Raw genomic sequence first — 104,996 nt, 5'->3', positions numbered from 1 at the left:
TTATCTCGCGATAACGCCCTTGCTGTTTGGCTAACGGTTCCCATCACCAGGGCCCGTAGAGGACTTGCACCTCCAAGTCGTCGACCGGATACCATCCCGGTCAAACAGTGCTTACGCACAACGCGCCATGCCTGGCGCACCATGAAAAAAGGGCGCGGTTTGCGCGCCCTCGATCCTGGTCGAAGCCCTCAGGCTTGGCGATGCCTCAGTGGTTGATCGCCTTGTTGATCTCTTCGGTCACCTTCTTGGCGTCGCCAAGCAGCATCATCGTGCCGTCCTTGTAGAACAGCGTGTTGTCGATGCCGGCGTAGCCGGAGCCGAGCGAGCGTTTGACGAAGATGCAGGTCTTGGCCTTGTCGACGTCGAGGATCGGCATGCCGTAGATCGGCGAGGTCTTGTCGTCGCGCGCCGCCGGATTGGTGACGTCGTTGGCACCGATGACGTAGGCGACGTCGGCCTGGGCGAATTCCGAATTGATGTCTTCGAGCTCGAAGACTTCGTCATAAGGAACGTTCGCTTCGGCCAGCAGCACGTTCATGTGGCCTGGCATGCGGCCCGCGACCGGATGGATCGCGTATTTCACCTCGACGCCGTTCTTCTTCAGATTGTCGGCGAGTTCGCGAAGCGCATGCTGGGCCTGTGCCACCGCCATGCCGTAGCCCGGCACGATGATGACCTTGGACGCGTTCGCCATCAGGTATCCCGCGTCCTCCGCCGAGCCGAGCTTCACCGTCTTGTCGGAGTTGTCGGTGGTGCCGGACGACGCCTCGCCGCCAAAGCCACCGAGGATGACCGACACGAACGAGCGGTTCATGCCCTTGCACATGATGTAGGACAGGATCGCCCCCGACGAGCCGACCAGCGCGCCGGTGATGATCAGCGCCAGATTGCCGAGCGTGAAGCCGATGCCGGCCGCTGCCCATCCCGAATAGGAGTTCAGCATCGACACGACGACAGGCATGTCGGCGCCGCCGATCGGAACGATCAGCAGAACGCCGAGCGCAAGCGACAGGGCGACAATCGCCCAGAAGTCGAAATGGCTTTCCGAAGCCCCCAATCCGACGATGAAGAACACGATCAGCGCCAGCAGCGCTGCGTTGATCAGGTGGCGGTACGGCAGCATGATCGGCTTGCCCGACATGCGCCCGTCGAGTTTCAGAAAGGCGATGATCGAACCGGTGAAGGTCAGCGCACCGATCGCCGCACCGAGCGCCATTTCGATGCGCGCTTCGGTGTGGATTTCGCCGATATTGCCGATACCGAAGGAAGCCGGCGTATAGAGTGCCGAGGCCGCGACGAGAACCGCGGCAAGGCCGACCAGCGAGTGGAAACCGGCCACCAGCTGCGGCATCGAGGTCATCGGAATGACGCGGGCGATATAGGCGCCGGCACCGCCACCGATCGCAAGACCGAGGACGATGAGCACGAAGCCGCCGAAGGAAGGCGTGGCAAGCGTCAGCGTCGTGAGGATGGCGATTCCCATGCCGGCCATGCCGTAGAGATTGCCCTTGCGGCTGCTCGCCGGGTGGGAAAGTCCGCGTAGCGCCAGGATGAAGAGGACACCGGAGACGAGGTAAAGAAAGGCTGCGATACTGGTCATGCGGTTCTCACTTGTCCTTCTTCTTGTACATCGCCAGCATGCGCTGGGTGACAAGGAAGCCGCCGAAGATGTTCACCGATACGAGCACGAGCGCGACGAAACCGAAGCCGGTCGCCAGCCCGCTGGTCGAGATACCGACCGCAAGCAGCGCGCCGACGACGATGACGGATGAAATCGCATTGGTGACGGCCATCAGCGGCGTATGCAACGCCGGCGTCACCGACCAGACGACGTAGTAGCCGACGAAGATCGCCAACACGAAGATCGCGAACTGGAAGACGAAGGGGTCGATCACGCCGCCGGTCGCAGCACTCGCCACCTCCGGTGCATTGGCTGCAGCCGAAGCAATTGCACTCACAGCCTGGTTCAGCTGATCCAGCGCCCGGTCCATCTGTTCTGTAGCCATTACTTGTCCCCCTTCTTCGCGCCGCCGAATGCCGGGTGCACGACATCGCCGGCATGCGTCAGCATGGTCGCCCTGATCAGTTCGTCCTCGCGATTGAAGGCGATCGCCTTCGTGTCCTTGTTGACCATGGTCTCAAGGAAGGTGACGAGGTTCTTGGCGTAGAGCGCCGAGGCACTGGCCGCGATGCGGCCTGCCATGTTCGCAAAGCCAATAACTCTGACGCCATCGACATCGGCAACCTTGCCTGGCTTGACGCCATCGATATTGCCGCCGCGCTCGACGGCGAGATCGACTGCGACCGCGCCCGGCTTCATCGATTTCAGCATGTCGCGCGAGACGAGCTTTGGCGCCGGGCGTCCCGGGATCAGCGCCGTGGTGATGACGATATCCTGTTTGGCGATGTGTTCGGCGACGAGCGCTGCCTGCTTGGCCTGGTATTCCGCAGACATCTCCTTGGCATAGCCGCCTGCGGTTTCAGCCGCCTTGAACTCTTCGTCCTCGACGGCGATGAACTTCGCACCCAGCGAGGCAACCTGTTCCTTTGCGGCGGGGCGGACGTCGGTGGCCGAGACAGCGGCACCCAGGCGTCTAGCGGTTGCGATCGCTTGAAGTCCTGCGACGCCCGCACCCATCACGAACACCTTGGCGGCCGGAACGGTACCGGCGGCCGTCATCATCATTGGCATGGCGCGGTCATAAACCGCTGCGGCCTCGATGACCGCCTGATAGCCCGCAAGATTGGCCTGAGAAGAGAGAACATCCATCGACTGCGCGCGCGTGATGCGCGGCATCAGTTCCATGGCGAAAGTGGAGAGACCGGCTTTCGCCATACCGGCAATCGCCTCGTCATTCCCGTAGGGATCCATGATGGCGATGACGACGGCGCCGCTCTTGTAGCCGCCGATTTCCACCTCGGTTGGCCGTCGCACTTTGAGTACGACATCCGCCGATGCCGCGTCTCCCGCCGACCCGATCCGTGCCCCGACGGCCTCGTATTCGCTGTTGGGGATCCTGGAAAGCTTGCCCGCGCCCGCCTCGACGACAACGTCGAGCCCGAGGCCCTTGATCTTCTTTACGGTTTCAGGAGACGCCGAAACACGCGTCTCATCCCCCGTGGTTTCCTTGGCCACGAAAATAATATTGCCCAACCGCCCCCTCCTCCGGGTCAGCAAGACCGCAGCAGGTCTCCCTGCTCAGCTCAAGCATCATTGAAACGTTCTTGAAAAGTCGCCTCGCTTCCGCCTGCGCTTAGCGCAGCAGAACGATACCGGCGACCAATACGATCAGGAGAACGACAAGGCCGCCGAGGAAGCCCGCACCGGCGAAGAAACCCGCCGTCATGCCGAGCAACAAGGCTACGAGAAAAAGCGTGCCGTATTTCGCGGCCGCAAGGAACATGTTGTAGGTGTTCTCATGTTCCTTGTAGTCCATCGCCGCGCCGACTTCGGCAGGTCCGGTGTGATGTTCGGCCATGATATCGTCTCCCTCAAAAATCCCGGCCGACATGATGGTGCGGCCGCGCGACTGCCATGCTTCCCTCGGTCCCACGAGGAAAATTCCCTTGAGAGGCCATACACAAAGCGCGCAGAAAGCGCAATGCATGAGAATGCCGCGGGCGGGCGGCATTCTCATGCAATTCAGCACGTTGGATCAGAGCGGCAGATCGGTTCCGAATTCGCCCTGCGGCACGAAGCGCGCGGTCGGGATAATGGTGAGCGGCGGCAAGGTATCGTCCGGTTTGCGCGAGAACATCAGGCGCTGTTCGCTGGCGCTGGAGATGAAGAACGGATAGCGCGTCAGGAGCTTGCGCCCGACCTCGATCACATTCGTCGCCATCAGCGTCATGTCGATGCCGTAGTTCTTCGCCAGCCGGCCAGGAACGATCGTATCGGCATAGAAGACCCGCTTGTAGAAGGCGGCATGCGGCGGCCGGCAGAACTGAAGAACGCGGTCGGCGCGGAAATACGCCGCCGCAACGATGCTCGGCCTCAGCGTCAGGTAGGGAAGCCACGGCAGATCGACGGTCAGCTCCGGGTCGGCGGCGAAACGCGCGGGGTCGATCAGGGTAAGTCCGGCATCCAGGAGCGCATCCATCGCCTCGGGGAACGCGCCGGCGGACTGACTGACCCGATGCTCAGGTGTTACATAATGGAGCCGTATCGTGCTGACGAGTTCACCATAATAGTACAGGCCGAAGACATGAGCATGGCTGTCGAAATCGCTGGCGTCCAGCAGTCCTTTGGGTGCKAGCGCCAGCGTGTCGCGCGCCTTGTAGGCCTTGTAGCGCAACCGTTCTATCTCGACCATGTCCTCGTTGCTTTCGATGCGCCGATACTCGACATGGTCCAGAATCTCGAGAAGCTTGTTGCTGAAATCGCTCGTCGTTACAGGAGTGCTCACCATGATGCCCCGTTCGTCAGTTAACGAAGTATTAATCATATGAAAATGCGGCGCGGGGCAAGGAACTAAGACAATTTGCGTTATATTTGAATTATTAAGGTTAACGGCGTCTGGCCCACAAACCCTGTTCGGGCGCGGTCAGATCAATGTGATCGTGGAGGTCAGGCGACCCTGGGGCGGCGTTTCGACGAAGCGCGGCGGCTGAGGTTCTGGGACAGGATGGTGATGTTCTGCGATGGAACCGGCTGCGAGAACACGTAGCCCTGGACGAGATCGGCACTGCGGTGCTTGTTGAGAACCGCGAGCTGTTCTTCCGTTTCCACCCCCTCGACAACGATCTTCAGACCGAGCTCGCGAGCGAGGTTGACCGTCCCGCGCAACAGCTTCAGGCGGCGGGAATCCTCGACGATGTTGCGCACGAAGGATCGGTCGATCTTGACGATATCGAGCGGCAGCGTGTCGAGATAACTGAGGCTGGAGAAGCCGGTGCCGAAATCGTCGATGGCAATGGTGATGCCGCGCGAGCGCAATTCGGCAAGAATCGTCCGGACGGCGGCCGGCTCGTCGATGAGGCAGCTTTCGGTCACTTCCAGATGGAGTCGGCGGGCGTCCAGTCCTGAGTGCACCAGCGCCTCCAGGACCACGGAGAGAATATCGGCGTCGCGCAGGTCGCGCGCGGAAAGATTGACTGAAACGCCGATATGCTCCGGCCAGGTCATGCAGTCGCTGCAGGCCTTGAACAGAATAAATCGGGTGATATCGGAGATGATCCCCATGTCTTCTGCAAGCCGGATAAACACATCCGGCGGGATCGATCCCTTCTCCGGATGAACCCAGCGGGCCAGTGCTTCGGCGCATTCGATGGAAGAGCCGTCCGCCTTGAACATCGGCTGGTAGGCGACGCTGAGACGTTGGGTATCGACGGCCTCGCGTAGGTCCGCCTTCAGCTTCTGCTGCTCGATGTAGCGCCCGTCCATCTCACGTTCGAAGCCGGTAATCCCGCCGCGCAGCCGCGACTTGCTTTCGAAGAGCGCGAGATCGGCCTTGATGCTCCATTCGTCCATCGCGAAAGCGTCGCTTTCGAGGATGGCGTAGCCGGCGCTCAAAGATACGAGGAACTTGACCTCGTCGGCCTCGTAGCTGCCCTGGAGTTCGGTATGCACGCGGCGGATCTCCGCTTCGACCACATCGACGTCCTTGGCATGCTGGAAGAACAGGATGAACTGGTCGCCCATCAACCTGCCGACGATCGCCTTGCCCGAAACGTCCTTGACCTTGGCAGCAATCGCGCACAGCAGATGATCGCCGGTGATGTGGCCACGCATGTCGTTGACATGCTTGAACTCGTCGATATCAAGCACCATAAAGCCGAGCGGGCCGCGTTTTTTCGGGTTCCTGTCGAGATACTCCTGCACGAGATGGCCGAAATACTGGCGGTTCGGCAAGCCTGTCAGCGCATCGAAACGCACCATGTGCAGGATCTTCTGCTCAGCCTTCACGCGGCTCGACACGTCTTCGAAGATCAGCACTGCACCGCCGTCGGCGCGACGGCTGGCCGAGAACTCGAGCGACAGATCCTCGGGGAAATGGATGAGCGTGCGCGACAGCTTGCCTTCGGCAACATGCGTCATCTGACGAAGGATTAGCTCGGGCTGCGTCGAATCCATGAAGCTGTAGCGCGCGCCATAACGCAGGACGGCGCCAAGGTCGCGCTCCTTCAGCCGCTCCGGATCGCCGATCTTCAGGAGTTCGCAGGCTTTGCGGTTGATCACCTGAATCCGGTTTTCCGGATCGACCATGACCAGGCCGTGCGGCATGTTGTTGAGCGCCGTATCGAAACGGTCGGCGATCGATGTGATTTCCCGGCGCGCAATGACATTCTCGTACAGGAACTCGCGCACGCCGTTGGCCATGGCCCGCGTCGTCAGCCAGAAGGGAATAAGGAAAATCGATAGAATGCCGCGATAGAAATCCAGCGCCATCAGGCTGCAGATGATCATCGGCAGGCAGCAGGAAAACGTCTGCAGGTCAACCGCAATGCGCGAACCGTAGTTGCGGCCGACGACGGAGACCATGGTCGCCATGGTGACGGAAATGCAGGCCAACTCCGCAAAGGAATCGCGCAGGATGAAGATGGCGTAACCGCTGGCAAAGCCGAGGAGAGTGGTGGTGCAGGCGGCACCGGCAACGAGGATCCGCTCCCAGCGCTCTATTCCGGCGCGCGACAATGTCTCCTTGTCGACGCGATCGAACTGCCGGAAGATGGCCATGCGGGCGCAGAACACCAAAGAGATGGCGATGGACAGCAGGACATAGAGGAAAGACTGCGTTTTGGCCGCTACCGCAAGGAAAGTGGCGACATGCACAATGACACCCGCCAGAAGCGTCATGCGGTTCCCGGAAAGAGAACTTACAAACGACAGATACACATCGGTGGGGACCCTGTCCGGGCTATGTGGCTTCATCCATACTTTCCCTGTGCGGCGAAACCATACCGCTAACCCTTTAAAATTTGATTTCGGGTAAACCATGGATTTTGTGGAATTTTTTGAAACCATAACGCGAATATCGTGGTTTCATAAGTGTTTACGCACCTTAGAGGGGATGTTTTGTCCCGAACCTGGCATAGCCCTGTGCCACGCGCGATATCCGGCAACAAATCGCCGCGTGCTGCTTTGCGCGGTTGATAAAACCATAGTCCAACATCGGGGCGTTGTCCTTCCAATTTGAAAATCCCTGGTCTAAATCACTACCAAAGGGAGAACGTGCCGCCAAAGGCGCGACAAAAAAGGGGGAAGGCATGCCGGCATTCTTGACCGTCAGCCGGCTGATCGACTCGATCAGCCAATTCGTGGGCAGGCTGTCCGAATACATGGTGCTGTTCTGTTGCCTGATCAGCGCCGCCAACGCACTGATCCGTTACACGTTCAACTACAGTTCCAACGGCTGGCTCGAAATCCAGTGGTATCTCTTCGCCTTCGTCGTCGTGCTGGGCGCAGCGCACACGTTGCGCATGAACGAGCACGTGCGCGTCGACCTGATCTACGGCGCGGTCTCGGAGAGGGCAAGGATCTGGATCGATACGATCGGCCTTGTCGCATTCCTGATTCCGGCCTGCATCTTCCTCACCTGGCTCTGCTGGCCGTTCTTCTGGCTGTCTTTTCAACAGCAGGAGGTATCCGCCAACGCCGGCGGCCTGATCCGCTGGCCGGTCAAGCTCATTCTTCTGCTGGGCTTCGGTCTCCTGACCCTGCAAGGCATTTCGGAGCTGATCAAACGGATCGCGGCCCTGAGCGGCCACGTCCAGATCGACACAACATACGAAAAGCCGCTGCAGTAAGCCTTCCCAGGAGGAACACGTTTGTTTGATTTCGGCATTATTCCGCCGGCAATGTTCGTGGGCATGGTTGTCTTCATGCTCTACGGCTTTCCCGTCGCTTTCTCGCTCGCGGCCGTAGGCCTGTTCTTCGCCATGATCGGCATCGCCACCGGCCATTTCAGCGAAGCCTTCCTTCAGGCCCTGCCGTTGCGCTTCTTCGGCATCGTTTCCAACGACCTGCTGCTCGCCATCCCATTCTTCACCTTCATGGGCGCCATCCTTGAGCGCTGCGGCCTGGCGGAGGACCTGCTCGAAGGAATGGGCAAGCTCTTCGGCCGCATTCCCGGCGGCCTGGCCTATGCGGTGATCCTCGTCGGCGCAGTGCTCGGCGCGATTACCGGCACGGTTGCCGCCTCCGTCATCACCATGGGCGTGATTTCGCTGCCGATCATGCTGCGTTACGGCTACAGTCCAAGGCTGGCCACCGGCGTGATCGCCGCCTCCGGCACGATCACGCAGGTCATTCCGCCCTCCCTGGTGCTCGTCGTCCTCGCCGACCAGCTCGGCAAGTCCGTCGGCGACATGTATCTCGGTGCAATCGGACCCTCGATCCTGCAGGTTGCGATTTTCATGGGATACATCCTGATCCTGTCGATCATGAAGCCGCGCTCGATGCCGCCATTGCCGAAAGAGGTGCGCGGCGATTTCACCTGGGCGCTGATCCTCAAGGTGCTGGCCGGCATGGTACCGTCGATCGTGCTGATCTTCCTCGTGCTGGGCACCATCTTCATGGGGCTCGCCACACCGACGGAAGCTGGAGCGCTCGGCGCCGTCGGCGCCATGATACTTGCCGCCATGCACCGCCGCCTCACCTGGCCGCTGATACAGGAGGCGATGCGCTCCACCGCGCACATCACGTCCATGGTGGTGATGATCCTCATCGGCTCGACCTGCTTCAGCCTCGTCTTCCAGGGCATGGACGGTTCGCGCTGGATCGAGCACATGCTGTCGGGAATTCCAGGCGGCCCGGTAGGCTTCCTGATCTTCGTCAACATCTTCATTTTCGTGCTGGCCTTCTTCCTCGATTTCTTCGAGATCGCCTTCATCGTCATTCCGATGCTGGCACCGGTCGCCTCGGCCCTTGGCATCGACCTCATCTGGTTCGGCGTGCTGATCTGCGTGAACATGCAGACGAGCTTCATGCATCCACCCTTCGGCTTCGCCTTGTTCTACCTGCGCTCGATCGCCAGTCGCGATGTAAAGACCTCCGACATCTACATGGGCGCCCTGCCCTGGGTCGGCATGCAGCTTATCCTCGTCGCCATCGTGATCTTCTGGCCGCAGTCGGTGACCTATTGGCTCAACAAAGGTCCGCAGGTCGACCCGAACTCGATCAAGATCGAGGTGCCCGGCTTTGGCGGCAACGGTCTGTCGCTGCCGCCATTGACCGCACCGGGCGGCGCCTCCGGTTTGCCGGGCCTCACCTTGCCGCCGATGAACGGCCTGCCGAACCCGGCGAAACCCGCAACCCCGCCCGCCGATCTCAGCCAGCCGCCCGTGATCAAGTGACAAGGAAAAGCCCCGGAGGGACGTCCGGGGCTTGTCGACAAGTTGGAGCAATTCCAGCAAAAGCGCATAACGGTTTTGCGTTTTTAATTGTGTAAAAACAAAAGGTCAGAGGTGTCTTCGCGATTCGGAGAAAAGCGGAAATGCTCAAGTAAAGTGACGTCCTCACCCGCCTTCCGAGATCTCCCCGGCGCGGAGAGGGGAGAGTGAGGGGCCACGCGGCATGACCGAGCGGCCTCGGGCTGCAGCCTAAAAGGCCCCACCCTCACCGCTACAGCTTACCTGCCCGCTGCTGGATCATCATGAAGGTGTCGAAGGTGTATTCCGAGAGCTGCATCCAGAGGTAGGCTTCACGCTTGAACGCAGTCTGATCCTCATAGATCTTCTTGAAATAGGGGTTCGACGCCGAAATCTCGCCATAGATTCCAAGTGAGGCCTGGAAGCAGGCTTCCATGATCTCCTGACTGAATGGGCGCAGCGAGGCGCCTTCGGCAACCAGCTGCTTCAACGCCGGCGGGTTCTTCATGTCGTACTTTGCCAGCATGTTGGTATTGGCAAAGGCACACGCATCGTTGAGCGCCGCCTGATAGTGCTTCGGCAGGCTGTTCCACTTCTCCAGATTGAAGAAGGCGTGGACGGTCGGGCCACCCTCCCACCAGCCGGGATAGTAGTAATACTTTGCAACCTTGTGCAGGCCGAGCTTCAGATCGTCATAGGGACCGACGAACTCGGAGGCATCGATGGTGCCCTTTTCCAGAGCAGGGTAGATGTCGCCGCCGGCGATCTGCTGCGGAATGACGCCAATCTTGCTGATCACCTGGCCGGCGAGGCCGGCGATGCGCATCTTGACCCCCTTCAGGTCGTCAAGCGTATTGATCTCCTTGCGAAACCAGCCGCCCATCTGGGCGCCGGTGTTGCCGGCCGGCAGACCATAGATCCCCTGTGTCGCGTAAAACTCGTTCATCAGGGAATTGCCGTTGCCCTGGTAGAACCACGCGTTGGTCAGACGCCCGTTCAGGCCGAACGGGATGGCAGTGCCGATCGCGTAGGTCGGATCCTTGCCGACGAAATAATACGAGCAGGTGTGGGCCGCCTCGACCGTGCCCGTGCTGACTGCATCGGCGGCCTGCAGGCCGGGAACGATTTCGCCGGCAGCAAAAGGCTGGATGGTGAAATTTCCGTCCGTCGACGCAGCAATATGCTTGGAAATATCCTCCGCCCCGCCGTAGATCGTATCGAGGCTCTTGGGAAACGACGAGGTCATGCGCCACGAAATCTTCGGATTTTCCTGCGCGATGGCGGGAGCCGCCAGCGCAGTTGCAGCGACCGCACCGGCGCCGGCGGTCCCTGCCTTCTTCATAAATGAACGACGATCCATCAAAAAACCTCCAATCAGATGGCACTGCGTGGCACACCCTTGTCCCTACCAGCAGCGTAACAATGAGCTAAGCATGCTGACGCAAAGGCGTCTACCTCTCAATGTTGCGAGATCAAGGCGCCGATTTGAAGACAAGGGCATATCCATCCAAATCAGACGCTTAGCGACGCTTTCAGGCAAGGCGACGCTGCCTGTCGCAATTGTGCCAACCATTGCATCGAAACGTTGACTTCGGAGCCTTTCTGGTCTTTCACATTAGCCGACACCATCTTTTCCCGGGGTGAAAATGACGAAACCTATCGTCGCCGTTCCTGCCGACATCCGCACCTTCGACGGTGCCAGCTGGCATGCCGTTCAGCATCAGTATGTCCGCGCCGCGTTGAACGCCGCCGGCGTCATGGCTTTCATCATCCCCGCCTTCGAGGAAGGCTATGAGACCGACGCGATCCTCGACCGGGTCGATGGCGTTCTCGTGTCCGGTTCGGCGAGCAACGTACACCCGTCTTTTTACGGCCGGCAGGCAACCGAAACCGACGGACCTTTCGACATTGCCCGCGACGCGACGACACTGCCGCTGATCCGCCGGGCGATCGACCGCGCCATACCGCTCCTCGCCATCTGCCGTGGCATTCAGGAGCTGAATGTCGCGCTCGGCGGCACGCTCGCAAGCGAAATCCAGGAGCAGCCCGGCATCTGGGACCACCGCAAACCAGCCGACGTCGACCGCGACGGCATGTATGCCATCCGCCAGAGCGTTTTTGTCAAGGAAGGTTCCTGCATCGCCCGTATCATCGGGCCCGGCGAGGTTCAGGTAAACTCGCTGCATCGCCAGGCGATCGCCAAATCGGCGCCGCGCCTGCAGATCGAAGCCGTGGCGGAGGATGGCACGATCGAAGCCGTTTCCGTCATCGGCGCCGAAGCCTTTGCCGTCGGTGTGCAATGGCACCCCGAGTACTGGGCCGAGACCGACAAGCCGTCGAACCAGATCTTCGCAGCATTCGGCGACGCTGTTCGGGAATATGCGGGCAAAAGGCCGGTATCGCTGCCCTCGAAGGTCGTGGCCTGAAGCGACCATGCCGCCTGAGTAACCCCGGCCGCCTGAGTGACCCGGCCGCCGGTCCATGGAACCGCCATCCCGGACGAACGTTTTACTGGCTTAGATCGGGCGCTACCGGCATCCCGCTGGCACTCCCGAACGGGAGGTAATCATGAAAACGCTTCTACTCTCCTTGGGCTTGCTGGCAGCAACCGCCTTTTCGGCCGTTGCGGCAGAGCCGGCCAAGATGGTCGATACCAAAATGGGCAAGGTCATGGCCAATGCAAAAGGCATGACGCTCTATACCTTCGACAAGGACACCATGGGCAAATCGAACTGCGACAAGGACTGCCTGAAGAAATGGCCGGCCTTCCACGCCGCCGCCAAAGCCAAGGCAGAAGGCGAATGGTCTATGGTCAAGGCCGCCGACGGTAAGGAAATGTGGGCCTATGGCGGCAAGCCGCTCTATACATTCGCCGGAGACAAGAAAGCCGGCGAGATGAACGGCGAGGGCATGGGCGGCGTTTGGCATGTCGCCAAGTAGCCGAACCGCATGACCGGACGAGGCGCGACGGATTGCTCTTGCTCGCGCGCCTCGTCTGTCGAAAGTCATCCCTTCGCCGGCGTCTCGGGAACCGGCGTGAGTGCCTTGCCGTTGCCGAACCACTCGATCAGATTGTCCACGACCAGGTCAGCCATCGCATTGCGCGTCGGCACCGAGCCGGAGGCGAGATGCGGCAAGAGAACGGCATTCTGAGGAGCCAGGAGTGCCGCCGGCACGTTTGGTTCGTCATAGAAGACATCGAGGCCAGCAGCACCCAGCGCGCCTGACGTCAACGCTGCTGCAAGCGCGTCCTCGTCCACCGTCCAGCCGCGGCCGACGTTGACGAAAATGCCATCGGGGCCGAGCGCCGACAGGATCTCGGCATTCACCGTCTTGTGGGTCTGCGGCGTCTTCGGAACGATGGCGATCATCGTATCGACGGCTTCGGCAAGACCTTTCAAAGTCGGATAGTAGTCGTAGGGCGCATCGGCGTGGCGTGAACGGGTATGATAGCTGATCTTCACCTTGAACGGTTCGAGGCGGTTGGCGATCTCCTGGCCGATCCGGCCAAGGCCGTAAAGCCCGACATGTCTGCCCTTCAGCGAAAACCGTGACAGCGGATAGTTCTGCCCCGGCTTCCAGTGTCCGCCGCGCAGCCAGTTTTCGGCGCGCGGAAACTCGCGGATCGTGTTCAGAAGCAGGCCGATCGCAGTATCCGCCACCTCGTCGTTCAAGACATCAGGCGTGTTCGTCACCACGACGCCCTTCGAGGCCGCATGCCTGGCATCGACCCCGTCATAGCCGACGCCGAAACTGGAAATCAGCTCGACATTCGGCAGCTTGTCGATCGCCGCAGCCCCGAACGTGCCGGAGACCGCGACGCCGCGAATGCGCCCGGCGGTCTCGGCGTCGAGTGCCAGCGCGTCCGCCTGGATGACATCGTAGTTTTCCTTCAGGCGCGCAAGAACGCGCTCGTGTATATTCCCCGGGACGAGAACAGCGATGCGGGACATGGATTTCCTCTTTGAATTATGTCCGTGCCCGATAGGGGCTTGTCGATTGACGGATACGCATCTCGGGCTTGATGAGATGGATGCCGTCKGGCTCGTGACTGCCGGCCAGGCGGTCGAGAAGGGCGCGGGCGGCGAGCCGACCGACTTCGGCCTGGCCGTTCCACACGGTGGTCAACGCCGGCATGGAGATCGAGGCCTCCTCGAGGTCGTCATAGCCGGTGACGGATATGTCCTTGCCCGGCACGAGACCGGCGCGCGCGATCCCGTTCATCAGCCCGATGGCCACGAGATCGTTCCAGCAGACCGCCGCTGTCGGCTTCTGCGGCAAGGACAGGAAATGCACCGCCGCCTCGAAGCCCCCCTGCATCGAGCGCGGGCCCGGAATGCGAAGACCCGGATCGACCTCTATCTCCGCCTTGCGAAGCGCATTGACGTAGCCCTGATACCGGTCGCGGCCGGTCGACGTCTGGTCCGTGCCGCCGATCATGGCGATCGAGCGATGGCCGAGGCCGATCAGGTGGTTGGTGGCAAGCGAGATGCCGTAGCTGTCGTCGCCGCGATAGGTCGGCAGGGCCGAGCCTTCCATCGAACGGGCAACCAGGATCGCCGGCATGCCGTTATCCTCGGCAAGCTGCATGTCCTCCGGCGGCGTACCGATGGCCGGCGACATGATTACGCCGTCGCCGCCGAGCTGCAGCAGCGTCTCGATGAAAGTGCGCTGCTTTTCGACCGAGTCGTAGTGGTTGGACAGAATGAAGGTATGGCGGCTGCGGTCGAGCTCGCTCTCGATGGCCTTCAGGATCTCGCCGTAGAAAGGGTTCATGATGTCGTGCACGACGACGCCGATGATGCCGGAGCGCGAAGTGCGCAGGCTGGCGGCGCGCCTGTTGTAGATATAGCCGAGCGCCCGCGCCTGTTCTTTGATCTTGTCTCGCGTCGTGCCTGCGACCAGCGGACTGTCGCGTAAGGCAAGAGATACGGTTGCGGTGGAAATACCGAGCGTTTCGGCGATCGTCGACAGCTTGATCTTCTGAGCCACGTGTCCTCCCCAGGCAACGCGCGGGTTTTTCTTGGGCGCCCCGGCCGTACGAAAAGCCAAGCGCTCTTAAAATGTTTAATTAAAAGATTAAATCGGGGGAGGCAATTCGTAATTTCACAAATCTGTCAGATTTCATCCGGCTCATCGAGGGGAATGACTTCCGCCTGCAGGTTGGCATCGATCGCCTTGAGCAGGCGAACGAGATTGCGGATTTCCTTCTCGGAGAACGCCTGCGTGGCCAGCGCGTCGCATGCGGATGACCCCATTTCGATTGCCTTGACGCTGCCGCGGCCAAGCTCGGTCAGGTAGACCTTGGTAAGGCGCGCATCGTCCGCGTCCGCCTTGCGTTCCAGAAAACCCTGGGCTTCCATACGCCCGATGGTGCGCGTCATCGTCGGCGCCTTGACACCGAGCTTCTGCGCCAATCCCCCGGCCGTCATGCCGTCGCTCTCGGCAAGTGACAGGATAACGCCGTCCTGGCCGGCATAAAGCCCACTGTCGAGCAGATTGCGGGATAAAACGGTACGCATGGAGCGCGCAGCCTGGGTCAGAGCCGGCGAAAGATCGGCCACCGTATATTCGGTCTGGTCCTTCTTCTTGGACTTCTGCTTCTTGCCGTCCTTATGCTTCTTGCCCATCGCCATGCCTTTGATCTTTAAGCCTTGAAAGCGCTGCGCTATGACATTGCGCATGATCTCGTCATAAACAAGGGGCCTTGACCGGATGATCGCGCCTTCACTCGACTTCGAGGACAACGATCCGAACCTCTCGCCCGGTGACCGACGGCGCTGGATCGCGGTCCTGCCGCTTGGCGCACACGAACAGCACGGCCCTCACCTGCCCTTCGACACGGACACGCTGATCGCCGAAGGCATCGTTGGCCGGCTCAAGGCTGCCTTGCCGATCGGACTGCCGGCGACGTTTCTGCCAGCCGAAGCCGTCGGTTACTCTGTCGAGCATATGGATGTGGCAGGCACGCAAACCCTGAGTTACGGCGAAGCGATCGATCGCTGGCTAGGGATCGCCGAGCGGCTATCCGGGCAGGGTATCCGCAAATTCGTCATGCTCAATGCCCACGGCGGCAACTCGCCGCTGATGACGATTGTTGCGACCGAGGCGCGCGTCCGCTTCGACATGCTGGCCGTCTCCACCAGCTGGACCCGCTTCGGCATTCCCCCCGGCATCGTCCCGCCGGAAGAAAAGGCAATCGACATCCACGGCGGCGACATCGAAACATCGGTGATGCTGGCTCTCGATCCGGCCAAGGTCGACATGAGCAAGGCTGCAAATTTCGCTTCGCGGCAGACCGACTTCGCAGCCCGCTTCAAGCATCTGCGCGCCTACGGCCCGCATGCCTTCGGCTGGAAGATGTCGGACCTCAACACCCAGGGCGTCGCCGGGAATGCCGTCGCAGCCACCGCGGAGAAGGGCGAAGCGCTGATCGCGCATGCGGTGAAAGGCCTGGTGGAGCTGCTGCTGGATGTGGATGCGTTTGATGCAGGAGCGCTCGTTCCGGGCAACGTGACATAGCCACGCTTGTCCGTCGGTCTCGTTGTCCACTGAGCTTGACAGTCGAGGTCGACTTTCAGCTCGTGATCGGCGGGCACAAGGCGGGAATGCCCCTTGCGCAGACGCAAAAGCAACGGACCCATAGGCCTCACCGGCTGTAATCTTGCTTCCGGCACTCCGGATTTCAATTTACAGGTCTGCCAGCGCCGCCAGTTGGTGTCTTCTACTGTCGCTATTTCCAGGCTCCAGCCAACCTTCAGATTTCCCAGGCTGAGCCGGCCATCCGGAATCCAGGATTGAATACCAAGCCGTGTCGCGGTTTCTACCCTTCACGACACCTGCTTGTCTAAAGCCCCTTCAAACGTGAACCCCAGCCGTTTGGCGGTGGCATGGGATGTCGAATTCAATGAATTACACTGCCAAGCGCACCTGCGGTAACCGAGTTGATCGAATACACGGGCGACCGCAAAGGAATGCGACTGCCCCTTCTCTATGTTGGGCAACGGCTTCTCCCGGACCGACATCGCAGCGGTCATTTGCCGCCCCTCCCACGTAATGTGATCTTATAACATGCAAAACCCTTTGAACTGCCGCGCTCAACTCCTTATATGAGACCGACGAAATTTCTGAGCCCTTGGCCTCCTGGCTTCGGGCGAGCCCCCATCTTTCGAGGTTCTCATGACCGACGCAATCTCCACGCAGCCAAAGCCAATTCCCGTTACCGTGCTCACCGGCTATCTCGGCGCCGGCAAGACGACGTTGCTCAACCGCATCCTGTCGGAAAATCACGGCAAGAAATATGCGGTCATCGTCAACGAGTTCGGCGAGATCGGCATCGACAACGACCTCATCGTCGAGTCGGACGAAGAGATCTACGAGATGAACAACGGCTGTGTCTGCTGCACCGTGCGCGGCGACCTGATCCGCGTCGTCGAGGGCCTGATGCGCCGCCCGGGCCGTTTCGACGGCATCATCGTCGAAACGACGGGCCTTGCCGATCCGGTGCCGGTCGCCCAGACCTTCTTCATGGACGACGACGTGCGCGCCAAGACCGAGCTCGACGCCGTGGTTGCGCTTGTCGACGCCAAGCATCTGCCGTTGCGCCTCAAGGACAGCCGCGAGGCAGAAGACCAGATCGCCTTTGCCGACGTCGTGCTGATCAACAAGATCGATCTGGTATCGCCGGAAGAACTGGCGCAGATCGAGGATGTCGTCCGCGCCATCAACCCGTCGGCCCGCGTCTACAAGACCAGCCGCTCCGGCGTCGATCTCGCCCGCGTGCTCGATCAGGGCGCCTTCAATCTCGAGCGTGCGCTGGAAAACGATCCGCATTTCCTCGATCACGACCATGACGACCATGCCTGCGGGCCGGATTGCGATCACGACCATGGCCACGACCACCATCATCATGCGGACGGTCACGGACATGATCATGATCATGACCACGATCATCATGACCATCATCACCACGGCGCCGTGTCGCCGATCCATGACGTGACGGTACAGTCGGTRTCGCTTCGCGGCGGCGAGATGAACCCGGAGCGTTTCTTCCCCTGGATCCAGAAGATCACCCAGACGCAGGGGCCGAACATCCTGCGCCTCAAGGGCATCATCGCCTTCAAGGAGGACGCCGAGCGCTATGTCATCCAGGGCGTGCACATGATCGTCGAAGGCGATCACCAGCGTCCGTGGAAGGATGGCGAGAAGCACGAGACGCGTCTCGTCTTCATCGGCCGCGAACTTGACCGCGAAAAGCTGGAAGCCTCCTTCAAGGCGTGCGAGGCCGCCGCCTGATGCCTACAGTTGCCCCGTTTGATCTCGACGGCCATATCCTGGCCGTCGAATTTTTAGGTGATGTCCCCTTCTTCGCAAATGCCAGCGGCGGCTTTCACCGGCTGGATGGCGGCGAAAAGGTCTCCGAAGCGCACCAGGGCATGATCACCTGCATCCGCGACCCCTATAGCGACAGCCTGATTTCGGGCGGCGAGGACGGCAAGGTGCTCCGCATATCGGCGGACGGCGACGTCACCGAGCTTGCCAGCGCACCGCGCAAATGGATTTCGCAGGTCGCAGCCGGCCCGCAGGGCGCCATCGCCTTTTCCTACGGCAAGAGCAGCTTCGTGCGCCTGTCCGACGGCACCACCAAGGAATTTCCCGAGGAGCGCACCGTCGAGGGTCTCGCCTTCGCACCCAAGGGGCTGCGGATTGCCGCCGCGCGCTACAACGGCGTCTCCATGCATTGGGTCGGCACGGCTGCAAAGCCCGTCGATCTCGAATGGAAAGGCGCCCACACCGGCGTCACCTTCTCCCCGGACGGCAATTTTCTGGTCACCACCATGCAGGAAAATGCCCTGCACGGCTGGAAGCTGGACGCCAAGCCGGGTGCCGAAGCCCGCCACATGCGAATGACCGGCTATCCCGCCAAGGTGAAGTCGCTTTCCTGGTCCGCCAAGGGCAAGTGGCTCGCCTCCTCGGGCGCGCCGGCTGCCATCGTCTGGCCGTTCCAGGGCAAGGACGGCCCAATGGGCAAGGCACCGCTCGAACTTGGCACCCGCGCCAACATCATGGCGACCTCCGTTAAATTCCATCCGGCCGAGGATATCCTTGCCATCGGCTTCATCGATGGCATGATCCTGGCAGTTCGGCTCGCGGACAACAAGGAAGCCCTGCTTCGCCGCCCCGGCAAGGGCGCGATCACGTCGATGAGTTGGAACAAGGACGGAAAGCTGCTTGCCTTCGCCTCGGAAGCCGGCGATTGCGGCGTCGTCGACATCGCAGCATAGGAAAAAGACATGCCGCAGACCGCAAACGCCATCGCCGAGACCATCCCTGCCGTTGCCAACGATCCCTCGGCGTGGGTGGCGATCCGCGCGGAGGCGACAGCACTGGCGGAGCGCGAGCCCCTGTTGCGCCATCTGCTGCAATCGCAAGTCATCGACGCTGACAACAATGCCGTCATCGTCGCTCGCGTGCTCACCTCACGGCTTTCCGTGGCGAAGGTCGAAACGTCGGCGCTGATTGATCTGCTGGCCGGCACCCTGACGCCGGATATTCTGGCGAGCGTCGAAGTCGATCTGATGGCGGTGCGCCAGCGCGATCCGGCCTGCACCACCTACCTGCATGCGCTGCTGAACCTGAAGGGCTTTCACGCGCTGCAGATCCACCGCATCGCGCATGCGCTCTGGAATGCCGGCCGCGTGGAAATGGCAAGCTGGCTTGCCAATCTCGCCTCCCTTGCATTCGGCCCGGATATCCACCCGGCGGCCCGTATCGGCTCCGGCATCATGCTTGACCACGGTTCCGGCATCGTCATCGGCGAAACGGCGGTCATCGAGGACGACGTCTCCATCCTCCAGAACGTCACGCTTGGCGGCACTGGCAAGGAAACCGGCGACCGGCACCCGAAAATCCGTCGCGGCGTCATGATCGGCGCCGGCGCCAAGATCCTCGGCAATATCGAGATCGGCGCCTACAGCAAGGTCGCTGCCGGCAGCGTCGTCGTGAAGCCCGTTCCGGCCCACTGCACCGTCGCGGGTGTGCCGGCGGAAGTCGTGCGTATCCACCGCGCCGACGAAATTCCGGCGGAGACGATGGACCAGAATATCTGAGCTGCTGGAAGCAACACGGCCAGACGAGCCCGCATCACAACGTTTTTCAAGCTCCTAGGCAGCGTGCTCCTGTTCCAGGAACGCTTCGACCCGGTCCCTGCCCTGGCGTTTTGAGGAGTAGAGCGCCTCATCCGCCTGCCTCAAGAGCCGCTCGAAATCGACATCTGCCTGCCTGCTTGTGGCAACGCCGATGCTGAGCGTGGGAGACATTGCCAGCCCGGGCACTTGCGAGGCCGCAGCCGAAAAGGCCAGCCTCAAGCGTTCGGCTACCGCCACGGCTCCGCCCTCTGAGACATCCTTCAGCACCGCCAGGAACTCGTCGCCGCCCTGACGCGCAAGGAGATCGCCAGGGCGCAACGCAGCCTGCGCGACCCGGGCGAAGAGCCGAAGCATGTCGTCGCCGACGACGTGGCCGTGCCGGTCGTTCAGCTGTTTGAAATGATCGATGTCGATCGCCAGCAGCGCGAGCGACTGCAACTTTGGAAGAGGAAGACGCTGCATCAGGCCGCCACGGTTGAGCACGCCGGTCAGCGGATCGTGATGCGCCATCTCGACAAGTCTGTTTTTGCTGCGCTCGGCCGCCATCAGAACAATGACCATGCTGCGCAGCGCGATGAACACCACCGCCGTCGCCGCCATCCAGCCGTGCGCCGGGCTGTCTCCGAACGGATTCGGCCCAGCAATATCTCCTGTAGCCGCAAGAAGACTGCGAACGAGAAAGATCGCCGCTGTCGGCGCGTAAAGCCAGGCAAGGAGACCGGCCGAGAAGAGCTTTTCGCGCCGGAAGATTCCGACCCCTTCCCGCAGGATTGCAAGATCGCAGAGGCAGCAAATGACGGAGACATAGAAAATCCGTGCCGACACCGCCGTGGGATCAACCGTGAAGATCAGAACGGGCAGGCTGATGCAGCAAACTGCAAGCCCGCAAAAGCGTTTGTCGACCGGCCGGTCTGCAAAGATGCGAACGGCAAAGACGGTCAGGAGGTAGCCGGCGACCGTCGTGACGTTGCCAGCATCGAGTGAAACGAAAGCAGGAACCACCCCGCGCAGCGAGACGAAGAATGATCCAATACCGACAAGCAGGTTGCTCGCGCCCCACCAGGCGGGCCAACGTCCAAAACGCCCGGTGTGATAGGCCGCGAGGTGAACGCTGCCCAGCACCAAGCATGTCATTGCAGAAACGACGTAGATCGTCCGCAGATCCAGAACCATCGAAATCCCCGAGGTGAAGTGATCCTGTTATACACGGGGACATTTGCAATTCTATTGGAGGCACCTTTAAGATTTTAATGGTCGGTCGGCGGCGGGCGATCTTGCCGCCGATCCGTCCAAGTCAGACGCCTGTTGATGTTACTGGTGCACACAGGCCCGCTTCATCTGACTCTTCTTGGGTGCCTTCGTGAATTTGGCAATCATGCCTGCCGGACAACGCTTGTCGTCGTAGTATACCGTTTCGCCCGGTGCCAGCGTTGCCAACGTCGGCTGAGCCGTGACAACCTGCGTGGCGCCGGCGGCGGCTGCCGGAGTGCCGGTGAACGCGGAAAGCAACAAGCCGCTCGAAAAGAAAATGATGATCGCACGCGTCATTGGAACACCTCTCAATTATGGATTGCTAATTTAGCATCTTGCAGAATATGGAAGCGCGCAAGATGGGTCCCAATGAAATCCCGGGTTGGGCGGCTGCAAATAGCACCCAACGTCCTTTCCCAGCACGAAACGCCGCGCGCCGGAGAAGTCGCCGCGACTGTGAATTATCCGCCCTGACAGCATCTGGTTCACATTCTGCGACCGTCGTCCTGCACAGAAATATGAACGGTAGGCGTACCGGTTCATGAACCCGGCTCCCTGCACGATGACCAGCCGATCATAGCCGAACTCACGCAAGGGGAGGAAAATCATTGCCCAAAAATTCAGCTATATGATTGAATATATTGCAATATGAGCAGAACAAACCATGAAATTCATCCCCTCGGGGACGTGGTCGAGGTGTTGCTAAAATATCGTTAATATTTACTCTCACAGTTTTTTGTTCATCTGGCGTTCAGAAAACTCTTGGGAAAGCCGTTTTTTGAGCCCACATTGAACTCCTGAGAATAGGAGTGCATTGATGATTCTAAAAGCCACAGGGGCAGCGACGATCTTCGCAGTCTATGCTTTCACGATGTTTTTCATTGCCGCCATACCTGAAAGTGTCGTGCAGACTGCCGGAACCCAGTTGGTTGACGCGAGCGTCGTCAAGTAACCGGATACCCCCAAGAGGTACGCAGCCTGTATAACATTTAAGGGACCTGCCGGCTCCTCCGGCGCCCCGGAGATTTGGTCTCCCACAATGGGAAACCATAGCGCCCCTCCCCGCCGGGGAGAGGCTTGGTCGCTCAGGCGACCCTGCGGATCGGCGCACTGGTCAGCATCCGTCCCGACGGGACGATCATGCCGGCGGCGCCGTCAAGCCAGCCCTCGACAAGCTCGAGCGCGAGAAAGCGCGACCGTTCGAATGGACCCGGCATGACAAGGTGCTGGGCCTTCTCCCCAAAGAAGCCGAAACGCTCGTAGTACGGCGCATCCCCGACAAGCAGGATGGCGCCATGGCCGCGGTTCTTTGCTTCCAGGATCGCCGCGCGCATCAACGCCGAACCGACACCCTTGCCCCCATAGATCGCATCGACCGCCAGCGGCCCGAGCAACAGCGCATTGATCGGCGTGCCCTCGGCATTCACACCGGCTTCGATATTCCAGAGGCGCACGGTACCGATCACGTGGCCGTCGTGATCGCGGGCGACGATCGCAAGGCCCTCGGCGGGAATACGGCCGCGGCGGATTTTTTCCGACGACTTCCTGCGGCGGTTTGGACCCATGGCGCGATCGAGCAGAGTCTCGCGCGCCACGACGTCGCCGGGATTTTCGGCGTCGATGGTGAAGACAGTGGGCGCAAAGAATGCGCGGACAGAATCAAGAACAGCGGCCATCTTGGCCTCCCGTACCCAAAACCGTTATCAGCGGCGGTGAATGGAAATTGTGAGGGTGCCGCCCCGGCTGGTTACGGGGTCGGCGCGACTAGATAACGTAGGCCTTCAGCGGCTCGAAACCGTTGAACGCGACCGCCGAATAGGTGGTCGTGTAGGCGCCAGTGCCTTCGATCAGGATCTCGTCACCGATCGAAAGAGAGATCGGCAGCGGGTAGAGATTCTTCTCGTACAGCACGTCGGCCGAATCGCAGGTCGGGCCGGCGATGACGCAGGGCTCCATGTCGTCTCCGTCGCGCTCGGTGCGGATCGGGTAGCGAATGGCTTCGTCCATCGTTTCGGCGAGCCCGCCGAACTTGCCGATGTCGAGGAACACCCAGCGTGCAGCGTCGTTGTCGGACTTCTTCGAGATCAGCACGACTTCCGTCTTGATGACGCCGGCATTGCCGACCATGCCGCGGCCCGGCTCGATGATCGTCTTCGGAATCTGGTTGCCGAAGTGATCACGAAGGCTTTGGTAGATCGCACGACCGTAAGCTTCTGCCGACGGAACGTCGCGCAGATACTTGGTCGGGAAGCCGCCGCCCATGTTGACCATCTGCAGGTGGATGCCCTGTTTGGCCAGCTGAACGAAGACGCGCTTGGCATCGGCAAGAGCCGAATCCCAGGCATCCACCTTGGTCATCTGCGAACCGACATGGAAGGAGACACCGTAGGACTCCAGTCCGAGCTGATGCGCATAGACGAGAACGTCGACAGCCATCTGCGGTACGCAGCCGAACTTGCGCGACAGCGGCCATTCGGCGCCTTCGCCATCGGTGAGAACGCGGCAGAACACGCGGCCGCCGGGAGCGGCGCGCGAGATCTTCTCGACTTCCTCGTGGCTGTCGACCGCAAAAAGGCTGACGCCAAGCGCATGCGCGCGGGCGACGTCGCGTTCCTTCTTGATCGTGTTGCCGTAGGAAATACGGGCAGCGGTCGCACCGGCATTGAGCGCCATTTCGATTTCAGCGACGGACGCGCAATCGAAGTTGGAACCCATGTTGGCGAGCAGCTTCAGAACTTCCGGAGCCGGGTTTGCCTTGACGGCATAGTAGATCGCGCTGTCCGGCATCGCATGACGGAAGGCGGAGAAGTTATCGCGCACGACATCGAGGTCGACCACGAGGCAGGGACCATCGGGACGTCGGGTTGCGAGAAAGTCGCGGATGCGCTGAGTGGTCATATCAATCCCTCTTCCAATTCCAGAGCTCCGGAAAACACCGGAGGACAAAGGGCAACCAATCACCTGCGCAGGAACCAGCCGGTGGAGACCCCGGAACCTTTGCAAGCGCTTGATAGCGCGAATGATGGATCAACGCCGCGAAAGCGACATGGATCCGGCTTTGTCTGCCATGGATTGGAGGGGGTTCCCTACCGCACTTCCGGCAATGAAGGTGTGCCTCTTCAGTAACCCCCGCTGATGGAAAGCAGGGAGAGAACAAAAAGGCCCGCACCGTCGTTGCTTCAGGCGTCCTCGCATTTTCCGGTTGGCCGGAATAGCGACTGGAGGGGTTAATTCCAGGTACCTTACCGATTTCCTCACCAATTCGAGGGTTCGGCGGACACCCATGGGCACGTGCGACTTTGGGCTGATGTCGAGATAAGAATATTCGACGTCATAATCAAGATTTTTTTTGCCCCACGCTTAAAAAAATAAATTGAACAACAGCACGTAATTTGTTCAATATTCCTCAACAACGGAGGATAGCCATGGATACCCTGACCCGCATTCGCGCCTTCATTGATGTCGTTGAAGCGGAAGGTTTTTCGGCCGCGGCGCGGCGCACTGGACGCTCCAAGGCATTGCTGTCCAAGTATGTGCGCGAGCTGGAGGACGAACTGGGTGCTCTGCTGCTCAACCGCACCACCCGCCAGTTCTCCATGACCGAGGCAGGCCATACATATTACCGCACCGCTTCCGACATCCTGAAGGAGATCGACAACCTCGCCGACCTCGTGCGCGAGAACAACGCCCAGCTGAAGGGCAAATTGAAGATCTCCGTGCCGCGCACCTTTGTCGATGCCGAAGTCGGGCAGTCGCTGATCGATTTCTCCAAGGAAAACCCGGATCTGTCGCTGGAGATCGCCGCCGACGACCGGTTTGTTGACCTGATAGAGGAAGGCTTCGACGTGGCTGTGCGGGTCACCAAGCTTGAGGATTCAGGCATGATCGCCCGCAAGATCTCGGATTTTCGGATCCATCTCTGCGCGACGCCGGAGTTCCTGGAGCGTTATCCCGACCTCCAGCATCCCTCAGATATTTCCAACGTGCCCTTCGTCATCGACACGAATTCGCGCACCCAGGGGAGCATCCGCTTCCACAATCCGGACAATACCTCCTTCGCGGTCGCGGTCTCGGGTCCGCTTGAGGTCAACAGCCCGCACGCGACCTTGCGCGCGGCTCTGGCCGGCATCGGCATCGCCTTCATCCCCGACTTCATCGCCCGCAAGCCGATCGAAAGCGGCGAGCTGGTGACGCTGTTCAACGACTACATGCCGACCGATCGCGGCATCTATGCCGTCTACCCGCACCGCCGCTACCTGCCTGCCAAGGTGCGCATTTTCGTCGACTATCTTCACAATTGGTTCAAGAAGCATCCCTGACCGGCCTGTTGCAGGGGCCGGTCCCAATTCCGTCCCAATTTCTGGCAAGGACTCAAACTGAACAACGGGATCGCGCGGTAACCGGACGCATGAGAAAATCGACATTCCTGATGGCGTCCCTGCTGTCGCTTCTGCCCGCCGTGGCCTTCGCGCATCCGCATGTCTTCGTCGAGGCCAGGCTGGAAGTCGTTGCCGGCGACGACGGCACCATTTCGGAGCTGCGAAACGTCTGGCGCTTCGATGAGGTCTTTTCCTCCTCCGTCGTCATGGACTTCGACAAGAACACCGACTTGAAGCTGGACCCCAACGAGCTTGCCGAGGTCGGCAAGACAGTCCGGGATTCGCTGGTCGACTACGACTACTACATGAACCTCACGATCGACGGGAAGAACATCAAGGTTCAGCAGCCCGATATCATCCATGTCGACTACAAGCAGGGACAGCTCCTGATGTTCTTTGCCGTCAAGCCGGCAGAAACGATGCCGCTCAAAGGACGCCTGACGTTTGGCGTGTACGATCCCACACTCTACACATCCATCGACTTCCCGACCGACAATGAACTCGTCCTGGTCGGAGACGCCCTGAAGAGCTGCAAGCACCAGGTCGTCCGGCCGGACGCCGACCAGGTGATTGCCGAAAACAAGCAGTCGTTGACAGATGCCTTCTTCAACGATCCGACCGGCACCAACATGTCGAAGCTGTTTGCCACGAGACTGGACGTGACATGCTGAAGCGCCGTCTTCAGCCGATCCTGTGGGGCATTGCCCTGACGCTTGCGGCAGGCCTTGCCGCCGCACATGCACAATCGCCGCTCGGCATCGGCAGCTCGGAGCCGAGTTTCCAGCCAACGGGCGGCCCGCTCGCGCCGCTTCTGCTCTACGTCAATGCCGAACAACAGTCCTTCTACCGTGCCTTGACCGGCGCGCTGAAAGCCATGCGCGAGGACCCCCGGCAGCTTGCGGCGCTCATCGGGCTTTCCTTCGCCTATGGAATCTTCCACGCCGCCGGCCCGGGTCACGGCAAGGCGGTGATTTCCTCCTACATGATCGCCAACGAAATCGAATTGAAGCGCGGCGTCGCGATCTCCTTCGTGTCCGCCTTTGTTCAGGGTATCGTCGCGATCTTGCTCGTCGGCATCGCCTGGGTGGCGTTGCGCGGCACCGGCATAACGCTGACCGCCGCAACGCAGGCGATGGAGATCGCGAGCTTCGTGATGGTCATCCTCTTCGGCATCTGGCTGCTCGTTCGCAAGCTGCGCCCGATGATGGCAGGCATGCCGCGCCGCGATCGCGATATGGTAGCGACATCGGCCGGTCCGGTCAGCATGATGCTCGACTGGCAGGACGCCGGCGCCCGCAAAGAGGGCGACACATACGCCTTCGGCGAAACGCGGGCGCTGCAAGCGGGACACCGGTTCGTTTCCGGCATGGCCTGCGAGACCTGTGGCCAGTCGCACATGCCCGACCCGGCCATGCTCGGGGCAGAGAGGTTCAGCATCCGCGAGGCCTGGTCGGCCATCGTCGCGGTCGGCCTTCGCCCCTGCTCGGGTGCGCTGCTGGTGCTGACCTTCTCCATGCTGAACGGACTCTATCTCGGCGGCATCCTCTCGGTCTTCGCCATGTCGCTTGGCACGGCCATCACGGTCGCCATCCTCGCGACCCTTGCCGTCACGGCCAAGGGCACCGCCATGCGCCTAGCCGGACGCGGCTCAAGGGCCTCGGTCTGGATCGGCAACGCGATCGAGATCCTCGGCGCCGTGCTGGTGATTGCAATGGGTGCTCTCTTGCTCGGCGCCTCGCTGCAGGGCTGATTGCTTGGATGGTGCCGCCCAAGCGATGCGGTGCCCCGCCCACCCCCTCGTCCGACCCTTCAGGCCACCTTCTCCCGCTGGGGAGAAGAGGAGATTGCTCGCTATCAGCCGGCCCTAGCGTCAACGAGAAGGCAAGGCAGCGCCACCAATCCCTTCTCCCCCGCGGCAGAAGGTGCCGTGAGGCGGATGAGGCGGATGAGGCGGATGAGGCGGAGCCACACACGCCGCGCCTCAAAACGCTACCGCCCCTTACTGCGCTGATACCTTGCCCGCAGCCAGAAGACGGCGAAGAACGCCATCACCAGACAGATGCCGACGGCCGTCGCTAGGCAGGGGGAATAGTTGCCGATCCAGAGAACGATCGCCGGCATGAAATAGATGACGAGGCCGGCGCAGACGAGAATGACGGCCGCCGCGATTGCCTGCGAACGACTTTCGGATTTCGGGTCAGCCATGCAATGCACTCCTCTGGATGAGGAGATGGCCTTAGGCCAGCTGCCCGCGAAAGGCAACCGGCCGGCTGGTCACGCTCAAAGGCTGATCTTTGCCGAAGACACGGTGGCGTCGATATGGTCGACAAGCGCATCGGGAAGACCGAGACGCCCGGCAAGCAGGTCGAGATAACCGCGCTCTGCCCGCGAATCCGGATCGATCGTCAGTCGGGAAGCGGTGTAGAGCTCGACACGCTGCTCTTCGGTGACCGCCGCGGCAATCAGTGCATCGAGATCGGTCGGCTGCGAAAGTTCCCGCTCGATGAAAGCCGCCGCTTCGCCGCTGATGTCGGCAGCCTTGATCTTGTCGAAGATCAGCGCCCGCTCCGCATCGTCGATATGGCCATCGGCCTTGGCGGCGGCGAGCATGGCCCGGATCAGTACCAGGACGAACTCGTTGCTTTGGGCGGGTGACACCACGCTGAACCCGGAATCGGACGGCGGCGGCAGAACCGCGGTCGTCGTCGCTCCCGAAGCATCCGCAGGCGTGGCTGCTGCCTGGGCCGGTGCTTGGCCGGCCTGATAGTTCTTGTAGGCCTGGTAGCCGAGGCCGGCGATCGCCGCCAGCCCGCCGATGGCCAGCGCATTTCCGGCGATATTGCGGCCCGTCTTCGTACCGAGGATCGCGGTCGCGAGCGCACCGGCCTTCCACGGATTGTCCTTTGCCATCTGGACTGCGCTTCCGGCCCTGTCGCGGACGCTGCCTCCCACGCCCGGCACCTGCGAACCCAGAAACTGCTCAAGAAGCTTCCTCGCGTCGAACATTCCTCATCGTCTCCCTGTCTTTAAAAGCAAAGGGAAGATAGGAAGCGACGGCGCAAATGCAACTACGGGCGGCAAGCCGCCCGTATTCGGGGAACGGTGAACGGCAAGCCTCAGGCCTTCAGCGCAGCCGCCTCGGCGGCAAGCTTGGTGATGCCTGCCCAATCCCCAGCGGCGACCAATTCCTTCGGCGCGACCCACGAGCCGCCGACGCAGATCACGTTCGGCAGCGACAGGTAGTCGCGGGCGTTCTTCAGCGAGATGCTCCCGGTCGGGCAGAAGAGCGTACCGGCGAGTGGCGAGGAAAGCGCCTTCAGGTAGGCGGCGCCGCCTGCCTGCTCGGCCGGAAAGAACTTGAGGACCTGATAGCCCTCTTCGCGCAGCGCCATCACCTCGCTCGCCGTGGCGGCACCTGGCAGAAGCGGCACAGACGAACCGCGCGCAGCGTCGAGCAATTCCTGCGTCGTGCCGGGGCTGACGATGAACTTGGAGCCTGCAGCAACAGCCGCTTCCCAATGGGCAACGTTGAGAATGGTGCCGGCACCGACCTCGGCGCCTTCGACTTCATCCGCCACGGCGCGAACGGCATCGAGGGCGGCTGGCGTGCGCATGGTGATCTCGATTGCCCGCAGGCCGCCGGCCACCAGCGCGCGCGACAACAGCACGGCCGACTTGACGTCGTCTACGACGAGAACCGGAACGACAGGCTGAAGTTTCAGGATTGAAAGGAGCTTTTCTGTCTTCTCGCCCATGACCATTGTTTCCTTTTAAACGATTGAAATCCGGGTTCGGCATAGCGCCAAGGCTAGACTTTGTCGAGACCGAAGCCATGTTTGGAATGGAATGGGTATCAACGCCGAGAGAATTGCGCTAGCGTGGCGCGATCGTCACAGAAGGTACACCAGACATGGCGAAAGAGATCGAGCGAAAATTTCTGGTACGCAACGATAGCTGGCGCGCCGGAGCCGAAGGAAAGTCCATCCTGCGGCAAGGTTACATCGCGTCGATGGACGATCGCTCCGTGCGCGTGCGTGTGCTCGACGACAAGAAGGCTCGGCTGACGATCAAGATCGGCCGCAGCAGCATCACCCGCGAAGAATTCGAATACGACATCCCGGTTGCTGACGCCGAGCAGCTTCTCGATGATGCGATCGGTGTGGTGATCGAAAAAACGCGCTATCGGGTCCCGCACAAAGGCTTCGTTTGGGAAGTCGATGTGTTCTCGGGCCGGCATGGCGGTCTGGTGATCGCCGAGGTCGAAATGCGGTCCGAAAGCGACAAGCCGGACCTGCCGGCTTGGCTGGGCCGCGAGGTAACCGGCGATTTTCGTTATTCGAACCAGGCGCTAGCAACGGAATTCGAGCGCGACCGGCATGCCCTTCAGCATACGGCCTGACCGCGCCTTCACGGTTCAGTTTCGCAAGGCCGCGCGGCGCCAGCTGCGCCACGCAACAAAGATTCTCGATCAACGGCCAGATGGCCTGGATGACGCCATCCACGAGACCCGCAAGCGGCTGAAGCGCGTCCGCTCGCTCTACCGCCTCGCCTCAAGGGAAATGCCGAAATTCTGTGCGCGGGAAAATGCGCGCCTGCGCGATATTGCAGCATCGCTCTCGACGCTGCGCGACGCCGCGGCACTGGTAGAGACGGCAACCTACCTGCAAGACCGCGCACGCGATGCCGAGGAGGCTGAGGCAATTGGCCGCATCGTCGCCGTGCTCTCCGCGCGGCGCGATCAGATTGCTGCCGCCGACACCGATATCGAAGCAACGGTGCCTGACACGATCCTGGCCTTGAAGGCCGCAATCAACGCTGTGGGCGATATCCATTTCGCCGGCGGCCACCGAAAGCACGCACGGCTGCTTGCGAGGGGCTGGAGCGATACGACCCGCAAGGCGCGCAAGGCGCTTGGTGCGTGCCAGGCAAGAGTATCGGCGGAAGCCTTTCACACGCTTCGCAAGCGAACCCAGGACTACCGAGCCTATCACAAACTGCTCAGCCCGCTCTGGCCGGCCGCCATGGCTGCAAAATACGACGTAGCCAGCCGCCTGATCGACCTGCTCGGCCGCGTCTACGATCTCGAGCTGCTCTGCGACCTGGTGGAAACCGAGCACCACCATTTCGACAATGCCGATGATCTCGCGCATCTCCTCTACGCCATCATCTTCCATCAACAGCAAGACCGGCAAGCCGCACTCGAGGCCGCCGAGGATATTTTCGGCGACGATAGGCAGGACGAAGCAAGCCGCATCGAACTGCTCTGGATCGCCTTCGGCGACTGAGTGCCAGTCGAAACGCGGACGATTGCGCTTGCCCGCTGAAACCTGTATTTCCAGCCGCATGACAGACACTCTGACCCAACCGACGTCTGTGGCGAGCCCATTCCTCGTCGCGGCCCTTTATCATTTCGTCTCCGTTCCGCGGTTCGAGAGCTTGCGTGAGCCGCTGCAGGCTCTATGTGAGAAGAACGGCGTCAAGGGCACGCTTCTGCTCGCCCACGAAGGCATCAACGGCACCATCGGCGGCCCTGACGACGGCATCAGGACGGTGCTCGCCTATCTGCGCGCTCAGCCCGAATTTGCGGGGCTCGAGCACAAGGAAAGCCGCGCATCGAAGATGCCGTTCCTGCGCATGAAGGTGAAGCTCAAGAAAGAGATCGTCACCATGGGCGTCGAGAACATCGATCCCAACAAGGTGGTCGGCACCTATGTCGCGCCGCAGGACTGGAATACGCTGATCTCCGATCCCGATACGATCGTCATCGATACCCGCAACGACTACGAAACGGCGATCGGCACATTCCGTGGCGCGCTCGACCCGAAGACGAAGACGTTCCGCGAGTTTCCAGAATGGGTGCGCCAGAACACCGGCCTGCACAACAAGCCGAAGATCGCGATGTATTGCACCGGCGGCATCCGCTGCGAAAAGGCGACCGCCTTCATGAAGGATCAGGGCTTCGACGAGGTCTACCACCTCAAGGGCGGCATCCTGAAGTACCTCGAGGAGGTGCCACGGCAAGAGAGCCTCTGGGACGGCGCTTGCTTCGTCTTCGACGAGCGGGTGTCGGTGGAGCACGGGCTGAAGGAAGGTGAGCACAAGCTCTGCCATGCCTGCCGCAACCCGATCACCGCTGAAGAAATGACCTCCCCCCACTACGAAGAAGGCGTTTCCTGCAGCCACTGCCACGGCACGCGCAGTGAAGAGGACCGGTTGCGCTATCGACAGCGCCAGCATCAGATTGCGCTCGCCAAGCGGCGCGGGCAAAAGCATATCGGGACTTAGAGCGGCATGGCGGCGCGGTTTTGCCTCTGTTCCCGCGCTGACTTTTCGGATTTCAGGTCGGCCAGACCTCAAATCATCCTGATCTAGGCAGCGTTCGTGCGGCGCCTGTTGGTTTTGCGGGTGCGCGCTTCAAGCAGCCTTTCGGTGATCTGTTCTGCCGGCATCGGCTTGCCGAAGAAATAGCCTTGCAGCGTGTCGCAGCCGAAGAGGCGGACGGTGATCGCTTGCTCTTCGGTTTCGATACCTTCGGCTGTCACCGGGATATCCAGGGAACGCGCCAGCGCGACCGTCGCCTGCAGCATCTCGCGCTGGCTGTCGCTTTCCTGAATCTGCATCACCAGCGAACGGTCGATCTTGATGCGGTCGAAGCCGAACTGGCGCAGATAGCCGATGGACGAGAAGCCCGACCCGAAGTCGTCGAGCGCAATCGTGACACCAAGCGTCTTCAACCGCTCGATCGACTGGCGCGTACGCTGGGGATTCTGGATCATGTATCCTTCGGTTACCTCAAGCGTAACACGCTTTGCCTCGATATCGGTCTGCCGCAGCACGTAGCGGACATAATCGGTGAAGGCGGGGTTGCGGAACTGCCCGGGCGACACGTTGACCGAAATGCGCAGCTCCGGCCATTGCTTGGCCGTTTCGCACGCCTTGCGCAGCACGAAGAGGCCGAGTGCCTCGATCAGCCCGCTCGTTTCGGCAACGGGAATGAAGACCTCCGGCGATACCGGCCCGTGTCCAGGACGGTTCCACCGCACCAGCGCCTCGACGCCCGTCATTTCATGGCTCGCAGCATCGATCAGCGGCTGGTAGGCCAGCGTCAGGTCGCCACCTTCGATCGCCATGCGCAAGTCGAGCTCGAGGGCGTTGCGCTCTTCGCGATCCGCGTCCATGGCTGGATCGTAAAGCGTCATTCGCGCCCGACCTGCCTCCTTAGCCTTGTACATCGCCAGATCGGCGCGGCGCACCAGTTCTTCGCGTCCGACAACGCCACTGGCCGAGACCGCGATCCCGATGCTTGCGCCGATCACCACCACACGGCGGCCGATTTCCAGCGGCTCGGCGAGGAAGTCGAGGATATGTTCGGAGAGCTGCAGCGCCGCCGCCTCGGCGTCTTTCGAGGCAAAGGCGATCGCGAACTCGTCGCCGCCGATGCGCGCCAGCGCCGCGCCATCGGGAATGAGAACCTTGAGGCCCGCTGCCACGGCCCGGATCAGCTGGTCGCCCGTGCCGTGTCCGTAGGCGTCGTTGACCTCCTTGAAACCATCGAGATCGAGATAGAGAACCAGCGCGTTCTGCTGTGACTGTGTCGCGGTTGCGACCAAGGCGTCCACAGCCAGCCGCAGCCCATCCCGGTTCAAAAGCCCGCTCAACCGGTCGCGAAGCGCGTCCTCGCGCGCGTTGACTTCCTCGGCCTTGAGCCTGCGGCCCGTCATCCAGCCGATGATGAGAAGGACGAAGAAGAACAACCCGACCAGGCAGAGGGCTTGCACGACCTTCGGCCGCACCTCGCTGTATCCGATGTCGCCAGGCGCCCGCGGCGTCCAGATAAGCTTGCCAAGGGACTTGCCCTGCGCATCCTCAATGTCAACGGCATAGCCCGCTGGAAAATCGGGCGCGACCTTCCTGAGGCCGGCGATTACATAGGTCGTCCCAAGCTCATCGATCCGATGAGCGTCGAGATGGCGGGCAAATATCAGATACCGATGACGGTCGGCCGGGACGGCAAGAGCCCCTGACTTTTCGCGGACGAGCGCAACGCCGACAACGGCAATACCGGATTTCGTTCCCACGAAGCCGGTTGCCTCCGGGGCGTCTTGCCGACCTGGCGCCTTGGCTCTGTCGAAGAGCGTCCAAAGCGACGGGGCAAAGAAATCATCAAGCGAACCGCCCATCGGCTTGCCGTCACGATAGGCCATGATCGGCTTCCTGTCGTCGCCGATGACGATCGCCATGTCGAAGAGCGAACTGTTGACGGACATTTCCCCGTAGTTCGAGATCGTCCACGGCATGCCGTCCGAGGCGTAGACGTTGGTGGCGGCATCGTCCCAGGCAGCATAATCGTTGAGCGTGGCAGAGAGCTGTGCCGCGAAGGTCTGCAGGGCACCCGACATCGTCTCCCGCGAGCGTTCGTCATCCAGGACATTGGATTTCTGCGCCACGTGATCCAAAGCGTTGAGCACCATCATGGTGACTACGGCCACGACGATGGCGAACGAAAACAGCACGCCCGTCACGGTTGTGTGACGACCCGCACCCAAGACCCTTCCTTTTACGCTGGAAACCGACGCCATGCATTCTCCCCAATCGGGAAATACTGGCCGGCAACACTTCAAAAAACTGTTAAGGCAGCGGTACAACGAGTCATCATTCAGCGTTTTTTTCAATACATATGCATGTTGAAGGAAACGCTTGTGCTTCAATGTGTTGCATAGCAGTCGCCGAGGTCGTCAGCCCTCGGACGGTTCGATCGCATCGCAGAATTTTGCAAGCGCTGCCGTCAAGATACCCCTTTCGGAGCATTCGCGCAGGCAGGCGGCCCGCGCACCGTCGGTCTTGCCGAGCAGAGCCACACGCAAAAATGCAGCCCGGACGAGAGAAAAGGACATGGTCTCAAGCACCTCGGTCAACTGCGCCAGCACAACGTCGCCGCGATGCGAGGCATGGGCGATCATGACGGGCTTGAAAGGAACCTCGTCCCCCGAGACCAACCAGTCCAGCGCGTTCTTGAGCCCGCCCGGCATGCCGTGCGCATATTCCGGGCAGGCGATGATGATACCGTCGGCCGTGCCGACGCTCGCGGCGAACTGGCCGACGACCGCAGGCCTGTGCTCTCCTTCCAGATCAGGATTGAAGATCGGCAGATCGCCGATCAGCTCGCAGATTTCGACGGTTACGCCCTCGGGCGCATGATCCCTGAGGGCCTCGAGCAGCTGGCGATTGGTCGAGACCTTTCGCTGGCTGCCGCAGAGCGCATAGAGAAAGAGAGGTTTCCGATCCATGCGCCCGGTTTAAAGCACGGCGCCGATTCGCGCCATCAGTCGCGCCTCAGGCGGCCTTGTGGTTGCCCTTCGGGAACTGCGCTGCAAGGTCGCCATACCACTTGCCGCTCTTCTTCACCGTGCGCAACTGCGTGTCGTAATCGACGTGAACCAGGCCGAAGCGCATCCTGTAGCCCTCCGCCCATTCGAAATTGTCCATCAGGCTCCAGGCAAAGTAGCCGCGCATCGGATAGCCGTCCTTGATCAGGTCTGCGACAACAGCAAGATGGTCGCCGTAGTAATCGAGACGCGGCTGGTCATCCACCTCGCCGTCGGCAACGTCCATGTTGTAGCAGGCGCCGTTTTCGGTGATGTAGCACTCCGGCAGCTCGTAGCGGCGGTAGAGGTCTTCAACGAGAAGCTTCAGCCCCGGCGCGTAGACTTCCCAGCCGATATCGGTCTTCACGTCGCTGACCGGCGGCGCCTCGACCGTCCAGGGGAAATCGCCGCTCTTGGCCGGATCGTCGGCAACGCGCAACGGCGTATAATAGTTGAGACCCCACCAATCGAGCTTCTGGCTGATGATCTCAAGGTCGCCATCCGCGATAGCAGGCATCCGGTCGCCAAGCGCCTCCACGAACTCCGCGGCATACTCGCCCTTAAACACCGGATCGAAGAAGGCGCCGTTGTGGAACTGGTGCGCCCGCTCGCCGGCGGCCTTGTCGGCAGCACTGTCGGAGCCCGGAATGACCGACATGGCATTGAGCACGAGGCCGACAGGTACGGCAGGCGCTTCCGAACGGATCGCCTCGACACCCAGGCCATGGGCAAGGTTCATGTGGTGCATGGCATGGACGGCTGCCTGCATGTTGCGCTCGCCCGGCGCATGGATGCCGTAGAGGTGGCTGAGCCAGACGATGCACCACGGCTCGTTGAAGGTCGCGACGCTGTCGAGACGGTCGCCGAGGCGCGCCATCACCGTCTTGGCGTAGCGCTGGTAGGCATAGGCCGTCGAGCGGGCCGTCCAGCCGCCCTCACCCATCAGCGTCAGCGGCAGATCCCAGTGGTAAAGTGTCGCGTAGGTCTTGATGCCGCGCGCCTTGCAGCCGTCGACCAGGCGATCGTAGAAATCCAGCCCCCGTTCGTTCACCGGACCGGTGCCGTCGGGGACGATGCGCGGCCAGGCGATCGAGAAGCGGTAGGCTTCGACGCCCATCGACTTGATGAGGTCGAGATCCTGATCGAGGCGATTGTAGTGGTCGCAGGCGACGTCGCCGTTGTGACGGCCATAGACGCGGCCGGGCATGTTGCAGAACGCATCCCAGATGGACGGCTTGCGGCCGTCGGCCTTGCTGGCGCCCTCGATCTGAAAGGCGGCCGTTGCGACGCCAAAGGTAAAGTCGCCCGGAAAGCGGGTGGCAAGGGTCTTCGGATCGATCATCTGGAATCCCGTCTATTCTGGTTTCGCGGCGGTTTAGCCAAGCTGGGGTGGCTTGTACAGATAAAACTGCAACGTTGCAGGAACGTGAAAGCCGCCCGGTTTTCCGATCAGCATCGGTCGCAGGACACCACCGTCAAACGCGAATGGGCGCACTCCCCAGGATTGCGGGAATGCGCCCGTCGTTGCGTTATTCCGGGCGGATTAGCGCACAATCAGACCTTGACCCAGGCGCCGTTCTTCTTCGACGAGGCGACGCAGGCGTCAACGAACGCCACGCCCTTAACGCCGTCGTCGACCGTCGGATAGACCACGGCCTTGTCGACAGCCTTGCCCTTCCTGTGGGCGTTGATGGCATGAGCGGCTTCCGTATAAATCGTCGCGAACGCTTCGAGATACCCTTCCGGGTGACCCGACGGAATGCGCGAGACACGCGCGGCAGCCGGCCCGGATCCGGCGCCGTTGCGGGTGATCAGCCGCTTGGATTCGCCAAATGGTGTGAACCAGAGGTAGTTCGGATCCGCCTGTACCCATTCGAGACCACCCTTGGTGCCATAGACACGGACCTTCAGGCCGTTCTCGTGGCCGGGCGCCACCTGGCTGCACCAGAGCATGCCCTTGGCCGGCTTCTCGCTGCCCTTTGCCTTGAAGCGCAGCATCACGTGAGCGTTGTCGTCGAGACGGCGGCCTTCGACGAAGCTGTCGAGATCGGCGGCAAGGCTGTCGAGTTCGAGGCCGGAAACGAAGGAGGCGAGGTTATAGGCATGTGTGCCGATATCGCCCGTCGAACCGCCCGCGCCCGACTGCGCCGGATCGGTGCGCCAGACGGCCTGCTTGGCACCGCTCTGCTCGACGGCTTCCGTCAGCCAGTCCTGCGGATACTCGGCCTGTACGATGCGGATATCGCCGAGTTCGCCGTTGGCGATCATCTCGCGCGCCTGGCGCACCATCGGGTAGCCCGTGTAGTTGTGCGTCAGAATGAAGAGAGCGCCGCTCTCGTCGGCCACCTTCTTCAGCTTCTTGGCGTCCGCCAGGTTCGACGTCAGCGGCTTGTCGCAGATGACATGGATGCCGCGGCGCAGGAATTCCTTGGCGGCATCGTAGTGCACATGGTTCGGCGTGACGATCGAGACGGCTTCGATGCCGTTCTTAAGCTTGGCTTCGCGGATCGCCATCTCGCGATAGCTGGAATAGGTGCGCGACGGATCAAGCCCGAGATCGCGGCCCGAAGCGATTGCCTTTTCTGGCGTGGACGACAGCGCGCCGGCGATGAGTTCATACTGATCGTCGATGCGGGCTGCGATGCGGTGGACCGCGCCGATGAAGGCGCCGGCGCCGCCGCCGACCATGCCGAGGCGGATGCGCGGCTCGCGCGTCTGTTGCGTTGATGCTTCGATTGCCATTGGTTCCTCCTGAAAAAAGATTCTTGCGCTCGGACGGCGCCACGGATCGCTTCTCCCCTTGGCGGGAAGGTGGCGGCAGCCGATGAGGGGGCGACGCGGCAGATACGATGCCCTTCGCTTGGTCTCAGAGCGTCGCTTCGCTCCTCCCCCTCATCTGTCCTTCGGACATCTTCTCCCCCCGGGGGAGAAGAGAAAAAACGACAGCTTAAAGCCCGAGCATCCGTCGGTTCGCCGCCTGGTCGGTGCCGCTGCCGGCGAAGTCGTCGAACGCCTTCTCGGTGACGCGGATGATGTGCGCCTTGACGAACTCGGCGCCCTCGCGCGCACCGTCCTCCGGATGCTTCAGCGCGCATTCCCATTCGACCACGGCCCAGCCATCGAAATTGTTGGCCGTCATCTTCGAGAACACCGCACCGAAATCGACCTGGCCGTCGCCGAGCGACCGGAAGCGGCCGGCACGCTCTACCCAGCCCTGATAGCCGCCATAGACGCCCTGGCGCCCGGTCGGATTGAACTCGGCATCCTTGACGTGGAACATCTTGATCCGGTCCTTGTAGATGTCGATGTTGTCGAGATAGTCGAGGCACTGCAGCACGTAATGCGACGGATCGTAGAGCATGTTGGCGCGCGGATGGTTGCCGACGCGCTCCAGGAACATCTCGAAGGTGATGCCGTCATGCAGGTCTTCGCCCGGATGGATCTCGTAGCAGACGTCGACGCCGTTTGCGTCGGCGTGATCGAGGATCGGCTTCCAGCGGCGGGCAAGCTCGTCGAAGGCCGTCTCGACGAGACCGGCCGGGCGTTGCGGCCACGGATAGATGAACGGCCAGGCAAGCGCGCCCGAGAAGGTCGCATGCGCCTTGATGCCGAGGTGCTTGGAGGCTGTCAGCGCCATCTTCACCTGCTCGACCGCCCATTCCTGGCGCGCCTTCGGATTGCCGCGCACTTCGGATGCGGCAAAGCCGTCGAAGGCTTCGTCATAGGCCGGATGCACGGCAACCAGCTGGCCCTGCAGATGGGTCGAAAGCTCGGTGATCTCGACGCCGTTGTCGCGCGCCTTGCCGGCGAACTCGTCGCAATAGTCCTTGGAAGACGCGGCCTTCTTGAGATCGATCAGCTGGCTCGCCCAGGTGGGAACCTGCACGCCCTTGTAGCCGATGTCGGCGGCCCACTTGGTGATCGAATCCCAGGAGTTGAAAGGTGCGGCATCGCCCGCAAACTGCCCGAGGAACAAGCCTGGGCCTTTGATCGTCTTCATGTCAGATTCCTCCCTGAACAATGACCGTAAACGTTTCTGGTAGAGTTCTACCACTTAGTTTCCCGTCCGCAAGCCGATTCCAGCCGCAGGACAAATTTGCCCGATGGGCGAAAATAGAAGGGCCGGACTTAATCACGGCATGCCCTCGCCCGCAAGACGTACGTACCGCATATCTTGTCTCCGCCGCCGGTCCGCGGCAAGCCGCCGTATCCATGCTCGAAACAGTATTCAGTCCGTTTGATGGAACTTGCCGTCGTCCCGTGATAGTCTCTGCAGACCAGGAGGTTGGCGGATGACGCGACGACTGGCAGCAATCTTGGATGCCGATGTTGTCGGCTTCTCCAGGCTGATGGGCCTCGATGAAGCGGGGACTTTCGCGACTTTGAAGGCCCACAACTCCGAGCTCATCGTGCCCGCGATCACGCGGCACAACGGACATGTCGTGAAATTCATCGGCGACGGGACGCTTGCGGAGTTCGCCAGCGTTGTCGATGCGCTGAGTTGCGCTATCGAGATCCAGAATGCAATCGTCCTGCGCAACGAGGACGTCGCCGCGGAACGCCGGATGATTTGGCGCATAGGCGTTCACCTCGACGACATCCTGGCCGAAGACGACGACATCTACGGTGACGGCGTCAACGTCGCCGCACGGTTGCAGGGCCTGGCGCCGCCGGGCGGGATTTGTGTCTCGCAACAGGTTTGCGATCAGATCGGTTCGAAACTGGACTTCAAGGCCACCGACTTCGGCAACCGCAGGCTCAAAAACATCGATCATCTGGTGCGTGTCTGGCGGTGGTCGCCGGCGGGACAGGACGAGACCCTCCCCGAGGCGCCATCCTCCGCCCCATTGCCGATTCAAAAGCGCCCCTCGATTGCGGTCCTGCCGTTTGCCAACATGTCGAGCGTGGAAGGGCAGGAGCACTTTTCGGACGGCTTTACCGACGAGCTGATCGCAACGCTTGCGCGCTGCCGCTGGCTGCTCGTGGCGGCGCGCAATTCGTCCTTCAGCTATAAGGGACGTGCGGTCGATGCACGCCGGGTCGCCGAAGAGCTCGGCGTGAAATACGTGCTGGAAGGCAGCGTCAGGCGGTCGAACACCAAGATCCGCATCACGGCGCAGCTGCTCAGCGGCAGCGACGGCACGCTGCTCTGGGCGGAGCGCTACGACCGCACGCTGGCTGACATTTTCGACGTCCAGGACGAGATCGCTTCCGAGATTACCGGGACGATCGAGCCGGAACTCGGCACCATCGAATTCGCTGCCCTTCGCGGACGTTCGGCTGTCGATATGACCGCGTGGGAGATCTACCTCAAGGGCCTCTGGCATCTCTATAAATTCACCCTCGACGATCTCAACACATCCAGGGAGCTGTTCGAGCAGGCAATCCGCATCGATCCGACGTTTGCGCAGGCTCAGGCGCGGCTTGCCTATGTGCATATCCAGCTCGGCTGGTATGGCTCCATCGACGAGCGCGCCGGTCGCATATGCGAGGCGATCGATCTGGCCGAGCGTGCAATCGCGCTCGACCAGAAGGAGCCTGCAGCACATCTGGCGCTTGGCCGGGCGCTCGCGCTTGACGGTGCGACCGCGGCCGGGATCGCTCATCTTCGCAATGCGATAGAATTGGACCACAGTTTCGCCCAGGCGCATTTCGCGCTCGGCCAGGCTCTGTGCTATATCCAGCGCCCCGAGGAGGGAATGCCGGAAATCAAGGAGGCCTTTCGCCTCAGTCCCCGTGATCCGCATTTATGGACTTTCTACAACATGCTTGCGATTGCCCACTACCAGATGGGCAACATGGAGGAGGCTGCCGAGGCCGCGCGCGCATCGCTGCGTTCCCCGAACGTAACCTTCTGGCCGGCGATGATTCTGGTGGCAATTCTTGGACGGCAGGGCAAGGTCGACGAGGCAAGGGAGGCGATCAGGACGCTTCATCGTTTCCGCCCGGGAATGAATTTAGTCGCCGCCCGACGTGAGTTCTATTTCGGCGCCAATGCCACCATGACGGAGGCTTTCGTCGATCAGTTCACCGCCGACCTTCAAAGCGCCGGTCTACCGCAATAGTCATCGGCAAAGGCGCCCACCCCTTCGGATGAGCGCCTCCACATTTTGCAACGATCAGAACGGAGAATCCGGGAAGTAGAAGTCCTTCGCGTTATCCTTCGTCACCAGCGTCGCGTCGAGGATGTAGGTACCGCGGACCGGAACCTGATCGTAGAGCGAAGCGGCAGTCAGTTCCATTGCCGTGCCAACCATCGCCGGCGGATAGAGAACGTCGACCGGGATCAGCTTGTCGCCATCCATGACCTTCTTGACCATGTCCTTGGAGCCGGCGCCGGCAACGACATACTGGATGTCGGTACGCTTTGCCTGCTCGATCGCCTGCAGTACGCCGACAGCCATGTCGTCGTCCTGGCACCAGACCACATCGATCTTCGGATATTTGGTCAGGTAGTCCTGCATCACCTTGAAGGCATCGTCGCGGTTCCAGTTGCCGAACTGGCGGTCGAGAACCTTGACGTTGGAGCCGGCGATACCCTTGTCGAAACCGTCCTGGCGCTGCTGATCGATCGGGATCGGCAGACCGCGGATGACGACGACCTGTGCGTCAGGGGTGGTATCCCTGATGTACTTGCCGGCGACTTCGCCGAGCGCAGGGTTGTTGCCGGCGACGTAGATATCCCGGACGCTATCATCGTTTGCACTCGGCGCACGGTCGACCAGGGCGACGAAGGTACCCTTGCTCTTCACTTCCTTGATGGCGTTGACCAGCGGATCGGGATCCGACGGCAGGATGACGAGTGCATCCATGCCCTGCGTTGCAAGATCCTGCACCGCATTTGCCTGGCTGGCCGCATCAGGCGACGTCTTGACGATGACGTTCAGGCCCGGATGCTCGGCCATCAAAAGCTTGGCAACACGCTCGGCATGGAACACCACGCCCGAGGTCCAGCCGTGGTCGGCCGCCGGAATGGAAACGCCGATCGTCACTTTCTTGTCCTGGGCATGGGCGACGCCGGCAAGCAAAGCCGCCGCAACCGCCAAACCAAACATTGTCTTACGCATGTCTATTCTCCTCCCAACGAACTTCGGGGCTTGCAGACTTCCGACCGGGCGCCCCGTTGACCCAATCAATTCCTTATCTGCGTGCCAGCGACCGCTGCACGAGCATGGCGATGATGATGATGGACCCCTGGATGGCGCCGATCAGGTACTCGCTGATGAAATTCGACAGCAGCATGATGTTGCCCACGAGCTCCAGGATGAAGGCGCCGCAGATCGTGCCCCATACCCGGCCGGCACCACCCTTGAGCGCCGTTCCGCCGACGACGACGGCCGTGATGGCTTGCAGTTCCCACAGGATGCCTGTTGTCGCCGAAGTCGACCCGAGACGCGGCACGTAGAGCAGGACGGCAATGGCGACGCAGAGCCCCTGGATGACGAAGGCGATGGTGCGCACGCGGTTGACGGCAATGCCGGAATAACGCGCGACATCGCTGTTCGAGCCAACCGCCACGACATGCCGGCCATAGCGGGTGCGGTAGAGGATGAAGGCCGCAACGGCGGTGACGGCGAGGATCACAACGATCGGCACGGGAATGCCGGCGATGGAGCCGAAATAGACCGGCCGGTAGAGCGCCTGCTGTTCGGCAGAGCGCAGCGTGATCGCGCCGCCCTGCGACAGCCAGGTCGTCAGGCCGCGGTAGATACCCATGGTGCCAAGCGTCGCGATAAACGGCTCAATCTTGCCGAGTGTCGTGATCAGGCCGTTGGCGAGACCGCAAAGAGCGCCGGCAACGACCGTGAAGACTACAGCGACGACGAGCATCAGCACAGGATTGGCAATGATCCCGGAATTCATCAGCAGGATCATCAGGCTGGCGACGAAGGCCACCATCGACCCGACCGAAAGGTCAAGGTCGCCGGACGAGATCACGAAGGTTGCGCCGACCGCGATGATGGCGATGAATGCGCTGCGGGTAGCGACGTTGGCAAGGTTGGTGATGCCGATGAAATTCGGGTTCACCAACGCGCCGACGACGAGCAGCAGCGCGAGTGCTGCAAAGGGCGCGACCGCCCTGAGGTCGATATCCCGCCAGGAGCGCCGTCTGATCTCCCGGGTCTCCTCGTTTACACTCATCTCCAAAACCAACCTCCCGTCTCATCCCTGCTGGGCATTTTGTCTGTTGGCTGCTTGAACGGCAGCTGTTGTTATTGAGCGTCCTGCGTCAGGCGGCCTTCTTCTTCAAGCCCGCCGCGTAGCGCATGATCTCCTGCTCGGAGATCTCGTCGCCCTCGAGCACGCCAACGATACGCCCCTCGCGCATGACGGCCACCCTCGTACAAAGGCCTATGACCTCCGGCATTTCGGATGAGACGACGATGATCGACCGGCCGTCGCGCGCCAGCGCCGAAATGAAATGATAGATCTGCTGCTTGGTGCCGACATCGATGCCGCGTGTCGGCTCGTCGATGATGATGATGTCGGGCTCGGTCTCCATGACCTTGGCAAGAAGCAGCTTCTGCTGGTTGCCGCCCGACATGCGGCCGGCCACGATATTGCTGTCGCGGACGCGGATATCGAAGCGACGCGTTGCCTTCGCCAAGGCAGCCGCTTCGCTCCTGGGGTTCAGGTATCCGTGATACGCATGCTGCCCCAGCGACTGTAGCGTCAGATTTGCCATTATGCCCGAGCCGAGCAGAAGACCTTTCGACTTGCGGTCCTTGGTCATGTAGGCGAGCCCGCTGCGGTTGGCCGCATGCACATCACCGGCGGGGATCGATTCATTCCTGATGGTCACCTCCCCGGATGTACGCGCCCGCAATCCCGCAATCGCCTCCATCAGCTCGGTACGGCCGGATCCGATCATGCCGGAGAAACCGATGATCTCGCCCTTGCGAAGCTCGAAACTGGCGTCCTGCACGTAGCCCGTCGAAATGCCATCGACACGGAGCACGACCTCCTCGTCGACGTCGGGCTCGACCTTGGTCGGATAAAGGCTGGAGAGCTCGCGACCCACCATCAGCTGCGCGATCGATTCGCCGTCGAGGATCGCCGTCGGCGACGTCTTGACCCACTGCCCGTCCCTCAGCACCGTGATCCGGTCGGTCAGCTCCATGACCTCGTCCAGCTTGTGCGACACAAAGACGAAGCTTGTGCCCTTGTCGCGAAGCTTGCGGACCTGCTTGAAGAGGAAATTGGTTTCCTCGCGTGACAGCACCGCCGTCGGCTCGTCCATGAAGACGACGCGCGCGTCGCGGCTGATCGCCTTGGCGATTTCGACCATCTGCTTGTCGGCAATGGAAAGCGTGCTGATGAACGCGTTCTCGTCGACATGCGACCCGAGCAGATCGAGCGCCTTGCGGGTTTCCGCGCGCATATACTTGCGGTCCAGCACGCCGAAACGGGTGACCTCGCGGCCGAGAAACAGGCTCTCGGTAACGGTCAGATGTTCGGCGAGATTGAATTCCTGGTGGATGATGACGATGCCCTGCGCCTCGGCTGCACCGTTCGGCGGCAAAGTCACCGGCTTGCCGTCAAGCAGGATCTCGCCGGAGGTCGGCTGCTCGAAGCCGGACATGACCTTGACGAGCGTCGATTTGCCGGCACCATTCTCCCCCATCAGCGCATGGATTTCACCGGCGCGAAGATCGAAGTTGACGCTGAAGAGGACCTGCACCCCATTGAAGGATTTGCATATACGCCTGGCGGACAACACCACGGGCGCCGCCTCGGCAGTCTCCACACTCATGATTTCCTCCCTGCGGGCTCCCGGCCGCTTTAACCCGTATGTAAACCTTTACATTCGCGATGTAAAGGTTTACATCGTGGCTTTACACAGATCTGTCGCCGTCAGCCTTTGACGTATCGCTCAGTCTGTGTAGTGTCGCCGCGAATGCAGCCCCAAGGCAGAACGCAGTGTCGAATTCCGCACCCGCCACAATCGAAGACGTCGCCAGAATCGCCGAGGTCTCCATCGCGACGGTCTCGCGGGCGATCCACACGCCGGAGAAGGTCGCCAATTCTACGCGGCTCAAGGTGAACCAGGCAATCGCCATCACGGGATACACGACCAACGCCATGGCGCGCAGCCTGAGGCTCGGTCGATCCAACATGATTCTGGTCGTGGCGCCCGACATCGGCGACCCCAATTTCTCCAACATTCTGGTCGGCCTGGAAAATGAGGCGCGTGCCCATGGCTACGGCGTCCTGATCGGCCACACGCAGAACGACGCCCAGCGCGGTCTGGAATATCTGAAGTTCCTCAATTCCAATCAGGCCGCCGGGTTGATCCTGTTCACCGGCATCCTGCCGTTCGGCCATCAGACGATGACAGCCAGGCTGCCGCCGAGCGTCGGCGTCTTCGAGCCCGTCTTCAACGGTGGCATTCCCTATGTCGGCGTCGACGACACCGAGGGCGCTCGAAAGGCCGTGGACCTGCTGCTCGCCGAAGGCCACCGCAAGATCGCCTTTATCGGCGATTCGCGCACGAGGCTTGCCTACAGCAGGCGGCGCCAGGGCTATGACGAAGGTCTGGATGCTGCCGGTGTCCCCCCGGAGCTGCGCATCGTGCTCGAAGGCGACGGCACGCTCGAGAGCGGACGCCACGCCGTGGAACAGCTTTTCATGCGCGACACCCTGCCGACGGCCTTCATGTGCGTCAACGACCAGACGGCAATCGGTGTGATGATCGGGCTCAACGCCCGCGGCTACGACATTCCGCGCGATTTCTCGGTGACCGGCTTCGACGACGTGCCGCAGGCCGTCTTCATATCTCCCCCGCTGACAACAATCCGCCAGCCGCGAACGGCAATCGGCAAGCAGGCCATGGCGCTTCTGCTGGAGCTTTTGTCGGACGGCCAGCCCGCCGAAACGGAAATCCTGCTGCGGCCCGACCTGGTCGTCCGAAACTCGGTGTCCGCGCCCTCGCGCCGGTGGACGAAGCGCTGAGGCTTGGGCCCGGCGCGGACGCGATTTTCGACCAATCAGAACTTGGTTCAGACCGGAAGGAGCCGGGAAGCTCTCGCTCCCCGGCTCTCCCTGTGACAAGTCAAACCCGCATTAAACGTAGCGGTTGACGACGTTTTCCAGCAGTTCCTGCTTGCCGGACCTGGGCTGCGGGTTGATGTCCTTGCTTTCGACCCATTCGGCGATCTGCTCGAGCGAGTATTCGCCGCGCAGCAGCTTCTGGCCGTCGGCCGAATTCCAGCCTGCGTAGCGATCGTCGAGCGGCTGCGACAGCGCCTTGTCCTCGATCATCTTGGCAGCAGCCTTGAGGCCGCGGGCGCAGCAATCCATGCCGCCGATGTGGCCGATCAGGAGATCTGCGGGATCGAGCGACTGACGGCGCAGCTTCGAATCGAAGTTGGTACCGCCGGTCTTGAAGCCGCCGCCTGCCAGAACGTGATAGTAGGCGAGCGCCATCTCCGGAACGTTGTTCGGGAACTGGTCGGTATCCCAGCCGGACTGGTAGTCGTTGCGGTTCATGTCGATCGAGCCGAAGATGCCGAGCGCGTTGGCAAGCGCCAGTTCGTGCTCGAAGGAGTGGCCGGCGAGGATCGCGTGGCCCTGCTCGATATTGACCTTCACTTCGTTCTCGAGCCCGTTCTTCTTCAGGAAGCCGTAGACCGTTGCGACGTCGTAATCGTACTGGTGCTTGGTCGGCTCCTGCGGCTTCGGCTCGATCAGGATCGTGCCCTTGTAGCCGATCTTGTGCTTGTACTCGACGACGAGGTTGAGGAAGCGCCCGAGCTGGTCGAGTTCGCGCTTCAGGTCGGTGTTGAGCAGGGTTTCATAGCCTTCGCGGCCGCCCCACAAAACGTAGTTCTCGCCGCCGAGCTTCTGCGTGGCGTCCATGCAGGTTTTCACGGTCGCAGCAGAGAATGCAAAGACGTCCGGATCCGGATTGGTCGCGGCACCCGACATGAAGCGGCGGTTGGAGAAGAGGTTCGCCGTGCCCCAGAGCAGCTTGACGCCGGTTGCGGCCTGCTTCTCGGCGAAGTAGTCGACGATCTCGTTGAGGTTCTTGGTATTCTCGGCAAAGTTCCTGCCTTCCGGACGCACGTCGGCGTCGTGGAAGCAGTAGTAGGGCGCGCCGAGGAGTTGGAAGAATTCGAAGGCGACATCGGCCTTCAGCTTCGCAGCCTTCATCGTGTCTTCGAACCACGGGCGCAGGAAAGTCTGGCCGCCGAAGGGATCGCCGCCCGGCCACGTGAAGGTGTGCCAGTAGGCGACGGCAAAACGCAGATGGTCTTCCATGCGCTTGCCCATGACGATCTCGTCGGGTTGGTAGTAGCGGAAGGCCAGCGGGTTCGTGCTGTCGGGGCCTTCGTATTTAACCTTTTGGATATCGCCGAAAAATCCGGTGCTCATGATCTGTCTCCTTGGTGGTATTCGAAACGGTTCTAATTTCTTGTTTTCGCCTGGGCAGCCCCCTCATCCGCCTGCCGGCACCGTCTCCCCGAGGGGGAGAAGAGACGTGTGGCAGCGTTTGCGACTCCTTCATCTGCAAACGCTGCGGGTTACCCTCTCCCCTGGGGGAGAGGGCAGGATGAGGCGGCAGCCTCAATTTCCTGTGCCCTTCTCTCAGCGCGCCCCCAGCGACTTGATCGCCGGATAGAGCGCCCGGTAACGCTTGTAGGCATCCTCGTAGGCGCCGCTCAAAGCCTTGTCCGGCTCGATCGTGCCGTCCGTTTCCGGCGGCGTGCAGACGCCAACCGGGTCCGCACCCGTGGCCGCGATCAGGCCGAGGCGGGCAGCGCCAAAGGCCGCGCCGAAATCGCCGTCAGCAGGCAGATCGACGGGAACGCCCAGCGCCGTCGCGATCGAGGCCAGCCAATAGCGCGAGCGCGAGCCGCCGCCGATGGCGGTGACGCGGCTGATATCGGTGCCGGCGGACCGAAGCGCTTCGAGATTGTCGCGGATCGCAAACGACACGCCTTCGAGCACCGCCTGGGTCAACACGACGCGGCTACTCTCGTGCTCAAGGCCGATGAAAGCGCCGCGKATGACGGCATCGTTGTGGGGCGTGCGCTCGCCGGAGAGATAGGGCAGGAAGGTGACGCCCGAAGGCGCCTTCAGCGTCTCGCCCAGTTCGACAGTCAGATCCGCCGGCGATTTGCCCGTCACATCGGAATGCCAGTTCAGCGCATCGGTGGCCGACAGAATGACGCCCATCTGGTGCCAGGTATCAGGCAGCGCGTGGCAGAAGGCATGCACCGCACTTTCGGGCTTCGGCAGATAGGCGCCGTTGGCGGCAAAGAGAACGCCGGAGGTCCCAAGCGAAACGAAGGCCGCACCATGGCTGACCGTACCCATGCCGCAGGCGGACGCCGCATTGTCGCCTGCCCCGCCGGCAACGACTGCGACACCGGAAATGCCCCACTGGGCGGCGAGTTCCGAGCGCAGCTTGCCGCCCTGCTCTGTGCCTTCGATGAGCGTCGGCATCTGCTTTTCATCAAGGCCGGTCGCGGCCAGCAGCTCGGACGACCATCTGCGCTTGCCGGTGTCGAGCCATGACGTGCCGGCCGAATCCGACATTTCGGAGATGTGTTCGCCAGTCAGCCAGAGGCGCAGATAGTCTTTCGGCAGCAGCACCTTGGCAACCTTGCCAAAAACATCCGGCTCATGCTTGGCGACCCAGGCGAGCTTCGGCGCGGTGAACCCGGGGAAAACGATGTTGCCGGTCAGCTTGCGGAATTTCGGATCGGCATCGAGCGCGGCCGCTTCGACATAGCTGCGCGTGTCGTTCCACAGGATGCAGGGGCGCAGCACCTTGTCGTCGGCATCGAGCAGCGTCGCACCGTGCATCTGGCCGGAAAGGCCGATGCCCTTGACGGCGGCGAGTTCCTTGGGGTGTTTCGCCTTCAGGCCGGCAACAGCCTCTTCGGTCGCGCGAACCCAGTGCGACGGTTCCTGCTCCGACCAGCCGGAATGCGGACGCGATACATCGAGAGACCCATTGGCCGAACCGATGATCCTCTGATCGCCGTCGATCAGCATGGCTTTCACGCCGGAGGTTCCGAGATCGAGACCCAGATACATGTGTTTCTCCCTTGCCGTTACGGCAGATTGTCTTTCAAGAAGATGTCGAGGCGGATGCGCTCCTGGCCGTCGATGACGGCAAGCCCGTCTGCCTTCGCTTTGAGGACGCGAATGGCGCTGCGCACCTCGTGCCCGGCGTCCTGATTGAGGATCGCGTCGATCGTGCCGTCCACAAGAGCGGCCCGGGTATGGGCGGTCAGCTCATGGGCGATGACGGTCAGCGCACGATTGCCCGTCTTTTCCTTCAGCGCCCTGATCAAGCCGCGGTTGCCGGCGCCCAGGCTGTAAACGCCGACAATCCCAATCTTTTTCGAGAGTGCATCGGCAACCAGCATATGCGCCATCTCGGGGTCGTCGCGGCCCTCGATCACCGGTAGGAGCGACAGCGACGGAAATTCCTGCGCAATGACGGCCGCGAACCCTTCGAGGCGCTCCCGATGGTCGCGCACCAGCATCGAGCCCGCAAGAATGGCGACATCGCCCTTGGCACCGCCGAGAAACCGGCCAAGCAGGCGCGCGGCGGTGCGACCGGCTGCGATATTGTCGACGCCCGCATAGTGATGACGCTGCGAACCCGTGAGATCGGACACCACGGTGACAACAGGAATACCCTCCTTCACCAGGCGGTCGACGGCATCGCGCACATCAGGTGCGTCCGTCGCGACGAGAGCGACCCCCGCAGGCCGCTCCTCGACGAGCTTTTCAAGCACTGCGGCGAGTGCTGCTGGATCGAAGGCCGGAACCTCGATCGTGCGGATCTCCGTCCGGTCCACCGGCGAGCGCGCGACAGCGGCGCGGACTTCGGCATTCAGCGCATGCATGAAGGAATTGTCGCTGGCGGGAAGGATGAAGACCAAGGGGTATGTGCGGCCCTTCGCCAGGTTGGCGGCTGCGACATCACGCACGTAACCCAGCTCGCGAATGGCGTTCTCCACCTTCTCGCGTGTGACCTGGCGTACGCCCGGACGCTGGTTCAGCACCCGGTCGACGGTCGCAAGGCTGACGCCCGCGACCGCGGCGATATCGTGAACTGTTGGCCTCATCGTTCCTCCTGCGAGACCTTTAACTCCAAATTTGATGTACGTAAATCAAAAATTTTCAAGCGGCTGTTTTTTGTCCAAAAAGTCGTCCTGATTTTCGTGATCTGCAGCGATCTCGGCCTCCGCCCGCCGCGCAAGGCGGATGGGTGAGGCATGAAGCAGCGTCGACCCCGACGATGCCGAGGGCTATGCGCAAAGACGCCGGCTTTGGTTTCCCAAGCCGGCGATATTATGGTTTCGTCATGGAAATTAGTGGCCGCCCCCGCCGCCCCCGCCTTGCGGCGCCGGCTTGTCGATCAGCACAATGCCGACGATCATCGCGAGGAAAAGTACGGTCAGCATCAGGAAGATGTCGCTGAACGACAGCACCATCGCCTGCTTGGTCACCAGCCCGACCATCTGCTTGACTGCAACCGCCGCCCCGTCCATGCCATAGGCATCGAATTTCGCCGCCATATTCTTCATCTGGTCGATCGCCGCCGGGTGGCCCCAATCGAAACCTTCGCGAAGCCGCTGGTAATGCACGTCCTGACGGTTCGTGAGCACGGTGTTGATGACGGCGAGCCCGACTGCACCGCCGAGGTTGCGCGTCAGGTTGAAGAGGCCGGACGCGCCGCGCATGCGGGCCGGCGGCATCGTGCCGAGCGCGATGTTGTTGATCGGCACCATGCACATCATCAGGCCGAAGCCGCGCAGGATCTGCGGAATGAAGAGCTCGTAGAAGTCCCAGTCCGTCGTCACGCCCGTCATGATATAGGTTCCGGCCGCGAAGCTCATGAAGCCGAGCACCATCATCATGCGCAGGTCCATCTTGGTCGACAGCTTGCCGGCGATCGGCGCGGTGACGAACATCGCAAGGCCGGAAACGAACATCGTCTGGCCAATCATCAGCGAATCGTAGCCGCGGATGCGCCCGAGGTAGAGCGGATAGATATAGGTCAGCCCGTATAGGCCAATGCCCATGACGAACGAAAACAGCGAGCCGACGGAGAAATTCCGGTTGCTGAACGCCCTGAGATCGACGACGGGAAAGTCGACCTTAAACGCGCGGTAGAAGAACACCACACAGCCGATCGCGGAGGCAACGGCGGCCATGGTGATATTGTCATCGTTGAACCAGTCGTTGGAATTGCCCTCTTCCAGCACGTATTCAAGCGCGCCGAGGAAGACGCCCATGGAGAGCAGGCCCCACCAGTCGAACTTCTTGAAAAGCGAGAATTCCGGCTTGTCGAAATCGATGAAATTCCAGGTCACCAGCGTCACGACGATGCCCGGGATGATGTTGACCAGAAACAGCCAATGCCACGAGAAGGCGTGGCTGAGATAGCCGCCCACCGTCGGGCCGATCGTCGGCGCCAGCGTCGCGATCAGGCCGATGATCGGCGAAACGATGCTGCGTTTGGACGGCGGGAAAATCGTGAAGGCCGCAGCAAAGACCGACGGGATCATGCCGCCGCCGATGAAACCCTGGATGGCGCGGTAGACGATCATCTGGTCGATGTTCGTCGCCGTCGCGCAAAGGGCGCTCGCCATCGTGAAACCGGCAGCCGAGAGCGCAAAAAGATATCGGGTCGAGATGATGCGCGCGAGCGTCCCCGACAGCGGAATCATAATGACTTCGGCAATCAGGTAGGATGTCTGCACCCAGCCGATTTCGTCCGAGCCGGCGCTGAGGCCCGCCTGGATCTCGGCGAGCGACGCCGAGACGATCTGGATGTCGAGGATCGACATGAACATGCCGAGCACCATCGCGAAGAACGCGATGAGCTTGCGGGGATCCATGTGGTCCACGGCAGCCGGTGCGGCCGGAAAGGTTCCGATTGTTGCGCTCGCGGCCATTGCCTACCTCGTCAGACGATATTACTTGCCGGCTTCCGGTGCAGTGCGCGTATCGACGTCGACGACGACGCTGAGACCGGCGCGCAGCCGACCGCTGTCGAGCGCATCCTGCGGAAGCGCGATGCGAACCGGAACGCGCTGGATGATCTTGGTGAAGTTGCCGGTCGCATTCTCCGGCGGCAGCAATGAGAAGACCGAGCCTGATGCGGGCGAGATCGACTCGACCGTGCCGACGATCGGATGATTGCCGTAGGCATCGACATGGACGTTGACCTTCGAACCCGGAACGAGATGCTGGATCTGCGTTTCCTTGAAGTTCGCGTCGATAAAGAGCTGGCGCACAGGAACGAGCGCCATCAGGCGCTGGCCCGGCGACACGAGGTCGCCTTCCTGAACGGAGCGATTGCCGACGACACCGTCATAAGGCGCCTTCAGAATGGTGAAGGAAAGGTCGCGCGCCGCCTTGTCGCGAGCGAGCTCGAGCTGGCGGATCGTGCCTTCGGCTTCGCGGCGCTGTGCGTGCAGAAGCGTGACGTTCGCTTCGGCCGAAGCGATGGCCGCATCGCCGCCGACGAGGTTGGCCCGGGCCTGATCGAGCGAGATGTTGGCGCTGTCGAGAGATGCCGTCGTGCCGACCGACTTCGCCTGCAGGTCGCTGGCGCGGGTCTGTGTGATCTGGGCGCCGCGAACGGTCGCCTCCAAGGCAACCTTCTGCGCCTTCGCCTGGTCGAGGCTAGCCTCGCCGCCGGCGATCTGGGCGTCGATCCGCTGCAGCGAGAGCTTTTCGGTATCGAGCGAGGCTACCGCCTGCGCGAGCGCGATCTTGTAGTCGCCGTCGTCAAGCGTGGCGAGGACGTCGCCGGCCTTGACCTGCTGGTTGGCGACGGCATTCACCTTTGCCACGTAGCCGGTCACCTTCGGCGAGATCGTCGCGATATCACCCCCGACGTAGGCATCATCCGTGGAAACCATGAAACGGCCGGTGGTCCACCAGTCGTAGCCATACCAGGCGGCGCCTGCCAGAAGAGCAAGGCCGATGATCGGCAGCGCGAGGCCGCGCTTCTTCTTTTCGCCAGCTATTGCCTGCGTTTCGGCAGCCTGCGGCGTGCGCGGGGCTTCCGCTGTTGTGACTGCTGCTTTCTCAGCCCGGCCCTCGGCGTCAGCGGGTTCGCTGACAATGCGGGCGACATTGGCATTTTGGCTGGACGACATGTGCAACTACCGGTAAACGAGTGAAACTGATCGAACTGAACGGTTCGGTTCAGTTGACATAGAACCTTTTTACGTTCATATCAAGATGTATCGAACCACCCGGTTCGATTTTGTTAACGAAACGTTCGCAGATGCGAATATGGTTAAGGAGCGATGACAGACCTTTCCGACAGGCACGCAGAAGAGTTCCCCACGACCGGCGGCAGATGGGCAGCCGGCGAAGACCCTGCGAAGCGCAAGCAAATTCTCGACGGCGCGCGGCTCGTCTTCATGAAACTCGGCTTCGACGCCGCGAGCATGAACGATGTAACGCGCGAGGCTGGAGTTTCAAAGGGAACGCTCTACGTTTACTTCGCCAACAAGGAAGAATTGTTCACGGCCATGATCGAAAGCGAGCGGGCCGCTTTCGTCGCGTCGATGCGCACGGCCCTTGCCGAACATGACGATATCGAGGCCGGCCTTCACGATTTCGGAATTAGCTTTATCTCTCACATGACCGAGGAAAAGGTCATCAGTGCCATGCGTACCGTGCTCGGCGTTCGTGACCGCATGCCGGTTCTCTGTCAGCGCTTCTTCAAGGGTCCGGAGAATCTCCGCACCATCCTGCGCGACTACCTCGAGCAGTACGTCGGGGCAGGCAAGCTCAAGATCGACGACATCGATCTGGCCGCGGGGCAATTCCTCGATCTGGCAAGCGGCAGCTTCTTCAAGTTCCGCCTCTTTGGCAGCATGGAGCAGCCACCGTCGATGGCCGAGATGGAACGCGTAATCTCCGGTGCCATTCGCGTCTTCATGGCGGCCTATGGCGTCAAGCAGACCGAACGCGTCTGACCCTTTGATTTTTCTCGCCCTCCGCGCCAAAATCCCGCAATAGCGATCAAACCCGGCTGCCGCTGTTTCTCTATGAAGGAAGCGCAACCAAGGGAGCGGACATGAGTGCCATCGGACGGGCGATCTGGTTCATCGAGAGCCATTTCGAAAGCGATATCTCGCTGGAACAGATATCGGACGCCGCCGGGCTTTCGCGCTACCACCTGTCGCGGATTTTCGGGCTGGTGACAGGTCACTCGATCAGCGGCTACATTCGCGGCCGTCGCCTGAGCGGCGCCGCACTGGCGCTGATCGGCAGCTCTTCCTCCATTCTCGAGGTTGCCCTCGATGCCGGCTACGGCTCGCACGAGGCTTTCACCCGTGCCTTCCGCGACCAATTCGGCGTCACGCCGGATGCGGTGCGCAAACAGGGGCACGCTCGCAACCTCGCACTCCTGGAGCCGATCAGAATGGACCCTGCGCGCGTCACCGAACTTGAACCTCCCCGTTTCGAACTCCTGTCGGCAATGACCTTCGCCGGCTTACAGGAGATTTATGCCTATGGCGGCAACGCTGCGATCCCCTCGTTGTGGCAGAGATTCAATGCCTACTCAGGCAACATTCCCGGCCAGCGCGGCAGCGCAGCCTATGGAATCTGCACGCATATCGGCGGTGAAACGGAAACGTTCCACTACATGGCCGCGGTCTCAGTCGCTGGCACGGACGATCTGCCGGACGGCTTTGTAACGCTGAAGATCCCGGCGCAACGCTATGCCGTCTTTGCCCATCATGGGCACGTCTCCGGCATTCCCGCGACGATGCATCAGATCTTCGGCGCCTGGATGCCGAACTCCGGCGTCGAATTCGCCGACATGCCCGACATGTTCGAACGCTACGACGAGCGCTTCGACCCCTATACCGGCATGGGCCTGACGGAAATCTGGATTCCGGTTAAGGAATAAAAGCCGTCCGGCTTTCGTATACCCCCTTGCGCGCTTGCCAAGGCAGGCCGCGTCCTTAAATTGCGGGCGTCAGCTTATGTGGCGCAAGGGGATATATGCCGATGCAAGATATCATGATGCTCGTTCAGGACCCGGCCGCCTGGGTGGCGCTCGTCACGCTGGTGGTGATGGAAGTGGTCCTCGGGATCGACAACCTCATCTTCATTTCCATTCTGACCAACAAGTTGCCGCCCGAGCATCGTGAAAAGGCCCGCAAGCTGGGCATCGGCCTCGCCCTGGTCATGCGCCTGGCGCTACTCGGCACCGTTGCCTGGATCGTCAAGCTCACCACACCGGTCTTCGAGCTTTTCGGCCATGGTTTTTCGTGGAAGGACATGATCCTGATCGCCGGCGGTCTCTTCCTCTTGTGGAAGGCGACCAAGGAAATTCATCACAGCGTCGATCCTGAAGACCACGACGAGGATTTTATCGCCAGCTCCGCGACGACGGGCTTCGCCGCCGCGATCGGCCAGATCCTGGTGCTCGACCTCGTCTTCTCGGTCGACAGCATCATCACCGCAGTTGGCATGACGCCGCATCTGCCGATCATGGTCGTCGCCGTCGTCGCTGCCGTCACGGTGATGCTGGTCGCCGCCACGCCGCTCGCCAATTTCATCGCGCGGAACCCGACCATCGTCATGCTGGCGCTCGGCTTCCTGATGATGATCGGCACGACGCTGATCGCCGAAGGCATGGGCTTCCATGTGCCGAAGGGCTACGTCTACGCGGCAATGGCCTTCTCGGCGCTTGTCGAAGTGCTCAACATGATGGCCCGCAACGCGCGGAAGCGAAAAAAAGCTGGCGTCCACTGAGGTAATCCCTGCGGCTTCCCTGTGAGGCCGACCGATCACCCGGTGCCCGTAGCGACCTCGCCGCTACGGGCCCTTCGATAACAAGCAAGCATGCAACACGTGAGCGGCGCTCAAAGATCGAGCCTCATGCGGACGCACAAACCACTGGAATCCTCTGCTGCCGCGCGCGTCCCGATTTCCCGGAACCCTGCGTTCTTATAGAGGTGAATGGCAGCCTTGTTCGACCCATAGACCCAGAGCGACAGCCACAGGGCACCTTTCGTCCGCGCAAGGCCAGCTATTTCTGTGATCATCGCCTTTCCTGCGCCCCTGCCGCGCAGGAAAGGCGCAATCGCAAAGCGCCGGAGATGGATGGCGTCCTCATCGATCCGTTTGAGGCTGTATATGGCGACAACCTCGCTCTTGCGGTCGACGCTGACAAAATAGGAGCCGTCTGCGACTTCGCTCTCCAGCCAGGCTGCTGTCAGTGGGTTTGGAATGTCGGGACCGCCCCAGCGGGTTGCATCCTCATGGCTGGGAAACCACAAAGCGACGACGCGGGCATCGTTCGCACGTGCGGTTCGTTGGCTAAAGTCGCCAATGTCGAATGCGGAAGGTTCCATCCATCAATGTCCGGCGTTGAAGAGCGGGCGGCACGTCCCTAAAGCATGTCTCCGAGACTCCAGTGATTGCCCCACCGCGCGTCGATCTCGTCGTCGACGTTCTGGTAGCGAATGTCTGTCGATAACCTGATTCGGTTGTCGGCGCTCTGGTTGGTCGTCGAGGCATGGATCATGTAGGGACTATGCAAAACCACGTCGCCCGCCTCGTAGTCGGCGATCAGCCACCGCGTGTTGAAGCGCTCGGCCATATCGGGCAGGTCTTTGGAAACCCAGCCGCCCTCCGTCATGTTGCGATTGAACGCGCTGATGCGCTCGTCGGGGGTGAGTGCTTCGTTCTTCTCCTGAAACTCAGTTTCCATGCGCGTGCCGATCGCATGCGAACCCTCAAGGTACACCAGCCCGCCCATATCGACAGGCGTATCGCCGAGCGCAATCCAGGCAGTCACGATCCGGCTGGTGCCACCGCGCAGATAGACCAGGTCGTAGTGCGCCGGCGTGGCGGTTGTCGTGCCCGGCTGGGTGAAGCGCATGATCTTGCGCTTGTGCAGATAGGAGATGCCAGACAGGAACTCGTCCATGAAGCGGGCGAGCCGCGGCTGCGCGCAAAAGCCCTCGAATGCCACCGAGCGGACAAGCGACATCAGGATACGATCGACCAGTCCCTTGTCCAGAGCCCCGCTGGAATTCAGCCCCAGCGCAGGGTCGGAGCCGGCCTCGATAAGACCGGCAGCCGCCAGATGCGAGAACACCCAGCCGCGAAACTCGATCACGTCGCTGCGTTTCAGAAATCCCTTGAGCCAGACATAGCCGTGCTCCTCGTAGACGGCGCGGATTGCCTTCAGGCCAACGCCCGGATCCGTCGGCACGAGCTGTCCAAGCCGATCCGGCGCCGTCGAAAGTATCTTGCCGTTGGCGACAAGTCGCAGCGCCGGCGCTTCGTTTGACTGTTCATTCAGGGCAAGACTTGACATTTCGATCACTCCCACAGCGAAATAGCATGTGACAATCTTGCTTGCAGAACGGCATTTTACCATGGACAGAAAGCGTATCTGGACTTTTCGCTCATGACAGACGCTCCCATTGCGCTCTATCGGTCGCAACCTTCCGGCGGCGCGGCGCTCGCGGTCGTCGGCTTTGGCCGCCAACGCGTTGCGATGCGCATCGTCAACCGGCGTCTACCCACGCATGCCGTCGTGCTGATCGTATCGGGGAGCGGTACGCTGTCCACCGAGAAGGCTGGCATTAAGGAGATCACCGGCCCCTCCCTGTTCTGGCTGCCGGCCGGCACGCTGCACAGCTACGGACCGCTGCACGGCGAGAGCTGGGAGGAGCGCTGGGCGCTCTTCACTGGGTCCTTCGCCAGCGAGTTCATGCGCCTGCGCCTGATCGTCGAGGCAGCGCCGCTGGTGCCTCTGCGCAATCTGCGCGAGATGCAGCAGCTCTTCGCCACCCTTCATTCCGAATTTGCCGAGGACAATCCGCTTTGTCTCGCCTCTTCGGCGGCAACATTGCATCGCATTGCCGTGCAATCCGCCAGGCAGGCCGCCGCGCCGAGCAATGAACCGTCGGATGCCACGATCGAACTGGCAATCGATGCCCTGCAGCAGCGCGCATTCCAGCAGGTCGACATGAGTGCCTTCGCCGAAGAGTTCACCATGTCGCCGGCAACACTGCGCCGGCGCTTTGCAGCAGCGACGGGCCTGTCGCCCAAGACCTTTCAACTGCGCTTGCGGATCGACCACGCCAAGCAATTGCTCACGACATCCGACCTTTCAATCGAAACGATTGCAACTGCCGTCGGCATCGATGACGCTTTCTATTTTTCCAGGCTGTTTCAGGATCGCGAGCGGTGCTCGCCCAGCGAATTTCGCCGCCGGCACCGCCGCCTCTAGTGCGCCTCAGCCCGCAGCCAGTTCCCTGTCGATCGCCGACACAAGCCGCTGATCCTCAGCGGTGACATCGGGCGCAAAGCGCGCGACGACCTTGCCGTTGCGCCCGATCAGGAATTTCTCGAAGTTCCAGAGGATATCGGTATCATTATCGGTTTCGACGCCGTGGCCGCGCAGCCTCTCCCGCATCGGTCCGTCGCCGGTTGTCGACACGCCCACGCCCGTCAGCAGCTTGTAGAGCGGATGCTGGTCAGCGCCCTTGACGGAGATCTTCGAGAAGATCGGGAATTTCACGTCGTAGGTCAGCGTGCAGAATTCGACGATCTCTGCCTCGGTTCCCGGCTCCTGGCCCTTGAAGTTGTTGGCCGGGAAAGCCGCAATCACGAAACCGCGCTCGCGCTTGTCCTCGTAGAGCTTTTCCAGACCGTCATACTGCACGGTCAAACCGCATTTCGACGCCACGTTGACGACAAGCATCACCTTGCCGCGATATTCGGCCAACGTCGTTTCGCGGCCGTCGGCCAGCTTGACGGGAACATTCAAAAGATCGGTCATTGCCATTCTCCAGCATGAAATTGCGTCGCGGAAGCTATACCCGCGCTCTCGTTTGTCCAGCGGCTAGATGKCAGCATGCTGGCAAAATGTTTCAAAGCAGCTAGTTTCCGCTTGAAACAGCGGCGGCGTTCGTCCGGGGAGGAAATCGGTGCGGGAAGTGCTTGTGACTGCCTTGGTCTTCGTTTGCCTCGTGGCGGCATCGATCGGAACGATGCTGACCTATTCGAAGCTTCCGATCCATCACCGCCAGGATGAAACCAACACCGTCGTCAGGCTGGTCGCCAACATCTTCGTCGTCATGACGTCCCTGGTTTTCGGCCTGATGATCAACTCGTCCAAGAACACCTTCGAAGAGATCGACAACAACGTCCATGCCTTCGCCACCGAGATCATTCTTCTCGATCGGACATTGCGCACCTATGGCCTGGAGGGCAACGAGGCTCGCCAGAGGCTGACCGAGTATGTTGAAAAGGCCCTGACCAACCCGGCTCGCATCCGCGATCAGCTGATCAGGGCCGACCGCACGAGCGAACTGGCCTTGAACGCCGTTGGCGACAGCCTCTCGTTGATCACGCCACCCGATCCCGGACACGTCGCCCTTTGGAACGACGCGCGGCTGCAATACCAGAAAATCGTCGAGGAACGCTGGATCATCGTCGAACAGTCGGAAGGAGTGATTCCCAGACCGCTCATCGTCATGCTTGCGGCATGGCTCACTCTGATCTTTGCAAGCTTCGGCTATCGCGCACCCAGGAACATCGTCGTCGTCGCCATGTTCGTCGTCTCCGCCCTGCTGATTTCTGCCTCGCTCTACCTTGTCCTTGATATGGACATTCCGTTCGCGGGCCTGATCCAGATTTCCGACGAGCCGCTTCGGCGCGCACTGGCGGAAATCCAGCAGTGACGGGTTACGTCCACACCTTGATCATGCTCTGGCATTGATGCGTCGGGCGCCATTTTCCTTGACGCGCACGGATGAATATGGCCTAAGGCCAGCCAAATGGATAATTGGCCGCAGAAGCGCGCAAAAATGCCCTTTTCCGGCCGGTTTCCTGATCCAGTTATCTGCATTCCTTCCGGCCGAGCGTCGCTTTCTCAGGAAAGCCGTCCGGCATTCATTTGACGGGCACATAAAATGACAGCTTCCGGCGTCCGCGTCCGCATCGCTCCCTCGCCGACCGGCGAGCCGCATGTCGGTACTGCTTACATCGCTCTCTTCAACTACCTTTTCGCCAAGAAGCACGGCGGCGAGTTCATCCTGCGCATCGAAGATACCGATGCGACACGCTCGACCCCGGAGTTCGAGACGAAGGTGCTGGACGCGCTGAAATGGTGCGGCCTGCAGTGGTCGGAAGGCCCCGACATCGGCGGCCCCCACGGCCCCTACCGCCAGAGCGACCGCAAGGACATGTACCAGCCCTACGCTCAGCAGTTGCTGGACAAGGGCCATGCCTTCCGCTGTTTCTGCACACCCGAGCGCCTGACCGAGATGCGCGAAGCCCAGCGCGCCGCCGGAAAGCCACCGAAGTATGACGGTCTCTGCCTCAACCTGTCGGCCGAGGAGGTCACGTCCAAGATGGCAGCGGGCGAAAGCTCCGTCATCCGCATGAAGATCCCGACCGAAGGCTCCTGCGACTTCACCGACGGTGTCTATGGCGATGTCTCCATCCCGTGGGACAGCGTCGACATGCAGGTGCTGATCAAGGGCGACGGCATGCCAACCTACCATATGGCAAACGTCATCGACGACCATCTGATGAGGATCACCCATGTGGCGCGGGGCGAGGAATGGCTGGCATCGGTGCCCAAGCACATCCTGCTCTATCGCTATTTCGAGTGGGATCAGCCTGTCTTCATGCACCTGTCGCTGATGCGCAATGCCGACAAGTCGAAGTTGTCGAAGCGCAAGAACCCGACCTCGATCTCCTATTACACGGCGCTGGGCTACATCCCCGAAGCGCTGATGAACTTCCTTGGCCTGTTCTTCGTCCAGATCGCCGAAGGCGAAGAGCTGATGACAATGGACGAGCTGGCCGAGAAATTCGACCCCGAAAACCTCTCCAAAGCCGGCGCGATCTTCGATATCCAGAAGCTCGACTGGCTGAACGGCCGCTGGATCCGCGAGAAGATGTCGGAAGAGGAGTTCCAGCATCGGGTTCTCACCTGGGCGATGGAGAACGACCGCCTGAAGGCCGGTCTCGCACTGTCGCAGTCGCGTATCTCCAGGCTCGGCGAACTGCCCGACCTGATGGGATTCCTGTTGAAATCGGACCTCAACCTCGATCCCTCCGCCTTCGCCAAGATCAAGTCGCCACCGGAAGAGATCCTCGAGATTCTCAACACCGTACAGCCCGACCTCGAAAAGATCCTCGAGTGGAACGTCGAGTCGATCGAAGCCGAGCTGCGCGCCATTTCCGAACGCATGGGCAAGAAGCTCAAGGTGATCGTGGCACCGCTCTTCGTTGCCGTGTCCGGCTCGTCCCGCTCGCTGCCACTGTTCGATTCGATGGCGATCCTCGGCCGCTCGGTCGTGCGCCAGCGGCTGAAGCTGGCCGCGCAGGCAGTCGCCTCGCTGGTTGGCCCGAGGAACTGAACCGCGGATAGCCCCTCCCCCTTGTGGGGACGGGTTGGGGAGGGGACTTCCACCAAGAAAACCCCTCCCCCCGCTTCGCTCCGACCCTCCCCGAAAGGGGAGGGTTAAGCCGAGCCCGGCGCACCGCACACCGAAATAACCTGCCCGGAAAAAGGCGAAAACGATGACACAAGACAAAATCACTGGCAGCGTGAACGTTGCAGAAGAAGACGACAAGCTCGTGGCAACTCTGCTTTCCTCCGACCCCACTGAGGTGCGTCGCCAGAAGCTGGAGCTGCTGCGCGAGCAGATCGGCGACGTCTATCCGGCGCATTTCCACCGGACGATGACCAATGCCGAGCTGGCTGCGAAATACGAAGACCTGGAACCGGACGTCGAGACGCAGGACGTCGTGACCGTTGCCGGTCGCGTCTATTCCTCGCGCAACTCGGGCATGTTCATGGATATCCGTGACGCCGGCGGCAAGATCCAGATCTTCAGCCACAAGGACACGACGCCCGAAGAGGCGCGCGCCCTGCTGCCGATGATCGACATCGGCGACATCATCGGCGTCACCGGCGTCGTGCGGCGCACGAAGCGCGGCGAGCTGACGATCAATGCGCAGCAGATCACCATGCTGACGAAGTCGCTGCTGCCGATGCCCGAAAAGTGGCACGGCCTTTCCGACATCGAGACGCGCTACCGCAAGCGCCACCTCGACATCATGACAAATGAAGAGTCCAAGCTCCGCTTCCAGCAGCGCTCGAAGATCGTTTCCGGCATCCGCCGCTTCATGGAAAATGACGGCTTCATGGAAGTCGAAACGCCGATGCTGCACTCGGTCTACGGCGGGGCCACCGCCGAGCCCTTCAAGACCCATCACAACACGCTGAAGCTCGACATGTACCTGCGCATCGCGCCGGAACTGTTTTTGAAGCGCACGCTGGTCTCCGGTCTCACCGACAAGGTGTTCGAGATCAACCGCAACTTCCGCAACGAAGGCGTCTCGACCCGGCACAATCCCGAATTCACGATGATGGAGTGCTACTGGGCCTACGCCGACTACGAGGACATCATGGACCTCGTCGAGCGCCTGTTCTCGACGCTCGCCATGTCGATCCACGGCACCACCGAATTCATGTTCGGCGACAAGGAAATCTCCTTCAAGGGCCCCTTCAAGCGCGTGCCGATGCCCGACGCCGTCAAGGACGCGACCGGCATCGACTTCCTCGCGATGAAGACCGACGAAGAGGCCCGCACGGCCGCCAAGGCTGCCGGTTTCGCCGTCGAGAAGGACTGGACCTGGGGCGAATGCCTCGCCTTCATCTTCGAGGAGAAGGTCGAGGGGACGCTGATCCAGCCGTCGCACGTCACGCATTTCCCGAAGGACATCTCGCCCTTCGCCAAGGAAGTGCCGGGCGAGCCGCGCCTCGTCGAGCGCTTCGAGACCTACTGCAACGCCTGGGAACTTGGCAACGCCTTCTCGGAACTCAACGATCCGGAAGAGCAGCGCAAGCGCATGGTCGAGCAGCTTCAGCAGGCTCACGCCCGCGGCGAGAAGGAAAAGCAGTTGGATGACGAATTCCTCGACGCGATCGACCAGGGCATGCCGCCCGCCGGCGGCCTCGGCATCGGCGTCGACCGCTTGATCATGCTGTTGACCAACGCCCCGTCGATCCGCGACATCATCCTCTTCCCGGCCCGCCGCGCCAAGGCGGACTGAGGTCGCTTGCAGACTTGAGAAAGGCGGCGGCCCGAAAGGACACGCCGCGTTTTTTGTGCTGACGATGCAGGCTGGTCTTGCTCGCGCATTCATGTCCAACCCCCTCACTCCTGTGCTTGTCACAGGAGTCCAGCCACGGCACGTCTGCGCCGTGAAAAGGGTCTCTATGTGGGAGGATTGGTAGCGTAAGCCACGACCGCTGGTGCGCGCCAAAGACAAAAAATATCACGTTTGGCATCCTCGGCCAGCAGAACCCCAGGTTCTGCATTTTCATGCCGAACGAACTTTACGATCAGTGCCCGGCGGCGGGAGCCGCTTCCGCGGAGACCGCTTCGGCCCCGTCGCCGCCCTCCGCAGGCTTCTCTTCCTTGGCCTTGCTTTTTTCAGCCTTGGCCCCGCCCTCGGTCGCGGCGACGGCGATCGGATCGATACAATCCGAGTAATCCTTGAACGACGCGTTGAGCGCGGTGATCTCGTCTTCCGGCAGATCGATCCGCTCGCCGAAGAACAGTCCGTTCGACGCAGCCGTTCCGTCGTAGTAGCGCGCGCTATAGGTCTTTCCCTCCAGGCTTTCCACCACCGCATCGGGATGCGGGATATAGACGACGTCGGCGCCGATCGCCCGCCCCCTGATGTCGGAACGCAGCGTTGGCCCGTTGGCATCCAGAACCACGACTTGGACGAGGTCCGGCTTCTGCGCATCGTAGATGGCCTTCGCCACCCTGAGCGCGGTCTTCACGCGGGTCACGCCATCCGTCGGCTCGGTCTTGATATACTTGCGGATCCAGGTCCGGTTCTGCTTTTTGATGGTGACGAGATTGACGTCGGTGCATGCGGCTCCGTTCACGGTCTCTGCTGAGGGACCGAGGATATTGTCCTTGCCGATATACAGTGCTGCACCGCCGGAAACGCCCGTAAGAAGGGCTACTCCGCCGATGATCAACACCAATTTCCGGGAAGGCCGGAAGATGCGCAGTAAGGCCTTCACGCCAACTGCTCCGCCATCAAGAAACTCCAACGCGATATAATTGCGTTCGACGCTAGAGAAATGACGTTTCTGAATACTTAAATCGCGACCGCAACTTTGCGTCAGTGTGGGCTTAGTACCAAAAAAGGTCCAGTCTTTCCGGATGCTTGCCATTGCGCTTGCGGCCATGCTCTAACAGCGCATGGCCTTCACTCTTCGTCAGATTCAGTATTTCATAGCCGTTGCCGAACAGGGCTCGGTAACGCGTGCCGCGCAGAACCTATCGATCTCGCAATCTTCGGTTACAGAGGCCCTGAAGGAGCTTGAAACCGATCTCGGCGTGGAGCTTTTCGACCGGCACCCGCGCGGACTGACGATCACTCACAACGGCCACCAGTTTCTGCGCCATGCCACGAAGATCCTGGCGAGCGTTTCCGACGCACGCGGCAGCTTCTCCGGCAAGCAGAATGAACTTTCGGGCAAGCTCAATATTGGCGTCACCTCGCTGGTCGCCGGCTACGTGCTCTCCGACCTTCTGGCCCGCTACCGCCGCGCCTGCCCCGGCGTCGAGATCAGCGCCATCGAGGACAATGGCGGCTATCTCGAACATCTGCTGGTCGGCGGCGAACTGGACGTAGCTGTCATGGTCATATCGAACCTTCGCGACCGCATGGCCCTGCAGGCCGAAATCCTCGAGACATCGCCCTATCGCCTCTGGTTGCCGATGGGCCATCCCCTGGTTTCGGCCGACATCATCTCGGTTGCCGACATCGGCCGCGAGCCTCTGATCATGCTGACGGTCGATGAAATCGAGGAGAATACGGGCAAGCTGCTTTCGGCACTTGGCGCCCGCCCGCATGTCGCCTTCCGCACCCGATCCGTGGAAGCGGTGCGCAGCCTTGTTGCAACCGGCGCCGGCGTGGCACTGCTGCCCGATCTTGTTTATCGACCCTGGTCGCTGGAAGGCGACCGCATCGAAAGCCGCGACGTCTCCGGCTCCCTGCCTGTCGTCCAGGTCGGCATGGTCTGGCGCAAAGGCTCCAGCCTGCCACAGGCGGCGCGCGATTTCGTCGGAATTGCCGAAGCGATGCGCTCCGGCCGCCCTCGCTGATGTAAGGCGGTATCGGAACTTCCGATACCGCCTTTCTGATAAATGAATTTGCGAAAGCGACCGTTTCGCGTCACCTTTTCCGCTGGGAACAAAACGCCACACAAGTGGCATCCAACCGGGAGACAGACGATGAAGCATCTTCTGAAATCGTGCACGGTTGCGCTCGCGAGCCTGAGCTTCGTGACGCAGGTTGCAGCGGCCGAACCACTGAAGGCATTGGGCAAGGGCGAAGGTGCGGTGAGCATTGTGGCCTGGGCCGGCTATGTCGAGCGCGGCGAAAGCGACAAGAACTACGACTGGGTTACCTCCTTCGAAAAGGAGACCGGCTGCAAGGTCTCCGTAAAGACCGCCGCAACCTCCGACGAAATGGTCTCGCTGATGAACGAAGGCGGTTTTGACCTCGTCACCGCCTCGGGCGACGCCTCGCTCCGCCTCGTTGCCGGCAAGCGCGTCCAGCCGATCAACACCGATCTGATCCCGAGCTTCAAGAACGTCGATCCGCGCCTGCAGAATGCGCCGTGGAACACGGTATCAGGCGTTCACTACGGCGTTCCCTATCTCTGGGGACCGAACGTCCTGATGTACAACACCGACGCCTTCAAGGACAAGGCGCCGAGCAGCTGGAACGTCGTCTTCGAAGAGCAGTCGCTGCCGGACGGCAAGTCCAACAAGGGCCGCGTCCAGGCTTATGACGGCCCGATCTATATCGCCGACGCCGCGCTTTACCTGATGGCCCATAAGCCTGAACTCGGCATCAAGGATCCCTACGAGCTCAACGAAGACCAGTACAAGGCGGCGCTCGACCTGCTGCGCGGCCAGCGCAAGCTCGTCTCGCGCTATTGGCACGATGCGATGATCCAGATCGACGACTTCAAGAACGAGGGCGTGGTCGCCTCGGGCTCCTGGCCGTTCCAGGTCAACCTGATGCAGGCAGACAAGCAGAAGATCGCCTCGACCTTCCCTCAGGAAGGGGTGACCGGCTGGGCTGATACCACCATGCTGCATGCCGAGAGCGAGCATCCGAACTGCGCCTACATGTGGATGGAGCATTCGCTGCAGGCCAAGGTACAGGGCGACGCCGCCGCCTGGTTCGGCGCCGTCCCGTCGGTGCCGGCCGCCTGCAAGGGCAACGAGCTGATGACCGACACCGGCTGCGCAACAAACGGCTACGACCACTTCGACAAGATCAAGTTCTGGAGAACGCCAACGGCGAAGTGCACGACGGAGAGCGAATGCGTGCCCTACCACCGCTGGGTATCGGACTACATCGGCGTGATCGGCGGCAGATGACCCAAGCGTTTCCCCTTCTCCCCTCGGGGAGAAGGTGGCCCCGAGGGGCCGGATGAGGGGGTGGTACGATAGATGCTGTCCTTCGCTTGCCGCCTCAAGACACGCGTCGCTGACGCTCCTCGTCCCCCACATCTGCCCCAACGGGCATCTTCTCCCCGCCGGGGAGAAGAGAGAACTCGACTGCAAACCATACCGGAGCCCCGAAAATGACCCCCGCCGTCCGTTTCCAGCAGCTCTCGCGCCACTTCGGTGAGGTTCGCGCCGTCGACAGCGTCGATCTCGAGATCGCACCCGGCGAATTCTTTGCGATGCTCGGTCCCTCCGGCTCCGGCAAGACCACATGCCTGCGCCTGATCGCCGGCTTTGAGCAGCCGACCTCGGGCCACATCCAGATCTTCGGCGAGACGGCCGAGGGCGTTCCGCCCTACCGCCGCAACGTCAACACGGTCTTTCAGGACTATGCCCTCTTCCCGCACCTGAATATCGTCGACAACGTCGCCTACGGGCTGATGGTCAAGGGTATCGGTAAGGCGGAGCGCACCAAGGCAGCAGAGCAGGCGCTTGAGCTGGTGAAGCTTCCCGGCTACGGCGCCCGCAAGCCGGGCCAGCTCTCCGGCGGCCAGCGGCAGCGCGTGGCGCTCGCCCGGGCGCTGGTCAACAAGCCGAAGGTGCTGCTGCTCGACGAACCGCTCGGCGCGCTGGATCTGAAGCTGCGCGAGCAGATGCAGGAAGAGCTGAAGAGCCTTCAGCGCGCGCTCGGCATCACCTTCGTCTTCGTTACCCACGATCAGGGCGAGGCGCTTTCCATGGCTGACCGTGTCGCCGTCTTCAACAATGGCGGGATCGTCCAGGAAGGAACTCCGCAGGATATCTACCGCCGCCCGAAGACCCGCTTCGTGGCCGATTTCGTCGGCTCCTCGAATGTGATTGCGCCCGACATGATGGGCTCCCTCGGCGGCGAAAAACGCTGGGCAAGCCTGCGCCCCGAAGCCATCCGGCTTGCCGGCGACGGCATCGAATCCACGGTCGAGCACTCGAGTTTCCTTGGTGCTGCAACACGCCTGACCGTCGCCATCCAAGGCAATCGACTGCACGTCATGCTGCCCGCGGGCGCCACGGTGCCCGACGTCGGCGCCAGCGTGCGCCTCGCCTGGCAGCCTCTCGACGTACACTACATGGACGACGCAGCATGACCGCCCTGGCGCTCACCAAACCGGACATCGCCACCTCGATCCTGCCCGGACGCGGCGGCTTCTTCGGCAGGCTGTCTGACGCCTTCTGGCGCCATCCGAAGCTGTTGCTGTTCCTGATGCTGACCCCGCCGCTGCTCTGGCTCGGCATCATCTATATCGGCTCGCTGATCGCTCTGCTGCTGCAGAGCTTCTTCTCGATCGACGATTTCTCCGGCCTCGTGAACTACGAGTTCACGCTCGCCACCTATGCGCAGCTGCTGAGCCCGACGAACTTCGACATCATCGTCCGCACCGTGCTGATGGCGGCACTCGTAACGCTCGCCTCCGCCGTCGTCGCCTTCCCCATCGCCTATTATGCGGCACGCTACGCCCAGGGAAAATGGAAGGCGCTGTTTTATCTCGGCATCATGCTGCCGCTCTGGTCGAGCTACCTCGTCAAGATCTATGCCTGGAAGCTGATCCTCGCCAAGGAAGGCATCCTCACCTGGATCTTCTCAAAGCTCCACCTCTCCTGGCTCCTCGACGGCATCCTCAACCTGCCCGTCGTCGGCGGCAGCTCGCTGTCGGTGAGCTATATCGGCACCTTCCTCGTCTTCGTCTATGTCTGGCTGCCCTACATGATCTTGCCGACGCAGGCAGCGCTGGAACGCGTGCAGGGAAACCTGATCGAAGCCTCCGCCGACCTCGGCGCGACGCCAAGCCAGACCTTCCGAACCGTGCTGTTTCCGCTGGCGCTTCCCGGCATCGTCGCCGGCTCGATCTTCACCTTCTCGCTGACACTCGGCGATTACATCATCCCGCAGATCATCGGCTCGTCGCGTCTGTTCATCGGCCAGGCCGTCTATGCGCAACAAGGCACGGCCGGGAATGTACCGCTCGCAGCCGCCTTCTCCGTCGTGCCGATCGTCATCATGGCCATCTATCTCTGGCTGGCCAAAAAACAGGGAGCCTTCGATGCGCTCTGACCGTGGACAACGCTCTCCTCTCCTCTTGAAGACCGCTGCCGCCGGCGGGCTGCTCTTCCTGCACCTGCCGATCCTGCTGATCTTCGTCTATGCCTTCACGACGGAGGAGAAGAGCTATCAGTGGCCACCCCCGGGTCTCACCCTGCGGTGGTTCCCCATCGCCTGGAACCGACCGGACGTCTGGGCGGCACTCGGCCTCTCGGTGCAGGTCGCCGTCATCGCCACGGCGATTGCGCTGGTGCTCGGCACGCTCTGCGCGGCTGCCGTTAGCCAGACCAAATTCTTCGGCCGCGAGGCGATCTCGCTGCTGGTCATTCTGCCGATCGCCCTCCCCGGCATCATCACGGGTATTGCGCTGCGCTCGGCCTTCAGCCTGTTCGACATTCCGTTCTCGGTCTGGACGATCGTGCTCGGCCACGCCACCTTCTGCGTCGTGGTGGTCTACAACAACGCAGTTGCCCGCTTCCGCCGCACGCAGGGCTCGCTGATCGAAGCCTCGATGGACCTCGGCGCAGACGGCTTCCAGACCTTCCGGCATGTCATCCTGCCGAATATCGGGACGGCGCTTCTGGCCGGCGGCATGCTGGCCTTTGCGCTTTCGTTCGACGAAGTCATCGTCACCACCTTTACCGGCGGCCAGCAATCCACCTTGCCGATCTGGATGCTGGAAGAGCTCATCCGCCCCCGCCAGCGCCCTGTCACCAATGTGGTCGCCATGGTCGTCGTGCTCGTCACTTTCCTGCCGATCCTGGCAGCCTACTACCTCACGCGCGACGGCGACCAGATCGCCGGAGCCGGCAAATAACCCAGTGCGGGATGCGGATAAGTGTAAAGAGCGGTTTTCCGCCCGCATCCCACCTGATCAACGACAAGGGAGAACATCATGGACACCACTATGCTGATTGGATCCCGCTTCGAAGCGGGCACGGAGATGGAGGAGCTCGTCCTGAACCCGAAGACGGGCGAGACGGTGCTGAAGCTCCCGGAAGCCTCGCTCGGTCAGATCGACAACGCGGTCGATGCGGCCGAAAAGGCCTTCAGGAGCTGGTCTCAGACGACACCCGGCGAACGCTCCGGTTATCTCCTGAAGATCGCCGATGCGATCGAGAAGGACGCGGCAGGCTTCGCTGCGCTCGAGGCGCTCAACTGCGGCAAGCCGATCAATGCCGTGCTCAATGACGAAATCCCGGCGATCGTCGATTGCTACCGCTTCTTTGCCGGCGCCGTCCGCAACCTGCACGGCCCTGTCGCCGGCGAATATCTGCCCGGCCACACCTCGATGATCAGGCGCGACGCCATCGGCATCGTCGGTTCGATCGCACCCTGGAACTACCCGCTGATGATGATGGCCTGGAAGCTTGCGCCTGCGATAGCCGGCGGCAACACCGTCGTCTTCAAGCCCTCCGAACAGACGCCGCTGACGGCGTTGAAGATGGCGAAGCTGCTTTCCGAAATCCTGCCCGAGGGCGTCGTCAACGTCATCCTCGGCCGCGGCGACAGCGTCGGCAATGCCCTCATCAACCACCCGAAGATCGCGATGCTCTCCATCACCGGCGATGTCGCCACCGGCAAGAAGGTGCTGCAGGCAGCAGCCAAGACCGTCAAGCGCACCCATCTTGAACTCGGCGGCAAGGCCCCGGTCATCGTCTTCGACGATGCCGACATCGATGCGGTCGTCTCGGGCATCCGCACCTTCGGCTACTACAATGCCGGCCAGGACTGCACCGCCGCTTGCCGCATCTATGCCGACGCCAAGGTCTACGACAAATTCGTCGCAGACCTCTCCTCGGCGGTCTCCTCGATCAGGTTCAACCAGGCAGACGACACCGAAAACGAGATCGGCCCGCTGATCTCCAAGCGCCAGCGCGACCGCGTCGAGAGCTTCGTCGCCCGTGCCTCCGAACACAAGCACATGGAAATCACCACCGGCGGCAAAGTCTCGGGCGACAAGGGCTTCTTTTATGCACCGACGGTTGTTGCCGGTGCCACGCAGGACGACGAGATCGTCCGCCGCGAGGTCTTCGGTCCCGTTGTGTCGGTCACCCGTTTCACCGATGTCGAGGATGCCGTCACCTGGGCCAACGACAGCGACTACGGCCTCGCCTCCTCGGTCTGGACGAAGGATATCAGCCGCGGCATGAAGACGGCCGCCCGCCTGCAATATGGCTGCACCTGGATCAACACCCACTTCATGCTCACCAACGAAATGCCGCATGGCGGCCTGAAGCAATCAGGCTACGGCAAGGACATGTCCGTTTACGCACTGGAAGACTACACGGCCGTTCGGCACGTGATGATCAATCACGGCTGAAGCCGACCTGCCGTCTTGAAACCTGGCGCCGCCACGCACAAACCGTGGCGGCGCCATCGAATGCTTCCAGCCTCGCTGCGCCCCTGGGTCATTTGACATGGAACAATGTCGCCCGCCCCGCGTCTTCTTAGGCGTTCAACACAGGGGAAGATGTCATGCTGAAGTGGGCACTCATATTTTTCGTGATTTCTTTGATCGCCGGCTTCCTGGGTTTCTCAGGCGTGTCAGCCGCCACGGCGACAATTGCGCGCGTTCTCTTCTTCATCGCGCTGGTGATCTTCGTGATCTTCCTCGTCCTCGCCCTGATGGCCGGCCAGGCGGTTCTATGAACTGATCCGGCGCTGCAAGCCCATCGATACATCACCTTGCGGCCAAATAGCTCACAGCAGGCTCGCCCCGACGTTGATTGCCAGCGCCAGGATCGTGGTATTGAAGAGGAATGACAGCACCGAATGCAGCAGCGTCAGTTTTCGCATCGTCGTTGTCGTGGTCGATACGTCAGCGGTCTGGGAAGCGACGCCGATCGTGAACGAGTAGTAGAGAAAATCCCAGTAAATGGGCTCGTCCACCGCATCGGGAAACCTCAGCCCTCCGGCAGCATCCTCGCCGCCATAATATCGGTGCGCGTAGTGCACCGTGAAGAGTGTGTGCAGGAAAACCCATGAAATCAGGATCGTGACGATCGCCGCGCCGGCTCTTGCGAGCGCCGCGCCCGGCGCGGCCTCCTTCACGGAATGCAGTTCGAGCCCGATGCCGGCAATGCTGGCGAGTGCCGCGGCTATCGACAGCGACAACAGCAGGGAATCGGAGAAATCGAGATCTTCGGCACGCTTCCTGATGCTCTCCACGGTTGCCCGCAGCATTCGCCGCCAGGTGATGGCAACAAAGGCGAGCGCTGCCACGTTCCACCCGCCAAGCAGGTTGCTGGCATTGAACTCCCGCGTCGTCAGGAGCAGAAAGACAAGCAGCCCGGCCACCAGCGCCACGATGAACACCGCGTGCTTGCGCGCCAACTGGATGAAGCGGCTTTTCCCGCCGTTCGTATCGTCCGCCATCGATTGCTCCGCTGATCCGAGATCGCCTTTGATATCAGCTCGATACCAGCAAGAGCAACATGACCTCAGCCCGTCCAGCCGCCGTCGACGACGTGGATCTGGCCGGTTGTGAAGCCCGCTTCGTCTCCCGCAAGGTAGGTGACCAGCGCGGCGATCTCCTCCGGCGTTGCGATCCGGCCCATCGGTTGGCGACCGATGAAATCGCTMAGCGCCTTCTCGTAGTCGCCGGTGGCGCGAAGCCGGTCATGCAGCGAGGGGCTATCCACGGTACCGGGGCAGATAGCGTTGGCACGAATGCCCCGCGCCACGAAATCGGAAGCGATCGATTTGGTCAGCCCGATCACGGCGGCTTTGGAGGCGCTGTAGGCAAAACGGTTCGGCACGCCCTTCACGCTGGAGGCCACAGACGCCATGTTGACGATCGAGCCCTTTCCTTTGTCCAGCATGCCGGGCAGGAAGGTGCGGCAGGTCGTGTACATTGCCTTGGCGTTGAGATTGAACGAAAAGTCCCAGTCTTTCTCCTCGCACTCGAGAATCGTCCCGGCATGGACGAAGCCGGCGCAATTGAACAGCACGTCGATCGGTCCGACCTCCGCTGCGAAGGCCCGCACCGCGTCGCCGTCCAGCGCATTCAGGACATGCTTGTCAGCGCCGTCGAGCGTCGAAAGCGTCGCCTCGTTAATGTCGGTCGCATAGACATGCGCGCCGAGCGAGATGAAGCGCTCCGCACTGGCGCGGCCGATACCCTGGCCGGCCGCCGTTATGACGACCTTCTTGCCTTGCAAACCGTGGCTCATGATTCCTCCTCGCGATTGAAGCGCTTGCGGCGCACCCATTCATATGCAAACATTATATTCAGAATGCCGTCAATCATATTGTCCGGAGCAACCCGCAGTGCGAGGTGAAAGGGTCTATCGACCTTCCGCCCTATGCCGCACGTCGATCGCGCTCACATGAAAGCCGGCATCAATGGGAGGAACCGCATGCTCTTCGATACACACCTGCATATCGTCGACAGGAATAACCTAGACTATCCCTGGCTATCCGATGCCGGCGCGCTCGACCGCGACAATCTCTACGAAGACTATGCGCGCGATGCGCTCCGCTGCGGAATTTCCAACGTCTTTCACATGGAGGTGGACGTCGCGCCCGGGCGCATCGACGACGAAACTGCCTACATCAAGGAGATCAGCCGCAGGCCGGGAAGCCTGGTGCGCGGCGCAATCGCCGCCTGCCGGCCGGAAGAGCATGGCTTTGCCGCCCATCTGGAACGCTCGCTCGCCGATCCCTTTGTCAAGGGCTTTCGCCGCGTGCTGCATGTCGCGCCCGACGACACGTCCGGCCAGCCGCTGTTTCGCGAGAACATCAAGCGCCTGTCCGGCACGCGGATGACCTTCGATCTCTGCGTTTTGCCGCATCAGTTCGAGCGCATCACGAGGCTGGTCGACATAAACCCGGACGTCCGCTTCATCCTCGATCACTGCGCCAACCCGCCGATCAAGGATGGCATGAGCGATATCTGGCGCACGGGCATCACCGAATTCGCCCGTCGCCCGAACGTGACGGCAAAAATCTCCGGCATCATCGCCTATGGCGATCTCGACAGCTGGTCGGTGGAGAGCCTGCGTCCCTATGTCGAGCACACGATCGGAAGCTTCGGCTGGGACCGCGTCGTCTGGGGCAGTGACTGGCCGGTCTGCACGCTGGGCGGCGGGCTGACGCCATGGGTCGCCGCCACCCATGCGCTGACGGCGGGCTGCAGCGCAGAAGAGCGCGACAAGCTCTACCAGGCAAACGCCAAACGCATCTGGTCCACCTGAGAGGTGAGAGGGGCGATGGTCCGCTCCAGCCCCTCTCCCTTTCTCATTCCGACCCTTGTGGCGGGAATCCAGCCGACGCGCGTCTGGGCGGCGAGAGGCTGTTCCCGCGTGTTGTGAAGGGGCCAGCGCCGGCGCGCGGTAGCTGGATGCCTGTGACAAGCGCAGGTATGAGGATGGAGGAGGTCTCGCGCTCAATTCAAGCGAACCGGCCATGCAAAAAAGGGCAGCGCCATCGGCACCGCCCTATCCTCATTCCAGCGCTCGCGAACCTCAGGCGGCTGCGAGCTGCAGTTCCTTCTGAACCATGGTGCGCAGCGTGCCGAGGTCCTTGGCGAAAGCGCGGATGCCTTCGGCAAGCTTTTCGGTCGCCATCGCATCTTCGTTCATCATCCAGCGGAAGGTCTTTTCATCGACCTTGATCTTCGCGGCTGGCTTGGTGATTTCGGGCGAAAGCTTCCGCTCGAGTTTGCCCTGATCGTTGGCAAGCTCGTCGAGCAGGTTCGGCGCGATCGTCAGGCGATCGCACCCGGCCAGTGCCTCGATCTCGCCGGCGCTGCGGAACGATGCGCCCATGACAATCGTCTTGATATCGTTTGCTTTGTAGTAGTTGTAGATGTCGCGGACGGAGACAACACCCGGATCTTCCTCAGGCGTGTAGTCCTTGCCGGTCGACTTCTTGTACCAGTCGAGGATGCGGCCGACGAAAGGCGAGATCAGGAACACCTTGGCATCGGCGCAGGCGACGGCCTGGGCCTTCGAGAAGAGAAGCGTCAGGTTGCAGTCGATGCCTTCCTTCTGCAGCACTTCGGCGGCGCGGATGCCTTCCCACGTGGAAGCGAGCTTGATGAGGATGCGATCCTTCTCGATGCCGCGCTCCTTGTAGGCCGCGATGATGGACCGCGCCTTGGCAAGCGAGGCTTCGGTGTCGAAGGAAAGATCCGCATCGACTTCGGTCGAGACGCGACCCGGAACGAGCTTCACGAGAGCGGCGCCGACGGAGATCGCCAGACGGTCGGCAACCGCCGACGATACGGCTTCCGGATTGCCACCCTGCTTCTTGCCCCAGGCAACCGCTTCCTTGATCGCGTCGGCAAACATCGGCGTGCCGAGCGCCTTGAGGACGATGCTCGGGTTGGTCGTGCAATCGACCGGCTTCAGGCGGGCAACGGCTTCGATGTCGCCGGTATCGGCAACGACCGTGGTAATCTCGCGGAGTTGGTCAAGCTTGGATGTCATGATCGATAGTCCTTTTGACTTGAGCTGCGAACCGGTGCGAATTGCGCCCGGGAAAAGAGGTGATCTACAGACGGTCAGTCTGTATGCACGTGAAATTGGCGCGTCGTCCACAGTTAGACCGCATAAGGGGACGGCTCTGTTGTTCTCGCCTCGGGCATGAAACGACCGAACAGGCGCGGGCCTTCCAGCCCACGGCGCAAACGCCGGTTGTGACCTCCTGCATGCCCACACATTTCCTCCTCGTGGCACGAGAACGACTTCTCGATGAGATTATCGCTAGTCCCACCCGGATATGTCAAGGACATTTGTGCATTTCAATTGACATAAGTGTCACACCCGTCATTATCGGCGGAACAATCAATCTGTCCTGACTTCAAGAGTAGATCTAGGGCGCAATTCGCTTCGGAGGAGATGTGGTAAAGCTCAAACGGGGCACGCATACGGCTTATTCCGAAGCGTCGTCGCTAAGGTTGCGCGCGGCATGGCTCTACTACAATCAGGGCCTGACCCAGAAGGATGTCGCCGAACAGCTCGGCATCAGCCGTACGACGGTCATCCGTCTGCTCGACGAGGCTATGAAGCGCAGCGAGGTTCAGATCTGGATCAACGATTCGATCGACGACTGCGTCGAGCTCTCCGTCAAGCTGGAGCGGGCCTATCGCCTCGACGAGGCAATCGTCGTACCGGCGCCGCCAAGCAGCGATGCCAACGCATTGGCAAAGAGCGTCGGCCTGGCGCTCGGCCAGTTCCTCTCAGAAGCCATCCCCGACAACTATACCATCGGCGTCGGCTGGGGCCGCACGATGACGGCCTCGCTGTCCAGCTTCCGCCCGCCGCGCCGCGACAATTGCAAAATCGTCTCCTTGCTCGGCGGCATCGTCGCCGTCCATCAGACCAATCCGATCGACTATACCTGGCGGCTTGCCAATCAGCTCGGTGCCGAATGCTATATGTTCCTGGCGCCGCTGCTGGTCGATTCCGTCGAGACCAAGCGCAACCTTATCGAGAAGTGCGGCCTTGATGCGATCTATCGGCTTGCCGAAACGCTGGATCTCGCCATCGTCAGCTGCGGCGACATCGGCCCCCACTCGACCTCTCTGTCCGAGGGCTGGATCTCCAAGGCGGAATTGCAGCAACTGATCGACGCCGGCTGCGTCTGCGACACCATGTTCAACTTCCTCGACAAGGACGGCAACACGGTCGACCACTCGATCAACAGCCGCGTCATGTCGGTCGATCTCGATACCCTGAAGAGGGCAAGGCACATCGTGCTCTCCTCCGGCGGCGCCCACCGCGCCGTCGCCATCCGCGCGACTATCCGGCGCATTGGCTGCAACACGCTGATCACCGACGAGAGCGCGGCCAAGGCATTGCTGGAACTGGCGGAGGCGGCTTAGCAACTTCGGCATGAACCACCTGCCACCCCTCCTGTCGGGGAGAAGTGGCGGAGCGACCGCGAGGCGACGAGGGGTATGCGACGCAAACGGCCGAGCAACGCGAGGACGGGTGTGTGCCCCAGACAGATCGGGCGTGTCATCAGAACCATCATTAATGGTTGACCCGATCCGCTGACGCTGGCAGGCAATCCTTGGGATGCGTAAGGACACTGGAGCAAACGATGGATCAGACACTTTTCATCAGCCTGTGCAAGGCCGGTAAGTTTAAGGATGCGCTCGGCCTCGCTATCCAAGGTCGCGAGAACGAAAAATTCACGCCGAGCCGCTTCTCGATGGACAAGAAGACCGGACTGCCAATCTTCTACCGCGGCAACAAGCGGGTGGAGCCGGACGCGACGGGTGAGTGGCAACTGGCAAAAAACACGAAACTATAGGGGCAGCTTCTCGGCGTGACCCCGCTGACCGACGCTTGTTGGTGCCAAGGAGCTACTGAAACTGGCGAAAGCGGCTGGGGAGAAGAGACAGTCGGCGGCACCCCGATCCCTGGGTCCCCACAAGCCCTAGGCCTGCCCCGATTCCCACCCCAGCATCGCCCGCTTGCGCGTCAGTCCCCAGTGGTAGCCGGTCAGCGCGCCGCTCTTGCCGAGCGCCCGGTGGCACGGCACCACAAAGGAAATCGGGTTTGCGCCAACCGCGGCACCGACCGCACGCATCGCCGTCGGCCTTCCGATATCCTTGGCGATGTCGCTGTAAGTCACCGCCTTGCCGAAGGGGATCTTCAGGAGGCTTTCCCAGACCCGCACCTGAAAATCCGTGCCGATCAGGACGACACGCAACGGCTGATCCGATGTCCATCTGCCGGGCTCGAATATCCTCTCGGCATAGGGCAGCGTCGCCTGCCGGTCCTCGACATAACACGCGTTCGGCCAGCGGCAGGTCATGTCTTCGAGGCAGGCGGCTTCGTCGCCGATATCGCTGAAGGCAAGGCCCGCCAGACCGCGATCGGTCACCATCACCAGCGCCACGCCGAAGGGAGATTGATGGAAGCCGTAGCGGATGATCAGCCCGCCCCCCCGCGCCTTCCACTCGCCGGGCGACATCGCCTCATGCGTGACGAACAGGTCGTGCAGCCGGCTCGGGCCGGAGAGGCCGACCTCGATCGAGGTCTCCAATAGCGGCAATTCCTCCTGGCGCAGCAGCCGCTTGGCATGGTCGAGCGTCACCGCCTGCAGGAAGGCCTTGGGTGAGAGACCGGCCCAGCGCGTGAACGTCTTCTGAAGCTGCGTCGGCGACTGGTTCAGCCGCGCGGCGATCGTCTCCAGCGAGGGCTGGTCTCGATAGTCCTCGGTAATCAGTTCGATGACCTGGCGAACGGTCTCGTAGTCGGGACCATCCGGCGTAATGTCGTGGTTCAGGTTGGCTATCATGTTCATGATCTTTCTCCTTGTACCAAGGAGATAGTCAAGTGGCCTGCCGCAAACCACCCGATTCTTGTCCGGTCGTATGAGCAGGATCAGATCCGCTGCTTGACGGTCGCCAGAGCACCCTTGAACGCCTTGGCAAAGCTCTCGCGGTCATCGGGATTGAGGAAGGAGCCGACATCGGTGCCCCGTCCCTCGCCGGATATATGCATCGACAGGATGCCGATTTCCTGATGGCGGCGCACGAAGAAGCGGGTCCAGAAGGGATTGAAATGGTGCTCGATCATGCGGCCAGAGGGCGCGAACTTGCGCACGGAAATATCCGTGCGCGACACAGTCACCTCCTCCCGCACCCGGGCGGAGCGGTAGTTCAGCCAGAACGCACCGTAGAGCAGCAGGAAATCGAGCCCGAAGAAGAAGCCGATCGGCCAGGCGCCGGTCACGATGAAGAACATTCCGTACATCAAGCACACGCCGCCCGTCAGCAGCAGAAGCACCTTGAAACCCTTGCGGCCCAGAGACCTGTAGGGGAAGAGTTCGGCTGCGAAAACAGGCTGTTCGTTGGCTCTGTCGGCGTTGCTTTCCATCATGGCTGACGAGTATAGATTTTCCATGCCCAATCCGAAACTCAAATCCTTAGCCACATTGTCGCAGAACTCGAAAGTGATCGTCCGCCGCAAGAAGCCGGCAACGGTCCGTTCGATCTACTCCGAGGCCGAGCGCGAGGAAATCTTCCGCCGCTTTTCCATCCAGCGTCCCGAACCGAGGGGCGAGCTGGAACACTCCAATCCCTTCACGCTGGTCGTCGCAGTGGCCCTTTCCGCACAGGCGACGGATGCCGGCGTCAACAAGGCGACGCGCGCCCTTTTCAAGGCCGCCGACACGCCCGAAAAAATGCTGGCGCTCGGCGAGGATCGGGTGCGCGACTACATCAAGACGATCGGCCTCTACCGCAACAAGGCGAAGAACGTCATTGCGCTCTCGCAGATGCTGGTCGACGTCTTCGGCGGCGTGGTGCCGCAAACCCGCGACGAACTGGTCATGCTCCCGGGCGTCGGGCGCAAGACTGCCAATGTCGTGCTATCCATGGCCTTCGGCCACGCGACAATGGCGGTCGATACCCATATCTTCCGCATCGCCAACCGTATCAAGCTGGCACCCGGCAAGACGCCTGATGAAGTGGAGGAGCGCCTGATGAAGGTGATCCCCAGGCACTACCTCTACCATGCCCACCACTGGCTGATCCTGCACGGGCGCTACACCTGCAAGGCCCGTCGGCCGGAATGCGAGCGCTGCGTCATCGCCGACATCTGCAAGTCGCCGGAAAAGAGCTGCGACGTGCCAGCGCCGCTGGTTGAACTACCGCCGCAGGTGATCGGCGAGGCCGTCGAGTAAGGCTGCAATCGCCTGCTCGTACGGACCCCGCTCGCCCCCGGCGGCGATTGCGATTGCAGCCCTGTCGAAGGCGGCAGACACAAGAGCGGTCAATGGCTCCAGCATCGGTCCGGCGCCCGGCAGATAGTCCTCCAGGCCGCGGCGCAGCGTTGCCTCGGCATTTTCCTGATCGATACTCCCGGCTTCGAATGGACCGAGTACGGCCGGCGCCTCAAGAAGCAGCAACTGCGCGCGGCCATTTTCCGCCATTGCGCCGAAATAGGCGCTCGCACCGTCGAGCAGTGCCTGCCGGGGCGACGCCGAACCCGAGGAACGGGCTTCGATCGCCTCTGCGACTGCGGCGGCCTCCTGACCAATGACAGCACGAAAGAGTGCCTTCTTATCCTCGAAATGATGATAGAGCGCGCCGCGGGTGACACCCGCCGCCGCCACGATATCGGGCGTGGCCGTCTCTGCGTATCCTCTTTCGACGAAAAGCAGCCGCGCCGCCTCCAGCAACGCCTGCCTGGTCTGTTCGGTCCGCTCGCGGTTGCTCCGGCTCATGGCTTCTCACTTTACATACATACTGCACGTATGATAATTATTAAAAACATGCAGACTGTATGTAATTTTCAGGATGAGGGAAAGAGATGAAATCGACAAGCTATTACCCGGTCATCATGACAGCCGACGTTGCGGGCGCCGCGGCCTTCTATTGCACGCACTTCCGCTTCCAGCCCCTCTTCACCAGCGACTGGTACGTCCACCTGCAATCCAGGGAGGACGAGCATGTCACCCTGGCCATTCTCGATGGCAACCATGAGACAATCCCGAGCATCGCCCGTGGCAGGGTCTCGGGATTGCTGCTGAACTTCGAGGTGGACGATGTCGACAGCGTCTACGAGGCCTGCCGCAGCGGCGGCCTGCCTATCCTCAAGGAGATCTGCGACGAAGACTTCGGCCAGCGACACTTCATCACCGCCGACCCGAACGGGGTCCTGATCGACATCATCAAGCCGATCCCGCCAAGCACCGACTATGCCGCGCTGTACGAGGGCTCGGCCCTGCCGGCGTGAACGTCAGCCGCGCGAGACCCCGGGATCGCCGCGCGAGACCAGCTTGTGAAGATGCACCATCATCCCGGCGGCAAAAAGCGGGGTCAGCAGGTTGACGATCGGAACCGCCAGGAAGGCGGCGATCACCAGCCCGGCAAGGAAGACGGTGGAGCCGTGCTTGGCGCGAAACAGCCGCGCCTCCTGCGGCGAGCGGAACCGCATGGCGGCGAACTCGAAGAATTCGCGCCCGAGCAAGTATCCGTTCACAAGGAAGAATGCGATCAGGTTGACCCCCGGAATGAAGAGGAGGAAGAGCGCGACGATGTTTCCGACGATGACGACGCCCAGGAATTTAAGGGAGCTTGCGATGGCAGGCCCCAGAGGCATTGCCGTGCCGGGCGGATCGGAGGGGTAGTCGCGCTTCTCGACCACCTCTGCAACGTCGTCCAGAAAGAGGCCCGCAATCAGCGCGGTGACCGGCGAGAGCAGCAATGCCAGCGCGAGCGCAAGCCCGATGCCGGCCCCGATCGCCAGCACGAAGCCCAGCCAGCCAGCCCAATCCGGCATGGCCGGAAAGAAACCGGCGATCCACGGAAACACGAACGACAGGAAGGCGCTGCGCAACGCCAGCCACAGCGCGAGCAGGACGAGTAGTGTCAATCCCAATACCTTCCAGAAGACCGAACGCGTTTCCCGCGCAAACAGATTGGCAGCAGACAGGCGGGCAGCTTGAAAGATCATTGAGCGTCTCCGGTTGTATCTCCGATGTAGGAACATGAAGTTTGAACGGCAAGGCTGAAATAAATTGGCAGAATGAACGCAAATCTTGTCGGAAAACCTATACTAATATATAGTCATCTATCATGTGAAATTGCTTGAGCCTGAGACGCAGCTTCCGGAATAGTTGCAAACGGCAGGATTGCCCTCGCGGATCCGAGAAACTCTTCCGGGAAGATCAGGACGGCTGCCGTGGAAGACTTTGTTCACAAGCTTCGACAATACGCGAAGTCCGGCACACCGGCCGAGCGGCGCATTGCGAAATATTTCACCGAACATCTGAACGACCTGCCGTTCGAAACGGCAGCTTCCGTCGCCGACCGGCTGGATTTGAGCCCGATGACAGTCGGACGCTTTCTGCGGGCTCTCGGCTACCAGGGTCTCGACAGCGTCAAGTTTCAGATTCGTGAAACCTCGGCCGTTTCGGCAACCCAGATGCAGGCGTCGATGACTGAACTGCAAACCGATGCGTCGGACGGCAAGCCGCTTGCGGTTCTGGTCTCAGAACAGATCCAGGGCCTGCACCACATCTACCATCTAACCGGCCAGCCGCAATGGAGCGAAGCCGTCTCGATGATCGGAGCGGCTCGCGAAGTTTTCGTTGCGACGCACGCAGCCCTTTCGGGTTTTGCCGCGCATTTCTGCCAGCAATTGACCCAGGCCCGCGACGGCGTCCATGCGCTGAATGGCACAGGTAGCCGTTTTGCCGAGCTCTTCGCGCGGTTGAACGGAAACGAAGCACTTGTGGTCATCATTGACAGCCGCCGCTTCGGCAAGGCTCGCCTGCTGGCGCGCACCGCAAGACGCTACGGATACAAGGTCATATTGATAACGGCCCAAAGCACCAACTGGATGCCGGATCAGGCCAATCTCATTCTTCCCCTGCCCGCGCCCCGGGCGGGCGATGTCGACAACCTGCCGCCATTGATGGCTCTGCTCGACTGCCTGTCCACGGCCGCCGTCGCAGCCGCGGGGGAAGAGGCAACGCTGCGCACCCGGCGGATGGCCGAATTCGCCATCATGCTCGGCGAAGGCATCGGCGGCTGAGGCACCACGAAGCACGTCACCCCGAATGATTGGCAACGGCGGCGCATGATTAATAGGCAACGAGGTATGACATATGGGGGATTCTACCTCCAGTGCTGCCCATCGACGGCCCTTGTTGACTAATTCATACCTAAGCGGCTATAGGTAAATCAATAGCCAGTGGGGTATGACTCCCGAATGCCGAATGCTCACGATGTGCTTTTCAGAACACTCGCCGATCCGACTCGGAGGGCTCTCTTCGAACGACTGTGCCGTGAAGGAGAAAAGACGGTCGGAGCACTGACGGCTCAGGCCGGGGTCTCACAACCGGTCGTCTCGAAGCATCTCGCAGTTCTGAAGCAGGCAGGCCTGGTGCGCGACCGCCACGAGGGCCGCAACACGCACTATAGCGCACAGCTAGGTGCCCTGGGCCCGCTGATCGACTGGACAAGCCAGATGGCAGGATTCTGGCAAAGCCGGTTCGACGACCTCGAAGACCTACTCAAAAGGATGGACCAATGAGCGATACCGCGACCGAAATGCTCTCAGTTGTTGTAGAACGGGAAATCCCTTATCCACCGGAGAAGATCTGGCGCGCGCTTACCCAACCACACCTGATCGAGGAGTGGCTGATGAAGAACGACTTCAAGCCTGTCGTGGACCACCGTTTCAATCTCAGCGCGGAATGGGGCGGCGTCGAGTGTCAGGTTTTGGAAGTCGAGCCGAGCAAGACACTGTCCTACACCTGGGGCGACCGTCATCTCAAGAGTATCGTCACCTGGACGCTTACCTCTACCGGCAACGGAACTCATCTGCGTATGGAACAGTCGGGATTTCGCCCGGATCAGCCGAGGTACTATCAGGGCGCCAAGGGCGGGTGGCCGCAGTTCTTCGCCAACCTGGAGCGGGTCCTGGCGCGGATCGACTGAAGTCTGTCACCAAATAGGAGAGGACAATGACCGGCAACACACCCAAGAAGGTCGCCGCGACACAGATCCTAGTGCGGCCGACCCTCCTCGCAGGCGGCAATCCTCAGATCGCCAAAGCCGACGGCGACGCCCCGGTGCAGGCCTACATCGCCGCGATGCCGGGCTGGAAGAGCAACCTCGGCAAGCGCCTGGACACGCTCGTCGTGCGCAACGTGCCCAACGTGCGCAAGGCCGTGAGGTGGAACTCGCCATTTTACGGCATCGAGGACCAGGGATGGTTCCTGACGTTCCATGTCCTCACTCACTGCGTCAAGGTGACCTTCTTCCTGGGCATGTCACTGCAACCAGTCCCGCCTGGTGGAACGGTGCGCAGCAAGGACGCGCGCTGGATCGACCTCCGCCAAGACGACCAGCTCGACGAGGCGCAGATGGCCGATTGGGTCAGGCAAGCGGCCGCATTGCCGGGCTGGGCTCCCTAGCCAACCCGCTCCACTCTGTTGCTGCACCAGCGCCAACGCGGCTTTGGCCTATCGACAGCAGTCAATACCTTCGCAAGACACAGAAATGGCCAACGAGGTGCCGACACCATGAAAAAGACCGAGACCAGCAACGCCGAGTCCCCTTCTCTGCTGATCGACGCGCGCATCAAGGACCTTGACGATTGGAGAGGCAAGACGCTCGCCCATGTCCGCGCGCTCATCAAAGAGGCTCTCCCAGAGGTGGTCGAGGAGTGGAAGTGGCGAGGCGTTCCCGTTTGGTATCAGGACGGAATGATCTGCACCGGCGAGACCTACAAGAGCGCCGTCAAGCTGACGTTTGCCAAGGGCGCCTCGCTCAAGGACCCTCGGAACTGTTCAACTCCAGCCTTGAAGGCAACACCAGGCGCGCTATCGATATCCATGAGGATGACGAGATAGACGAGGATGCGCTCAAGGCGCTCGTAAGCGCCGCCGCAGCCCTGAACAGCTCATCGGCTCGATAGCCGCCGAACCGCGCGTGCGCTCACTCCATCGCTTCCAGTTCGGCACGGTGGCGATACATCGCCAGAAGCCGACGGTAATCCCGATCGTAAACCGCCCGCTTTCCCGCATCGGGGGCGCGCACCTCGCCACCGGGGTACATCGCAAGGCCCGCGGCAGGCAGATCCTCGTGCAGGCCGCACGCCACCGATGCGGCCATGGCCGTGCCGAGCAGAACGGCTTCGTTCATCTTCGGCACCACCACCTTGCAGCCCGTGGCGTCCGAGTAGAGCTCCATCAGGACGGGGTTTTTCACATGCCCGCCTGCGACATGAAGCGTGTCGGGGACATAGCCGTATTCCTTCATCTGCTCGAGGATGTGGCGAACCCCGAGCGCGATCGCAACGGCGGTCCGCCAGTAGAGCGCACAGAGCCCGTCGAAGGACGTGTCGAGCGTCAGTCCGCTGATGGCGCCGACTGCATGGGGGTCGGCAAGCGGCGAGCGGTTGCCGTGAAAATCGGGCAGCACGAAGATGCGGGCGCCGAATTCGTCCCCTTCCTCGGCGCGAAGTTGCGCGATACGGGAGACGATTTTCTGATGCAGCGCGGCCGTCGGTTCGCCGCCGGCCGCATGCATCCGGACGATATGATCGAGCAGTGCACCGGTTGCCGACTGGCCGGCCTCGACGAGCCAGAAGTCGGGAAAGACCGCTTCGTAATATGGCCCCCACATGCCGTGGCTTGGCTTTCGCTCGCGTGAAAACGACACGATGCAGCTCGACGTGCCGGCAATAAGCGCCAGTTGCCGCTCCAGCCTGCGCGGGTCGTGCGCATCGCCGCCAAGCGTGCCGAGTGCGCCGGCATAGGCATCGATCATCCCTGCTGACACATGGCAGGCCGTCGTCAGACCCAGTGCCGAGGCCGCCTCCTGCGTCAGCGTCCCGACACTGTCGCCGACCGGCACGGTGTCGTCGGGCAGTCGCCCGCGCTCCTGCAGATCGGCAAGCCCGATCTGTTCGAGGAAATCCGGCTGCCATGCCCTTTCCAGATGCGCCAGATAGTTCCACTTTGCCGTCAGCGTGCAGCGCGAGCGCGCAAGCGCGCCGGTTGCCTTCCAGGTCATGAAATCCGCAAGATCGAAGAGATAGCCGGTATTCATCCAAGTGCCGGGCAGCTTCGTCTTCAGCCACATCAGCTTCGGCATTTCCATTTCCGGCGACATGAAATGCCCGGAATGCTCCAATACGGGATGCTTCGTCGCAGTGCAGAAATCGGCTTCCTTGAGCGCCCGGTGGTCGAGCCAGACGATGGTATCGAACCGCCTCTCGCCCCCGGTCGAGACACTGATCTGACCGCCGTCGACGTCGCGAACGACGAGCGAGCACGTGGCATCGAAGCCGACGGCGCCGACCGACTCGGGCGCTGCACCCGACTGCTCCATCGCCTTGCGCACCGCAATGCAGACGGCGGACCAGATGTCTTCGGAATCGTGCTCGGCATGATTTTCGCGCGGGCGGTTCATGATGATCGCGTGTTCCGCCTTGCCCAACAGCTGGCCATCGGCGTCGAACACGCCGGCGCGCGCACTGCCCGTGCCGATATCGACGGCGACCACATGCTTCGGCATTAAAGGCGCATCCCGTCCTGCTTATGCTTTCGGACAAGGTGTATCAAATCCGGCATCGCGTCAAACACGGCGTCTGGCGAAAGCCGGTCAAGTTCAGCGCGATAGCCGGCAAAATTGGCGTGCGAGCCGCCAGTGAAGGCAAAGACCGTCATGCCGGCCGCCTTGGCAGCTTCGATCCCGGCGGGACTGTCCTCGATGACCACGCAGTTGGCCGGGTCGACATGCATTTCGCGCGCCGCATGCAAGAACAGGTCCGGTGCCGGCTTGCCGTTCTTGACCATCGTTGCGCTGAAGATATCTGGCAGCCGGTCGATCAATCCCGTCACCGTCAGCGACAGGCGGATACGTTCCACCTGGCTGGACGACGCGACGCAGCAGCGGATGCCGATCCCGTCGATCGTCGCGGCAATCCCCTCGATCGGCTTCAACTCGTTGCGCAAGCGCGCATAGAGATCCGTGCGGATCTGGTCGAGGAATTCCTGGCCGGGATGAACGTTGTACTCGTTCTTCATCGCATCGATGACTGTCGCAAGGCTCCGCCCGAGGAAACGGCCATAGACCTCCTCCTCGGTGATCGGCACGGCGAGATCGTTCATAGCCTTCACGAGGACGCCGACCGAAATCGGCTCGCTATCGACCAGCACGCCATCGCAATCGAAAATAACCAGCCGTGTTTCAGCGTCACCCATGGCAGACCCAATCGGAATTTGGTGCGAAAGAACCAGCCTCACCTAGCGGTGGGCCGGATGGCGGCAAGGAATGCCGCCATCCAATCCTTACACCGCGAGCTTGTTGTCGAGATAGAGTTGCAGGGTTTCGCGCGTGCCCTTTTCCCACAGGGTTTTCAGCGCATGCGCGAAGCGTTTGCGAAACAGGTCCGATGTCGACACCTCACCGAAGATGTCGTCGAAGGCGAGGAAGGCCATCGGATCGTCCTTGGCCTTCAGAGCGGCCGCATGCAGCCGGTCGGCACTGGCGTCGTTGAAGACGATCTCTGCGCCGCCGTCTGTCTTGCCGGCGAAGTAGCGGCACCATAGCGCCGACACCAGCGCAAGACCGACGACATCCCTGCCCTGGCGCAAGTTGTCCAGCGTCGAGGGCAGGATGAACTTTGGCTGGCGGTTTGAACCGTCCTGCGCCAGACGCGGGATCGTGTCGGCGATCTTGGGGTTCAGCAGGCGATGCTCGATGAGAGCGAAATAGTCCGTCAGCGATGTGTTCGGAACCGGCGGCACGATCGGAATGATCTCGTCCTTCTCGAGCTTGGCCAGGAAAGCGCGGATCAGCGGATCCACCATCGCATCGTGCACGAAATGGATGTCCATGAGCGCTGCCGGATAGGCGATCGCCGCATGGCCGCCGTTCAGGATGCGGATCTTCATATGCTCGTAGGGCGTCACGTCGGGAACGAAGGTCACGCCGACCTTTTCCAGCGCCGGCCGACCGGCGGTGAACTTGTCCTCCAGCACCCATTGCTTGAACTCTTCGCAATAGACCGGCCAGTTGTCCTCGATAGCGAAGGCATCCTTCAACAGATCGATTTCGCGCTGGCCCGTCGCCGGCGTGATGCGATCGACCATCGCGTTCGGAAAAGCGACATTCGCCTTGATCCAGTCGGCAAAGACCGGATCAGACAGCTTGGCAGTGCCGACGACGGCATTCGAGGTGACGATGCCGTTGTGGGGGATGTTGTCGCAGGACATGACGGTAAAAGGCACAAGGCCCATGGCCCTGCGCGCCTTCAGCCCAGCAACGATAAGCCCGAAAACCGTCTTCGGCTCGGCCGGATTCTGTCCGTCGGCGGCGATCGCCGGGTGCGCAGGATTGAACTTGCCCGAAGCATCGATGAAATAGCCGCCCTCCGTGATCGTCATCGATACGATGCGGATATCGGGATCGGTGAGCTTGGCGATGATCGCTTTGGAATCGCCGACCGGCAATATGTCGACCATCGGCCCGGTGACGCGGGCCGCCGTTTTGTTGTTGTCCTGCTCAACGACAGTCGTCAGGAAATCCTGCGCGGCGAGCTTGTCACGCATGGCTGCATCGGAAGGCAGCATGCCCGCCCCGATGATCGCCCAGTGGTGGTCCTGACCTTCGTTGAACAGGTCGTCGAGATAGATCGCCTGGTGGGCGCGGTGGAAATTTCCCACGCCGAAGTGCACGATGCCCGCCTTCAGCGACGCCCGCTCGTAGGCTGGGACGGCGGCGGTCTTTGCCGCTTCGGAAAGCGTTGCCAGCGATAGTTTGCACGTCATGTCTCAGTCCTCTTGAAGGTCTTCGGGATCGCTGATGACCCCGGGGATCACGGGTGATCCCGGTGTCGCGCGCCGGGCACCTTGTCCGGCGCACGCTTTCGTCCCCAACCCGGCAAGCAGCCTTTCAGATGGCGAGGCCGCCTTCGCCAAACTTGTGAATGCGCGATTTGTCCGGTGTCAGGTAGACGGTGTCGCCCGCCCGTGCCGGGAAATTGCCGTCACCGCGCGCCGTCATCTGGCCGATGCCGTCAACGTCGACGTGCAGGAACGTGTCGGAGCCGAGGTGCTCGGCAACAATGACCTTGCCCTTCCACTCGCCGCTTTCGGTCGAAAGCTGCATGTGTTCGGGGCGAACGCCGATCGTATGGGCGTTATGCGCGGCAGCGTTCCGGCCGCTGATGAAATTCATCTTCGGCGAGCCGATGAAGCCGGCGACGAAGAGATTGCGCGGCTTGCTGTAGAGTTCCAGCGGCGAGCCGACCTGCTCGATGTTGCCTCGGTTCAGCACCACGATCTTGTCGGCCATGGTCATGGCTTCCACCTGGTCGTGGGTGACATAGACCATCGTCGTCTTCAGCTGTTGGTGCAGTTCGCTGATCTCGAGGCGCATGTTGACGCGAAGTGCTGCATCGAGGTTCGACAAGGGTTCGTCGAACAGGAAAGCCGACGGCTGGCGCACGATGGCGCGGCCGATCGCCACGCGCTGGCGCTGTCCGCCCGAAAGCTGGCGCGGCTTGCGCTCCAGGTAGTCGGTGAGGTTCAGCACGCGGGCGGCATCGGAAACCTTGCGGTCGATCTCGGCCTTGTCCATGCCCGCCATCTTCAGCGGGAAGGCGATGTTGTTGCGCACGCTCATATGCGGGTAGAGCGCATAGGACTGGAACACCATTGCAAGGCCGCGCTCGGATGGAATGGTCTCCGTCGCATTCTTGCCGTCGATGACGATGTTGCCGCCGCTGACGTCTTCGAGCCCGGCGATCAGCCTGAGCAGGGTGGACTTGCCGCAGCCCGACGGGCCGACGAAGACGACGAACTCGCCATCCTTGATCTCGAGGTCGATCGAAGGGATGACCTTGGCTTCGCCGAAGACCTTCGAAACTTTCTGAAGGGTAATGCTGCCCATGTTTCTCTCCCTTAGTCTTATTTCACCGCGCCGAACGTCAGGCCGCGGACGAGTTGTTTCTGGCTGAACCAGCCGAGGATCAGGATCGGAGCGATCGCCATCGTGGAGGCGGCCGAAAGCTTGGCGTAGAACAGGCCCTCGGGGCTGGAATAGGAAGCGATGAACGCCGTCAGCGGCGCCGCTTTCGAAGCGGTGAGATTAAGCGTCCAGAAGGCTTCGTTCCAGGCGAGGATGATGTTGAGGAGCAGCGTCGAGGCAATGCCCGGCACCGCCATCGGCGTCAGCACGTAGATGATTTCCTTGGCAAGCGATGCACCGTCCATCCGCGCCGCCTCGAGGATCTCGCCGGGGATTTCCTTGAAGTAGGTATAGAGCATCCACACGATGATCGGCAGGTTGATCAGCGTCAGGATGATCACCAGGCCGAGGCGGCTGTCGAGCAGCCCGGTGTTGCGGAACATCAGGTAGATCGGGATCAATGCGCCGACGGGCGGCATCATCTTCGTCGACAGCATCCACATCAAGACATCCTTGGTACGCTTGGTCGGCGAAAAAGCCATGGCCCAGGCGGCCGGGATCGCGATGATCAATCCGATCAGCGTCGAGCCGAAAGAGATGATCACCGAGTTCATGAAGTGGTTCAGATAGTTCGAGCGAGACTGCACCTCGGCGTAGTTCTCCGTCGTCCAGTGGAAGAACAGGAACTGCGGCGGGGAGGCAATGGCGTCGGCCTCCGTCTTGAAGCTCGTGAGGAACGTCCAGAGGATCGGGAAGAAGATCAGGATGCCGATCGTCCAGGCGATCGCGGTCATGATGACCTTGCGCTGAGTGGTGACTTTTCTAGCCATCTCAAGCCTCCAGATTCTTGCCGACGAGGCGGACAAGGAAGATCGCGACGATATTGGCAAGGATGACCGCAACGATACCGCCCGCCGAAGCGCCGCCGATATCGAATTGCAGAAGCGCTTGCACATAGACGAGGTAGGTAAGGTTCGTGCTCTGCGTGCCGGGCCCGCCATTGGTGGTGACCAGGATTTCGGCAAAGACGGAAAGCAGGAAGATCGTCTGGATCAGGATCACCACAGTGATGGCGCGGGCCATGTGCGGCAGGATGATGTAGATGAACTTCGAGATCGGACCGGCACCGTCCATCTCGGCGGCTTCCTTCTGCTCTTCATCGAGCGACTGAAGCGCGGTCAGCATGATGAGGGTCGCAAACGGAAGCCACTGCCAGGCGACGATCAGGATGATCGAAAACAACGGCGCGTTCGCAAGCCAGTCATAGGGCTGCAGCCCGACTGCCTTGGCGAGGTGCGCGAAGAGCCCGTTGACCGGGTTCATGAACATGTTCTTCCACACGAGCGCCGCAACGGTCGGCATCACGAAGAAAGGCGCGATCACCAGGATGCGGACGATCCCCTGACCATAAATGTCCTGGTCGAGCAGCAGCGCAAACAAGATACCTCCGACGACAGTGATCAGAAGCACGCCGAGCACCAAAAGCAGCGTATTGATCAGCGCTGCGACGAAGGCCGGATCGGTGAGGAAGTACTTGTAGTTCAAAAAGCCGACAAAGCTCTCCATTCCAGGGTTGAGCAGATTGTAGTTCAGAAGCGAAAAATAGATCGTCATCACAAGCGGGACGATCATCCACAAGAAGAGAAGCACGACCGAGGGTGCTATCATCAGCCGGGCTGCGGAGCGGGTGTGTAACGTTGCCATGGCGACGACCGATCATGTCTGGAGGGGCGAACGGCTGCTGGACAGCTTGGTAAAAAATGGCCGCCGACGCAATTCGGGCATCCGGCGGCCTAGAGGGGCGGGAGGTCAACGATCCCCACCGTTCTCAGGAGGTTATTATTTGATGTAACCAGCCTTCGTCATTTCGCGGGTGGTCAGCTGCTGGGCGCTCTGCAGAGCCTGATCGACCGATACCTGGCCGGCAAGAGCTGCGGAGAACTGCTGGCCGACGGCCGTGCCGATGCCCTGGAATTCCGGGATCGCCACGAACTGGACACCGACATAGGGGACCGGCTTTACGGTCGGTTTTGTCGGGTCAGCCGCGTTGATGCTGTCGAGCGTCATCTTCGCAAAAGGCGCTGCCTTCTGGTAATCGGCGTTCGCATAGAGCGAAGAGCGCGTACCGGGAGGTGCATTCAGCCAGCCTTCCTTCTCGGCGACGAGGTTGGTGTAATCCTTGCTCGTTGCCCATGCGACGAACTTCTCGGCCGCTTCGACCTTCTGCGAGCCTGCCGGAATGGCGAGGTTCCAGGCCCAGAGCCAGTTGCCGCGCTTGCCGAGGCCCTTGTCCGGAGCCAGCGCGAAGCCGACCTTGTCGGCCACGGTGGATTCCTTCGGGTTGCTGACAAAGGACGCCGCAACGGTCGCGTCGATCCACATGCCGCACTTGCCGGTCTGGAAGAGCGCCAGGTTTTCGTTGAAGCCGTTGGAAGAAGCGCCCGGAGGTCCGGCTTCCTTCATCAGGTTGACGTAGAAGGTCAATGTGTCCTTCCACTCCGGCTGATCGAACTGCGGCTTCCACTGCTCATCGAACCAGCGGGCGCCGAAGGAGTTGGACATAGCCGTCAGGAAGGCCATGTTTTCGCCCCAGCCAGCCTTGCCGCGCAGGCAGATGCCGTAGATTTCCTTGTCCTTGTTGGTGATCTTCTTGGCGGCGTCCGCGATGAAGTCCCAGGTCGGCGCGTCGGGCATCTTCAGGCCGGCGGCCTCGAACAGGTCCTTGCGGTACATGACCATCGAGCTTTCGCCGTAGAACGGAGCAGCATAGAGCTTGCCGTCGTTGGTAAGGCCGCTGCGGATTGCCGGCAGCAGGTCGTCGGCGTCGTAGTCCTTGCCGAGGTTGTCGAGTGGCAGAAGCCAGCCCTGCTTTGCCCAGATCGGAACTTCATACGTGCCGATCGTCAGAACGTCATATTGCCCGCCCTTGGTCGCGATATCGGTCGTAACCTTCTGTCGCAGGACGTTTTCTTCGAGCGTTACCCACTCGAGGTCGATGTCGGGGTTCTTCTTCTTGAAGTCATCCGTCAGCTTCTGCATCCGGATCATGTCGCCGTTGTTCACGGTCGCGATCGTCAGCGTTTCGGCCGAAGCCATGCCAGCAAACGCCAGTGCCGAGCAGGCGCCCAGCAGGAAAGTTTTCAATGTCATATCTTCCTCCCAGAAGATGAGTGCGAGCATTCGCTTTGCTCATGGGCAATTACTCACCGTGGCGCGAAGAATGTCAATCACCAATCGTTGCTGCAACAGCGAAGGGAAGAGTGATCTATTTGATTTTCCTAAATAATATTTTTGCTCACGGCTTGAGCAAATACTCAGCAACCTCTTCATCCGTGATCAGACCGTTGATCTGATGCCCGGTCACGGCGGCCTTGATCGCCCTGAATTTGCGCTTCCCCTTGCCGATACCGATCACGGTCGACGATACGCGCGAAGGGATCGAGGCGGAAGCCACCCGCTCGTTGATCGGATTGTCGAGGAGCTTGCCTTCGGCGTCGAAAATCCAGCCGCAGATCTCTCCGACCGCACCGTTGCGCATCAGCTCCATCATCTCGTCCTTCTCGAGGAAGCCGTCGACGCAGAGCGGTCCGTCGATGCCGAGTTCGCCGATGCCAACGAAGGTCACGTCGGCCTGCGCGCTCATTTCCAGCGTCGCGCGCACTAGCTGCTGCGCATGCAGCGTTTCCCGCTCCGCCGCCGAGGTAACGAGGACCGGCAGCGGCATTGGGAAGTGTCGCGCCTTGACCGCATCGGCCATGCTGAAGATCACGTTGTAATAGGCAGCCGAGCCATCCGGCGCGATGTTGCCGGTCAGCGACACGATGCGATGCTTGGGACATTCGATGGCCGGAAGCTGATCGACAGCCGCCTTCAGCGTACGGCCAGTTCCGACGGCGAGCACGATCGGATCGGGCCTTTTCAGCCAGCGTTCGATCTCGGCCGCCGCCGCCTCCGCGATGCCGACGGTCGTCGAACCCGAAACCGGATCACTGGGCACCACCTCGACATGCCTGAGATCGTATTTCTTGCGAACGGCATTCGCCAGCTCGAGGCAGGCCGCGATCGGGTGGTCGAGGCGCACCTTGATGAGCCGCTCGGCAACGGCTAGCGAAACCAGACGCTGCGCCGACTGCCGGGAAATGCCCATCGCGGCAGCAATCTCATCCTGGGTTCGTCCGGCAACGTAATACAGCCAGCCCGCGCGCGCCGCGTCGTCCAGCCTTCCGGGTGTCTCGGATCGTTTTACCATCAACTCTATCTACCGCGCGGCCTGGACCGGCGTCTGCCGGAGAAAACACTGTTTGAGTCTGCATTAAACCAGATCAAAACAAAATTCGGACAAATGTCGAGTGCGTTGCGAAAATGTGCGCAATTCCTAAAGCAACTGCCACCAGGCGATAGGAGTGAGAATCCACAGCACCCACGCATGCGGCAAGTTAGGCTTTATCCTCCCAGCGGCTGCCTGCTTCAGGTAAATCTGGCGTCACTTCAGGTTCAGAGGTCGCTTTCCGATATCCGATCCCAGCGGTGTTGAGGTCATGGACCTCCAATGGAACGCCCGCAGTGTCTATGGCCAATATCCCTACGAGTTCGGGGGGCGCATTGCGCAGGTAGTTCTCTGCGCGATCCAGAGCAATAATGAGTTCGTCGCGGATCATTGCGGCAGTCCAATCAGAAGGTAGGCCACGAACCGTCGTGTAGTCCTCATTCGTGACGGACAAGGCTTTATGCCGAATCTCATCGATTATCCGCAATGGCGAGAAGTAAGGAGGTTTGCCTGCCGCGGCCATAATTATTGGCCCTAGCGGGCACATGTGGTTTTCGATCATCAGCAGATCGACGTAATCCCGAGCCTTCGTCCGCGTAGAGGCAGCGATCACCTTGTTCACGGCAAGATCAGCAGGGTGTAGACGGGCTCCCCATTCATCATCCCTGACAAGTGGAAAGAAGCGTGTCCGGGTCTCGCTCATCCATTGGACAAGGGTGCGTTCCCCGCCGCGCATTACACTTGCTTCAACGCAACCGTAGATGTTGACTTCGATCGCGACTTTGAAACCGTCAGCCTCTAATTTGGCGATATCAGTATCCGCAGAGACCCCAATTTCCTCGTCGGTATCATGAAAGATGTCAATGTCATCGGACATCCGTGGCCAATCCATATTTAAGACCAGGCCGCCAGCAATGTAGCTGGTGTCAGATCTGTTCCCTGCGATGGAGGCCATGATCTCTTTTTGGATCTGTGTCAGTGCCATCAGCGCCCATCTCCTAGGTGGGCGACCATTTTTCGTCCCATCGCATAAGCTCGCGCATCACCGCGCTCCATAAGGGCATTGGCGACAACTCGCGCCTTCTGCGGAAGATCGTTCAGCTTTTCGATGTCGATGTTATCGAAAACTCTCAGCCCATACCTCTCGGTAGCAATCCTGATAAATTCCACAAGACGACTCTTTTCAGCCCGATGCGCTGAGCGCAATTCTGCCGCGACACTCACGATCTCATCTCTGCGTGCTTTGGGAACGAGAACCTCCACCCTCACGAGATCGGATGCTCCTCCAGTCTCTCGGTACTTCTTGATGCGTTCTTTTGCAGACATGGTGACAGCTCCTACATGGGGCAATATAGGCGTATCCGGGATACTCATCAAGTATCTATATTTGTGACGAAAAGCACACGTTTTTAGTCTGAGTTCTCGATCTGGAATTCGATCAAAACAAAACCGATCGACTGTTCGCGGACACCCCTGGTATGGTCCGCGGCATGTTCCGGTCCATAGACATACGACACCGCTGATTTTCCGCTTCGCCGGGCTTCGGCGACGTCCTGTCGTATCGCGTAATCTTCAAGGCACCGAACATGCCCACCAACCTGCCCGCCACCATTCCGCCGCAGAACCCCATCTCCTTTGAATTACAATACCCTGCGGCACGGTATGGAATAAAGCGATCCGGGAGCCTCCCGCTACGAGGAGAATTACCGTTGACGTGTCCTCACCAATCTCGAGCGACGCGCAAAGTCGTTCGGGTATGCCCGACAACCCGCGCCTGCTGCCGCACGAACTCCGCGGGTGCCATCTCCATGCCATCTTTCGCTTCGAAGCCTCGCTTGACCATGTGCCGAACTGCAAGCTAACTGTGGTTGAGAGGGAAATCCGTGCGAATTCTGCTGGTTGAAGACGACAGGATGATTGGCGAGGCAGTCCGCGATCACGTTGCGGCCTCCAATCACGCCGTGGACTGGGTCAGCAATCTTGCCGACGCCGACGCAGCCGCCGGACCTGTCGAGTACGGCCTGATCTTGCTCGATCTCCAACTTCCCGATGGGAGCGGCATCGATTTTCTCAGACGCATTCGCAGCCGCGATTTGCGAACGCCGGTCATCATTCTCACCGCGCGCGACCAGATATCGGACCGGATCGAAGGCCTTAACGCCGGGGCGGACGACTATCTGGTAAAACCCTTCAATCTGGACGAGCTGGAGGCGCGCATCATGGCCGTCGCGCGCCGCTACGACGCCAATCCGCATCCTGTCATTCGCATCACCGACATCGAGATCGACCGTCCGCAGCACAAGATCTCCGTGGCAGGCGCGCCGATCATCCTGACCAGCCGCGAATGGGCCGTGCTGGATCTGCTGACCGCCCGTCCTGGAGCAATCGTTTCCAAGCACCGCATCGAGGAAGCCCTCTACGCGTTCGGCTCGGAAATCGAGAGCAACACGGTGGAGGTCTACGTCAGCCGGCTGCGCAAGAAAATCGGCAAGGACCGCATCCGGACCGCACGCGGCATCGGCTACACGCTTGGATGAAAATGAAACCTGAACGCAGCATCACCCGCCCGCTTATTCTGGCGCTGACAACGGTCATGGTCGTCTTCTGGCTGCTGGCCATCGGCCTGAGCATCCGCGTGATGCAGCATGAATTCGACGAGATCTTCGACAGCGCCCAACAGGAGACGGCAGAACGTCTGCTCGCGCTGATCCTCGATGAAATGGATCAGCGTACGACGACCGATCCGCATGGAATAGCCATGCTGAACACGGCCGCAAGCCGCGAATACCTGACCTATCAGATGCGTGACGCAAGCGGAAAGATCGTCCTTCGCTCCAACGATGCACCGGCCGAGCCTTTCAAGGTGCCTCTCAACCCAGGCTTCGATGATACCGACACGGCGCGCATCTACACCGAAAAGACCCCCGACGGCGTCCTTTTCCTTCAGGTCGCTGATCGCTTCAAGAACCGCCGCGAAGCCGTGCGTGAAAGTGCCGTCACCTTGCTGATACCGCTGGTCGCGCTCATTCCTGCGAGCATCTTCGCCATCTGGTTCATCGTCGGCCGCGCGCTGAAGCCACTGGACACGCTTCGCCAGGATATCGCGACCAAGGACGGCGGCAATCTGGCTGCTATCGAAGGCGGCGATCTGCCGAAAGAGCTGAAACCGATCGCCCGCTCCGTGAACCTGCTGCTCGGACGGCTGCGTCAAGCGCTGGAAGCCGAACGCGAATTCACCGCCAATAGCGCCCACGAACTCAGGACGCCGATTGCAGGCGCGCTGGCACAGACGCAGCGCCTGGCAGACGAGCTTCCGCCAGGGCCGACCCGAGTCCGGGTTCACCAGGTCGAGACCTCGCTCATCGATCTCGGACGCCTCGCGGAGAAGCTGCTGCAATTGTCGCGCGCCGAAGCCGGGATCGGCGGCAGTGCAACCGCCACCGATCTGCGCCCAGTGCTCGACATGATCGTCACCGACTTCGAACGCGACAGTCGGTCGCGTGGCCGGCTGCGTTATTCGGCAGAGCCGGACGCAAAGCTGATCCGCAACGCCGACATGGATGCGTTCGGCATCGTTGTCCGCAACCTGATCGAGAACGCACTCGTCCACGGTGACCCGGAGCTGCCGGTGAGTGTCAGCCTGGAACGCAACGGGCTCATCCGGGTCGTCAATGGCGGGCCGGTGGTGCCCGAGATGGACATGGCAATGCTGAAGAAGCGTTTTCGCCGCGGCAAGTCGAACGGCGCCGGATCCGGCCTCGGGCTTGCGATTGCCGATCGGATTGCCTCGCAAATGGGTGGCACGCTGGAGTTGCTTTCTCCGGCAGCCGGCGAGCTGTCAGGTTTCGAGGCGCGCATGACGCTGCCCGCGTGAACGTTGATTTTGGCTTGCAAATCGTCCGGAAGGGTGCGAGCAGACGCGGAGCTTCTTTGAACAAGCAGAATCCGGATGATCATCTCTTTCGACATCGGCGGCTCGGCCATCAAGGGTGGGATCGCCCATTCCGAAACCGACATAACACCGCTCGGCCGGTACCCGACGCCCACCGACGATTTTACCGCCTTCGTCGATACGCTGAGGACCATCATCGCCACGGCTGGCGAAAAGCCGACGCGCCTTGCCTTTTCGATCGCGGGCGTCGTCGATCCGGACACGCAGCAGCTGACCTGCGCCAATATCCCCTGCATCCATGGGCGAAAATTCGCAGCCGATATCGAGGCCGAACTTGGCGTCCCGGTTCTGGTCGCCAATGATGCGGATTGTTTCGCCATGGCGGAAGCGAGCCTTGGAGCCGGCCGCGGTCATCGCATCGTTCTCGGCGCGATCCTCGGTACCGGCGTCGGCGGCGGCGTGATCGCCAACGGACGACTGATCAACGAGGCCGGCGGCTTTGCCGGCGAATGGGGCCATGGCCCGATCGTCGCCCTGCGCGCCGGCAACCCGCCGGTAGAGATTCCCCACTACGCCTGCGGCTGCGGCCAGAAAGGCTGCGTCGACACGGTCGGCGGCGCCCGCGGCCTGGAACGCCTGCACAAGACGCTCCACGATCTCGACTTTTCGAGCCAGGAGATCATCGACGACTGGCTGGTGGGCGAGGAGAAGGCGACGCGCACGGTCGACGTCTTTATCGATCTCGTCGCCTCTCCATTGGCGCTGACCATCAACATTACGGGCGCAACCATCGTGCCCGTCGGCGGTGGGCTTTCCAACGTGGAGCCATTGCTGAGCGAACTCGACAAGGCTGTGCGACAACGCATCCTGCGCAAGTTCGACCGGCCCCTCGTCGTGCCCAGCGAATGCCGGGTCGAGCCCGGCCTGATCGGCGCAGCCTTGCTGGGACTGAAGGTCGAGGCCGAATTCGCTGCTTAAAACCGTTTCTCGGGTGGATGCTTGCATTATCGGCAACGTGTGGCGGCGCCGCGCAGCCCACACAAACGCAAAGAATGTGGCGCCCCTTGCCCTACCCTCTCCCCGCAGGCAGGGGCGAAGCTTGGCTCGCCACCACGCGTCCCTTCTCCCCGACGACAGCTTCCAAGTTCCTGAATGAAAAATGGCGCGGTTCGCACCGCGCCATATCAGTTACTCCGCAGCCATGACGGGCTGCTGTCGGTGGCCGATCTCTTCATCGTTGCTGTTGGAAGGAAGGCCCTTGTCGTCTTCCTCCTTCTTCGGTTCCTTGCCGAAGAACAGCGCGTAGGCGGCCGGCAGCACCAGGATGGTCAGCACCGTCGCGACCAGGATGCCGCCCATCATGGCGTAGGCGAGCGGCCCCCAGAATACGCCGCGCGAGATCGGGATGAGCGCCAGGACAGCGGTCAAAGCCGTCAGCATGATCGGCCGGAAACGCCGCACGGCAGCTCCGACGATCGCCTCTTGGCGATGCATCCCCGCCTTGATGTCCTGATCGATCTGGTCGACGAGGATGATCGAGTTGCGGATGATGATGCCGAGAAGCGCAATGACGCCGAGGATCGCCACGAAGCCGAACGGCGCGCCGCTGATCAAGAGCGCCGCGGCGGCACCGATGATACCGAGCGGACCCGTGGCCAGAACCAGCATCGCCTTGCCGAAGTGCTGCAGCTGCGCCATCAGGAGCAGGACGATCACGAGAAGCATGATCGGCGCCTTGGCGGCGATCGAGGCCTGGCTTTCGGCCGCGTCTTCCGCACCACCCTGGATCTCGATCTTGTAGCCCGCCGGCAGACTGTCGCGCAGCGGCTTCATGTCGGCATACATCTTCATCGCTACGTCGTTCGGCTGCACGTCATCCGGCAGCGTCGCGCGCACAGTGATCGTCGGCAGGCGGTTGCGCCGCCACTCGATACCCTGCTCCAGAACAGGCATGACCTTGGCGATCTGCGAGACCGGCACGAAACCGCCGAAATCCGTCGGCACGTAGACCGAGTTGACGGCTGACAGCAGAGAGCGATTGCCATCCGGCTCGCGGGCGACGATCGACACCGTCTCTTCGCCATCGCGGAAGTCGTCAAGCGGCGCGCCGGACATGGCCGTCTGCAGCATCTGGCGGACGCGCTGCGAGGTAACACCAAGCGCACGGGCGCGGTCCTGGTCGATCACCAGTTTCATCGCCGGTATCGGCTCGAGCCAGTCGTCGTGGATGGCGGCAAGCATCGGATTGGCCTGGAACTGCGCCTTCACCGCGTCGGCGATCTTGCGAACCTCCTGGCGGTCCGGTCCCATGATGCGCATCTGCACCGGCCAGCCGGTCGGCGGGCCGAGGAACAGCCGGTCGACCTTGCCGCGGATGTCGGGGAAATCTTCCGCCAGGATGGCGCGCAGCTTGACGATCAGCCGTTCGCGAGCCGGCTCGTCATTCGCCATGACGAGAAGCTGCGCGTAGTTCGGGTTGCGAAGCTGCTGGTCGAGCGGCAGGAAGAAGCGCGGAGCGCCCTCGCCGATGTAGGTGGCGATGAACTTCTTGTCGGTGTCATCCATGACCTTGGCTTCCAGCGCCTTCGCCTGCGTCTCGACCTCCGCAATGCTCGTACCCTCTGGCAGCCAGAGATCGACCAGGATTTCCGGACGCGAGGATTGCGGAAAGAAGTTCTGCGGGATGAACTGGAACGCCCAGAGGCTGGTAACGAACGTCACCAATGTCATCGCAACCACGATGATCCGATGGCGCACGGCCCAACCGACAGTCGCCCGAAGCCGCCGGTAGAAGCGGGTATCGAAAGCGTCATGATGTTCGCCCGCATGATGGCGCTGCTTCAGGATCATGTAGCCGAGCCATGGCGTGAAATAAACGGCCACGAACCAGGAGACGACGAGCGCGATGCCGACGACGTAGAACAGCGTGCGCACATATTCGCCGGCGGTGGACGCTGCAAAGCCGACCGGAATGAACCCGGCTGTGGTGATCAGAGTGCCGGTGAGCATTGGGAAGGCGGTCGAGGAATAGGCGAAACTCGCCGCCTCGATCTTCACAAGGCCCTCCTCGAGCTTTCGCTCCATCAGTTCGACCACGATCATCGCATCATCGACAAGCAGCCCGAGTGCGATGATCAGCGCGCCGAGCGAAATGCGCTGCAGATCGATCCCCAGTTCGTACATGATCGCAAATGTCGCGGCCAACACCAGCGGAATGGCGATGGCAATCACCAGCCCCGAGCGCCAGCCGATCGACAGGAAGGAGACGATCAGCACGATCACCAGCGCTTCGCCGAGTGCATGCATGAACTCGCTGACCGCGTCAGTCACGACGTCGGGCTGGTTGGAAATCTGGTCGACGGCCACGCCGTAGGGCAGCGCTTCCTCGAAGCGCTGGTAGGTCGCCTCGACATCCTTGCCGACATCCGTGACCTTGAAGCCCCTGGCCATGACGACGCCGACCTGGACGCTGTCGTGGCCGTTGAAGCGATACTTGCGCTGATAGGGATCCTCGAGGCCCGAATAGACGGTGGCGATATCGCCAAGCCGCGTAACCTGGTTTCCGGCACGCAGGCGCAGCTCGCGAATGTCGTTCGCCTTGGTGACGTCGCCTTCGACCGAGATTCGCACCGAGCGTGTACCGGTCTCGACCGAGCCCGCGGCATCGACATTGTTCTGGCCTTTGATGGCATTCTGTAGGTCGACGACGGTCAGCCCACGCTCCGCCAGCGCCTTGGAAGACACATCGACGTAGAGCTTCTCCGGTTGGTCGCCGAGAATGACGGCCTTCTCGACGCCCGGCGTCGTCAGGAGCATGTCGCGCGCCTGAATGGCGAATTTCTTCAGTTCCGGATAGCTGTAGCCGTCGCCGCTGATCGAGTGCAGCGTGATATAGGTATCGCCGAATTCATCGTTGAAATAGGGACCGAGCAAACCTTGCGGCAGCTCGTTCGAGATGTCGCCGACCTTCTTGCGCACCTGGTAGAAAGCGTCCGCAACGTCGGCCGAATTGGTATCGCCCTTCACCTGCAGCGTGATGATGGCACTGCCGGCCCTCGTATAGGATTTGACCCAATCGATATGGGGCGTCTCCTGCAGCTTGCGTTCGATCTTGTTGACGACCTGGTCTTCCATCTCCTGAATGGAGGCGCCCGGCCAGATGGCCTGCACCACCATGACGCGGAACGTGAAGTCAGGGTCTTCCTTCTGGCCCATCCGCATCAGCCCGAGCACCCCTGTGATCAGGATCAGACCGAACAGGAAGCGCGCGATGCTCGGATGGCCGATGGCCCAGCGCGACAGATTGAAAGGTCGCTTTTCTGTGGAATTGTCCATGGTCCCGTTCCCTCTCCTGATCGCGCTTTAGCGAACGACGTCGGTGGTTTCGACCGACGCCGACTGCTGGCTCGGCAGCTTGACCTTGAGGTTTTCGGTCATGAACTGCGTGCCGGCGGCAACAACGAGGTCGCCGCTCTTCAGGCCGTCGGAGACGGCGACGCCTTCACCCGTGAAATCCGCGACGGTGATGTCGCGTGCGTGAACGGTCGCGCCGTCGCGATCGACAACCCACACGATCTTCCTGCCATCTCTCTCGGCAAGTGCCGCGAGCGGAATGGCAACATGGGCGCTGGCATTGCCGACATCGGCTTCGATCGTCGCCGTCATGCCGAGCAGAACCCGGTCATCGTTCGGAAGGCTGACACGCACTGCAAACGTCCGCGACTGCGCATCCGCGCTGCCGGAGACCTCCCGCACCTTGCCGTCGAGCACCAGCTTGCTGTCCGACCAGAACGTGGCCTTGACCGTCTTGCCCGGCTTGAACTCGGCAATGTCGTTTTCCGGGACGGCGATCTGCACTTCCTTCTCGCCGTCGAGCGCGACGGTCGCAACCGGCGTACCCGAGGCGACGACCGTACCGGCATCGGCGCTGATTGCAGTGACGATGCCGGTATGATCGGACTTGAGCGCGGCGTAATTCACCTGGTTCCTGGCCTGATCGAGCGAGGACCCGGCCGCGTCACGCGTGGAAACCGCCTGATCGTAGCTGAGCGACGCCTGCTCCATCTGCGAGCGTGCCGTGACGCTTTTGTCGTAGAGCTGCTGGGCACGCTTGTTTGCGAGGTCGGCTGTGGCGACGCCCTTTTCGGCGGCGTTGAGATTGGCCTCCGCGGTCTTGGCGGCCAATTCGTAGTCGGTCGGATCGATGCGCGCGATCAGGTCGCCCGGCTTGACGCGATCGCCGATATTGACGAGCCGCTCGGTAATCTTGCCGGCAACCCGGAAGCCGAGGTTCATCTCGACGCGCGCCTTGACGGCACCGGAATAATCGAGCGCGCGGGTATCCCCGGCCTTGGCGATCTCCACCACCTTCACCGGCCGCAGGATCTCCTTCGTCTCGGCTTTTTTCTCGTCGCTGCAGCCCGAAACAGCAAACGCAACGGCGCCAAGGAGCGCAAAACTGGCAATGGACGGCAACTTGACTGTCTTCAGCGAAATCATCTTTCGCACTCCTGAAATCGATTTGATGTGAGAGGCGCGACGGCTTTGTCGTCGTGCTATTTTTTCAGTGCCCTGATCGCGAAATCGACCAGTTCGTCCACCGTCGCGCGGTTGGTCTTGGCAAGGCATTGGGCCACCATCTGCGGATGGCAGAGGTTTATGGTCGCAGCGCCGAAACAGCGCGACGCCACGTCCGCATCGCGCTCGACAAACTCGCCGTCGGCGATCCCTTCACGGATCACATCGGCGATCAGCGCGTGGATACTGTCGATATGCTTTTCGATGACGTGCCAATCCCGCTCGATGGCAACGACGACCATCTCATGTACCTTTTCCTGGTCGAGCATGGTGTCGAGCGTCATCTGGTACTGCCCCCGGACGAAGCGGCCCAAACGATCGGAGGCACTGACGGGGAGATGGCAGATGTCATAGGCCTGCTGATAGCTCGCAGCGAGCATCCGGCCACAGATCGCCTGGTGGATATCGACCTTGGAGGCGAAGAACCGATAGACGTTGGCTGGCGACATGCCCAGATCACGGGCGATGTCGGCAACGGTGGTCTTCGAATAGCCATAGTGGCGGAACAGCCGCTCCCCGGCATCGAGAATGCGCGTCACATTCTCCTGCCGCGTTGATTCCAGCACATTTTCCGCGATGTCATTCATGAGTTGCTTACACCTGACTTACGACTGACGATTTTTGAATTTCGTCAGTCGTAAAGCATCAAGCGTCACAAGTCAATCTGTTGTGCTGCGACAAGAGCGCTCAGTAGCGCGCCGTCATCGGCCGGAAGCGTCGAACGCTGAGGTAACCGACGACGAGAAAGGCAACGAAGACGATTGCCTGGACAATACCGACGATCGGCTCGCCGCCCGTCGGCGCCAGCGCGTTGAGCACGGGGACTTTCTGGAACGACTGGACGACGAACACGAGACAGTTGAAGTAGAAGAGCGCCAACGCCCCGACGACGAAGATCGGTCGCCAGATGCCGGCCATCGCGAACCGATAGCGGGCCAGTGCCGTGGGAAGGAAAATCAGCACGCAAATGAGGCCGACGCCGATGCCCGGCGTGAAGCCGTTGTAGGGAAAGACGAAACCCGTAAGCACGGTGACCGCGGTGGTCAGCATGAAAAGAACAGTCCACCGGTCGTAGCGCTTTCCGGTGATGAGGCCGTATGCGAGCGCGACGCCCGCGACGATGGCGATCAGACTGACGATGACATGAAATAAGGTAAGAGCTGCTATCCCCGACATGGTTTAACTCCCTCGATGAAGGCGGGTCAAAAGAACAGGCAATGAAATACGGGATGAGAACAGGACCCAAAACAGACCTGCAATACGGATGCTGCCGCGCAATCGTTTCAAATGAAAGAGAAATCTGAGATATCGGCAAGCTGAAAGCGCCGCGGCCCAGCGGACCGCGGCGCTCGATCATGTCGTTGACCGCCGATCAGGCGAGTTTGACGTCGAGCGAGATCGGAACAGCCGAGAGAGCCTTGGAAACCGGGCACCCGGCCTTGGCCCTGTTGGCGAGCTCGGTAAAGGTTTTCTCGTCGGTACCGGGAACGCTGCCTGTCAGCGAAAGATGGATCGCGGTAATGGCAAAGCCACCCTCGACGCTCTCCAGCGTAACCTTCGCCGTCGTCTGCATGTCGGTGGCCTTCAGCCCCGCTTCCTCAAGGACCAGCGACAACGCCATCGTGAAGCAGCCAGCATGCGCCGCTCCGATCAGCTCTTCCGGATTGGTCCCGGGGATGCCTTCGAAACGGCTGGCAAAGCCGTAGGGATATGACTTGAGCGCGCCACTCTGGGTCGAGATCTGCCCCTTGCCATCCTTGAGGCCACCGGACCACTGCGCCGAACCTGTACGATTGATCTGCATTCCGTTCTCCTGTTGGATCGAGTTTCCTTGAACGCCATGTGCCACGCCGGCCGTTCGTTAAGAGGCGCAACATGCCCCTCCGTCGCTGGATATAATCCTCTAACGGCGGAAGGCGACAATCTTGTAAAATCTAGCGCCCGCGCCCGCATCGTCTTCCAAATCATCATACTAACAGATTGTAATTGTATGATGATTGAAGTATGGAAAGCACCGCTGAAGGAAATAGCGGGGAGGAACACGATATGGACGAACCGACGCCAATCGCCGAGCGCCGCCCCCGCGTGCGCCGCAGCGTCACGGCCGCCGTCGGCAAGGATATCTGCTCGGGACGCTATGCCCCCGGGGCGGCCCTCCCCCGCGAAAACGAACTCTGCGACCTCCACAGCGTCAGCCGCACCGTCATTCGCGAATCCCTCAAGGTGCTGGAATCGAAGGGATTGGTCCGCGGCAAGCCGCGCATCGGCACGACGGTCTGTGACAAGGAGGAATGGAATATCCTCGACCAGGACGTCCTGGAATGGATGGGAGACGCCATCACCGACATCGACCTGCTGGCAAGTATCACGGAGGCCCGGCGAACGATCGAACCGGCCGCCGCCGAATATGCGGCAGAGCGGGCGACCGCCCAGGAGATCGCCGATCTCGATAGCGCCTGGCGGCAGATGCAGGCTTCCGGCGACGATTTCGAAGCCTTCACCAAAGGCGACGTCGCCTTTCACACGATATTGCTGAAGGCGAGCCACAACCCGGTCTTCCACCGTCTGTCGAGCGCCATTCACGCCGCACTGAAATATGCGTTGCATGCCTCCAACGTGGCCATGCCCGACCACCGGGAGGCCATCGACACCCACGCCGAGCTGATCGAGGCGCTGCGGCTTCGCGACGGGCCGCGTGCCCGCCAGTCCATGAACCGCATTCTCGATCTCGCCGTGCGCGACCTGACGGCCGCCGGCAAGGTGGGCGGGCAGACCGGATAGCCGAAACACGCGAG

At 61.3% G+C, this 104,996-nt stretch carries 100 protein-coding genes and 1 pseudogene; 45 read left to right on the top strand and 56 right to left on the bottom strand.

Annotation, left to right across the window (positions count from 1 at the left end; genetic code table 11):
- Nucleotides 1-205: 205 nt before the first annotated feature.
- The 6 genes from AC1DMK_RS17905 to AC1DMK_RS17880 form a co-directional block, all read right to left on the bottom strand.
- Nucleotides 206-1,600: an NAD(P)(+) transhydrogenase (Re/Si-specific) subunit beta gene (locus AC1DMK_RS17905; protein ID WP_477860774.1), complete on the bottom strand. Its 1,395-nt coding sequence runs from the start codon at nucleotides 1,598-1,600 to the stop codon at nucleotides 206-208.
- 7 nt (nucleotides 1,601-1,607) lie between these two features.
- Nucleotides 1,608-2,006: a proton-translocating transhydrogenase family protein gene (locus AC1DMK_RS17900; RefSeq protein WP_037069640.1), complete on the bottom strand. Its 399-nt coding sequence runs from the start codon at nucleotides 2,004-2,006 to the stop codon at nucleotides 1,608-1,610.
- Nucleotides 2,006-3,154, bottom strand: coding sequence for a Re/Si-specific NAD(P)(+) transhydrogenase subunit alpha (locus AC1DMK_RS17895; RefSeq protein WP_037069642.1), 1,149 nt, complete (start codon nucleotides 3,152-3,154; stop codon nucleotides 2,006-2,008). Before AC1DMK_RS17895 ends, AC1DMK_RS17900 begins: the two co-directional genes overlap by 1 nt.
- A 100-nt stretch (nucleotides 3,155-3,254) precedes the next feature.
- A complete protein-coding gene (locus AC1DMK_RS17890) occupies nucleotides 3,255-3,479 on the bottom strand; it encodes an aa3-type cytochrome c oxidase subunit IV (RefSeq protein WP_037070004.1) in 225 nt (74 codons plus the stop codon).
- 177 nt (nucleotides 3,480-3,656) lie between these two features.
- A complete protein-coding gene (locus tag AC1DMK_RS17885) occupies nucleotides 3,657-4,409 on the bottom strand; it encodes an N-acyl amino acid synthase FeeM domain-containing protein (RefSeq protein ID WP_037069644.1) in 753 nt (250 codons plus the stop codon).
- 158 nt (nucleotides 4,410-4,567) lie between these two features.
- Nucleotides 4,568-6,871 carry a putative bifunctional diguanylate cyclase/phosphodiesterase gene (locus tag AC1DMK_RS17880; RefSeq protein WP_477860772.1) on the bottom strand — a complete coding sequence of 768 codons (2,304 nt, stop codon included), beginning with the start codon at nucleotides 6,869-6,871 and terminating at the stop codon, nucleotides 4,568-4,570.
- A 335-nt stretch (nucleotides 6,872-7,206) separates the two neighbouring features.
- Between AC1DMK_RS17880 and AC1DMK_RS17875 the strand changes: the two genes are divergently transcribed.
- Together AC1DMK_RS17875 and AC1DMK_RS17870 are read left to right on the top strand one after the other, a co-directional pair.
- On the top strand, nucleotides 7,207-7,746 hold the full coding sequence (locus AC1DMK_RS17875) for a TRAP transporter small permease subunit (RefSeq protein WP_477860770.1): 540 nt from the start codon (nucleotides 7,207-7,209) through the stop codon (nucleotides 7,744-7,746).
- Between the two features lie 21 nt (nucleotides 7,747-7,767).
- Nucleotides 7,768-9,294 (top strand): TRAP transporter large permease, encoded by a 1,527-nt coding sequence (locus tag AC1DMK_RS17870; protein ID WP_037069652.1) that lies wholly within the window; start codon nucleotides 7,768-7,770, stop codon nucleotides 9,292-9,294.
- 268 nt (nucleotides 9,295-9,562) lie between these two features.
- On the opposite strand, the gene AC1DMK_RS17865 is transcribed toward AC1DMK_RS17870, so the two are convergent.
- A complete protein-coding gene (locus AC1DMK_RS17865; protein ID WP_037069655.1) occupies nucleotides 9,563-10,669 on the bottom strand; it encodes a TRAP transporter substrate-binding protein in 1,107 nt (368 codons plus the stop codon).
- Between the two features lie 286 nt (nucleotides 10,670-10,955).
- On the opposite strand from AC1DMK_RS17865, the gene AC1DMK_RS17860 reads away from it, so the two are divergent.
- Both AC1DMK_RS17860 and AC1DMK_RS17855 read left to right on the top strand, forming a co-directional pair.
- Nucleotides 10,956-11,735 (top strand): gamma-glutamyl-gamma-aminobutyrate hydrolase family protein, encoded by a 780-nt coding sequence (locus tag AC1DMK_RS17860; RefSeq protein ID WP_477860768.1) that lies wholly within the window; start codon nucleotides 10,956-10,958, stop codon nucleotides 11,733-11,735.
- A 142-nt stretch (nucleotides 11,736-11,877) separates the two neighbouring features.
- On the top strand, nucleotides 11,878-12,249 hold the full coding sequence (locus AC1DMK_RS17855) for a COG4315 family predicted lipoprotein (RefSeq protein WP_037069661.1): 372 nt from the start codon (nucleotides 11,878-11,880) through the stop codon (nucleotides 12,247-12,249).
- Nucleotides 12,250-12,314: 65 nt separating this feature from the next.
- On the opposite strand, the gene AC1DMK_RS17850 is transcribed toward AC1DMK_RS17855, so the two are convergent.
- From AC1DMK_RS17850 to AC1DMK_RS17840, 3 genes are all read right to left on the bottom strand, one after another.
- Nucleotides 12,315-13,262 (bottom strand): 2-hydroxyacid dehydrogenase, encoded by a 948-nt coding sequence (locus AC1DMK_RS17850; RefSeq protein ID WP_477860766.1) that lies wholly within the window; start codon nucleotides 13,260-13,262, stop codon nucleotides 12,315-12,317.
- A gap of 16 nt (nucleotides 13,263-13,278) precedes the next feature.
- Nucleotides 13,279-14,301 (bottom strand): LacI family DNA-binding transcriptional regulator, encoded by a 1,023-nt coding sequence (locus AC1DMK_RS17845; RefSeq protein ID WP_037069667.1) that lies wholly within the window; start codon nucleotides 14,299-14,301, stop codon nucleotides 13,279-13,281.
- Nucleotides 14,302-14,426: 125 nt separating this feature from the next.
- Nucleotides 14,427-14,993: a MarR family winged helix-turn-helix transcriptional regulator gene (locus AC1DMK_RS17840; RefSeq protein ID WP_196246871.1), complete on the bottom strand. Its 567-nt coding sequence runs from the start codon at nucleotides 14,991-14,993 to the stop codon at nucleotides 14,427-14,429.
- 31 nt (nucleotides 14,994-15,024) lie between these two features.
- Here AC1DMK_RS17840 and AC1DMK_RS17835 point away from each other — a divergent pair, with 31 nt between their 5' ends.
- From AC1DMK_RS17835 to cysE, 4 genes are all read left to right on the top strand, one after another.
- Nucleotides 15,025-15,831: a creatininase family protein gene (locus AC1DMK_RS17835; protein ID WP_477860763.1), complete on the top strand. Its 807-nt coding sequence runs from the start codon at nucleotides 15,025-15,027 to the stop codon at nucleotides 15,829-15,831.
- Between the two features lie 657 nt (nucleotides 15,832-16,488).
- Nucleotides 16,489-17,604, top strand: coding sequence for a CobW family GTP-binding protein (locus AC1DMK_RS17830; RefSeq protein ID WP_477860762.1), 1,116 nt, complete (start codon nucleotides 16,489-16,491; stop codon nucleotides 17,602-17,604).
- Entirely contained in the window at nucleotides 17,604-18,593 is a 990-nt protein-coding gene (locus tag AC1DMK_RS17825; protein ID WP_037070005.1) for a WD40 repeat domain-containing protein, read from the top strand. The genes AC1DMK_RS17830 and AC1DMK_RS17825 overlap by 1 nt, the downstream gene beginning before the upstream one ends.
- A gap of 9 nt (nucleotides 18,594-18,602) precedes the next feature.
- The gene (gene cysE / locus AC1DMK_RS17820) at nucleotides 18,603-19,418 is read left to right on the top strand and encodes a serine O-acetyltransferase (protein WP_477860760.1); all 816 of its coding nucleotides are present in this window, start codon (nucleotides 18,603-18,605) and stop codon (nucleotides 19,416-19,418) included.
- 54 nt (nucleotides 19,419-19,472) lie between these two features.
- On the opposite strand, the gene AC1DMK_RS17815 is transcribed toward cysE, so the two are convergent.
- Both AC1DMK_RS17815 and AC1DMK_RS17810 read right to left on the bottom strand, forming a co-directional pair.
- Nucleotides 19,473-20,630 (bottom strand): GGDEF domain-containing protein, encoded by a 1,158-nt coding sequence (locus AC1DMK_RS17815; RefSeq protein ID WP_477860758.1) that lies wholly within the window; start codon nucleotides 20,628-20,630, stop codon nucleotides 19,473-19,475.
- Nucleotides 20,631-20,768: 138 nt separating this feature from the next.
- Complete coding sequence (locus tag AC1DMK_RS17810; RefSeq protein ID WP_477860756.1) at nucleotides 20,769-21,005, bottom strand: DUF6719 family protein; 237 nt, start codon at nucleotides 21,003-21,005, stop codon at nucleotides 20,769-20,771.
- 520 nt (nucleotides 21,006-21,525) lie between these two features.
- Here AC1DMK_RS17810 and AC1DMK_RS17805 point away from each other — a divergent pair.
- Nucleotides 21,526-21,660 carry a hypothetical protein gene (locus AC1DMK_RS17805; RefSeq protein WP_477860754.1) on the top strand — a complete coding sequence of 45 codons (135 nt, stop codon included), beginning with the start codon at nucleotides 21,526-21,528 and terminating at the stop codon, nucleotides 21,658-21,660.
- Between the two features lie 133 nt (nucleotides 21,661-21,793).
- On the opposite strand, the gene AC1DMK_RS17800 is transcribed toward AC1DMK_RS17805, so the two are convergent.
- Both AC1DMK_RS17800 and odc2 read right to left on the bottom strand, forming a co-directional pair.
- Entirely contained in the window at nucleotides 21,794-22,384 is a 591-nt protein-coding gene (locus AC1DMK_RS17800; RefSeq protein WP_477860752.1) for a GNAT family N-acetyltransferase, read from the bottom strand.
- Between the two features lie 88 nt (nucleotides 22,385-22,472).
- Nucleotides 22,473-23,606 carry an ornithine/lysine decarboxylase gene (gene odc2, locus AC1DMK_RS17795; RefSeq protein WP_037069686.1) on the bottom strand — a complete coding sequence of 378 codons (1,134 nt, stop codon included), beginning with the start codon at nucleotides 23,604-23,606 and terminating at the stop codon, nucleotides 22,473-22,475.
- A gap of 527 nt (nucleotides 23,607-24,133) precedes the next feature.
- Between odc2 and AC1DMK_RS17790 the strand changes: the two genes are divergently transcribed.
- The 3 genes from AC1DMK_RS17790 (at nucleotide 24,134) to AC1DMK_RS17780 (ending at nucleotide 26,837) form a co-directional block, all read left to right on the top strand.
- Nucleotides 24,134-25,027, top strand: coding sequence for a LysR family transcriptional regulator (locus tag AC1DMK_RS17790; RefSeq protein WP_477860750.1), 894 nt, complete (start codon nucleotides 24,134-24,136; stop codon nucleotides 25,025-25,027).
- A gap of 89 nt (nucleotides 25,028-25,116) precedes the next feature.
- Nucleotides 25,117-25,758: a DUF1007 family protein gene (locus AC1DMK_RS17785; protein ID WP_037069692.1), complete on the top strand. Its 642-nt coding sequence runs from the start codon at nucleotides 25,117-25,119 to the stop codon at nucleotides 25,756-25,758.
- Nucleotides 25,752-26,837 carry a nickel/cobalt transporter gene (locus AC1DMK_RS17780; protein WP_477860748.1) on the top strand — a complete coding sequence of 362 codons (1,086 nt, stop codon included), beginning with the start codon at nucleotides 25,752-25,754 and terminating at the stop codon, nucleotides 26,835-26,837. The genes AC1DMK_RS17785 and AC1DMK_RS17780 overlap by 7 nt, the downstream gene beginning before the upstream one ends.
- Before the next feature lie 239 nt (nucleotides 26,838-27,076).
- Here the strand turns inward: AC1DMK_RS17780 and AC1DMK_RS17775 are convergent, their stop codons facing one another.
- The 3 genes from AC1DMK_RS17775 to AC1DMK_RS17765 form a co-directional block, all read right to left on the bottom strand.
- Nucleotides 27,077-27,292: a hypothetical protein gene (locus AC1DMK_RS17775; protein ID WP_477860746.1), complete on the bottom strand. Its 216-nt coding sequence runs from the start codon at nucleotides 27,290-27,292 to the stop codon at nucleotides 27,077-27,079.
- A 75-nt stretch (nucleotides 27,293-27,367) separates the two neighbouring features.
- The gene (locus AC1DMK_RS17770; protein WP_477860744.1) at nucleotides 27,368-28,093 is read right to left on the bottom strand and encodes a tellurite resistance TerB family protein; all 726 of its coding nucleotides are present in this window, start codon (nucleotides 28,091-28,093) and stop codon (nucleotides 27,368-27,370) included.
- A 110-nt stretch (nucleotides 28,094-28,203) separates the two neighbouring features.
- A complete protein-coding gene (locus AC1DMK_RS17765; protein ID WP_477860743.1) occupies nucleotides 28,204-28,842 on the bottom strand; it encodes a 2-dehydro-3-deoxy-phosphogluconate aldolase in 639 nt (212 codons plus the stop codon).
- 155 nt (nucleotides 28,843-28,997) lie between these two features.
- Here AC1DMK_RS17765 and AC1DMK_RS17760 point away from each other — a divergent pair, with 155 nt between their 5' ends.
- The 3 genes from AC1DMK_RS17760 to trhO are packed head-to-tail and all read left to right on the top strand — an operon-like array spanning nucleotide 28,998 to nucleotide 31,372.
- Nucleotides 28,998-29,486: a CYTH domain-containing protein gene (locus tag AC1DMK_RS17760; protein ID WP_037069705.1), complete on the top strand. Its 489-nt coding sequence runs from the start codon at nucleotides 28,998-29,000 to the stop codon at nucleotides 29,484-29,486.
- Nucleotides 29,464-30,372, top strand: coding sequence for a CHAD domain-containing protein (locus AC1DMK_RS17755; protein ID WP_477860741.1), 909 nt, complete (start codon nucleotides 29,464-29,466; stop codon nucleotides 30,370-30,372). The genes AC1DMK_RS17760 and AC1DMK_RS17755 overlap by 23 nt, the downstream gene beginning before the upstream one ends.
- 58 nt (nucleotides 30,373-30,430) lie before the next feature.
- The gene (gene trhO / locus AC1DMK_RS17750; protein ID WP_037069711.1) at nucleotides 30,431-31,372 is read left to right on the top strand and encodes an oxygen-dependent tRNA uridine(34) hydroxylase TrhO; all 942 of its coding nucleotides are present in this window, start codon (nucleotides 30,431-30,433) and stop codon (nucleotides 31,370-31,372) included.
- A gap of 83 nt (nucleotides 31,373-31,455) precedes the next feature.
- Here the strand turns inward: trhO and AC1DMK_RS17745 are convergent, their stop codons facing one another.
- The 5 genes from AC1DMK_RS17745 to AC1DMK_RS17725 form a co-directional block, all read right to left on the bottom strand.
- On the bottom strand, nucleotides 31,456-33,666 hold the full coding sequence (locus AC1DMK_RS17745) for an EAL domain-containing protein (protein WP_037069714.1): 2,211 nt from the start codon (nucleotides 33,664-33,666) through the stop codon (nucleotides 31,456-31,458).
- Nucleotides 33,667-33,822: 156 nt separating this feature from the next.
- Nucleotides 33,823-34,374: an NADPH-dependent FMN reductase gene (locus AC1DMK_RS17740; RefSeq protein WP_477860738.1), complete on the bottom strand. Its 552-nt coding sequence runs from the start codon at nucleotides 34,372-34,374 to the stop codon at nucleotides 33,823-33,825.
- A 46-nt stretch (nucleotides 34,375-34,420) separates the two neighbouring features.
- Nucleotides 34,421-35,794: a GH1 family beta-glucosidase gene (locus AC1DMK_RS17735; RefSeq protein WP_477860736.1), complete on the bottom strand. Its 1,374-nt coding sequence runs from the start codon at nucleotides 35,792-35,794 to the stop codon at nucleotides 34,421-34,423.
- A gap of 212 nt (nucleotides 35,795-36,006) precedes the next feature.
- Entirely contained in the window at nucleotides 36,007-37,194 is a 1,188-nt protein-coding gene (locus AC1DMK_RS17730; RefSeq protein ID WP_037069721.1) for a Gfo/Idh/MocA family protein, read from the bottom strand.
- 205 nt (nucleotides 37,195-37,399) lie between these two features.
- Complete coding sequence (locus AC1DMK_RS17725) at nucleotides 37,400-38,452, bottom strand: sugar phosphate isomerase/epimerase family protein (protein WP_477860734.1); 1,053 nt, start codon at nucleotides 38,450-38,452, stop codon at nucleotides 37,400-37,402.
- Nucleotides 38,453-38,744: 292 nt separating this feature from the next.
- On the opposite strand from AC1DMK_RS17725, the gene AC1DMK_RS17720 reads away from it, so the two are divergent.
- The gene (locus AC1DMK_RS17720) at nucleotides 38,745-40,517 is read left to right on the top strand and encodes an adenylate/guanylate cyclase domain-containing protein (protein ID WP_477860732.1); all 1,773 of its coding nucleotides are present in this window, start codon (nucleotides 38,745-38,747) and stop codon (nucleotides 40,515-40,517) included.
- 54 nt (nucleotides 40,518-40,571) lie between these two features.
- Here the strand turns inward: AC1DMK_RS17720 and AC1DMK_RS17715 are convergent, their stop codons facing one another.
- The 3 genes from AC1DMK_RS17715 to AC1DMK_RS17705 form a co-directional block, all read right to left on the bottom strand.
- A complete protein-coding gene (locus AC1DMK_RS17715; RefSeq protein WP_037069726.1) occupies nucleotides 40,572-41,519 on the bottom strand; it encodes a substrate-binding domain-containing protein in 948 nt (315 codons plus the stop codon).
- 73 nt (nucleotides 41,520-41,592) lie between these two features.
- Entirely contained in the window at nucleotides 41,593-42,594 is a 1,002-nt protein-coding gene (locus tag AC1DMK_RS17710) for an ABC transporter permease (protein ID WP_037069728.1), read from the bottom strand.
- An 88-nt stretch (nucleotides 42,595-42,682) separates the two neighbouring features.
- The gene (locus tag AC1DMK_RS17705) at nucleotides 42,683-44,206 is read right to left on the bottom strand and encodes a sugar ABC transporter ATP-binding protein (RefSeq protein WP_037069730.1); all 1,524 of its coding nucleotides are present in this window, start codon (nucleotides 44,204-44,206) and stop codon (nucleotides 42,683-42,685) included.
- 167 nt (nucleotides 44,207-44,373) lie between these two features.
- Between AC1DMK_RS17705 and AC1DMK_RS17700 the strand changes: the two genes are divergently transcribed.
- Nucleotides 44,374-45,405: a LacI family DNA-binding transcriptional regulator gene (locus AC1DMK_RS17700; RefSeq protein WP_477860729.1), complete on the top strand. Its 1,032-nt coding sequence runs from the start codon at nucleotides 44,374-44,376 to the stop codon at nucleotides 45,403-45,405.
- A 111-nt stretch (nucleotides 45,406-45,516) separates the two neighbouring features.
- On the opposite strand, the gene xylA is transcribed toward AC1DMK_RS17700, so the two are convergent.
- From xylA to AC1DMK_RS17675, 5 genes are all read right to left on the bottom strand, one after another.
- Complete coding sequence (gene xylA / locus AC1DMK_RS17695) at nucleotides 45,517-46,827, bottom strand: xylose isomerase (protein WP_037069736.1); 1,311 nt, start codon at nucleotides 46,825-46,827, stop codon at nucleotides 45,517-45,519.
- 213 nt (nucleotides 46,828-47,040) lie between these two features.
- Nucleotides 47,041-48,498: a xylulokinase gene (gene xylB / locus AC1DMK_RS17690; RefSeq protein ID WP_477860727.1), complete on the bottom strand. Its 1,458-nt coding sequence runs from the start codon at nucleotides 48,496-48,498 to the stop codon at nucleotides 47,041-47,043.
- A gap of 17 nt (nucleotides 48,499-48,515) precedes the next feature.
- A complete protein-coding gene (locus AC1DMK_RS17685; RefSeq protein WP_477860725.1) occupies nucleotides 48,516-49,541 on the bottom strand; it encodes a LacI family DNA-binding transcriptional regulator in 1,026 nt (341 codons plus the stop codon).
- A gap of 246 nt (nucleotides 49,542-49,787) precedes the next feature.
- Nucleotides 49,788-51,377: a DHA2 family efflux MFS transporter permease subunit gene (locus AC1DMK_RS17680; protein WP_477860723.1), complete on the bottom strand. Its 1,590-nt coding sequence runs from the start codon at nucleotides 51,375-51,377 to the stop codon at nucleotides 49,788-49,790.
- Nucleotides 51,378-51,398: 21 nt separating this feature from the next.
- On the bottom strand, nucleotides 51,399-52,589 hold the full coding sequence (locus tag AC1DMK_RS17675; protein ID WP_477860721.1) for an HlyD family secretion protein: 1,191 nt from the start codon (nucleotides 52,587-52,589) through the stop codon (nucleotides 51,399-51,401).
- Nucleotides 52,590-52,742: 153 nt separating this feature from the next.
- Between AC1DMK_RS17675 and AC1DMK_RS17670 the strand changes: the two genes are divergently transcribed.
- From AC1DMK_RS17670 to AC1DMK_RS17660, 3 genes are all read left to right on the top strand, one after another.
- Nucleotides 52,743-53,420: a TetR/AcrR family transcriptional regulator gene (locus tag AC1DMK_RS17670; RefSeq protein ID WP_477860720.1), complete on the top strand. Its 678-nt coding sequence runs from the start codon at nucleotides 52,743-52,745 to the stop codon at nucleotides 53,418-53,420.
- Between the two features lie 101 nt (nucleotides 53,421-53,521).
- Nucleotides 53,522-54,361, top strand: coding sequence for a GyrI-like domain-containing protein (locus tag AC1DMK_RS17665; RefSeq protein ID WP_477860718.1), 840 nt, complete (start codon nucleotides 53,522-53,524; stop codon nucleotides 54,359-54,361).
- Between the two features lie 101 nt (nucleotides 54,362-54,462).
- Complete coding sequence (locus AC1DMK_RS17660; RefSeq protein WP_477860716.1) at nucleotides 54,463-55,212, top strand: TerC family protein; 750 nt, start codon at nucleotides 54,463-54,465, stop codon at nucleotides 55,210-55,212.
- 110 nt (nucleotides 55,213-55,322) lie between these two features.
- On the opposite strand, the gene AC1DMK_RS17655 is transcribed toward AC1DMK_RS17660, so the two are convergent.
- Together AC1DMK_RS17655 and AC1DMK_RS17650 are read right to left on the bottom strand one after the other, a co-directional pair.
- Nucleotides 55,323-55,814 (bottom strand): GNAT family N-acetyltransferase, encoded by a 492-nt coding sequence (locus tag AC1DMK_RS17655; protein ID WP_477860714.1) that lies wholly within the window; start codon nucleotides 55,812-55,814, stop codon nucleotides 55,323-55,325.
- A gap of 38 nt (nucleotides 55,815-55,852) precedes the next feature.
- Entirely contained in the window at nucleotides 55,853-56,785 is a 933-nt protein-coding gene (locus tag AC1DMK_RS17650) for a phytanoyl-CoA dioxygenase family protein (protein WP_037070009.1), read from the bottom strand.
- Between the two features lie 93 nt (nucleotides 56,786-56,878).
- On the opposite strand from AC1DMK_RS17650, the gene AC1DMK_RS17645 reads away from it, so the two are divergent.
- Entirely contained in the window at nucleotides 56,879-57,706 is an 828-nt protein-coding gene (locus tag AC1DMK_RS17645; protein ID WP_037069753.1) for a helix-turn-helix domain-containing protein, read from the top strand.
- Nucleotides 57,707-57,712: 6 nt separating this feature from the next.
- Here the strand turns inward: AC1DMK_RS17645 and AC1DMK_RS17640 are convergent, their stop codons facing one another.
- On the bottom strand, nucleotides 57,713-58,258 hold the full coding sequence (locus AC1DMK_RS17640) for a glutathione peroxidase (RefSeq protein ID WP_037069756.1): 546 nt from the start codon (nucleotides 58,256-58,258) through the stop codon (nucleotides 57,713-57,715).
- A gap of 148 nt (nucleotides 58,259-58,406) precedes the next feature.
- On the opposite strand from AC1DMK_RS17640, the gene AC1DMK_RS17635 reads away from it, so the two are divergent.
- From AC1DMK_RS17635 to lysS, 3 genes are all read left to right on the top strand, one after another.
- Nucleotides 58,407-59,162: a bestrophin-like domain gene (locus tag AC1DMK_RS17635; protein ID WP_477860712.1), complete on the top strand. Its 756-nt coding sequence runs from the start codon at nucleotides 58,407-58,409 to the stop codon at nucleotides 59,160-59,162.
- A 231-nt stretch (nucleotides 59,163-59,393) separates the two neighbouring features.
- Nucleotides 59,394-60,851, top strand: coding sequence for a glutamate--tRNA ligase (gene gltX / locus AC1DMK_RS17630; protein ID WP_037069763.1), 1,458 nt, complete (start codon nucleotides 59,394-59,396; stop codon nucleotides 60,849-60,851).
- 163 nt (nucleotides 60,852-61,014) lie between these two features.
- Entirely contained in the window at nucleotides 61,015-62,553 is a 1,539-nt protein-coding gene (gene lysS / locus AC1DMK_RS17625; RefSeq protein WP_477860710.1) for a lysine--tRNA ligase, read from the top strand.
- 292 nt (nucleotides 62,554-62,845) lie between these two features.
- Here lysS and AC1DMK_RS17620 read toward each other — a convergent pair whose 3' ends face one another.
- Nucleotides 62,846-63,541, bottom strand: a complete 696-nt coding sequence (locus tag AC1DMK_RS17620; RefSeq protein ID WP_477860786.1) for a hypothetical protein — start codon at nucleotides 63,539-63,541, stop codon at nucleotides 62,846-62,848.
- A 181-nt stretch (nucleotides 63,542-63,722) separates the two neighbouring features.
- On the opposite strand from AC1DMK_RS17620, the gene AC1DMK_RS17615 reads away from it, so the two are divergent.
- The 7 genes from AC1DMK_RS17615 to AC1DMK_RS17585 all read left to right on the top strand — a co-directional run bounded on the left by AC1DMK_RS17615 (nucleotide 63,723) and on the right by AC1DMK_RS17585 (nucleotide 70,719).
- Entirely contained in the window at nucleotides 63,723-64,631 is a 909-nt protein-coding gene (locus AC1DMK_RS17615) for a LysR family transcriptional regulator (RefSeq protein ID WP_037069767.1), read from the top strand.
- A gap of 129 nt (nucleotides 64,632-64,760) precedes the next feature.
- Complete coding sequence (locus AC1DMK_RS17610; RefSeq protein WP_037069770.1) at nucleotides 64,761-65,921, top strand: ABC transporter substrate-binding protein; 1,161 nt, start codon at nucleotides 64,761-64,763, stop codon at nucleotides 65,919-65,921.
- 206 nt (nucleotides 65,922-66,127) lie between these two features.
- Nucleotides 66,128-67,114 carry an ABC transporter ATP-binding protein gene (locus tag AC1DMK_RS17605; protein WP_037069773.1) on the top strand — a complete coding sequence of 329 codons (987 nt, stop codon included), beginning with the start codon at nucleotides 66,128-66,130 and terminating at the stop codon, nucleotides 67,112-67,114.
- The gene (locus AC1DMK_RS17600; protein ID WP_477860707.1) at nucleotides 67,111-68,079 is read left to right on the top strand and encodes an ABC transporter permease; all 969 of its coding nucleotides are present in this window, start codon (nucleotides 67,111-67,113) and stop codon (nucleotides 68,077-68,079) included. The genes AC1DMK_RS17605 and AC1DMK_RS17600 overlap by 4 nt, the downstream gene beginning before the upstream one ends.
- A complete protein-coding gene (locus AC1DMK_RS17595) occupies nucleotides 68,069-68,884 on the top strand; it encodes an ABC transporter permease (RefSeq protein WP_037069778.1) in 816 nt (271 codons plus the stop codon). The genes AC1DMK_RS17600 and AC1DMK_RS17595 overlap by 11 nt, the downstream gene beginning before the upstream one ends.
- Nucleotides 68,885-68,962: 78 nt before the next feature.
- Complete coding sequence (locus tag AC1DMK_RS17590; RefSeq protein ID WP_477860704.1) at nucleotides 68,963-70,390, top strand: gamma-aminobutyraldehyde dehydrogenase; 1,428 nt, start codon at nucleotides 68,963-68,965, stop codon at nucleotides 70,388-70,390.
- Nucleotides 70,391-70,545: 155 nt separating this feature from the next.
- The gene (locus AC1DMK_RS17585) at nucleotides 70,546-70,719 is read left to right on the top strand and encodes a DUF1328 domain-containing protein (protein ID WP_037069783.1); all 174 of its coding nucleotides are present in this window, start codon (nucleotides 70,546-70,548) and stop codon (nucleotides 70,717-70,719) included.
- 51 nt (nucleotides 70,720-70,770) lie between these two features.
- Here the strand turns inward: AC1DMK_RS17585 and AC1DMK_RS17580 are convergent, their stop codons facing one another.
- Both AC1DMK_RS17580 and AC1DMK_RS17575 read right to left on the bottom strand, forming a co-directional pair.
- A complete protein-coding gene (locus tag AC1DMK_RS17580) occupies nucleotides 70,771-71,445 on the bottom strand; it encodes a DUF1345 domain-containing protein (protein ID WP_037069786.1) in 675 nt (224 codons plus the stop codon).
- Nucleotides 71,446-71,510: 65 nt separating this feature from the next.
- Nucleotides 71,511-72,242, bottom strand: coding sequence for an SDR family oxidoreductase (locus AC1DMK_RS17575; RefSeq protein WP_037069788.1), 732 nt, complete (start codon nucleotides 72,240-72,242; stop codon nucleotides 71,511-71,513).
- Nucleotides 72,243-72,428: 186 nt separating this feature from the next.
- On the opposite strand from AC1DMK_RS17575, the gene AC1DMK_RS17570 reads away from it, so the two are divergent.
- Entirely contained in the window at nucleotides 72,429-73,265 is an 837-nt protein-coding gene (locus AC1DMK_RS17570) for an amidohydrolase family protein (protein ID WP_477860701.1), read from the top strand.
- 270 nt (nucleotides 73,266-73,535) lie between these two features.
- Here AC1DMK_RS17570 and tal read toward each other — a convergent pair whose 3' ends face one another.
- Nucleotides 73,536-74,501 (bottom strand): transaldolase, encoded by a 966-nt coding sequence (gene tal / locus AC1DMK_RS17565; protein ID WP_037069790.1) that lies wholly within the window; start codon nucleotides 74,499-74,501, stop codon nucleotides 73,536-73,538.
- Between the two features lie 413 nt (nucleotides 74,502-74,914).
- On the opposite strand from tal, the gene AC1DMK_RS17560 reads away from it, so the two are divergent.
- Nucleotides 74,915-75,898: a sugar-binding transcriptional regulator gene (locus AC1DMK_RS17560; RefSeq protein WP_037069791.1), complete on the top strand. Its 984-nt coding sequence runs from the start codon at nucleotides 74,915-74,917 to the stop codon at nucleotides 75,896-75,898.
- Between the two features lie 221 nt (nucleotides 75,899-76,119).
- Complete coding sequence (locus tag AC1DMK_RS17555) at nucleotides 76,120-76,332, top strand: hypothetical protein (RefSeq protein ID WP_477860698.1); 213 nt, start codon at nucleotides 76,120-76,122, stop codon at nucleotides 76,330-76,332.
- 126 nt (nucleotides 76,333-76,458) lie between these two features.
- Here AC1DMK_RS17555 and AC1DMK_RS17550 read toward each other — a convergent pair whose 3' ends face one another.
- Nucleotides 76,459-77,331, bottom strand: coding sequence for a methylated-DNA--[protein]-cysteine S-methyltransferase (locus tag AC1DMK_RS17550; protein WP_477860696.1), 873 nt, complete (start codon nucleotides 77,329-77,331; stop codon nucleotides 76,459-76,461).
- Between the two features lie 80 nt (nucleotides 77,332-77,411).
- The gene (locus AC1DMK_RS17545) at nucleotides 77,412-77,909 is read right to left on the bottom strand and encodes a DUF2244 domain-containing protein (RefSeq protein ID WP_477860784.1); all 498 of its coding nucleotides are present in this window, start codon (nucleotides 77,907-77,909) and stop codon (nucleotides 77,412-77,414) included.
- A gap of 22 nt (nucleotides 77,910-77,931) precedes the next feature.
- On the opposite strand from AC1DMK_RS17545, the gene nth reads away from it, so the two are divergent.
- On the top strand, nucleotides 77,932-78,714 hold the full coding sequence (nth, locus tag AC1DMK_RS17540) for an endonuclease III (protein WP_037069804.1): 783 nt from the start codon (nucleotides 77,932-77,934) through the stop codon (nucleotides 78,712-78,714).
- On the opposite strand, the gene AC1DMK_RS17535 is transcribed toward nth, so the two are convergent.
- On the bottom strand, nucleotides 78,679-79,257 hold the full coding sequence (locus tag AC1DMK_RS17535; RefSeq protein ID WP_477860694.1) for a TetR family transcriptional regulator: 579 nt from the start codon (nucleotides 79,255-79,257) through the stop codon (nucleotides 78,679-78,681). The two genes, nth and AC1DMK_RS17535, sit on opposite strands and share 36 nt — an antisense overlap.
- A gap of 86 nt (nucleotides 79,258-79,343) precedes the next feature.
- Here AC1DMK_RS17535 and AC1DMK_RS17530 point away from each other — a divergent pair, with 86 nt between their 5' ends.
- Nucleotides 79,344-79,769 (top strand): VOC family protein, encoded by a 426-nt coding sequence (locus AC1DMK_RS17530; RefSeq protein ID WP_477860692.1) that lies wholly within the window; start codon nucleotides 79,344-79,346, stop codon nucleotides 79,767-79,769.
- A 3-nt stretch (nucleotides 79,770-79,772) separates the two neighbouring features.
- Here AC1DMK_RS17530 and AC1DMK_RS17525 read toward each other — a convergent pair whose 3' ends face one another.
- Nucleotides 79,773-80,489: a sulfate transporter family protein gene (locus AC1DMK_RS17525; RefSeq protein WP_477860690.1), complete on the bottom strand. Its 717-nt coding sequence runs from the start codon at nucleotides 80,487-80,489 to the stop codon at nucleotides 79,773-79,775.
- Nucleotides 80,490-80,717: 228 nt separating this feature from the next.
- Here AC1DMK_RS17525 and AC1DMK_RS17520 point away from each other — a divergent pair, with 228 nt between their 5' ends.
- The 5 genes and pseudogenes from AC1DMK_RS17520 (at nucleotide 80,718) to AC1DMK_RS17500 (ending at nucleotide 83,462) form a co-directional block, all read left to right on the top strand.
- A complete protein-coding gene (locus AC1DMK_RS17520; RefSeq protein ID WP_037069818.1) occupies nucleotides 80,718-81,572 on the top strand; it encodes a MurR/RpiR family transcriptional regulator in 855 nt (284 codons plus the stop codon).
- Nucleotides 81,573-81,749: 177 nt separating this feature from the next.
- On the top strand, nucleotides 81,750-82,073 hold the full coding sequence (locus tag AC1DMK_RS17515) for a metalloregulator ArsR/SmtB family transcription factor (protein WP_037069823.1): 324 nt from the start codon (nucleotides 81,750-81,752) through the stop codon (nucleotides 82,071-82,073).
- Entirely contained in the window at nucleotides 82,070-82,480 is a 411-nt protein-coding gene (locus AC1DMK_RS17510; RefSeq protein ID WP_477860687.1) for an SRPBCC family protein, read from the top strand. Before AC1DMK_RS17515 ends, AC1DMK_RS17510 begins: the two co-directional genes overlap by 4 nt.
- Nucleotides 82,481-82,506: 26 nt before the next feature.
- Complete coding sequence (locus AC1DMK_RS17505) at nucleotides 82,507-82,959, top strand: DUF1801 domain-containing protein (RefSeq protein ID WP_477860685.1); 453 nt, start codon at nucleotides 82,507-82,509, stop codon at nucleotides 82,957-82,959.
- Nucleotides 82,960-83,067: 108 nt separating this feature from the next.
- Nucleotides 83,068-83,462, top strand: a pseudogene (locus AC1DMK_RS17500) (DUF1801 domain-containing protein).
- A 20-nt stretch (nucleotides 83,463-83,482) separates the two neighbouring features.
- Here the strand turns inward: AC1DMK_RS17500 and AC1DMK_RS17495 are convergent.
- The 10 genes from AC1DMK_RS17495 to AC1DMK_RS17450 all read right to left on the bottom strand — a co-directional run bounded on the left by AC1DMK_RS17495 (nucleotide 83,483) and on the right by AC1DMK_RS17450 (nucleotide 94,058).
- Nucleotides 83,483-85,066 (bottom strand): FGGY-family carbohydrate kinase, encoded by a 1,584-nt coding sequence (locus tag AC1DMK_RS17495; protein WP_037069832.1) that lies wholly within the window; start codon nucleotides 85,064-85,066, stop codon nucleotides 83,483-83,485.
- Nucleotides 85,066-85,755 carry an HAD family hydrolase gene (locus AC1DMK_RS17490; protein WP_477860683.1) on the bottom strand — a complete coding sequence of 230 codons (690 nt, stop codon included), beginning with the start codon at nucleotides 85,753-85,755 and terminating at the stop codon, nucleotides 85,066-85,068. The genes AC1DMK_RS17495 and AC1DMK_RS17490 overlap by 1 nt, the downstream gene beginning before the upstream one ends.
- An 87-nt stretch (nucleotides 85,756-85,842) precedes the next feature.
- Nucleotides 85,843-87,324 (bottom strand): mannitol dehydrogenase family protein, encoded by a 1,482-nt coding sequence (locus tag AC1DMK_RS17485; protein WP_477860681.1) that lies wholly within the window; start codon nucleotides 87,322-87,324, stop codon nucleotides 85,843-85,845.
- Between the two features lie 124 nt (nucleotides 87,325-87,448).
- A complete protein-coding gene (locus tag AC1DMK_RS17480; RefSeq protein WP_037069836.1) occupies nucleotides 87,449-88,447 on the bottom strand; it encodes an ABC transporter ATP-binding protein in 999 nt (332 codons plus the stop codon).
- A 17-nt stretch (nucleotides 88,448-88,464) separates the two neighbouring features.
- The gene (locus AC1DMK_RS17475) at nucleotides 88,465-89,295 is read right to left on the bottom strand and encodes a carbohydrate ABC transporter permease (RefSeq protein WP_037069837.1); all 831 of its coding nucleotides are present in this window, start codon (nucleotides 89,293-89,295) and stop codon (nucleotides 88,465-88,467) included.
- Nucleotide 89,296: 1 nt separating this feature from the next.
- Entirely contained in the window at nucleotides 89,297-90,169 is an 873-nt protein-coding gene (locus AC1DMK_RS17470; RefSeq protein WP_477860678.1) for a carbohydrate ABC transporter permease, read from the bottom strand.
- 135 nt (nucleotides 90,170-90,304) lie between these two features.
- The gene (locus AC1DMK_RS17465) at nucleotides 90,305-91,615 is read right to left on the bottom strand and encodes an ABC transporter substrate-binding protein (protein ID WP_477860677.1); all 1,311 of its coding nucleotides are present in this window, start codon (nucleotides 91,613-91,615) and stop codon (nucleotides 90,305-90,307) included.
- Nucleotides 91,616-91,760: 145 nt separating this feature from the next.
- Complete coding sequence (locus tag AC1DMK_RS17460; RefSeq protein WP_037069839.1) at nucleotides 91,761-92,714, bottom strand: sugar-binding transcriptional regulator; 954 nt, start codon at nucleotides 92,712-92,714, stop codon at nucleotides 91,761-91,763.
- 187 nt (nucleotides 92,715-92,901) lie between these two features.
- Nucleotides 92,902-93,717, bottom strand: a complete 816-nt coding sequence (locus tag AC1DMK_RS17455; RefSeq protein ID WP_037069841.1) for a nucleotidyl transferase AbiEii/AbiGii toxin family protein — start codon at nucleotides 93,715-93,717, stop codon at nucleotides 92,902-92,904.
- Nucleotides 93,717-94,058: a hypothetical protein gene (locus AC1DMK_RS17450; protein ID WP_037069842.1), complete on the bottom strand. Its 342-nt coding sequence runs from the start codon at nucleotides 94,056-94,058 to the stop codon at nucleotides 93,717-93,719. Before AC1DMK_RS17450 ends, AC1DMK_RS17455 begins: the two co-directional genes overlap by 1 nt.
- A 557-nt stretch (nucleotides 94,059-94,615) precedes the next feature.
- Between AC1DMK_RS17450 and AC1DMK_RS17445 the strand changes: the two genes are divergently transcribed.
- From AC1DMK_RS17445 to AC1DMK_RS17435, 3 genes are all read left to right on the top strand, one after another.
- Nucleotides 94,616-95,269 (top strand): response regulator transcription factor, encoded by a 654-nt coding sequence (locus tag AC1DMK_RS17445; RefSeq protein WP_037069843.1) that lies wholly within the window; start codon nucleotides 94,616-94,618, stop codon nucleotides 95,267-95,269.
- Nucleotides 95,270-95,271: 2 nt separating this feature from the next.
- Complete coding sequence (locus AC1DMK_RS17440) at nucleotides 95,272-96,606, top strand: ATP-binding protein (protein WP_037069845.1); 1,335 nt, start codon at nucleotides 95,272-95,274, stop codon at nucleotides 96,604-96,606.
- Between the two features lie 75 nt (nucleotides 96,607-96,681).
- Nucleotides 96,682-97,602: an ROK family protein gene (locus tag AC1DMK_RS17435; protein WP_477860673.1), complete on the top strand. Its 921-nt coding sequence runs from the start codon at nucleotides 96,682-96,684 to the stop codon at nucleotides 97,600-97,602.
- A 210-nt stretch (nucleotides 97,603-97,812) separates the two neighbouring features.
- Here the strand turns inward: AC1DMK_RS17435 and AC1DMK_RS17430 are convergent, their stop codons facing one another.
- The 5 genes from AC1DMK_RS17430 to AC1DMK_RS17410 form a co-directional block, all read right to left on the bottom strand.
- Nucleotides 97,813-100,959 (bottom strand): efflux RND transporter permease subunit, encoded by a 3,147-nt coding sequence (locus AC1DMK_RS17430; RefSeq protein WP_037069858.1) that lies wholly within the window; start codon nucleotides 100,957-100,959, stop codon nucleotides 97,813-97,815.
- A 27-nt stretch (nucleotides 100,960-100,986) separates the two neighbouring features.
- Nucleotides 100,987-102,123, bottom strand: a complete 1,137-nt coding sequence (locus AC1DMK_RS17425) for an efflux RND transporter periplasmic adaptor subunit (RefSeq protein WP_037069860.1) — start codon at nucleotides 102,121-102,123, stop codon at nucleotides 100,987-100,989.
- Nucleotides 102,124-102,179: 56 nt separating this feature from the next.
- Nucleotides 102,180-102,788 (bottom strand): TetR/AcrR family transcriptional regulator, encoded by a 609-nt coding sequence (locus AC1DMK_RS17420; RefSeq protein ID WP_477860670.1) that lies wholly within the window; start codon nucleotides 102,786-102,788, stop codon nucleotides 102,180-102,182.
- Nucleotides 102,789-102,888: 100 nt separating this feature from the next.
- Nucleotides 102,889-103,377, bottom strand: a complete 489-nt coding sequence (locus AC1DMK_RS17415; protein ID WP_477860668.1) for a hypothetical protein — start codon at nucleotides 103,375-103,377, stop codon at nucleotides 102,889-102,891.
- A 196-nt stretch (nucleotides 103,378-103,573) separates the two neighbouring features.
- Nucleotides 103,574-104,005 carry an OsmC family protein gene (locus AC1DMK_RS17410; RefSeq protein ID WP_037069867.1) on the bottom strand — a complete coding sequence of 144 codons (432 nt, stop codon included), beginning with the start codon at nucleotides 104,003-104,005 and terminating at the stop codon, nucleotides 103,574-103,576.
- Between the two features lie 242 nt (nucleotides 104,006-104,247).
- Between AC1DMK_RS17410 and AC1DMK_RS17405 the strand changes: the two genes are divergently transcribed.
- Nucleotides 104,248-104,982 carry a FadR/GntR family transcriptional regulator gene (locus tag AC1DMK_RS17405; protein WP_477860666.1) on the top strand — a complete coding sequence of 245 codons (735 nt, stop codon included), beginning with the start codon at nucleotides 104,248-104,250 and terminating at the stop codon, nucleotides 104,980-104,982.
- Nucleotides 104,983-104,996: the final 14 nt, after the last annotated feature.

It is taken from the genome of Rhizobium sp. 05L419, assembly GCF_056397845.1.
The sequence above is the reverse complement of the archived record's forward strand: the minus strand, read 5'-3'. Positions and strand labels throughout refer to the sequence as shown.

Excerpts from the sequence above, each read along its gene's own strand:
- AC1DMK_RS17905 (WP_477860774.1), bottom strand. The coding sequence starts at position 1,600 with ATGACCAGTATCGCAGCCTTTCTTTACCTCGTCTCCGGTGTCCTCTTC.
- AC1DMK_RS17900 (WP_037069640.1), bottom strand. The coding sequence starts at position 2,006 with ATGGCTACAGAACAGATGGACCGGGCGCTGGATCAGCTGAACCAGGCT.
- AC1DMK_RS17890 (WP_037070004.1), bottom strand. The coding sequence starts at position 3,479 with ATGGCCGAACATCACACCGGACCTGCCGAAGTCGGCGCGGCGATGGAC.
- AC1DMK_RS17880 (WP_477860772.1), bottom strand. The coding sequence starts at position 6,871 with ATGAAGCCACATAGCCCGGACAGGGTCCCCACCGATGTGTATCTGTCG.
- AC1DMK_RS17875 (WP_477860770.1), top strand. The coding sequence starts at position 7,207 with ATGCCGGCATTCTTGACCGTCAGCCGGCTGATCGACTCGATCAGCCAA.
- AC1DMK_RS17865 (WP_037069655.1), bottom strand. The coding sequence starts at position 10,669 with ATGGATCGTCGTTCATTTATGAAGAAGGCAGGGACCGCCGGCGCCGGT.
- AC1DMK_RS17860 (WP_477860768.1), top strand. The coding sequence starts at position 10,956 with ATGACGAAACCTATCGTCGCCGTTCCTGCCGACATCCGCACCTTCGAC.
- AC1DMK_RS17855 (WP_037069661.1), top strand. The coding sequence starts at position 11,878 with ATGAAAACGCTTCTACTCTCCTTGGGCTTGCTGGCAGCAACCGCCTTT.
- AC1DMK_RS17850 (WP_477860766.1), bottom strand. The coding sequence starts at position 13,262 with ATGTCCCGCATCGCTGTTCTCGTCCCGGGGAATATACACGAGCGCGTT.
- AC1DMK_RS17840 (WP_196246871.1), bottom strand. The coding sequence starts at position 14,993 with ATGCGCAATGTCATAGCGCAGCGCTTTCAAGGCTTAAAGATCAAAGGC.
- AC1DMK_RS17835 (WP_477860763.1), top strand. The coding sequence starts at position 15,025 with ATGATCGCGCCTTCACTCGACTTCGAGGACAACGATCCGAACCTCTCG.
- AC1DMK_RS17825 (WP_037070005.1), top strand. The coding sequence starts at position 17,604 with ATGCCTACAGTTGCCCCGTTTGATCTCGACGGCCATATCCTGGCCGTC.
- cysE (WP_477860760.1), top strand. The coding sequence starts at position 18,603 with ATGCCGCAGACCGCAAACGCCATCGCCGAGACCATCCCTGCCGTTGCC.
- AC1DMK_RS17815 (WP_477860758.1), bottom strand. The coding sequence starts at position 20,630 with ATGGTTCTGGATCTGCGGACGATCTACGTCGTTTCTGCAATGACATGC.
- AC1DMK_RS17810 (WP_477860756.1), bottom strand. The coding sequence starts at position 21,005 with ATGACGCGTGCGATCATCATTTTCTTTTCGAGCGGCTTGTTGCTTTCC.
- AC1DMK_RS17805 (WP_477860754.1), top strand. The coding sequence starts at position 21,526 with ATGATTCTAAAAGCCACAGGGGCAGCGACGATCTTCGCAGTCTATGCT.
- AC1DMK_RS17800 (WP_477860752.1), bottom strand. The coding sequence starts at position 22,384 with ATGGCCGCTGTTCTTGATTCTGTCCGCGCATTCTTTGCGCCCACTGTC.
- odc2 (WP_037069686.1), bottom strand. The coding sequence starts at position 23,606 with ATGACCACTCAGCGCATCCGCGACTTTCTCGCAACCCGACGTCCCGAT.
- AC1DMK_RS17790 (WP_477860750.1), top strand. The coding sequence starts at position 24,134 with ATGGATACCCTGACCCGCATTCGCGCCTTCATTGATGTCGTTGAAGCG.
- AC1DMK_RS17785 (WP_037069692.1), top strand. The coding sequence starts at position 25,117 with ATGAGAAAATCGACATTCCTGATGGCGTCCCTGCTGTCGCTTCTGCCC.
- AC1DMK_RS17780 (WP_477860748.1), top strand. The coding sequence starts at position 25,752 with ATGCTGAAGCGCCGTCTTCAGCCGATCCTGTGGGGCATTGCCCTGACG.
- AC1DMK_RS17775 (WP_477860746.1), bottom strand. The coding sequence starts at position 27,292 with ATGGCTGACCCGAAATCCGAAAGTCGTTCGCAGGCAATCGCGGCGGCC.
- AC1DMK_RS17770 (WP_477860744.1), bottom strand. The coding sequence starts at position 28,093 with ATGTTCGACGCGAGGAAGCTTCTTGAGCAGTTTCTGGGTTCGCAGGTG.
- AC1DMK_RS17765 (WP_477860743.1), bottom strand. The coding sequence starts at position 28,842 with ATGGGCGAGAAGACAGAAAAGCTCCTTTCAATCCTGAAACTTCAGCCT.
- AC1DMK_RS17760 (WP_037069705.1), top strand. The coding sequence starts at position 28,998 with ATGGCGAAAGAGATCGAGCGAAAATTTCTGGTACGCAACGATAGCTGG.
- AC1DMK_RS17755 (WP_477860741.1), top strand. The coding sequence starts at position 29,464 with ATGCCCTTCAGCATACGGCCTGACCGCGCCTTCACGGTTCAGTTTCGC.
- trhO (WP_037069711.1), top strand. The coding sequence starts at position 30,431 with ATGACAGACACTCTGACCCAACCGACGTCTGTGGCGAGCCCATTCCTC.
- AC1DMK_RS17745 (WP_037069714.1), bottom strand. The coding sequence starts at position 33,666 with ATGGCGTCGGTTTCCAGCGTAAAAGGAAGGGTCTTGGGTGCGGGTCGT.
- AC1DMK_RS17740 (WP_477860738.1), bottom strand. The coding sequence starts at position 34,374 with ATGGATCGGAAACCTCTCTTTCTCTATGCGCTCTGCGGCAGCCAGCGA.
- AC1DMK_RS17735 (WP_477860736.1), bottom strand. The coding sequence starts at position 35,794 with ATGATCGATCCGAAGACCCTTGCCACCCGCTTTCCGGGCGACTTTACC.
- AC1DMK_RS17730 (WP_037069721.1), bottom strand. The coding sequence starts at position 37,194 with ATGGCAATCGAAGCATCAACGCAACAGACGCGCGAGCCGCGCATCCGC.
- AC1DMK_RS17725 (WP_477860734.1), bottom strand. The coding sequence starts at position 38,452 with ATGAAGACGATCAAAGGCCCAGGCTTGTTCCTCGGGCAGTTTGCGGGC.
- AC1DMK_RS17720 (WP_477860732.1), top strand. The coding sequence starts at position 38,745 with ATGACGCGACGACTGGCAGCAATCTTGGATGCCGATGTTGTCGGCTTC.
- AC1DMK_RS17715 (WP_037069726.1), bottom strand. The coding sequence starts at position 41,519 with ATGCGTAAGACAATGTTTGGTTTGGCGGTTGCGGCGGCTTTGCTTGCC.
- AC1DMK_RS17710 (WP_037069728.1), bottom strand. The coding sequence starts at position 42,594 with ATGAGTGTAAACGAGGAGACCCGGGAGATCAGACGGCGCTCCTGGCGG.
- AC1DMK_RS17705 (WP_037069730.1), bottom strand. The coding sequence starts at position 44,206 with ATGAGTGTGGAGACTGCCGAGGCGGCGCCCGTGGTGTTGTCCGCCAGG.
- xylA (WP_037069736.1), bottom strand. The coding sequence starts at position 46,827 with ATGAGCACCGGATTTTTCGGCGATATCCAAAAGGTTAAATACGAAGGC.
- AC1DMK_RS17685 (WP_477860725.1), bottom strand. The coding sequence starts at position 49,541 with ATGAGGCCAACAGTTCACGATATCGCCGCGGTCGCGGGCGTCAGCCTT.
- AC1DMK_RS17680 (WP_477860723.1), bottom strand. The coding sequence starts at position 51,377 with ATGGCCGCGAGCGCAACAATCGGAACCTTTCCGGCCGCACCGGCTGCC.
- AC1DMK_RS17675 (WP_477860721.1), bottom strand. The coding sequence starts at position 52,589 with ATGTCGTCCAGCCAAAATGCCAATGTCGCCCGCATTGTCAGCGAACCC.
- AC1DMK_RS17670 (WP_477860720.1), top strand. The coding sequence starts at position 52,743 with ATGACAGACCTTTCCGACAGGCACGCAGAAGAGTTCCCCACGACCGGC.
- AC1DMK_RS17665 (WP_477860718.1), top strand. The coding sequence starts at position 53,522 with ATGAGTGCCATCGGACGGGCGATCTGGTTCATCGAGAGCCATTTCGAA.
- AC1DMK_RS17660 (WP_477860716.1), top strand. The coding sequence starts at position 54,463 with ATGCAAGATATCATGATGCTCGTTCAGGACCCGGCCGCCTGGGTGGCG.
- AC1DMK_RS17655 (WP_477860714.1), bottom strand. The coding sequence starts at position 55,814 with ATGGAACCTTCCGCATTCGACATTGGCGACTTTAGCCAACGAACCGCA.
- AC1DMK_RS17650 (WP_037070009.1), bottom strand. The coding sequence starts at position 56,785 with ATGTCAAGTCTTGCCCTGAATGAACAGTCAAACGAAGCGCCGGCGCTG.
- AC1DMK_RS17645 (WP_037069753.1), top strand. The coding sequence starts at position 56,879 with ATGACAGACGCTCCCATTGCGCTCTATCGGTCGCAACCTTCCGGCGGC.
- AC1DMK_RS17640 (WP_037069756.1), bottom strand. The coding sequence starts at position 58,258 with ATGACCGATCTTTTGAATGTTCCCGTCAAGCTGGCCGACGGCCGCGAA.
- gltX (WP_037069763.1), top strand. The coding sequence starts at position 59,394 with ATGACAGCTTCCGGCGTCCGCGTCCGCATCGCTCCCTCGCCGACCGGC.
- lysS (WP_477860710.1), top strand. The coding sequence starts at position 61,015 with ATGACACAAGACAAAATCACTGGCAGCGTGAACGTTGCAGAAGAAGAC.
- AC1DMK_RS17615 (WP_037069767.1), top strand. The coding sequence starts at position 63,723 with ATGGCCTTCACTCTTCGTCAGATTCAGTATTTCATAGCCGTTGCCGAA.
- AC1DMK_RS17610 (WP_037069770.1), top strand. The coding sequence starts at position 64,761 with ATGAAGCATCTTCTGAAATCGTGCACGGTTGCGCTCGCGAGCCTGAGC.
- AC1DMK_RS17605 (WP_037069773.1), top strand. The coding sequence starts at position 66,128 with ATGACCCCCGCCGTCCGTTTCCAGCAGCTCTCGCGCCACTTCGGTGAG.
- AC1DMK_RS17600 (WP_477860707.1), top strand. The coding sequence starts at position 67,111 with ATGACCGCCCTGGCGCTCACCAAACCGGACATCGCCACCTCGATCCTG.
- AC1DMK_RS17595 (WP_037069778.1), top strand. The coding sequence starts at position 68,069 with ATGCGCTCTGACCGTGGACAACGCTCTCCTCTCCTCTTGAAGACCGCT.
- AC1DMK_RS17590 (WP_477860704.1), top strand. The coding sequence starts at position 68,963 with ATGGACACCACTATGCTGATTGGATCCCGCTTCGAAGCGGGCACGGAG.
- AC1DMK_RS17585 (WP_037069783.1), top strand. The coding sequence starts at position 70,546 with ATGCTGAAGTGGGCACTCATATTTTTCGTGATTTCTTTGATCGCCGGC.
- AC1DMK_RS17580 (WP_037069786.1), bottom strand. The coding sequence starts at position 71,445 with ATGGCGGACGATACGAACGGCGGGAAAAGCCGCTTCATCCAGTTGGCG.
- AC1DMK_RS17570 (WP_477860701.1), top strand. The coding sequence starts at position 72,429 with ATGCTCTTCGATACACACCTGCATATCGTCGACAGGAATAACCTAGAC.
- tal (WP_037069790.1), bottom strand. The coding sequence starts at position 74,501 with ATGACATCCAAGCTTGACCAACTCCGCGAGATTACCACGGTCGTTGCC.
- AC1DMK_RS17555 (WP_477860698.1), top strand. The coding sequence starts at position 76,120 with ATGGATCAGACACTTTTCATCAGCCTGTGCAAGGCCGGTAAGTTTAAG.
- AC1DMK_RS17550 (WP_477860696.1), bottom strand. The coding sequence starts at position 77,331 with ATGAACATGATAGCCAACCTGAACCACGACATTACGCCGGATGGTCCC.
- AC1DMK_RS17545 (WP_477860784.1), bottom strand. The coding sequence starts at position 77,909 with ATGATGGAAAGCAACGCCGACAGAGCCAACGAACAGCCTGTTTTCGCA.
- nth (WP_037069804.1), top strand. The coding sequence starts at position 77,932 with ATGCCCAATCCGAAACTCAAATCCTTAGCCACATTGTCGCAGAACTCG.
- AC1DMK_RS17535 (WP_477860694.1), bottom strand. The coding sequence starts at position 79,257 with ATGAGCCGGAGCAACCGCGAGCGGACCGAACAGACCAGGCAGGCGTTG.
- AC1DMK_RS17530 (WP_477860692.1), top strand. The coding sequence starts at position 79,344 with ATGAAATCGACAAGCTATTACCCGGTCATCATGACAGCCGACGTTGCG.
- AC1DMK_RS17525 (WP_477860690.1), bottom strand. The coding sequence starts at position 80,489 with ATGATCTTTCAAGCTGCCCGCCTGTCTGCTGCCAATCTGTTTGCGCGG.
- AC1DMK_RS17515 (WP_037069823.1), top strand. The coding sequence starts at position 81,750 with ATGCCGAATGCTCACGATGTGCTTTTCAGAACACTCGCCGATCCGACT.
- AC1DMK_RS17510 (WP_477860687.1), top strand. The coding sequence starts at position 82,070 with ATGAGCGATACCGCGACCGAAATGCTCTCAGTTGTTGTAGAACGGGAA.
- AC1DMK_RS17505 (WP_477860685.1), top strand. The coding sequence starts at position 82,507 with ATGACCGGCAACACACCCAAGAAGGTCGCCGCGACACAGATCCTAGTG.
- AC1DMK_RS17495 (WP_037069832.1), bottom strand. The coding sequence starts at position 85,066 with ATGCCGAAGCATGTGGTCGCCGTCGATATCGGCACGGGCAGTGCGCGC.
- AC1DMK_RS17490 (WP_477860683.1), bottom strand. The coding sequence starts at position 85,755 with ATGGGTGACGCTGAAACACGGCTGGTTATTTTCGATTGCGATGGCGTG.
- AC1DMK_RS17485 (WP_477860681.1), bottom strand. The coding sequence starts at position 87,324 with ATGACGTGCAAACTATCGCTGGCAACGCTTTCCGAAGCGGCAAAGACC.
- AC1DMK_RS17480 (WP_037069836.1), bottom strand. The coding sequence starts at position 88,447 with ATGGGCAGCATTACCCTTCAGAAAGTTTCGAAGGTCTTCGGCGAAGCC.
- AC1DMK_RS17475 (WP_037069837.1), bottom strand. The coding sequence starts at position 89,295 with ATGGCTAGAAAAGTCACCACTCAGCGCAAGGTCATCATGACCGCGATC.
- AC1DMK_RS17470 (WP_477860678.1), bottom strand. The coding sequence starts at position 90,169 with ATGGCAACGTTACACACCCGCTCCGCAGCCCGGCTGATGATAGCACCC.
- AC1DMK_RS17465 (WP_477860677.1), bottom strand. The coding sequence starts at position 91,615 with ATGACATTGAAAACTTTCCTGCTGGGCGCCTGCTCGGCACTGGCGTTT.
- AC1DMK_RS17460 (WP_037069839.1), bottom strand. The coding sequence starts at position 92,714 with ATGGTAAAACGATCCGAGACACCCGGAAGGCTGGACGACGCGGCGCGC.
- AC1DMK_RS17455 (WP_037069841.1), bottom strand. The coding sequence starts at position 93,717 with ATGGCACTGACACAGATCCAAAAAGAGATCATGGCCTCCATCGCAGGG.
- AC1DMK_RS17450 (WP_037069842.1), bottom strand. The coding sequence starts at position 94,058 with ATGTCTGCAAAAGAACGCATCAAGAAGTACCGAGAGACTGGAGGAGCA.
- AC1DMK_RS17440 (WP_037069845.1), top strand. The coding sequence starts at position 95,272 with ATGAAACCTGAACGCAGCATCACCCGCCCGCTTATTCTGGCGCTGACA.
- AC1DMK_RS17435 (WP_477860673.1), top strand. The coding sequence starts at position 96,682 with ATGATCATCTCTTTCGACATCGGCGGCTCGGCCATCAAGGGTGGGATC.
- AC1DMK_RS17430 (WP_037069858.1), bottom strand. The coding sequence starts at position 100,959 with ATGGACAATTCCACAGAAAAGCGACCTTTCAATCTGTCGCGCTGGGCC.
- AC1DMK_RS17425 (WP_037069860.1), bottom strand. The coding sequence starts at position 102,123 with ATGATTTCGCTGAAGACAGTCAAGTTGCCGTCCATTGCCAGTTTTGCG.
- AC1DMK_RS17420 (WP_477860670.1), bottom strand. The coding sequence starts at position 102,788 with ATGAATGACATCGCGGAAAATGTGCTGGAATCAACGCGGCAGGAGAAT.
- AC1DMK_RS17415 (WP_477860668.1), bottom strand. The coding sequence starts at position 103,377 with ATGTCGGGGATAGCAGCTCTTACCTTATTTCATGTCATCGTCAGTCTG.
- AC1DMK_RS17410 (WP_037069867.1), bottom strand. The coding sequence starts at position 104,005 with ATGCAGATCAATCGTACAGGTTCGGCGCAGTGGTCCGGTGGCCTCAAG.
- AC1DMK_RS17405 (WP_477860666.1), top strand. The coding sequence starts at position 104,248 with ATGGACGAACCGACGCCAATCGCCGAGCGCCGCCCCCGCGTGCGCCGC.